Annotated in this window: 105 protein-coding genes and 1 tRNA gene (1 of these 106 cut by a window edge); 55 read left to right on the top strand and 51 right to left on the bottom strand. The window is 66.7% G+C overall.

All coding sequences use genetic code 11. The features are described from left to right. Nucleotides 1-299, top strand: partial view of a tRNA (uridine(34)/cytosine(34)/5-carboxymethylaminomethyluridine(34)-2'-O)-methyltransferase TrmL gene (trmL, locus tag AC1DSC_RS22880; protein WP_015867166.1) — the 3' portion only. The gene continues 163 nt to the left of window position 1, outside the view; 299 of the gene's 462 nt are visible here — the last part of the coding sequence; its start codon lies beyond the left edge, outside the window; the stop codon is at nt 297-299. 9 nt (nt 300-308) lie between these two features. On the opposite strand, the gene AC1DSC_RS22875 is transcribed toward trmL, so the two are convergent. Both AC1DSC_RS22875 and AC1DSC_RS22870 read right to left on the bottom strand, forming a co-directional pair. Then, nucleotides 309-779 carry a MaoC family dehydratase gene (locus AC1DSC_RS22875; protein WP_436287928.1) on the bottom strand — a complete coding sequence of 157 codons (471 nt, stop codon included), beginning with the start codon at nt 777-779 and terminating at the stop codon, nt 309-311. 52 nt (nt 780-831) lie between these two features. Continuing rightward, a complete protein-coding gene (locus AC1DSC_RS22870; RefSeq protein WP_062365515.1) occupies nt 832-1,452 on the bottom strand; it encodes a ParA family protein in 621 nt (206 codons plus the stop codon). 92 nt (nt 1,453-1,544) lie between these two features. On the opposite strand from AC1DSC_RS22870, the gene kefF reads away from it, so the two are divergent. Together kefF and kefC are read left to right on the top strand one after the other, a co-directional pair. Next, a complete protein-coding gene (gene kefF / locus AC1DSC_RS22865; RefSeq protein WP_015867169.1) occupies nt 1,545-2,240 on the top strand; it encodes a glutathione-regulated potassium-efflux system oxidoreductase KefF in 696 nt (231 codons plus the stop codon). A gap of 2 nt (nt 2,241-2,242) precedes the next feature. Further along, a complete protein-coding gene (gene kefC / locus AC1DSC_RS22860) occupies nt 2,243-4,093 on the top strand; it encodes a glutathione-regulated potassium-efflux system protein KefC (RefSeq protein ID WP_478131926.1) in 1,851 nt (616 codons plus the stop codon). A gap of 28 nt (nt 4,094-4,121) precedes the next feature. Here the strand turns inward: kefC and AC1DSC_RS22855 are convergent, their stop codons facing one another. Next, complete coding sequence (locus AC1DSC_RS22855; protein ID WP_319439442.1) at nt 4,122-4,988, bottom strand: amidohydrolase family protein; 867 nt, start codon at nt 4,986-4,988, stop codon at nt 4,122-4,124. Between the two features lie 104 nt (nt 4,989-5,092). Between AC1DSC_RS22855 and AC1DSC_RS22850 the strand changes: the two genes are divergently transcribed. The 6 genes from AC1DSC_RS22850 to AC1DSC_RS22825 are packed head-to-tail and all read left to right on the top strand — an operon-like array spanning nt 5,093 to nt 11,853. Further along, the gene (locus AC1DSC_RS22850; protein ID WP_436287930.1) at nt 5,093-5,866 is read left to right on the top strand and encodes a crotonase/enoyl-CoA hydratase family protein; all 774 of its coding nucleotides are present in this window, start codon (nt 5,093-5,095) and stop codon (nt 5,864-5,866) included. Continuing rightward, nucleotides 5,863-7,716, top strand: coding sequence for a feruloyl-CoA synthase (locus AC1DSC_RS22845; protein ID WP_436287931.1), 1,854 nt, complete (start codon nt 5,863-5,865; stop codon nt 7,714-7,716). The genes AC1DSC_RS22850 and AC1DSC_RS22845 overlap by 4 nt, the downstream gene beginning before the upstream one ends. Nucleotides 7,717-7,741: 25 nt before the next feature. Then, nucleotides 7,742-8,506, top strand: coding sequence for an SDR family NAD(P)-dependent oxidoreductase (locus tag AC1DSC_RS22840; RefSeq protein WP_436287932.1), 765 nt, complete (start codon nt 7,742-7,744; stop codon nt 8,504-8,506). 49 nt (nt 8,507-8,555) lie between these two features. After that, complete coding sequence (locus tag AC1DSC_RS22835) at nt 8,556-9,545, top strand: Bug family tripartite tricarboxylate transporter substrate binding protein (protein WP_436287933.1); 990 nt, start codon at nt 8,556-8,558, stop codon at nt 9,543-9,545. A gap of 7 nt (nt 9,546-9,552) precedes the next feature. Further along, nucleotides 9,553-11,322, top strand: coding sequence for an acyl-CoA dehydrogenase family protein (locus tag AC1DSC_RS22830; protein ID WP_436287934.1), 1,770 nt, complete (start codon nt 9,553-9,555; stop codon nt 11,320-11,322). Nucleotides 11,323-11,361: 39 nt separating this feature from the next. Continuing rightward, nucleotides 11,362-11,853: a MarR family winged helix-turn-helix transcriptional regulator gene (locus AC1DSC_RS22825; protein WP_015867177.1), complete on the top strand. Its 492-nt coding sequence runs from the start codon at nt 11,362-11,364 to the stop codon at nt 11,851-11,853. 15 nt (nt 11,854-11,868) lie between these two features. Here the strand turns inward: AC1DSC_RS22825 and AC1DSC_RS22820 are convergent, their stop codons facing one another. Then, nucleotides 11,869-12,531 (bottom strand): TetR/AcrR family transcriptional regulator, encoded by a 663-nt coding sequence (locus AC1DSC_RS22820; protein ID WP_412511810.1) that lies wholly within the window; start codon nt 12,529-12,531, stop codon nt 11,869-11,871. A gap of 128 nt (nt 12,532-12,659) precedes the next feature. On the opposite strand from AC1DSC_RS22820, the gene AC1DSC_RS22815 reads away from it, so the two are divergent. The 5 genes from AC1DSC_RS22815 (at nt 12,660) to AC1DSC_RS22795 (ending at nt 16,058) form a co-directional block, all read left to right on the top strand. Further along, on the top strand, nt 12,660-13,097 hold the full coding sequence (locus AC1DSC_RS22815) for a VOC family protein (protein ID WP_018906694.1): 438 nt from the start codon (nt 12,660-12,662) through the stop codon (nt 13,095-13,097). A gap of 41 nt (nt 13,098-13,138) precedes the next feature. Beyond that, the gene (locus tag AC1DSC_RS22810) at nt 13,139-13,666 is read left to right on the top strand and encodes an SRPBCC family protein (protein ID WP_436287935.1); all 528 of its coding nucleotides are present in this window, start codon (nt 13,139-13,141) and stop codon (nt 13,664-13,666) included. Nucleotides 13,667-13,684: 18 nt separating this feature from the next. Beyond that, nucleotides 13,685-14,104, top strand: coding sequence for a VOC family protein (locus tag AC1DSC_RS22805; RefSeq protein WP_015867182.1), 420 nt, complete (start codon nt 13,685-13,687; stop codon nt 14,102-14,104). A gap of 36 nt (nt 14,105-14,140) precedes the next feature. Then, nucleotides 14,141-15,634 (top strand): DHA2 family efflux MFS transporter permease subunit, encoded by a 1,494-nt coding sequence (locus AC1DSC_RS22800; protein ID WP_436287936.1) that lies wholly within the window; start codon nt 14,141-14,143, stop codon nt 15,632-15,634. 64 nt (nt 15,635-15,698) lie between these two features. Beyond that, nucleotides 15,699-16,058, top strand: a complete 360-nt coding sequence (locus AC1DSC_RS22795) for a DUF1428 domain-containing protein (RefSeq protein WP_307595865.1) — start codon at nt 15,699-15,701, stop codon at nt 16,056-16,058. 22 nt (nt 16,059-16,080) lie between these two features. On the opposite strand, the gene AC1DSC_RS22790 is transcribed toward AC1DSC_RS22795, so the two are convergent. Then, on the bottom strand, nt 16,081-16,839 hold the full coding sequence (locus tag AC1DSC_RS22790) for a sulfite exporter TauE/SafE family protein (RefSeq protein WP_018906691.1): 759 nt from the start codon (nt 16,837-16,839) through the stop codon (nt 16,081-16,083). Nucleotides 16,840-17,039: 200 nt separating this feature from the next. Between AC1DSC_RS22790 and AC1DSC_RS22785 the strand changes: the two genes are divergently transcribed. Next, entirely contained in the window at nt 17,040-17,513 is a 474-nt protein-coding gene (locus AC1DSC_RS22785; RefSeq protein WP_436287937.1) for a DoxX family protein, read from the top strand. A gap of 12 nt (nt 17,514-17,525) precedes the next feature. On the opposite strand, the gene AC1DSC_RS22780 is transcribed toward AC1DSC_RS22785, so the two are convergent. Continuing rightward, nucleotides 17,526-18,272 carry a Crp/Fnr family transcriptional regulator gene (locus AC1DSC_RS22780; RefSeq protein WP_436287938.1) on the bottom strand — a complete coding sequence of 249 codons (747 nt, stop codon included), beginning with the start codon at nt 18,270-18,272 and terminating at the stop codon, nt 17,526-17,528. Between the two features lie 28 nt (nt 18,273-18,300). Between AC1DSC_RS22780 and AC1DSC_RS22775 the strand changes: the two genes are divergently transcribed. Then, a complete protein-coding gene (locus tag AC1DSC_RS22775) occupies nt 18,301-19,944 on the top strand; it encodes an adenylate/guanylate cyclase domain-containing protein (protein ID WP_436287939.1) in 1,644 nt (547 codons plus the stop codon). Between the two features lie 25 nt (nt 19,945-19,969). On the opposite strand, the gene rtcA is transcribed toward AC1DSC_RS22775, so the two are convergent. Genes rtcA through AC1DSC_RS22755 form a run of 4 tightly spaced genes read right to left on the bottom strand, consistent with a single transcriptional unit; the run spans nt 19,970 to nt 23,796 of the window. Further along, on the bottom strand, nt 19,970-21,007 hold the full coding sequence (rtcA, locus tag AC1DSC_RS22770; RefSeq protein ID WP_436287940.1) for an RNA 3'-terminal phosphate cyclase: 1,038 nt from the start codon (nt 21,005-21,007) through the stop codon (nt 19,970-19,972). Beyond that, a complete protein-coding gene (locus AC1DSC_RS22765) occupies nt 21,004-21,387 on the bottom strand; it encodes a zinc-ribbon domain containing protein (RefSeq protein ID WP_436036889.1) in 384 nt (127 codons plus the stop codon). Before AC1DSC_RS22765 ends, rtcA begins: the two co-directional genes overlap by 4 nt. A gap of 3 nt (nt 21,388-21,390) precedes the next feature. Continuing rightward, entirely contained in the window at nt 21,391-22,614 is a 1,224-nt protein-coding gene (locus tag AC1DSC_RS22760; RefSeq protein WP_436287941.1) for an RtcB family protein, read from the bottom strand. Between the two features lie 33 nt (nt 22,615-22,647). Further along, nucleotides 22,648-23,796, bottom strand: coding sequence for a slipin family protein (locus AC1DSC_RS22755; protein ID WP_436287942.1), 1,149 nt, complete (start codon nt 23,794-23,796; stop codon nt 22,648-22,650). A gap of 695 nt (nt 23,797-24,491) precedes the next feature. On the opposite strand from AC1DSC_RS22755, the gene rtcR reads away from it, so the two are divergent. The 3 genes from rtcR (at nt 24,492) to AC1DSC_RS22740 (ending at nt 27,473) form a co-directional block, all read left to right on the top strand. Continuing rightward, entirely contained in the window at nt 24,492-26,105 is a 1,614-nt protein-coding gene (rtcR, locus tag AC1DSC_RS22750) for an RNA repair transcriptional activator RtcR (RefSeq protein ID WP_436287943.1), read from the top strand. A 36-nt stretch (nt 26,106-26,141) separates the two neighbouring features. Further along, nucleotides 26,142-27,089: a bifunctional Delta(1)-pyrroline-2-carboxylate/Delta(1)-piperideine-2-carboxylate reductase gene (gene lhpI, locus AC1DSC_RS22745; protein WP_436287944.1), complete on the top strand. Its 948-nt coding sequence runs from the start codon at nt 26,142-26,144 to the stop codon at nt 27,087-27,089. Between the two features lie 141 nt (nt 27,090-27,230). Continuing rightward, nucleotides 27,231-27,473 (top strand): hypothetical protein, encoded by a 243-nt coding sequence (locus AC1DSC_RS22740; protein WP_436287945.1) that lies wholly within the window; start codon nt 27,231-27,233, stop codon nt 27,471-27,473. A gap of 45 nt (nt 27,474-27,518) precedes the next feature. Here AC1DSC_RS22740 and AC1DSC_RS22735 read toward each other — a convergent pair whose 3' ends face one another. From AC1DSC_RS22735 to AC1DSC_RS22725, 3 genes are read right to left on the bottom strand one after another with little or no spacing between them, the layout of a single operon-like run. Further along, nucleotides 27,519-29,309: a cytochrome c biogenesis protein DipZ gene (locus AC1DSC_RS22735; protein ID WP_436287946.1), complete on the bottom strand. Its 1,791-nt coding sequence runs from the start codon at nt 29,307-29,309 to the stop codon at nt 27,519-27,521. Nucleotides 29,310-29,312: 3 nt separating this feature from the next. Then, nucleotides 29,313-30,686 carry an ATP-binding protein gene (locus AC1DSC_RS22730; protein ID WP_436287947.1) on the bottom strand — a complete coding sequence of 458 codons (1,374 nt, stop codon included), beginning with the start codon at nt 30,684-30,686 and terminating at the stop codon, nt 29,313-29,315. A gap of 51 nt (nt 30,687-30,737) precedes the next feature. Beyond that, nucleotides 30,738-31,157, bottom strand: coding sequence for an organic hydroperoxide resistance protein (locus tag AC1DSC_RS22725; RefSeq protein ID WP_436287948.1), 420 nt, complete (start codon nt 31,155-31,157; stop codon nt 30,738-30,740). A 202-nt stretch (nt 31,158-31,359) separates the two neighbouring features. Between AC1DSC_RS22725 and AC1DSC_RS22720 the strand changes: the two genes are divergently transcribed. Beyond that, nucleotides 31,360-32,100, top strand: coding sequence for a response regulator (locus AC1DSC_RS22720; protein WP_026284240.1), 741 nt, complete (start codon nt 31,360-31,362; stop codon nt 32,098-32,100). A 59-nt stretch (nt 32,101-32,159) separates the two neighbouring features. Continuing rightward, the gene (locus AC1DSC_RS22715; RefSeq protein WP_436287949.1) at nt 32,160-32,411 is read left to right on the top strand and encodes a hypothetical protein; all 252 of its coding nucleotides are present in this window, start codon (nt 32,160-32,162) and stop codon (nt 32,409-32,411) included. Here AC1DSC_RS22715 and soxR read toward each other — a convergent pair. Genes soxR through AC1DSC_RS22690 form a run of 5 tightly spaced genes read right to left on the bottom strand, consistent with a single transcriptional unit; the run spans nt 32,392 to nt 36,481 of the window. Continuing rightward, on the bottom strand, nt 32,392-32,874 hold the full coding sequence (gene soxR / locus AC1DSC_RS22710) for a redox-sensitive transcriptional activator SoxR (RefSeq protein WP_015867201.1): 483 nt from the start codon (nt 32,872-32,874) through the stop codon (nt 32,392-32,394). The genes AC1DSC_RS22715 and soxR overlap by 20 nt on opposite strands. A gap of 47 nt (nt 32,875-32,921) precedes the next feature. Then, nucleotides 32,922-33,896, bottom strand: a complete 975-nt coding sequence (locus AC1DSC_RS22705) for a Bug family tripartite tricarboxylate transporter substrate binding protein (RefSeq protein ID WP_436287950.1) — start codon at nt 33,894-33,896, stop codon at nt 32,922-32,924. Next, a complete protein-coding gene (pcaF, locus tag AC1DSC_RS22700; RefSeq protein WP_436287951.1) occupies nt 33,896-35,101 on the bottom strand; it encodes a 3-oxoadipyl-CoA thiolase in 1,206 nt (401 codons plus the stop codon). Before pcaF ends, AC1DSC_RS22705 begins: the two co-directional genes overlap by 1 nt. Nucleotides 35,102-35,132: 31 nt before the next feature. Continuing rightward, nucleotides 35,133-35,783 carry a 3-oxoacid CoA-transferase subunit B gene (locus tag AC1DSC_RS22695; RefSeq protein ID WP_278875276.1) on the bottom strand — a complete coding sequence of 217 codons (651 nt, stop codon included), beginning with the start codon at nt 35,781-35,783 and terminating at the stop codon, nt 35,133-35,135. Beyond that, nucleotides 35,780-36,481, bottom strand: a complete 702-nt coding sequence (locus AC1DSC_RS22690; protein ID WP_015867205.1) for a 3-oxoacid CoA-transferase subunit A — start codon at nt 36,479-36,481, stop codon at nt 35,780-35,782. Before AC1DSC_RS22690 ends, AC1DSC_RS22695 begins: the two co-directional genes overlap by 4 nt. A 166-nt stretch (nt 36,482-36,647) precedes the next feature. On the opposite strand from AC1DSC_RS22690, the gene AC1DSC_RS22685 reads away from it, so the two are divergent. Continuing rightward, nucleotides 36,648-37,433: an IclR family transcriptional regulator domain-containing protein gene (locus AC1DSC_RS22685; protein WP_436287952.1), complete on the top strand. Its 786-nt coding sequence runs from the start codon at nt 36,648-36,650 to the stop codon at nt 37,431-37,433. A 103-nt stretch (nt 37,434-37,536) separates the two neighbouring features. Here the strand turns inward: AC1DSC_RS22685 and AC1DSC_RS22680 are convergent, their stop codons facing one another. Both AC1DSC_RS22680 and AC1DSC_RS22675 read right to left on the bottom strand, forming a co-directional pair. Next, a complete protein-coding gene (locus AC1DSC_RS22680; protein ID WP_436287953.1) occupies nt 37,537-38,553 on the bottom strand; it encodes a Bug family tripartite tricarboxylate transporter substrate binding protein in 1,017 nt (338 codons plus the stop codon). 144 nt (nt 38,554-38,697) lie between these two features. Then, the gene (locus AC1DSC_RS22675) at nt 38,698-39,411 is read right to left on the bottom strand and encodes a helix-turn-helix transcriptional regulator (RefSeq protein WP_436287954.1); all 714 of its coding nucleotides are present in this window, start codon (nt 39,409-39,411) and stop codon (nt 38,698-38,700) included. Nucleotides 39,412-39,771: 360 nt separating this feature from the next. On the opposite strand from AC1DSC_RS22675, the gene AC1DSC_RS22670 reads away from it, so the two are divergent. From AC1DSC_RS22670 to AC1DSC_RS22595, 16 genes are all read left to right on the top strand, one after another. After that, the gene (locus tag AC1DSC_RS22670) at nt 39,772-40,947 is read left to right on the top strand and encodes a tetratricopeptide repeat protein (RefSeq protein ID WP_436287955.1); all 1,176 of its coding nucleotides are present in this window, start codon (nt 39,772-39,774) and stop codon (nt 40,945-40,947) included. Then, nucleotides 40,947-42,389 carry a L,D-transpeptidase family protein gene (locus tag AC1DSC_RS22665; protein ID WP_436287956.1) on the top strand — a complete coding sequence of 481 codons (1,443 nt, stop codon included), beginning with the start codon at nt 40,947-40,949 and terminating at the stop codon, nt 42,387-42,389. Before AC1DSC_RS22670 ends, AC1DSC_RS22665 begins: the two co-directional genes overlap by 1 nt. Nucleotides 42,390-42,802: 413 nt before the next feature. Continuing rightward, entirely contained in the window at nt 42,803-42,985 is a 183-nt protein-coding gene (locus AC1DSC_RS22660) for a Flp family type IVb pilin (protein ID WP_436287957.1), read from the top strand. A gap of 9 nt (nt 42,986-42,994) precedes the next feature. Further along, nucleotides 42,995-43,495, top strand: coding sequence for an A24 family peptidase (locus AC1DSC_RS22655; RefSeq protein WP_436287958.1), 501 nt, complete (start codon nt 42,995-42,997; stop codon nt 43,493-43,495). A gap of 63 nt (nt 43,496-43,558) precedes the next feature. Next, nucleotides 43,559-44,542, top strand: a complete 984-nt coding sequence (gene cpaB, locus AC1DSC_RS22650; RefSeq protein ID WP_436287959.1) for a Flp pilus assembly protein CpaB — start codon at nt 43,559-43,561, stop codon at nt 44,540-44,542. A gap of 49 nt (nt 44,543-44,591) precedes the next feature. Beyond that, on the top strand, nt 44,592-45,959 hold the full coding sequence (locus AC1DSC_RS22645) for a type II and III secretion system protein family protein (protein ID WP_436287960.1): 1,368 nt from the start codon (nt 44,592-44,594) through the stop codon (nt 45,957-45,959). A 23-nt stretch (nt 45,960-45,982) separates the two neighbouring features. Next, on the top strand, nt 45,983-47,278 hold the full coding sequence (locus AC1DSC_RS22640) for a CpaE/TadZ family protein (RefSeq protein WP_436287961.1): 1,296 nt from the start codon (nt 45,983-45,985) through the stop codon (nt 47,276-47,278). Nucleotides 47,279-47,287: 9 nt separating this feature from the next. Continuing rightward, the gene (locus AC1DSC_RS22635; RefSeq protein ID WP_018906831.1) at nt 47,288-48,604 is read left to right on the top strand and encodes a TadA family conjugal transfer-associated ATPase; all 1,317 of its coding nucleotides are present in this window, start codon (nt 47,288-47,290) and stop codon (nt 48,602-48,604) included. Then, on the top strand, nt 48,597-49,577 hold the full coding sequence (locus AC1DSC_RS22630; RefSeq protein WP_436287962.1) for a type II secretion system F family protein: 981 nt from the start codon (nt 48,597-48,599) through the stop codon (nt 49,575-49,577). Before AC1DSC_RS22635 ends, AC1DSC_RS22630 begins: the two co-directional genes overlap by 8 nt. Continuing rightward, nucleotides 49,574-50,545: a type II secretion system F family protein gene (locus AC1DSC_RS22625; RefSeq protein ID WP_436287963.1), complete on the top strand. Its 972-nt coding sequence runs from the start codon at nt 49,574-49,576 to the stop codon at nt 50,543-50,545. Before AC1DSC_RS22630 ends, AC1DSC_RS22625 begins: the two co-directional genes overlap by 4 nt. Beyond that, nucleotides 50,542-51,531 carry a tetratricopeptide repeat protein gene (locus AC1DSC_RS22620; RefSeq protein WP_436287964.1) on the top strand — a complete coding sequence of 330 codons (990 nt, stop codon included), beginning with the start codon at nt 50,542-50,544 and terminating at the stop codon, nt 51,529-51,531. Before AC1DSC_RS22625 ends, AC1DSC_RS22620 begins: the two co-directional genes overlap by 4 nt. After that, entirely contained in the window at nt 51,528-51,986 is a 459-nt protein-coding gene (locus tag AC1DSC_RS22615; protein ID WP_436287965.1) for a DUF3613 domain-containing protein, read from the top strand. Before AC1DSC_RS22620 ends, AC1DSC_RS22615 begins: the two co-directional genes overlap by 4 nt. 29 nt (nt 51,987-52,015) lie before the next feature. Beyond that, a complete protein-coding gene (locus AC1DSC_RS22610; protein WP_436287966.1) occupies nt 52,016-52,498 on the top strand; it encodes a TadE/TadG family type IV pilus assembly protein in 483 nt (160 codons plus the stop codon). Beyond that, on the top strand, nt 52,495-52,935 hold the full coding sequence (locus AC1DSC_RS22605) for a TadE/TadG family type IV pilus assembly protein (protein WP_436287967.1): 441 nt from the start codon (nt 52,495-52,497) through the stop codon (nt 52,933-52,935). The genes AC1DSC_RS22610 and AC1DSC_RS22605 overlap by 4 nt, the downstream gene beginning before the upstream one ends. Before the next feature lie 11 nt (nt 52,936-52,946). Continuing rightward, entirely contained in the window at nt 52,947-55,043 is a 2,097-nt protein-coding gene (locus AC1DSC_RS22600; protein ID WP_478131925.1) for a TadG family pilus assembly protein, read from the top strand. 72 nt (nt 55,044-55,115) lie between these two features. Then, nucleotides 55,116-56,555, top strand: coding sequence for a sigma 54-interacting transcriptional regulator (locus AC1DSC_RS22595; protein WP_436287969.1), 1,440 nt, complete (start codon nt 55,116-55,118; stop codon nt 56,553-56,555). Between the two features lie 16 nt (nt 56,556-56,571). Here the strand turns inward: AC1DSC_RS22595 and AC1DSC_RS22590 are convergent, their stop codons facing one another. From AC1DSC_RS22590 to AC1DSC_RS22560, 7 genes are all read right to left on the bottom strand, one after another. After that, nucleotides 56,572-58,128, bottom strand: coding sequence for a TolC family protein (locus AC1DSC_RS22590; protein ID WP_436287970.1), 1,557 nt, complete (start codon nt 58,126-58,128; stop codon nt 56,572-56,574). Continuing rightward, the gene (locus AC1DSC_RS22585) at nt 58,125-59,441 is read right to left on the bottom strand and encodes an HlyD family type I secretion periplasmic adaptor subunit (protein WP_015867226.1); all 1,317 of its coding nucleotides are present in this window, start codon (nt 59,439-59,441) and stop codon (nt 58,125-58,127) included. Before AC1DSC_RS22585 ends, AC1DSC_RS22590 begins: the two co-directional genes overlap by 4 nt. 37 nt (nt 59,442-59,478) lie before the next feature. Beyond that, a complete protein-coding gene (locus AC1DSC_RS22580) occupies nt 59,479-61,320 on the bottom strand; it encodes a peptidase domain-containing ABC transporter (protein ID WP_307595833.1) in 1,842 nt (613 codons plus the stop codon). A 79-nt stretch (nt 61,321-61,399) separates the two neighbouring features. Further along, complete coding sequence (locus tag AC1DSC_RS22575; RefSeq protein ID WP_015867228.1) at nt 61,400-61,696, bottom strand: hypothetical protein; 297 nt, start codon at nt 61,694-61,696, stop codon at nt 61,400-61,402. After that, nucleotides 61,693-64,767: a glutamate ligase domain-containing protein gene (locus tag AC1DSC_RS22570; protein ID WP_436287971.1), complete on the bottom strand. Its 3,075-nt coding sequence runs from the start codon at nt 64,765-64,767 to the stop codon at nt 61,693-61,695. Before AC1DSC_RS22570 ends, AC1DSC_RS22575 begins: the two co-directional genes overlap by 4 nt. Before the next feature lie 78 nt (nt 64,768-64,845). Continuing rightward, a complete protein-coding gene (locus AC1DSC_RS22565; RefSeq protein WP_015867230.1) occupies nt 64,846-65,352 on the bottom strand; it encodes an OmpA family protein in 507 nt (168 codons plus the stop codon). Nucleotides 65,353-65,435: 83 nt separating this feature from the next. Continuing rightward, nucleotides 65,436-68,666 (bottom strand): hypothetical protein, encoded by a 3,231-nt coding sequence (locus tag AC1DSC_RS22560; protein WP_478131924.1) that lies wholly within the window; start codon nt 68,664-68,666, stop codon nt 65,436-65,438. Between the two features lie 286 nt (nt 68,667-68,952). Here AC1DSC_RS22560 and AC1DSC_RS22555 point away from each other — a divergent pair, with 286 nt between their 5' ends. Beyond that, nucleotides 68,953-69,387 (top strand): DUF1841 family protein, encoded by a 435-nt coding sequence (locus AC1DSC_RS22555; protein WP_018906845.1) that lies wholly within the window; start codon nt 68,953-68,955, stop codon nt 69,385-69,387. Here the strand turns inward: AC1DSC_RS22555 and AC1DSC_RS22550 are convergent. Next, the gene (locus AC1DSC_RS22550) at nt 69,384-70,370 is read right to left on the bottom strand and encodes a LysR substrate-binding domain-containing protein (RefSeq protein ID WP_027730516.1); all 987 of its coding nucleotides are present in this window, start codon (nt 70,368-70,370) and stop codon (nt 69,384-69,386) included. The genes AC1DSC_RS22555 and AC1DSC_RS22550 overlap by 4 nt on opposite strands. A gap of 107 nt (nt 70,371-70,477) precedes the next feature. Between AC1DSC_RS22550 and pcaH the strand changes: the two genes are divergently transcribed. Further along, entirely contained in the window at nt 70,478-71,194 is a 717-nt protein-coding gene (gene pcaH, locus AC1DSC_RS22545; protein WP_018906847.1) for a protocatechuate 3,4-dioxygenase subunit beta, read from the top strand. 20 nt (nt 71,195-71,214) lie between these two features. Beyond that, nucleotides 71,215-71,823, top strand: a complete 609-nt coding sequence (gene pcaG / locus AC1DSC_RS22540) for a protocatechuate 3,4-dioxygenase subunit alpha (protein WP_018906848.1) — start codon at nt 71,215-71,217, stop codon at nt 71,821-71,823. Nucleotides 71,824-71,896: 73 nt separating this feature from the next. Here pcaG and AC1DSC_RS22535 read toward each other — a convergent pair whose 3' ends face one another. Further along, nucleotides 71,897-72,589 carry a c-type cytochrome gene (locus AC1DSC_RS22535; protein WP_015867236.1) on the bottom strand — a complete coding sequence of 231 codons (693 nt, stop codon included), beginning with the start codon at nt 72,587-72,589 and terminating at the stop codon, nt 71,897-71,899. Between the two features lie 162 nt (nt 72,590-72,751). Between AC1DSC_RS22535 and AC1DSC_RS22530 the strand changes: the two genes are divergently transcribed. From AC1DSC_RS22530 to AC1DSC_RS22505, 6 genes are all read left to right on the top strand, one after another. After that, nucleotides 72,752-73,606 carry an AAA family ATPase gene (locus AC1DSC_RS22530; RefSeq protein ID WP_015867237.1) on the top strand — a complete coding sequence of 285 codons (855 nt, stop codon included), beginning with the start codon at nt 72,752-72,754 and terminating at the stop codon, nt 73,604-73,606. A 19-nt stretch (nt 73,607-73,625) separates the two neighbouring features. After that, on the top strand, nt 73,626-74,222 hold the full coding sequence (locus tag AC1DSC_RS22525; protein WP_027730514.1) for a GNAT family N-acetyltransferase: 597 nt from the start codon (nt 73,626-73,628) through the stop codon (nt 74,220-74,222). Nucleotides 74,223-74,247: 25 nt separating this feature from the next. Further along, nucleotides 74,248-75,435 carry a vWA domain-containing protein gene (locus AC1DSC_RS22520; RefSeq protein ID WP_015867239.1) on the top strand — a complete coding sequence of 396 codons (1,188 nt, stop codon included), beginning with the start codon at nt 74,248-74,250 and terminating at the stop codon, nt 75,433-75,435. A 71-nt stretch (nt 75,436-75,506) separates the two neighbouring features. Beyond that, entirely contained in the window at nt 75,507-77,438 is a 1,932-nt protein-coding gene (locus AC1DSC_RS22515; RefSeq protein WP_436287973.1) for an autotransporter assembly complex protein TamA, read from the top strand. A gap of 14 nt (nt 77,439-77,452) precedes the next feature. Further along, the gene (locus AC1DSC_RS22510; RefSeq protein ID WP_436287974.1) at nt 77,453-81,538 is read left to right on the top strand and encodes a translocation/assembly module TamB domain-containing protein; all 4,086 of its coding nucleotides are present in this window, start codon (nt 77,453-77,455) and stop codon (nt 81,536-81,538) included. Between the two features lie 109 nt (nt 81,539-81,647). Beyond that, nucleotides 81,648-81,917: a hypothetical protein gene (locus AC1DSC_RS22505; RefSeq protein WP_244883698.1), complete on the top strand. Its 270-nt coding sequence runs from the start codon at nt 81,648-81,650 to the stop codon at nt 81,915-81,917. On the opposite strand, the gene AC1DSC_RS22500 is transcribed toward AC1DSC_RS22505, so the two are convergent. Next, nucleotides 81,914-82,780 carry a LysR family transcriptional regulator gene (locus tag AC1DSC_RS22500; protein ID WP_015867243.1) on the bottom strand — a complete coding sequence of 289 codons (867 nt, stop codon included), beginning with the start codon at nt 82,778-82,780 and terminating at the stop codon, nt 81,914-81,916. The two genes, AC1DSC_RS22505 and AC1DSC_RS22500, sit on opposite strands and share 4 nt — an antisense overlap. A 113-nt stretch (nt 82,781-82,893) precedes the next feature. On the opposite strand from AC1DSC_RS22500, the gene AC1DSC_RS22495 reads away from it, so the two are divergent. Continuing rightward, the gene (locus tag AC1DSC_RS22495; protein ID WP_027730511.1) at nt 82,894-83,130 is read left to right on the top strand and encodes a hypothetical protein; all 237 of its coding nucleotides are present in this window, start codon (nt 82,894-82,896) and stop codon (nt 83,128-83,130) included. A 48-nt stretch (nt 83,131-83,178) separates the two neighbouring features. On the opposite strand, the gene oxlT is transcribed toward AC1DSC_RS22495, so the two are convergent. Beyond that, entirely contained in the window at nt 83,179-84,462 is a 1,284-nt protein-coding gene (gene oxlT, locus AC1DSC_RS22490; RefSeq protein ID WP_370880718.1) for an oxalate/formate MFS antiporter, read from the bottom strand. A gap of 515 nt (nt 84,463-84,977) precedes the next feature. On the opposite strand from oxlT, the gene AC1DSC_RS22485 reads away from it, so the two are divergent. Further along, the gene (locus AC1DSC_RS22485; protein ID WP_018906856.1) at nt 84,978-85,142 is read left to right on the top strand and encodes a hypothetical protein; all 165 of its coding nucleotides are present in this window, start codon (nt 84,978-84,980) and stop codon (nt 85,140-85,142) included. Nucleotides 85,143-85,184: 42 nt separating this feature from the next. On the opposite strand, the gene AC1DSC_RS22480 is transcribed toward AC1DSC_RS22485, so the two are convergent. From AC1DSC_RS22480 to oxc, 11 genes are all read right to left on the bottom strand, one after another. Continuing rightward, nucleotides 85,185-86,132 carry a LysR family transcriptional regulator gene (locus AC1DSC_RS22480; RefSeq protein WP_015867247.1) on the bottom strand — a complete coding sequence of 316 codons (948 nt, stop codon included), beginning with the start codon at nt 86,130-86,132 and terminating at the stop codon, nt 85,185-85,187. 69 nt (nt 86,133-86,201) lie between these two features. Next, on the bottom strand, nt 86,202-87,617 hold the full coding sequence (pyk, locus tag AC1DSC_RS22475) for a pyruvate kinase (protein WP_062365997.1): 1,416 nt from the start codon (nt 87,615-87,617) through the stop codon (nt 86,202-86,204). Nucleotides 87,618-87,694: 77 nt separating this feature from the next. Beyond that, complete coding sequence (locus tag AC1DSC_RS22470) at nt 87,695-88,708, bottom strand: 2-dehydropantoate 2-reductase (protein ID WP_436287975.1); 1,014 nt, start codon at nt 88,706-88,708, stop codon at nt 87,695-87,697. Nucleotides 88,709-88,750: 42 nt separating this feature from the next. Beyond that, entirely contained in the window at nt 88,751-89,536 is a 786-nt protein-coding gene (locus AC1DSC_RS22465; protein ID WP_436287976.1) for a fumarylacetoacetate hydrolase family protein, read from the bottom strand. 45 nt (nt 89,537-89,581) lie between these two features. Continuing rightward, nucleotides 89,582-90,481: a succinate--CoA ligase subunit alpha gene (sucD, locus tag AC1DSC_RS22460; protein WP_027730507.1), complete on the bottom strand. Its 900-nt coding sequence runs from the start codon at nt 90,479-90,481 to the stop codon at nt 89,582-89,584. A 344-nt stretch (nt 90,482-90,825) separates the two neighbouring features. Further along, nucleotides 90,826-91,995 carry an ADP-forming succinate--CoA ligase subunit beta gene (gene sucC, locus AC1DSC_RS22455; RefSeq protein WP_025569423.1) on the bottom strand — a complete coding sequence of 390 codons (1,170 nt, stop codon included), beginning with the start codon at nt 91,993-91,995 and terminating at the stop codon, nt 90,826-90,828. An 8-nt stretch (nt 91,996-92,003) separates the two neighbouring features. Continuing rightward, nucleotides 92,004-92,387, bottom strand: coding sequence for an HAD family hydrolase (locus tag AC1DSC_RS22450; RefSeq protein ID WP_423838428.1), 384 nt, complete (start codon nt 92,385-92,387; stop codon nt 92,004-92,006). Between the two features lie 153 nt (nt 92,388-92,540). Next, nucleotides 92,541-93,791, bottom strand: a complete 1,251-nt coding sequence (gene frc / locus AC1DSC_RS22445) for a formyl-CoA transferase (protein WP_015867254.1) — start codon at nt 93,789-93,791, stop codon at nt 92,541-92,543. Next, nucleotides 93,791-94,228 (bottom strand): PAS domain-containing protein, encoded by a 438-nt coding sequence (locus AC1DSC_RS22440; protein WP_436287977.1) that lies wholly within the window; start codon nt 94,226-94,228, stop codon nt 93,791-93,793. Before AC1DSC_RS22440 ends, frc (AC1DSC_RS22445) begins: the two co-directional genes overlap by 1 nt. Before the next feature lie 73 nt (nt 94,229-94,301). Beyond that, nucleotides 94,302-95,573 carry a formyl-CoA transferase gene (gene frc, locus AC1DSC_RS22435; RefSeq protein WP_436287978.1) on the bottom strand — a complete coding sequence of 424 codons (1,272 nt, stop codon included), beginning with the start codon at nt 95,571-95,573 and terminating at the stop codon, nt 94,302-94,304. A 26-nt stretch (nt 95,574-95,599) separates the two neighbouring features. Then, on the bottom strand, nt 95,600-97,429 hold the full coding sequence (oxc, locus tag AC1DSC_RS22430) for an oxalyl-CoA decarboxylase (protein ID WP_015867257.1): 1,830 nt from the start codon (nt 97,427-97,429) through the stop codon (nt 95,600-95,602). A 156-nt stretch (nt 97,430-97,585) separates the two neighbouring features. On the opposite strand from oxc, the gene AC1DSC_RS22425 reads away from it, so the two are divergent. After that, entirely contained in the window at nt 97,586-98,194 is a 609-nt protein-coding gene (locus AC1DSC_RS22425) for a Crp/Fnr family transcriptional regulator (RefSeq protein WP_015867259.1), read from the top strand. Nucleotides 98,195-98,208: 14 nt separating this feature from the next. On the opposite strand, the gene AC1DSC_RS22420 is transcribed toward AC1DSC_RS22425, so the two are convergent. The 4 genes from AC1DSC_RS22420 to AC1DSC_RS22405 form a co-directional block, all read right to left on the bottom strand. Continuing rightward, nucleotides 98,209-99,045 carry a cytidylate kinase family protein gene (locus tag AC1DSC_RS22420; RefSeq protein WP_027729802.1) on the bottom strand — a complete coding sequence of 279 codons (837 nt, stop codon included), beginning with the start codon at nt 99,043-99,045 and terminating at the stop codon, nt 98,209-98,211. A gap of 15 nt (nt 99,046-99,060) precedes the next feature. Next, complete coding sequence (locus tag AC1DSC_RS22415; RefSeq protein WP_018906865.1) at nt 99,061-100,590, bottom strand: tripartite tricarboxylate transporter permease; 1,530 nt, start codon at nt 100,588-100,590, stop codon at nt 99,061-99,063. 21 nt (nt 100,591-100,611) lie between these two features. Beyond that, nucleotides 100,612-101,136, bottom strand: coding sequence for a tripartite tricarboxylate transporter TctB family protein (locus AC1DSC_RS22410; RefSeq protein WP_018906866.1), 525 nt, complete (start codon nt 101,134-101,136; stop codon nt 100,612-100,614). A 115-nt stretch (nt 101,137-101,251) separates the two neighbouring features. Then, entirely contained in the window at nt 101,252-102,274 is a 1,023-nt protein-coding gene (locus tag AC1DSC_RS22405) for a Bug family tripartite tricarboxylate transporter substrate binding protein (protein ID WP_413470286.1), read from the bottom strand. A 323-nt stretch (nt 102,275-102,597) separates the two neighbouring features. On the opposite strand from AC1DSC_RS22405, the gene AC1DSC_RS22400 reads away from it, so the two are divergent. From AC1DSC_RS22400 to AC1DSC_RS22380, 5 genes are all read left to right on the top strand, one after another. Beyond that, nucleotides 102,598-102,834 (top strand): hypothetical protein, encoded by a 237-nt coding sequence (locus AC1DSC_RS22400; RefSeq protein WP_062365471.1) that lies wholly within the window; start codon nt 102,598-102,600, stop codon nt 102,832-102,834. Nucleotides 102,835-102,889: 55 nt separating this feature from the next. Next, nucleotides 102,890-102,964 (top strand) — tRNA-Arg (locus tag AC1DSC_RS22395). A gap of 175 nt (nt 102,965-103,139) precedes the next feature. Continuing rightward, nucleotides 103,140-104,369 (top strand): tyrosine-type recombinase/integrase, encoded by a 1,230-nt coding sequence (locus tag AC1DSC_RS22390; protein WP_478131923.1) that lies wholly within the window; start codon nt 103,140-103,142, stop codon nt 104,367-104,369. 259 nt (nt 104,370-104,628) lie between these two features. Next, nucleotides 104,629-104,910 carry a YlcI/YnfO family protein gene (locus AC1DSC_RS22385; RefSeq protein ID WP_196305775.1) on the top strand — a complete coding sequence of 94 codons (282 nt, stop codon included), beginning with the start codon at nt 104,629-104,631 and terminating at the stop codon, nt 104,908-104,910. Next, nucleotides 104,907-105,233 (top strand): type II toxin-antitoxin system RelE/ParE family toxin, encoded by a 327-nt coding sequence (locus tag AC1DSC_RS22380; RefSeq protein ID WP_021009181.1) that lies wholly within the window; start codon nt 104,907-104,909, stop codon nt 105,231-105,233. The genes AC1DSC_RS22385 and AC1DSC_RS22380 overlap by 4 nt, the downstream gene beginning before the upstream one ends. Nucleotides 105,234-105,435: 202 nt before the next feature. Here the strand turns inward: AC1DSC_RS22380 and AC1DSC_RS22375 are convergent, their stop codons facing one another. The 5 genes from AC1DSC_RS22375 to AC1DSC_RS22355 all read right to left on the bottom strand — a co-directional run bounded on the left by AC1DSC_RS22375 (nt 105,436) and on the right by AC1DSC_RS22355 (nt 109,894). Then, on the bottom strand, nt 105,436-106,287 hold the full coding sequence (locus AC1DSC_RS22375) for a hypothetical protein (protein WP_436046236.1): 852 nt from the start codon (nt 106,285-106,287) through the stop codon (nt 105,436-105,438). A gap of 552 nt (nt 106,288-106,839) precedes the next feature. Then, nucleotides 106,840-107,547, bottom strand: a complete 708-nt coding sequence (locus AC1DSC_RS22370) for a uracil-DNA glycosylase (protein ID WP_436046235.1) — start codon at nt 107,545-107,547, stop codon at nt 106,840-106,842. A gap of 128 nt (nt 107,548-107,675) precedes the next feature. Continuing rightward, on the bottom strand, nt 107,676-108,296 hold the full coding sequence (locus AC1DSC_RS22365; protein ID WP_436046233.1) for a T6SS immunity protein Tdi1 domain-containing protein: 621 nt from the start codon (nt 108,294-108,296) through the stop codon (nt 107,676-107,678). A gap of 96 nt (nt 108,297-108,392) precedes the next feature. Further along, entirely contained in the window at nt 108,393-108,812 is a 420-nt protein-coding gene (locus AC1DSC_RS22360; protein ID WP_436046386.1) for a DUF6228 family protein, read from the bottom strand. Nucleotides 108,813-109,165: 353 nt separating this feature from the next. Further along, complete coding sequence (locus AC1DSC_RS22355; RefSeq protein ID WP_436046231.1) at nt 109,166-109,894, bottom strand: DUF6882 domain-containing protein; 729 nt, start codon at nt 109,892-109,894, stop codon at nt 109,166-109,168. Nucleotides 109,895-110,491: the final 597 nt, after the last annotated feature.

The following is a 110,491-nucleotide window of genomic DNA, read 5'->3' as shown; positions in this document are numbered from 1 at the left end:
CCGAAGTGAAGCGCCACGCCGGCTGGCAGGCGCTGCTCGAGGCCGAGCGGCCGGCCGCCGAGCGCATGTTCGCGCTCACCACGCGCGGCACGCGGGCCGTGCACGACGTGCGCTTCCAGCCGGGCGACTGGCTGGTGTTCGGCTCGGAGACCAGCGGCCTGCCGCCTGCGGTGCGCGAGGGCTTTGCCGAACCGCAGCGCCTGCGGCTGCCGATGCGCGAAGGACAGCGCAGCCTGAATCTCTCGAATGCCGTGGCGGTGACCGTCTTCGAGGCCTGGCGCCAGAACGGCTTCGGCTGAGCAAAGGCCTCAGCGGTAGCGGCGCACCACCGATTCGGCCACGCAGGCCGGCTTGGCCGCGCCTTCGAGCTCGATCGTGGCTTCCCAGGTCATCTGGATGCCGTCGTCGGCGATCGGCTCCGCCGTGAGCAGCTTCATGCGCGCGCGCAGCCGCTTGCCCACCGGCACCGGCGACATGAAGCGCACCCGGTTCAGCCCGTAGTTCACGCCCATGCGCGACTCGACCACATCGAGTGCCGTCTCGAAGAAGCGCGGCAGCAGCGACAGCGTGAGGAAGCCATGGGCGATCGGCCCGCCGAAGGGCCCGGCCTTGGCGCGCTCGACGTCGACATGGATCCACTGGTGGTCGCCCGTGGCCTCGGCGAACTGGTTCACCTGCGCTTGCGTGATGGTGATCCAGTCGCTCACGGCAACTTCCTGGCCGACGCAGGCCGCAAGATCCTGGAGCGTCTGGAATGTCTTTTTGGTCATGCGGGGCATTCTGGCGCGAAGGCCGGCGGCGCGGCTGTCGGCCTTGCGACAGCCGCGATCCTCAGCCTTCGAGCCAGTCGCAGATCGGCTGCCACTGCGCCAGGTCGCGCTGCACCCGGCCCGGCGCGATGTCGAACAGCGTGAGCCCGCGCGCCGCGAGCTGCACGTAGTTCTGGGTGTCGCGCAGTTCGCCCAGCACCGGCACGCCAAGGCTGGCGATGAACTCGTGCAGCCGGTCGGCCGCCAGGGTGCGGGCGTTCACGCGCATGCCCACGAGGCTGATCTTCGTCTTTTCGGCGCGGCGCTGCTCCTTCAGCCGGTCGAGGAAGTCGCGCGTGGCGTAGATGTCGAAGATGCTCGGCTGCAGCGGCACGATCACCCGGTCGGCCAACGCCAGCACCTCCTTGAAGCGCCAGCCGTGCAGGCCTGCGGGGGTGTCGAGCACCGCATGCGTGGTGCCGCGCGGCGGCCGCACCACGGCGCTGTCGCCGGTGGCTTCCCAGGTGGCGATGGCCCGCGCCTGCGGCGGGCGCAGGCCCAGCCAGAGGCGCGAGGACTGCTGGCGGTCCACGTCGCCCAGCATCACCGCATGGCCGCGGCTCGCAAAGTAGCCCGCAATGTTGGTTGCGAGCGTCGATTTGCCCACGCCACCCTTGGGATTGGCGACCAGAACCACCGGCATAGCATCTCCTCCAGAGCTGGAAACCTCCGCATCGTAGCGACACGGGATGCGTTCGGCCCCGGCAAGCGCCAAACCTGCGCTATGTTCGCGGCATGACGACAACAACCTCGGCCGCCGGCGACACCGGCGGCATCTACGTGCTCGCGGCCCATCCGCACTGGCGCGACTCGCGCGTGAACCGGCGCATGCTGGCCGCCGCGCGCGGCGTGCCGGGGGTCGATGTCAACGACATCTACGGCAGCTACCCGGACTTCTCGATCGACGTCGAGGCCGAACACGCCCGGCTCGCCAGGGCCAGCCTGGTGGTGCTGCTGCACCCGATCCAGTGGTATTCGATGCCGGCGCTGCAAAAACTCTGGCTCGACGACGTGCTCAGCTACGGATGGGCCTACGGCCCCGGCGGCACGGCCCTGCAGGGCAAGGACTGCTGGCTGGTCGCCACCACGGGAAGCCCCGAGGCGAGCTACCACCCCCAGAGCTACCACCGCTATTTCTTCGACGCCTTCCTGCCGCCCTACGAGCAGACCGCGGCGCTGTGCGGCATGCGCTTCCTGCCGCCGCTGGTCTTGCACGGCGCGCGCAGCGCCGCGGAGGACGAGGTGGCGGCACACGTCGAGGTGTTCGCCCAGCGGCTCGGCAGCTACCCGCAATGGCCCGAGCTCGAGGAGCTCGACGCCTGCGTGGCCTGCCCGGTGCCCGAAACCGACCGCCCGGCCGAAGCCGATGGCCTGGACGAGGCGGCGTCCGCCGCCAACGATGAACAGAACAACGAAAAAGGCATGGCCTGAGCATGGAACACGCACCCGCCTGGCTGACCAACAGCCTGATCTACCTGGGCGCCGCCGTGCTGGTGGTGCCGCTGTCCAAGGCGCTGGGCCTGGGCTCCATCATCGGCTACCTCGTGGCCGGCATCGCGATCGGCCCGTGGGGGCTCGGGCTCGTCTCCAGCGTGGAGGACGTACTGCATTTCGCCGAATTCGGCGTGGTGCTGATGCTGTTCCTCGTGGGCCTGGAGCTCGAACCCAAGCGCCTGTGGAACCTGCGCCGGCCGATCTTCGGCTGGGGCACCGCGCAGGTGCTGAGCTGCGCCGCGGTGCTGTTTGCCGTCGGCTTTGCCGCGGGCGTGGCGTGGCGGGTGGCGCTGGTGGCGGCGCTCGGCCTGGCGCTGTCTTCCACCGCCATCGCGCTGCAGGTGCTGGGCGAACGCAACCTGCTGAAGACCCCGAGCGGCCAGGCGGGCTTCTCGATCCTGCTGTTCCAGGACGTGGCGGCCATCCCGATCCTCGCGCTGCTGCCGCTCTTGGCCGGCGCCACGGCGGCCGAGCAGTCGCTCAGCGGGCTGGACCGCACGCTCGAGGGCCTGAAGATCGTCGGCGTGATCGCCGGCATCATCCTCGGCGGCCGGCTGGCCCTGCGTCCGCTGCTGCGCTGGATCGCGCGCAGCAACACGCCCGAGATCTTCACCGCCGCGGCGCTGCTCCTGGTGGTGGCCATCGCCGCGCTGATGCAGTTCGTGGGCCTGTCGATGGCGCTGGGCGCCTTCCTTGCCGGCGTGCTGCTGGCCGAGAGCGAATACCGGCGCGAGCTCGAGACCGACATCGAGCCCTTCAAGGGCCTGCTGCTGGGCCTGTTCTTCATTGCCGTGGGCATGTCGATCAACTTCGGCGTGCTGATCGCGAGCCCCGGGCTGATGGCGCTGCTGGTGGTCGGCTTCATGGCCATCAAGCTGGCCGTGATCTACGCGCTGGCCAAGGCCATGGGCCTGGCCTACCAGGAGCGGCCGGTGTTCACGCTGCTGCTGGCGCAGGGCGGCGAGTTCGCGTTCGTGGTGTTCCAGGCCGCGGGGCCCGACGTGCTGCCGCCCGAGACCACCTCGCTCCTGATCGGCGCGGTGGCGCTGTCGATGCTGCTGTCGCCGCTCCTGCTGGTGCTGCTCGACAAGTTCGTGCTGCCGCGCTACAGCCGCAGCAACGGCACGCAGCTGGAGGAAATCTCGGAGCAGCAGGACGCCAAGGTGCTGATCTGCGGCTTCGGGCGCTACGGCCAGATCGTGGGCCGCATGCTGATGTCGCAGGGCCTGCGCGTGACGGTGCTCGACCACGACGCCGACACCGTCGAAGGCCTGCGCCAGTTCGGCTTTCGCGTGTTCTACGGCGACGCGACGCGGCTGGACCTGCTGCGCACCGCGGGCGCCGGCACGGCCAAGGCCATCGTGGTGGCGGTGGACGACATCGAGCAGTCGCTGGAGATCGTCGACCTCGTGAAGGAGCACTTTCCGAAGGCCCGCATCATTGCGCGGGCGCGCAACGTGAACCACCTGTTCCAGCTGCGCGACCGCGGCGTGACGGACGTGGAGCGCGAAGTGTTCGAGTCGTCGCTGCGCAGCGCGCGCACCGCGCTCGAGGCGCTGGGCTGGCCGGCGCACGAGGCGCGCGAGTCGGCCATGCGCTTTCGCCGCCGGAACCTCAAGCTCAGCGACGAGATGTACCCGCACTACAAGGACCGCGCCCAGCTGATCGCGGCCAGCAAGGCCGGCCGCCAGCAGTTCGAGGAACAGATGGCGCGCGAACGCGAGGAACGGCAGCGCCGCTCGGGCCTCGACTGGGACCTGATCGAGGAAAAGGAAGAGGCGGACGCGTAGCCCGGCGCTGGGCCCCGCCTCCGGGCGCTCAGCCCTCCAGCTTCAGCAGCCTGACCGCATTGCCCTTCAGGATGCCCGGCATCACCTCGGGCTTGAAGCCGGCCGCCTCGAAGTCCTTCATCCAGCGGTCGGGCGTGATCAGCGGGTAGTCGCTGCCGAACAGGATGCGGTCCTTCAGCAGCGTGTTGGCGTACTGCACCAGCTGCTTCGGAAAGTACTTGGGGCTCCAGCCCGACAGGTCGATCCAGACGTTGGGCTTGTGCGTGGCCACGCTCAGCGCCTCGTCCTGCCACGGGAAACTGGGGTGCGCCATCACGATCTGCATGTCGGGAAAGTCGATGGCCACGTCGTCCAGGTGCATCGGGTTGCTGTACTCCAGCCTGAGGCCCCCGCCGCAGCGCATGCCCGAGCCGATGCCGCTGTGGCCGGTGTGGAAGATGGCCGGCAGCTTGTGCTCGGCAATCACCTCGTACAGCGGCCAGGCCATCTTGTCGTAGGGGTGGAAGGCCTGCACCGTCGGGTGGAACTTGAAGCCCTTCACGCCGTGCTCCTCGATGAGCCGGCGCGCCTCGCGCGCACCCATCTTGCCCTTGTGCGGATCGATGCTCGCGAAGGCGATCATCATGTCGCTGTTCTTCTGCGCGGCTTCGGCGATTTCCTCGTTCGGGATGCGGCGGCGGCCCATGTTCGATTCGGCGTCGACCATGAACATCACCAGCCCGATCTTGCGTTCGCGGTAGTAGGCCACGCTCTCGGCAATGGTGGGCCGGCCGCTGGAGCCGAAGTACTTGTCGGCGGCGCGGTCGTATTCCTCGCCGTAGTTGTCGAACGGGTTCCAGCAGCTCACTTCGGCGTGGGTGTGGATGTCGATGGCGATCAGGTTCTGGTGGTCCATGTCGTTGTCTCCAGTACGGGTAAGTCCCTAGGGATCGGGGGTCTCAAGTGCCTTGAATTGATTATTTATCATAACCATAATCCAACTCACACACGAATGCAATCATGACCAATCCCGACCTCCAACTCGACATCCGCGACGACGTGGCCATCGTCCGCCTGACGCGCGGCGCCAAGCGCAACGCGCTCTCGGACGGCCTGATCCTCGCGCTGCGCAACACCTTCGAGACGCTGCCTTCCACGGTGCGCGCCGCGGTGCTCGACGGCGAGGGCCCGCACTTCTGCGCCGGCCTCGACCTGAGCGAGCTGAAGGAGCGCGACGCCGGCCAGGGCATGCAGCACTCGCGGCTGTGGCACAGCGCGCTCGACCTGGTCCAGCACGGCCCGGTGCCGGTGATCGCAGCGCTGCACGGCGCGGTGGTGGGCGGCGGCCTCGAGCTGGCGAGCGCCTGCCACATCCGCGTGGCAGACCGCAGCACCTTCTACGCGCTGCCCGAAGGCTCGCGCGGCATCTTCGTGGGCGGCGGCGGCTCGGTGCGCATTCCCAAGCTGATCGGCGTGGCGCGCATGACCGACATGATGATGACCGGCCGCGTCTACAACGCCGAGGACGGCGAGCGCGCCAACTTCGCGCAGTACCTGGTCGACGAAGGCGCGGCCTTCGACAAGGCCTTCGAACTTGCCAAGCGCGTGGCCACCAATGCGCCGCTGACCAACTACGCGCTGATGCATGCGCTGCCGCGCATTGCCGAGCAGTCGGCCGACCACGGCTTCTTCACCGAGGCGCTGATGTCCGGCATCGTGCAGAACGCGCCCGAGGCCAAGGCGCGCGTGCGCGACTTCCTCGAAGGCCGCGGCGCCAAGGTGAGCAAGGAATGACCACCATCCGATACCGTCCGCTGGCCTTCGGCGTCACGCGCGCCGTGCTGCGCGAAGGCGCGCCGGGCACGCAGTACCTGAAGGCCGAGACGCCGCTCGCGCCCTACCGCGACCGCATGACCGACCGCCTCGCGCACTGGGCCGAGCAGGCGCCCGAGCGCACCTTCATCGCCCGCCGCGAACGGCTGGCCGACGGCAGCACCGGCGACTGGCAGCGCGTGAGCTACGCCGAGGCGCTGCAGAAGGCGCGCAGCATCGGCCAGGCCCTGCTCGACCGTGGGCTGGATGCGGAGCGCCCGGTCGCGATCCTCAGCGAGAACGGCATCGAACATGCGCTGATGGCACTCGGCTGCCTCTATGCGGGCGTGCCGTACTGCCCGGTGTCGCCGCCCTACTCGATCGTGAGCCAGGACTTCGAGAAGCTGCGCCATGTGCTGGACACGCTCACGCCCGGCCTGGTGTTCGCCGCCGATGCCGCGCGCTTCGGCCGCGCCATTGCCGCCGCCGTGCCCGCCGGCACCGAAGTCGTGATCGCCGAAGGCGCGATCGAAGGCCGCGACGCCACCGCGTTCGATGCGCTGGCCGCCACGCCGGCCACGCCCGCCATCGATGCCGCGATGCGCGCGACCGGCCCCGACACCATCACCAAGTTCCTCTTCACCTCGGGCTCCACCAAGATGCCCAAGGCGGTGATCAACACGCACCGCATGTGGTGCGCCAACCAGCAGCAGCTGCGCCAGTCGATTCCCGCCCTGGGCGAGGAGCCGCCGGTGCTGGTCGACTGGCTGCCCTGGAACCACACCTTCGGCGGCAACCACAACGTGGGCATCGTGCTGGACAACGGCGGCACGCTCTACATCGACGACGGCAAGCCCACGCCCGGCGGCATGGCCGAGACCCTGCGCAACCTGCGCGAGATCGCGCCCACCATCTACTTCAACGTGCCGACCGGCTTCGAGGCCATCGCGCACGCCATGGAAACCGATGCGGTGCTGCGCCGCAACTTGCTGTCGCGCGTGAAGATGTTCTTCTACTCGGGCGCCGCGCTCTCGCAGCCTGTGTGGGACAGCCTGCACAAGACGCAGGAGTCCGAAGTCGGCGAGCGCATCGTGATGGGCACGGGCCTCGGCATGACCGAATCGGGTCCGTTCGCGCTCTACGTCACGGGGCCCGAGGTCAAGTCGGGCGACGTGGGCCTGCCCGCGGCCGGCATCGAGCTCAAGCTGATCGAGGTCGACGGCAAGACCGAGGTGCGCTACCGCGGCCCCAACATCACGCCCGGCTACTGGCGCGCGCCCGAGGCCACGGCCGAAGCCTTCGACGACGAGGGCTTCTTCTGCACCGGCGACGCGGTGAAGTGGATCGACGAGTCGAACATCCACCGCGGCCTGCGCTTCGACGGCCGCATCGCCGAAGACTTCAAGCTCGCCACCGGCACCTTCGTGAGCGTCGGGCCGCTGCGCGCCAAGATCATCGCGGCCGGCGCGCCCTACGTGCAGGACGCGGTGCTGACCGGCATCAACCTGAAGGAAGTCGGCGCGCTGGTCTTTCCGACGCAGAAGGTGCGGGAGCTGGCCGGCCTGCCCGAAGGCGCCACCATGCAGCAGGTGCTCGAAAGCGCGCCGGTGCAGGCGCACTTCCAGCAGGTGGCCAACGCGCTGGCGGCCATGGGCACCGGCAGCGCCAACCGCATCGCGCGGCTGCACCTGATGGCCGAGCCGCCTTCCATCGACAAGGGCGAAGTGACCGACAAGGGCTCCATCAACCAGCGCGCCGTGCTCAAGCACCGCGCCGGGCTCGTCGAGGCGCTGCATGCCGACACCCTGCCCTTCACCCTGAAGCCCCGCTGAACCACCACCCGAGGAGACATACACCATGAAGATCGAAGGACAAGCCGCACTCGTGACCGGCGGCGCATCGGGCCTGGGCGAAGCCACCGCGCGCGAACTCGCGCGCCTGGGCGCCAAGGTGGCGGTGCTCGACCGCAATGCGGAGCTCGCCCAGAAGGTGGCCGCGGAGATCGGCGGCGTCGCGTGCGTCTGCGACATCACCGACACCGAGAGCGTCAATTCCGCGCTCGACAAGGCCGCCGCCGCCCACGGCACCGCGCGCATCCTGATGAACGTGGCGGGCATCGGCAGCGCCAAGCGCATCGTCGGCAAGGACGGCAATCCGGCGCCGCTCGAAGACTTCGTGCGCGTGGTCAACATCAACCTGGTCGGCGGCTACAACATGGCGCGCCTCTTTGCGGCACGCTGCGCGAAGCTCGAAGCGCTGGACAACGGCGAGAAGGGCGTGATGCTCTTCACCGCCTCCGTCGCGGCCTTCGACGGCCAGGTGGGCCAGCAGGCCTACAGCGCCTCCAAGGGCGGCCTCGTGGGCATGACGCTGCCGATGGCGCGCGACCTCGCGCAGCATGCGATCCGCGTCTGCACCGTGGCGCCAGGCCTCTTTGCCACGCCGCTCCTGATGGAGCTGCCCGAGGCCGTGCAGCAATCGCTGGCCGCATCGATCCCGTTTCCGCCGCGCCTGGGCAAGCCTTCGGAATTTGCCGAGCTGGCCTGCCACATCGTGACCAACGGGCACCTGAACGGCGAAGTGATCCGCCTCGACGGCGCGCTGCGCATGGCGCCGCGCTGATTTTCAGCCCCAGCAAACAGAGAGCCCCGCAAGGCAAGGAGACAACACCATGACCAACAGACGCCAATTCGTGCAGGCACTCGGCGGCGCAGCCGCGTTCGGCGCCCTGCATCCGCTTGCCGCACTCGCCCAGGCCGTGCAGCAGGCCAAGATCTACTACGGCTTTCCGGCCGGCAGCGCGGGCGACAGCGTGGCGCGCCGGGTGGCCGAGAAGCTGGGCGACACGCCCTATTCGAAGATCAACGCGGTGGTCGAGAACAAGCCCGGCGCGGGCGGGCGCATTGCGCTCGACACGCTCAAGGGCTCGCCGGCCGACGGCTCGGTGCTGTGCCTCGCGCAGGCTTCGGCGCTGTCGACCTACCCGCACATCTACACCAAGCTGAGCTACAGCCTTGCCGATTTCGCGCCGGTGTCCATCGGCGCCGTGATGACGCACGGCCTGGCCGTCGGCCCGATGGTGCCGGCCAGCGTGAAGACGCTGAAGGACTACATCGCCTGGGCCAAGGCCAACCCCGGCCAGGCCAGCTACGGCTCGCCGGGCGCGGGCTCCACGCCGCACTTCCTGGGCGCGCTGCTGGGCCTGAACACCGGCACCGACCTGCGCCACGTTCCCTACCGCGGCTCGCTGCCGGCCATCAATGACGTGGTGGGCGGGCAGATCGCCTCGAGCATGACGCCCGTGGGCGACTACCTGCCTTTTGCCAAGGCCGGCAAACTGCGCGTGCTCGCCACCTCCGGCGCGCAGCGCGCGGCCTACCTGCCCGACGTGCCCACCTTCACCGAACAGGGCTTTCCGGAAATCGTCGCCGACGAATGGTTCGGCTTCTTCGCGCCGGCCAAGACGCCCGCCGCCGTCATTGCCACCGCGAGCACGGCGATTCAGGCCGCGCTCAAGGACAAGGCCGTGGCCGAGGGCCTGCTGTCGGTCGGCCTGGTGGCCCACGGTTCCTCGCCCGAGGACATGAAGAAATCGCTCCAGTCCGAATACGAGCGCTGGGGTCCGCTGGTCAAGAAGATCGGCTTCACCGCCGAGTCCTGACGCACCCATGGATTACCGCCCCCGCCCCGAAGACAGCCGCTTCATCCTGAACGCGGTGCTCGACGCACCTTCGAAGCTGCGCGCCCTCGCGCCCTTCGCCGAGGTCGACGAAGCGCTGCAGCAGCAGGTGCTCGAGGAAGCGGGCCGCTTCGTGGCCGAGGCGGTGGCGCCCATCAACCGCGGCGGCGACGAGACCGGCTGCCGCTTCGCCAACGGCGAGGTCGCCACGCCGCCCGGGTTCCGCGAGGCTTACCAGGCCTTCGTCGATGGCGGCTGGCCCAGCTTGTCGGCTGCGCCTGAAGACGGCGGCCAGGGGCTGCCGGCCGTGCTCGAAGCCATCCTCTACGAATGGCTGAGTGCGGCGAACCACGGCCTCACGATGGCACCGGGCCTGCTGCACGGCGCCTATGCCTGCCTCAAGCACCATAGCAGCGGCGAACTGAAGGCGCGCTACCTGTCGAAGATCGCCACCGGCGAATGGCTCGCCACCATGTGCCTGACCGAAGCCCATGCAGGCAGCGACCTGGGCCAGGTGCGCACGCGCGCCACGGCGCAGGCCGACGGCAGCCTGCGCGTGAACGGCGGCAAGATCTTCATCTCGGGCGGCGAGCACGACCTCACGCCCAACATCGTGCACCTGGTGCTGTGCCGCATGCATGGATCGGAAGTACAGGCGCCCGCCGGCCCCAAGGGCCTGTCGCTGGTGCTCGTGCCCAAGCTGCTGCCGGACGGCACGCGCAATGCGGTGCACTGCGAGCGCATCGAGGAGAAGATGGGCCTGCACGGCAGCCCCACCTGCACGATGCGCTTCGACGACGCCACCGGCTGGCTGGTCGGCGAGCCGGGCCGCGGCCTGGCCGCGATGTTCGTGATGATGAATGCGGCGCGCCTGCATGTGGCGCTGCAGGGCATCGGCCTGCTCGACGCCGCCTGGCAGAAGGCCGACGCCTATGCGGCCGAGCGCCGCCAGATGCGCGCGCCCGGCGCCGTGCCCGCCAGCCGCGGCAGCGAGGCCGCGGACCTGATCGCCGAGCATCCCGCGATCCGCCGCATCCTCGACACCCAGCGCGCCTGGATCGACGGCGCGCGCACGCTCGCCTACCGCAGCGCGCTGATGCTCGACGTGGCCGCGCACGATGCCGATGCCAAGGCGCGCGAACGCGCGCAGCGCTGGTGCTCGCTGGTCACGCCCGTGCTCAAGGCCGCGTGCACGCAGCAGGCCTTCCATGGCGCGAGCGAATGCCTGCAGGTGTTCGGCGGCCACGGCTACGTGCGCGAATGGGGCATCGAGCAGATCGTGCGCGACGCGCGCGTGACCATGATCTACGAGGGCACCAACGAGATCCAGGCCATCGACCTGCTGGTGCGCAAGGTGCTGCCCGACGGCGGCGCCGCCATGTCGGCCGTGCTGCTCGAACTGCGCGACACGCTCGACGCCTCGCGCGACGCCGATGCCGACGTGCAGCGCCGGCTCGCGCAGCTGCGCTACCTGGGCACCACCATCGCGATGGCCGCGCAGGCCAACCCCGTGCTGCCCTACGAAGTGGCCGACGATTACCTGCGCGCGGTGATGCTCGCGATGCTGGCCTGGGCCTGGGCGCGCATCGATGCGGCCGAGGCGCCAGAGGCCGAGCGCGTGGCCCGGGCCGGCCCGGCGGCGGCGCTGCGGCGCTGGGTGCTGCCCGAATTCGACATGCGGCTGGCCATCGTCAAGCGCGCCTGCGAAGGTGTCGCCATGACGCACCACGCCGCAAAAACCCCGGCCGCCGCGCGCTGACGAAGCCCGGCCGGGCCGGCCACGAGTTACGCTCGGGCCATGCCCCGTCCATCCAAGAACAGTCCCGCCAAGGCAGAGCCGGCCGCAGCGCCAAACGGCAAATCGGAGCGGCTCGACGCCCGCATGCTGGAAGCCTTGGTCGGCTACAACGCACGCCGCGCCTGGCTCATCGTGAGCAGCGTGTTCGCCGACCGCATGGCGCCGTACGGCCTCAAGCAGATCGACTTCTCGGTGCTGTCGCTGCTGGCGCACAACCCGGGCGCCACCTCGCGCCAGCTGTGCAACACGCTCGACATCCTGCCGCCCAACCTGGTGAGCCTGGTCGCCACGCTCGACAGCCGCGGACTCATCGAGCGCCGCCCGCATCCGCACGATGGCCGCGCGGTGGGGCTGCACCTCACCGAGGCCGGCGAAAAGCTGATTCGCGAGGCCGAGCAGACCGTGACGCAGCTCGAGGCCGACGCCAGCGCCCGGCTCACGGTGCGCGAGCGCGAAACGCTGATCCGGCTGCTGCAGAAGATCTATCTGTAGCCGGGGCCACCCAGGCTAAAGCCCCCGCTCCACCATGTCGATCAGCCGCTGCCCCAGCGCATGGCTGGACTGCGCATCCATGCCCTTGAGCGGTCCTTCGATGATCAGCAGCGCCAGGCCGTGCACGGCCGACCAGGCCAGGTATTCGGCATTGGGGCGGTGCGAAGGGTCGAGCGCACCTGCTTCCACGAGCCGGTCGATCGCCGCGCCCAGCAGCTGGAACGGGTCCTTGCCGCTGGCGCCTGCCCTTGCCGGCCCCACCTCGCCTTCGGCGTCTTCCGACGACACCACGAAAGCGGTGCGGAACAGGCCCGGCTCGGCCTGGGCAAAGCGCAGGTAGCCGGTGCCGATGGCCCGCACCTGCGCCCGCGCGAAGTCGACGGGCGGCTGGTCGCAGGGCAGCACCGCCAGCTCCTTTTCCATCGCACTGGCCGCTGCCGACAGCGCGGCCGCGCGCACCGCCAGCAGCAGCTCCCGCCGGCTCGCGAAATGGCGGTAGGCCGCGTTGGGCACCACGCCCGCGCGGCGCGTCACCTCGCGCAGCGCCACCGCATCGGGGCCGCCGTCGCGCGCCAGTTCGATCCCGGCGTCGAGCAGCGCGCGGCGCAGGTCGCCATGGCGGTAGGTGCTGCGGGCCGCGGGCGGGCTCGGGGCTGGCGGGACGATGCGGGGGCTCATCAGGAATCTCCATGTGGACAGTGTCCATTATGTCTGCTATTCTTTGTGGACGGTGTACACAAACTGAGTTATTCCGTATGCGCGCAGGTCTCTGCGCATCCTTTCATCCTCAGTCCAAAGGAAACGCCATGAAAGTCCAGTCCTATCTGTCGTTCGAAGGCCGCTGCGACGAAGCGCTCGCGTTCTACAAGAAGGCGCTCGGCGCCGAAGTCGTGCAGCTCATGCGCTACAGCGAGGCGCCGCAGATGCCGCCCTCGTCCGATGCCGACGCCAGCTGCGGCGGCGGCGCGCCGGCGGCCGACAAGGTGATGCACGCGGTGGTGCGCATCGGCGAAACCGAGCTGATGGCCTCCGACGGCCGGTGCTCGGGCCAGCCGGAGTTCAAGGGCATCATGCTGGCCCTCACCGCCGCCACCGACGCCCAAGCGCGCCAGTGGTTCGATGCGCTGGCCGACGGCGGCCAGGTGATGCAGCCGCTGATCCCGACCTTCTTCAGCTCCAGCTTCGGCATGCTCACCGACCGTTTCGGCGTGGGCTGGCTGCTGGTGGTGCACGCCGGCCAGTAACCCGTCGCCGCGACGCCCGCTCCCGCTCCAGGAATACCTTCATGCTCAAGAAAATCGTCTTCGCCATCCTCGCGCTGATTGTGATCGTGCTCATCTACGCCGCCGTCCGCCCCGGCAGCTTTCGCGTCGAGCGCACGGCGCGCATCGCGGCGCCGGCCGAGAAGATCTTTCCGCTGATCAACGACTTCCACCGCTGGGGCGAGTGGTCGCCCTACGAGAAGCTGGACCCGGGCATGAAGCGCGCTTTCGGCGGGGCACCCGCCGGCCGGGGCGCGACCTACGCGTGGGAAGGCAACGACAAGGCGGGCACGGGCCGCATGGAAATCGCCGAGTCCACGCCGGCTTCGAGGATCGCGATCCGGCTCGATTTCATCAAGCCCTTCGAAGCCCGCAACATGGCCGAGTTCACGCTGCAGCCGCAGGACGGCGCGACACAGGTGACCTGGGCCATGCACGGCCCGAGCCCCTACGTCGCAAAGCTCATGGGCATCTTCTTCAACATGGACCAGATGATCGGCAAGGACTTCGAAACCGGCCTTGCCAACCTCAAGACGGCCTCCGAAAAATAACCCCCGAAAGGAAACACCATGTCTCCCATCCACGCCTACCTCACGTTCGACGGCAACGCGGCCGAGGCCATGCGCTTCTACGAGAAGACGCTCGGCGGCACCATGCAGATGATGATGACCGTCGGCGAAGCGCCCGGTACCGAACAGATGCCGGCCGACGCCAAGAAGCGCATCATGCATGCGTCCCTGGCCTACGGCGACGGCATGCTCATGGCCTCCGACGCCATGCCCGGCCAGGCCTACGAAGGCATGAAAGGCTTCGGCGTTGCGCTGACCCTCGAGACCGTCGCCGAAGCGCGCCGCGTGTTCGACGCCTTTGCCGAGGGTGGCACGGTCTCCATGCCCTTCGAGAAGACCTTCTGGGTCGAGGGCTTCGGCATGGTGACCGACCGCTTCGGCACGCCCTGGCTCATCAACGGCGGCAAGCCGCTGGTCTGAAATCACCTCACACGCCATTTGCAGGAATCGCTCTTCATGACCGACACACTCGACAACAACCGCAAGCGCTGGCTCGCACTGATGGTGCTGTGCCTGGGCGTGCTGATGATCGTGCTCGACACCACGATCGTGAACGTAGCGCTGCCCTCGATCCGCACCGACCTCGGCTTCACCGAGACCTCGCTGGTCTGGGTGGTGAATGCCTACATGCTGACCTTCGGCGGCTTCCTGCTGCTGGGCGGGCGGCTGGGCGACCTGTACGGCCACCGCAAGCTCTTCCTGATCGGCCTCGTGCTGTTCACGCTGGCCTCGCTGGCCTGCGGCCTCGCCAACTCGCAGGCGCTGCTGGTCGCGGCGCGCGCGGTGCAGGGGCTGGGCGGCGCGGTGGTCTCGGCGGTGGCGCTCTCGCTGATCATGAACATCTTCACCGAGCCGGCCGACCGCGCCAAGGCGATGGGCGTCTACGGCTTCGTCTGCGCGGGCGGCGGCAGCATCGGCGTGCTGCTGGGCGGACTGCTCACGAGCACGCTGAGCTGGCACTGGATCTTCCTGGTGAACCTGCCGATCGGCGTGGCCGTGTATGCGCTGTGCCTCGCGCTGCTGCCCTCGGCGCGCGGCCATGCCCATGGCGAGAAGCTCGACGTGGCCGGCGCCGTGGCGGTGACGCTGTCGCTGATGCTCGCGGTGTATGCCATCGTCAACGGCAACGAGGCCGGCTGGCAGTCGGCACAGACGCTCGGCCTGCTGGGCGCCGCGGTAGTGCTGATGGCGCTTTTCATCGCCATCGAGGCCCGCGTGCAGCATCCGCTGATGCCGCTCGGCCTGTTCCGGCTGCGCAGCGTTTCTGTCTCCAACGTGGTGGGCGTGCTGTGGGCGGCCGCCATGTTCGCGTGGTTCTTCATTTCCGCGCTCTACATGCAGCTGGTGCTGGGCTACACGCCGATGCAGATCGGCCTGGCGTTCCTGCCGGCCAACCTGATCATGGCGCTGTTCTCGCTGGGCATCTCGGCCCGGCTGGTGATGCGCTTCGGCATCCGCAGGCCGCTGTCCGTGGGGCTGTGGCTCGCGGCCATCGGGCTGGCGCTGTTTGCGCGGGCGCCGGTGAACGGCAGCTTCGTGGTCGACGTGCTGCCGGGCATGCTGCTGCTGGGCCTGGGGGCGGGCATGGCGCTGAACCCGCTGCTGCTCGCGGCCATGAGCGAGGTGAGCCCGACCGAGTCGGGCCTGGCCTCGGGCGTGGTCAACACGGCCTTCATGATGGGTGGCGCACTCGGGCTGGCGGTGCTGGCCAGCGCCGCCGTCGCGCGCACCGCGTCGATGGAGGCGGCCGGCGCGCAGCTTCCGCTCGCGCTCACCGGCGGCTACAACCTCGCGTTCCTGATCGGCGCCGTGTTCGCGGCCGTGGCGGGGCTGCTCGGGGCCGTGCTGCTTCGCACCGCATCGCCAGGGTCCACCCAGAACAACGAAGACAACAACAGCAAGGGGTCCGCGGCATCCGCAGGCACGGCCAACCGTGCGGCGGCGTCCTGAGGGTCCGCCCGCCGGGCGGCCCCTTTTCCTTTCCTTTCTTCCGTTTCTTTCAAGGAGACTTCCAATGGCTCGCTATGTCGATGGCTTCATCGTTCCCATTCCCTCGAACAACGTCGAGGCCTACCGCAAGCTGGCGCGCAAGGCCGGCAAGATCTGGATGGAATACGGTGCGCTCGAATACGTGGAATGCGTGGCGGACGACGTGAAGCCCGGCAAGTTCACGTCTTTTCCGCAGAGCGTGAAGCAGAAGGCCGACGAAACCGTCGCGTTCTCGTGGATCGTCTACAAGTCGCGCAAGCACCGCGACGCGGTCAACGCCAAGGTGATGGCCGACCCGCGCCTTGCCGCGATGGACCCGAAGACCCTGCCCTTCGATGGGAAGCGGATGATCTTCGGCGGGTTCAAGTCGATCGTCGAGTTCTGAGCCGAGACCCTGAGACCCGGCCTCAGGCGAAGAATCCGTCGTAGACCAGCTTGAGGCCGGTCAGCAGCATGCCCAGGTACACGAAGCGATAGAACCACGCCGCATCGATGCGCCGGGCAATGCGGATGCCCACCCACACGCCGAGCGGCGCGAGCGGCATCAGCGCCGCCGAAGTGGCCAGCGTGCGCAGGTCGATCAGGCCGAGCCATGCGTAGGGAATCCACTTGCTCAAATTCACCACGAAGAAGAAGTACGCCATGGTGGCGGTGAACACCACCGGCTTGAGCCGCAGCGGAATCACATAGGCATTGATCGGCGGCCCGCCGGCATGCGCAATGAAGCTGGTGAACCCCGAGACCGCGGTGAGCGCCGCACCCACGGCGCGCGAGGGCAGCGGATCGTCCGGCTTGGGCGGAAACACCAGCCGCTGCGCCAGGAACAAGAGCGTGAACACGCCGACGATGCCGGCCACGGTGTGGGCCGAGAGCGTGCGGAAAAGCAGCGTGCCGATCACCGTGCCGAGCAGCCCGAAGGGAATCAGGAACTTGAGCAGCGCGCGGTCGAAGTCGTTGCGGAAGGCGGCCAGGCCGAGCAGGTCCATCAAGAGCAGCAGCGGCATCAGGATGGCCGCGGCCTGCGGCACGGTGACCGCCAGCGCCATCAGCGGCACCGCCAGTGAACCGAAGCCGGCGCCGAAGCCGCTCTTGCTGATGCCCAGCAGCAGCACGGCGGGAATGGCCACCGCATAGAAATGCGGATCGGTGATGAGGGGAAAGACCATGGGGAAGGAAGCGGCGCAGAAAAAAGCCCGCTGAGTACCGGGTAGCGGGCCGCCCGAGCGTAGCAGGATGGCGCCGGCCATGGGTTGCCGTCGGAAATTGTGCGTAAACGCACATACGGGGATGCGGCAGCTGCGCACACTGGAAGCGCAACCGCCGCACTGCGCGGCGACTCCCTCCCATTTTTTCTCAAGGATTCGCCATGAACACCCGGGCTGCCTCCATCGCCTCCGCCGCTTCGGCGTCTTCTTCCTCGTCTTTCCTTGCCACGCCCGCCGCCCGCGACGACGCCGGCAAGCTGCTGCTGCGCCTGGCGATCGGCGTGCTCGTGCTGCTGCACGGCATCTTCAAGATCTCGGCCGGCGTGGGCTTCGTGAGCGCGATGCTGATGAAAGCCGGGCTGCCGGGCGGGCTGGCCTACCTGGTGTACGTGGGCGAGATCGTGGCGCCGCTCCTCATGATCGCCGGCTTCTGGACCCGCGCCGCCGCCGGCGTGGTGGTCATCAACATGCTTGCGGCCTTCGGCCTGGTGCACATGGCCGACCTGTTCGCGCTGACCAAGCAAGGCGGCTGGGCGCTCGAGCTGCAGGGCCTGTACCTGTTCGGCGCGCTTGCCGTGGTGCTGCTGGGCGCGGGCCGATTCAGCCTTGGCGGGCTGCGCGGCCGCTGGAACTGAGCCTCGGCCGGCTCAGCCGGCGTCGCCCCTGACCTGCGAGACCATCGCCTCGAGCCGGGCGACGTCGGCCACCCGCAAAGCCTTGCCGTCCTTGTGCAGTACGCCGCTGCGCGCCAGCACGTTGAGCTCGCGGGTCACCTGCTCGCGGTTGGTGCTGATCTGGCTCGCGAGCGCCGCGTGCCTGGGCGCCGGCTCCAGCCGGGCCTGGTTGTGCGCCACGCCCGCGGCCCGCGCAAGGCGCAGCAGCTCGGCATGCAGCCGGTTCTGGACCCCCAGCGTGCTCAGGTCGATCACGCGCTCCGACAGCTGGCGCACCAATGACGCCAGCCGCTGCATCACGCGCTCGGCCACCAGCGGCTCCTCGCGCAGCAGGCTCAGGAAGGCGGCGCGGTCGAGGCTGGCCAGCACGCTCGGCAGCAGCGTGACCACGTCGGCCGAACGCGGCCCGCCGTCGATGGCGGCAATGTCGCCGAAATGCTCGCCGGCCTCCGAATCCCTGAAGGTCACCTGCCGCCCGTTGGCCGCATAGGTGGTCACGCGGACCCGGCCCGAGACCAGCAGGAACACCTCGCCCTGCTGCTGTTCGGCGCGCAGCAGCAGCGGTTTGCCGGCCTCGACGCTGTGCCACAGGCATTGCTGCGCGAGCAGGTCGAGCCGCTGGTCTGGCAAGCCTTCGAACAGCGCGATGCGGCGCAGCGCGAGGCTGGAACGGGGAATGTCTGGAGTGAGGGCCATGCCGGTGAAGAGGGGCGCGCGCATTATGCTCGGGTGCCCTTCGAAGCCATTCATGGACAGACGCTCCCCACCCATCGCCCGGCTGCCGAAACCGCCAACCCGGCGCAACCTCCGATGGACGAGCGGACTGGTGCTGATGGCCTACGTCACGGCGCACCTGCTGAACCATTCGCTGGGCATCGCGTCCTTTGCGGCGGCCGAGGCGGTGCTGCGCAATGTGCAGCTCTTCTGGCACAGCCTGCCGGGCACGCTGCTGCTGTACGGCGCGGCCGGCGCGCACCTGGCGCTGGCGGTGGCCGCGCTGTGGGAGCGCCGCACGTTGCGCATGCCGCCGCTCGAGGGCCTGCGCGTGCTGCTGGGCTTTGCGCTGCCGCTGCTGCTGGCCACCCACCTGACCGCCATGCGCGGCGCCTACCTCGCCTACGGCATCGAGGGTTCCTATGTGCGCGTGGTCGCCGGCCTGTGGAGCCTGCCGGGCGCCGGCGCGCAGTTCACGATGCTGCTTGCGGCCTGGACCCATGGCTGCCTCGGCATCCACTTCGCGCTGCGGGCGCGGCCGGCCTACCGCCGCTTTTCCTATCTGCTGCTGGCCATTGCCGTGGTGCTGCCGCTCACGGCAATGATGGGTTTCGTCTCGATGGGGCGCGAGTTCCAGTGGACCGGCGTGCCGCCCGCGGTGCTGCCAACCCCGGCCGAGGGCCGTGCGCTCGACACGGCGGAAGGCCGCATCAAGCTCTTCTACGCGCTCGGCCTGGCCGCCCTGCTGGCTGCCTATGCGGCGCGCAACTGGTTCGCGCGCCGCGCGCGCGGGGCGTCGATCGCGCTGCGCTACCCCGGCCGAACGGTGCACGTGCCGCGCGGCTGGAGCGTGCTGGAAGCGAGCCGCTCGCATGGCATCGCCCATCTCTCGGTGTGCGGCGGGCGGGCGCGCTGCTCGACCTGCCGCGTGCGCGTGCTCGGCCCCGCACAGCACACGGACCCGCCCGACCGCGACGAGCAGCGAACGCTCGACCGCGTGCGCGCCCCGGGCGGCGTGCGGCTGGCCTGCCAGCTGCGCCCGCGAGGCGACATCGAGGTCATTCCGCTGTTCGCACCGGCAAGCCACGGAAGGCAGCCGGCGCCGGCCAGCAGCTTCGGCCGCGAGCGCGACGTGGCCATCCTGTTCGTGGACCTGCGGCGCTGGTCGGGCTTGTCGGAAGGGCAATGGCCCTTCGACCTGGCCTATGTGCTCGACCGCTACTTCGCCACCGTGGGCGCCGCGGTGCGCGAATGCGGCGGCGTGCCGAACCAGTTCATCGGCGACAGCGTGATGGCGATCTTCGGGCTCGACACCGACCTGCCCACCGCATGCCGGCAGGCGCTGCGCGCGACCGAACTGATCGGCCAGCGCATGGATGCGTGGAGCGAGGGCTTCGAAGCCCAGTTCGGCCACCAGCTGGACTTTGGCATGGGCCTGCACGCCGGACGCGCGGCCGTGGGCGAGGTGGGCTATCTCGACACCACCACCTTCACGGCAATCGGTGAAGTGGTCAACACCGCGAGCCGGCTGCAGGACCACGCCAAGACGGCGGCATCGCGCCTGGTGGTCTCGGTGTTTGCCGCGCAGCAGGCCGGCTTCGCGCATGCGGGAGGACAGATCGAGATGCTGGCCGTGCGCGGCCGTTCCGAGCCGATTGCGGTGATCTGCTGCGACTAGCAGCCGCTGATTAACGCGCTGCGCTTCAGGCCGGCGCCACCGTCACGGTGGCCGCGCCCGGCGCTTGCGCGATGGCATAGCGCACCGGCAGGAAGCGCTCGATCACCGCGCAGTTGGTGCGTGTGTGCTCGGTCACTTCGCTGCAGGTGAAGGCGCCGCCGCGGCCGCTCTGCCATGCCGCCAGGCCCAGCAGCAGGGCCAGCTGATCGGCCAGGTGCGGGCCCACGGCCGCCTGGCTTTTCTGGAATTCGCGCAGCTCCTTCACCAGGCCGTGCGCCACCTGCTCGGCGCTCAGCGACTTTTCGCCGAAAGCCGTGAAGACCTCGGTGACATGCTCGTACGCCAGCGTGGCAAGCAGCGCGTTGCCGGGGCCCTCGTTCTGGCGCGCCGCTGCGGTGCGCAGCTGCTCGCCGGACCAGCCCATGGCCTTGCCCAGCGTCTCCAGTTCGCGCACGGCAATGTGGCGCGCAAGCCCCGGCGCCAGGCACTCCGCACGGCTCGACAGCAGCGCGCCGCGGCCCATCAGATCGAAGGGCCGCAGCCCATCGGCCGCCGGCACGATGGCCGCTTCGACCTCCCCGCCGCCGGCCGGATAGAAGCCGCAGCGGCGCAGCACCAGCTGCAGGTCCGCGCCCAGGCGGCGCACCAGCGGTGCGAAGGCGCGCTCCAGGAAGTGGAAAGGCGGTGCCATCGGGTTGTGGGTGCCGCCGCTCAGATGCAGATGGCTCGGCGCACCGGCCAGCAGCAGCGGCGGCAGCACCGTCTGCAACACCAGCATGCAGCTGCCCGCGCTGGCAATTGCGAAGCGGTACTCGCCCGCACGCACCGGCCCCGGCACGAAGCGCAGCGACTGCGATCCGAGCTCGGCCCCTTCGACCTGCGCGCCGCCGATCTGTGCCGCTGCATTCACGCAGGCCAGGTGCTGGCGCATCAGGCCCGGCTTGGCGCGGCCTGCGCGAATCTTCTCGATGGCCACGGGCTGGCTCGTGGCCACCGAAAGCGCCAGGCTGGTGCGCAGGATCTGCCCGCCGCCCTCGCCTTGCGAACCGTCGAGTTCGATCATGGGCGGCCTCCTTGCTGCGCGGCGACCACGGCCGCGCCGGAGCGCGAAAGCGCGCGCCTTGCGAGCCGGCAGGCACGGCAGCGCACCGCCGTGCTGTTGATGTTGCCCAGCGCCACCTCGTACCACCACTTCTGCTGCTTGGCCGTCCACACTTCGTCGGCGCCGCAGTCGCGGCAGGTGAAGGCCTTGTCCACGTAGAACGTGGGCAAGGGTCCGTAGGTATTGTTGTGCGCGGCCAGCAGCGCCGTATCGGCGACCACCAGGCCGGCACCGCTCACGGGCCGCGCGCCGGCGGGCAGCCGCTGCTCGGCCAACCTGCGCGCGGCGCGTTCGAGCCGATGTGCCTTGATTTCGGAGCGGCGTTGCTTGTTGCTTTTCATGGGCTATCCCTTCACGCACACCACCTGCTTGAGCGTGTAGACCACCTCCACCAGGTCCTTCTGCGCCTCCATCACCGCGTCGATGTCCTTGTAGGCCATCGGGATCTCGTCGATCACGTCGGCGTCCTTGCGGCATTCCACGCCTTCGGTCGCGGCGATCTGGTCGGCGATGGTGAAGAGCTTCTTCGCCTTGGTGCGGCTCATCTTTCGACCGGCGCCGTGGCTGCAGCTCATGAAGCTCTCGGGGTTGCCCTTGCCGCGCACGATGTAGCTCTTGGCGCCCATGCTGCCGGGAATGATCCCGAGCTCGCCGGCCTTGGCGCTCACCGCGCCCTTGCGCGTGACGAGCACGTCCTCGCCGAAGTGCGTCTCGCGGCTCACGTAGTTGTGGTGGCAGTTCACCGCTTCCACGTGCGCCTCGAAAGGCTTGGCAATCACCTTGCGCGCGGCCGCGACCACGCGCTGCATCATCACCTCGCGGTTGGCGCGCGCGAACTTCTGGGCCCAGCCCACCGCGCGCACATAGTCGCCGAAGTACTGGGCGCCTTCCTCGAAGTACGCCAAGTCCTGGTCGGGCAGGTTGCGCTGGTGCAGTTCGGCGTCCTTCATCGCAAGCTCGATGAAGTGCGTACCGATGGCATTGCCCACGCCACGCGAACCCGAGTGCAGCATGAACCACACCGCGCCCGCCTCGTCGAGGCACACCTCGATGAAGTGGTTGCCGGTACCCAGCGTTCCCAGGTGCTTGTGGTTGTTGGTGTTCCTGATGCGCGGGTAGTCCTCGCAGATCGCATCGAACTCATCCACCAGCTGGGCCCAGGCCGCATCGGTTTCGTCGGGCGGCGTGTCCCACGCGCCCTTGTCGCGGCCCATGCGCTTGGGGTTGCTTCCGTGCGGCACGGCCTTCTCGATGGCCGAGCGCAGCGGGCCCAGGTTGTCGGGCAGGTCGCGCGCGTTGAGCGTGGTCTTGCAGGCCATCATTCCGCAGCCGATATCCACGCCCACCGCGGCCGGGATGATGGCCTTGAAGGTCGGGATCACCGAACCCACGGTGGCGCCGATGCCGTAGTGCACGTCGGGCATGGCCGCGATGTGCTTGAACACGATGGGCAGGCGCGCCGCGTTCTCGAGCTGCTTCTGCGCCTCGTCTTCCACGGGCACGCCGTTCGTCCACATCTTTACGGGGACGCCGTTGGCGACTTCGTGCAGTTTGTAGTTCTGTTCCATGTCTTTTCTCTCTGTCTGTCTATTCTTTACGACTCAACCGTTCGGCCGCAGCGTCACGAGTCCGTTGAGCACCTGGTCCAGGCCGCCGACCACCGAGATCTTGTCGATGCGTTCGGCCACGCGTTCCAGCGTTTCGAGTTCCTTCATGCGCAAGGCGACGGGGTTGCCCTCCATCACCTTGGCAGTGTTCAGCAGCGAGCGCGTGGCCGCGGTTTCCTCGCGGCGGCGGATCACGTTGGCCTGGGCCGACTTCTCGGCCTCCACCACCTGCGCGAGGATGGTCTTCATCTCGCCCGGCAGGATGATGTCCTTCACGCCCACGCTCTCCAGCACCACGCCCGAACCCTCGAGCCGCTCGCGCACCTGCGCCAGCACCGTCTGGTCGATGGCGGACTTGTTCTCCAGCAGGGCGTCGAGCGTCTGCTCGCCCACCGCCGCACGCAGGCCGAACTGCAGTTCGCGGTACACATGGTCGGCCGGCTTGGGCATCTGTGCCAGGGCCTGCCGCACATCGGCAAAGCGCCAGACCGCCGACAGGTTCAGCCGCAGTCCCACCTTGTCGCGGGTCAGTATTTCCTGCCCGCTCACTTCGGCGATCTGCGAACGCAGGTCCACGCTGGTCACGGCCACCTGGCGGTTGAAGCGCCAGAAGCCGTGGTTGCCCGGCGGCAGCAGCGCCTGCATCTGCCCTTCGAGCGTCAGCACACCGGCGTGGAACTCGGGCACCTGCACCAGCAGCACGCCTTCGAGCCCCTGCACCGCACGCGGACGCAGCGCCACGCTCTGCAGCTTGGCCAGCAGTTCGGCCGGCAGGCGCGCATCGGCGGCCACGTCGATCACGTCGACGCGCTGCTCGCGCAGGCCGCGCCAGTAGAGCTTGCGGGTGGCGGGCGGCAGGATCTGCACCAGCACGCCGTCTTCATGGCGCAGGCCGACCTCGGTCTCGCTCAGCGACACCAGCACGAACTCGCGCTGCACCAGTTCCGGCTCGCGCGCCAGGAAGTAGTCGGCCAGCTCGTGGTCGAAGGCGGGTTCGGCCAGCGAGAAGCGCTCGATCTGGACGGCGTCGAAGCCCGTGAACACGCGGTGCTTGCCCGCGGCGTACAGCCCGTCGAAATCGCCATTGCGCAGCAGCAGCGCGCGTTCGTTCTTCTTGACGGTGAATTGGTTGAATCCCAGCATTTTTTCTTCCTCTCTCTTCTTCTTCGTTTCGTTGTCGTTCGTCTTCATTGCGTATCGGGGCCCACGAAGGACAGGCGGCGGGCACCGGGGCTTGCGAGGTCGGCAGTGCAGCGGTCGACGGGTCGGTGCGATGGCGCCGCCGCGGGGCTGCGCCATCGCCTCCTTCTGCGTCGATGGCTGCATGCGGTTCCTTGCAGAACGCGCGATGCGCAAGCCGCCTGCACTGGCACGGTGTCGCTCGGCCGGGCCCTGCCCTGCGCCTTGCTCCGGTGTGCCGGGGCGGTGGGGCTTTCGCCCCCATCAAAGCGGCGGTGCGAACACCGCCGAAGGTTGTTTGCGGGAATCGAACCCGCCACGCCGCGTGGTTAGCACGGTGCTCCACCATGAGCAGACTGGAACAAGTCCAGTGACCAGCACAGTTCAACAGCGGCATACCGCGAGCCCAAGAACGGGTCTGGCCTGCGGCACCGGGCCGCTGTCATGCGGCACCTGGGAGCGGATGAACTGCATCCGGACGGACTCTCTCTTGCAGCGAGCGTGCCAACCTGGGGTCAGGCCGGCAGGAAACAAGCAGGCTACGACGCAAGCCATTGATGGAAAAGGGAAATTTCTTCTTCTGCGGGTGTGACGCGGCATCGTTTCGTTGCTAGCATTCCGACAATACTTAGAAAATCAGCTAGCTATTTATCCAAGCAATGAAGAAACCCATCGTCGTCATCGGCTTCCTCGGCACCCAGCTCGACGCCGGCCAAGGCGCGGGCCGCTGGAACAAGTGGCGCCCGACGGTCTCGCTCGCGCAGCACGACGACATGGTCGTCTCGCGCATGGAGCTGCTCTACACGCTCAAGCACAAGGCGCTGGCCGAGGTAGTGAAGGCCGACATCGCCGCCGTGTCGCCCGAGACCACAGTCAACCTCGTGCCCTTCGACCTCGCGGACCCGTGGGACTTCGGCGAGGTCTACACGCGCCTGTACGACTGGGCGCGCGCCTACGCCTTCGACACCGAGCGCGAGCAGTACTGGACGCACATCACCACCGGCACGCACGTGGCGCAGATCTGCATGTTCCTGCTGTCGGAATCGCGCGTGGTGCCGGGCGTGCTGGCGCAGACCTCGCCGCCCTGGAAGCAGCGTGAAGGCGAGGCCGGCAAGTGCACGCTGATCGACCTCGACCTGTCGCGCTATGACGTGATCGCGCGGCGCTTCGATGCGGAACAGCGCGACGCGGTCGCGTTCCTGAAAAGCGGCATCGCCACGCGCAACGCGCGCTTCAACGCGCTGATCGACGAGATCGAGCGCGTGGCCGTGCGTTCGCGCGCGCCGATCCTGCTGGTGGGGCCGACGGGTGCGGGCAAGTCCTTCCTCGCGCGGCGCATGTTCGAGCTGAAGCACGCGCGCCACCAGATAAGCGGGCCCTTCGTCGAAGTGAACTGCGCCACGCTTCGCGGCGACGGCGCGGCCTCCACCCTGTTCGGCCACAGGAAGGGCTCCTTCACCGGCGCGGCAAGCGACCGGGCCGGGCTGCTGCGCACGGCGAACCAGGGCGCGCTGTTCCTCGACGAGATCGGCGAACTCGGGCTCGATGAGCAGGCGATGCTGCTCAAGGCCATCGAGGAGAAGCGCTTCTTCCCGGTGGGCGCCGACAAGGAAGTGGAGAGCGACTTCCAGCTGATCGCCGGCACCAACCGCGACCTGCGCAGCGACGTGGCCGAGGGGCGTTTCCGCGAGGACCTGTTCGCGCGCATCAACCTCTGGACCTACAACCTGCCCGGCCTCGCGCAGCGGCCCGAGGACATCGAGCCCAACATCGACCACCTGCTGGCCATCCATGCGGCCGAGAACCACCGCGTGGTGCGCTTCAACGCCGAGGCGCGCGCAGCCTACCTGCGCTTCGCGCAGAGCGGCGAGGCGCTGTGGTGCGGCAACTTCCGCGACCTCTCGGCCAGCGTGACGCGGCTGGCCACGCTGGCGGACGGCGGGCGCATTCCGGTGGCGCTGGTCGAAGCGGAGATCGAGCGGCTGCGCTGGCTCTGGAACCGCGAGGGCCCGGCCAGGCGAAATGCAGGCGCTGCCGACATCGACCTCGGCAGCCTGCTCGGCGACGGCCGCGCGGCCGCGCTCGACCTGTTCGACCGGCTGCAGCTCGAAGCGGTGGTGCGTGTGTGCCGCGACTCGCGCAGCCTGTCGGATGCGGGGCGGCAGCTCTTCCAGGCCTCGCGCGCGCAGCGCAGCGTGGTGAACGATGCCGACCGGCTGCGCAAGTACCTGGCCAAGCACGGGCTCGAATGGAGCCGCATCGCGGCGGGCTGAGCTATCCTCCCGGCGCCCCGCAGCCTCCACGCCGACATGAAACATTTCGACCAACCCGCTACCCGCGAGCCGCTGGACTTTGCGCGGCTCGTGCCTGCGCTGCGCGCAGCCTTCGCGGCCGAGGCGCAGGTGCCGCCGCGCCATGTGCACGCCATCGAGACCGCCGGCGCCGACAAGGGCACCGTGCTCATCATGCCGGCGTGGAGCGACGCGGGCTTTCTGGGCATCAAGACCATCAACATCTTTCCGGGCAACAGCGCGCGCGGCCTGCCCGGGCTGCATGCGACCTATGTGCTGTACGACGCGCGCACCGGCGTGCCGCTGGCCATGATGGACGGCAACGAACTCACCGCGCGCCGCACGGCCGCGGCATCGGCGCTGGGTGCCTCGTTCCTGGCGCGCGCCGATGCGCGCCGCCTGCTGGTGCTGGGCACCGGCCGCGTCGCGCGGCTGCTGCCCGCTGCGCATGCGAGCGTGCGGCCCATCGACGAGGTGCTCGTGTGGAACCACCGGCCCGAAGGCGCCCAGGCGCTGGCCGCGCAATGGCGTGCCGAAGGGTTCAACGCCCAGGCCGCCACGGACCTCGAAGCGGCCGTGCGCCAGGCCGACATCGTGAGCTGCGCCACCCTGGCCACCGCGCCGCTGGTGCGCGGCGAATGGCTGGCGCCGGGCTCGCACCTGGACCTGATCGGCAGCTTCACGCCCGCCATGCGCGAGGCCGACGTGCGCTGCTTCGAGGGTGCGCGCACCTTCGTCGACACCACCGAGGCGCTGCAGAAGGCCGGCGAGCTGCTCGACGCCATCGCGGCCGGCACGCTGCGCGCCGATGAGGTGCAAGGCACGCTGGCCGCACTCTGCCGGGGCGAATGCGCGGGCCGCACGGGCCGCGAAGAGCGCACCGTCTTCAAGGCCGTGGGCAGCGCGCTCGAAGACCTGGCGGCCGCCACGCTGGTCTGGCAGCACGCCGAATCGAAGCCGGCCTAAGGCTTAAGGCCTAGAAAACCGCGGCCGCGGCGCAGAGGGAAGCTCGCTTACCGACAGTCACATACGTCATGCAGCGGATGGCACGCCTCTTGCGCCAACGCTAACCTGATGCCCATACCCAAAGGCCAGGAGGCCCGCCCCATGCTCACCATCTTCCAGAAAGCCACCATCCTCAGCAAAGCCGGTTTCGAGGTGCCCGCCTGTCCGGCCGAGGATGCCTCGGCCGGTGCGGTGCCCCAGAAGATGCACGACTGGGCCAAGGCCATCGAGACGCTGTACGTCAGCTACGTGGCGGCCCGCGCGGCCAAGAGCCTGCGGGATGCCGAGGAATCGCGCCAGACCGACATGCTGCGGCGGCTCTCGCTGAGCGCCTGGGCCGCCTGACAGGCAGGCTCGGCCGCCCGCTCCACGCCCGAGCCGCGTCAGCGCTCAACCGAAAGTGAACGCGTAGGCCTGCGCGCCGGCGTCGAGAAACTCGATCTCGAACAGCCGCTCCCGGCTGCCCTCCGCCTGCCGCACCAGTTGGTACAGCTTCTGTGCATCGATCACGCCGTAGCCCTGTGCGTCGGTGTCGGAACCGTGGTCCGCGAGCGGCGGCTTTCCATCCACCAGCACCCTGAAGCGCACCGGCTTGCGGTTGGCCGCCGGGCCCAGCACCAGGTGCAGGTCGCGCGCCTGGAAGCGATAGGCGATGCGGCCGTTGGCGCCGTTCAGCACGGCGCGTTCGGCCTCCACCGTCCAGTCGCCGGCCAGCGACCACTGGTTGGTGCGCAGCGCCGAGGCCGCGGGCTGGTAGGCCTTCGCACGGTCCCGCGCGATGCCCCCGGGCGAGGCAAAGCCGTGCGCACGCTCGTGGCCCAGGTAGGTTTCGCCGGAGAGCGCCGGCTCGGCGCCGGGCGCGGCCTGGGTACCCTGACCGAGCGGCGCCACCAGCCCGGCGGCGATGCGGGTCTGGCCCGCCTCGGCCAGCAGCTGCTGGATCACCTGCTCGGCCTTGTCGTAGCGGTTCTCGCCGAACTGGTGGTGGCGGATGCGGCCCTCGGCATCGATGAAATAGAACGCGGGCCAGGCCTGGTTGTCGAAGCCGCGCCAGATCGCGAAGTCGTTGTCCAGCGCCACCGGAAAGCCGATGCCCAGGTCCTTGACGGCCTTGCGCACGTTGGCCGGCTGCTTCTCGAACGCGAACTCCGGCGAATGCACGCCGATGACCACCAGCCCCGCGTCCTTGTACTTCTCGGCCCATGCACGAAGGTAGGGCAGCGTGCGCAGGCAATTGATGCACGAGTAGGTCCAGAAGTCGACCAGCACCACCTTGCCGCGCAGGGCCTCGGGCGCGAGCGGCGCGGAGTTGATCCATTCGGTGGCGCCGGCCAAGGAGGGAAAGCGGCCTTCGACCCTGAGCTCGCGCGCGGGCGGCGGGGCCGTGCGATCGTCCGACACGCGCACGAGGCCCGCGTCTTCGCGCAGCGCGACCGGTTCCGGCTGCGGCTTGCCTGGCTTGATCCTGTCCACCAGCGCCTGCTCCAGCGCCGACGTGGTGCCCACCGACAGGCGGGCGAGCAAGCCGGTGTCCAGCCCGAGCGCAATGGCGCCCACGCCCACCAGCACGGCCGCGCCGGCGGCGCGCCGCACCCATTCGCCGGTATGCAGCGAACGCTTCATGACAGAGAGAAGCCGCCCGCCGAACAGCAGCGCGGCCGCGAGCGAGGTGCAGGCGCCGGCCGCATAGGCCAGCAGCAGCAGCGAGGTGCCGACGCTCGCGCCATTGAGCGCCGCGCCCGTCAGGATCAGGCCGAGGATCGGCCCCGCGCACGGCGCCCAGAGCAGGCCCGTGCCCACGCCCAGCAGCAGCGGCGAGAACCCGGATGCAGGCGCCGCGCCATCGCTGCCGCGCGGCTCGGACATGCGGACGCCCAGCGCCACCAGCGGCCGGCCGAGGCGCTCGGCCACGCTGGGGAACAGCAGGCCGAGGCCGAACAGCGCGAGCAGCGCGATGGCGCCAAGGCGCCCGTATTCGTTGAGCGTGACGATCCAGCCGCCGCCCACCGCCGCCAGCGTGGCCACGGCGGCAAAGGCCAGCGCCATGCCGAGCAGCATCGGCAGGCCGTGCGAGCCGAACGGCCGGTCGGCGCGCGCAAACACGAAGGGCAGCACCGGCAGGATGCAGGGGCTCAGGATGGTGAGCACCCCGCCCAGGTAGGCAATGAAGAGGATGAGCATGATTCAGTCCTGGAGGTTGGTGCGCGCCGGAGCGGCCAGCGCGAGCCGGGCCTCGAGCCCGCCTTCGGTGCGGTTCTTCAGCGTGAGCTCGGCGCCCATGGCCATGGCCAGCTGGTGCGCAATGGCCAGGCCCAGCCCGGTGCCGCCGGTGCTGCGGTTGCGCGAACTCTCGACGCGGTAGAAAGGCTTGAGCACGGCGTCGAGCTCGTCCGGCGGAATGCCGGGGCCGTTGTCGAGCACGCTCAGCACCAGCCGGCCGTCTTCTTCGGCATGCACGCGCAGGCGCACCTCGCTGCCGAACTTGAGCGCGTTGTCGATCAGGTTCATCAGGATGCGGCGCAGCGCATGCGGGCGGCTCACGATCGGCGCGCCGGCCTTGCCTTCGAGCCGCACCTGCTGGCCCACGTCTTCGTAGTCGGCCACCATGCTTTCGAGCAGTGCATCGGCATCGATGCGCAGCGGCGGCTCCGCTGCGCCGTGGAGCGTGCGCGCGTAGGTCACGCCTTCGCGCACCAGCGAGTGCATGGCGTCGAGGTCCTGGCGGAATTTCTCGCGGTCGTGCGCGTCGTCCATCAGGTCGGTGCGCAGCCGCATCCGCGTGATGGGCGTCTGCAGGTCGTGCGAGATGGCCGCGAGGATCTCGACGCGCTCGGACATGTAGCCCGCAATGCGCTGCTGCATGGCGTTGAAGGCGCGCGCCGCATGCGCCACTTCGGTGGGGCCCTCTTCCGCGAGCGTGCGGCCCTTGAGGTCGGGCCCGAGCCGGTCGGCCGCCTCGGAAAGCTGCGCGAGCGGCCGCGTCACCAGCCGCACCGCATACCAGGCGCACACGGCCAGCACCACCAGCTGGGCCGCAAGCAGCCACATCACCCAGCCCGACACCGGCATGCCCACGCGCATTGCATGGACGACCACGGAAGACCCGTCGCCCAGGCGCACCTGGATCTGCAGGCCCTCCGGCGGCCAGGCCACCTCGCCGACCTTGACGACCTGGAACGGGCGCATCGCGTCGACGATGGCCGCGGCAAACTGCCGCGACTGCGGCGAGCCGGGCTCGGTGCCCTCTGCACTGCCGCCCAGCACGAAGCGGTAGTTGCGCCGCTCCAGCCGGTCGAGCCAGCCGGCGCGCTCGGCCGCGGGCAGGCGGTCGAGGATGGCGACCGAGCTCGCGATGTCGCGCTCGATGCCGATCATCATCAGCTCGCGCAGCGCCATGTTCCGCTCGTAGCGGATCGCCGCGAAGGTGAGCAGCTGCGCAATCGCCAGGCCCACCACGATGATCAGCGTCACGCGGGAGAACAGCGAGCCGGGCAGCAGCCGGCGCCAGCCGCGCACAGCGCCGGCCAGGTTCGCGGGAGGATTCGCGGGAGTGGACATGGACACCTTCTTCTTCGTTCATGCGGCGCGGCCGTGCACGCCGCCGCTGGCTCACACCAGGTGGATGGAAACGTCGATATTGCCGCGGGTGGCCTTCGAATAGGGGCAGGTCTGGTGCGCCGCGTCCGTCAGGGCCTGCGCCACTTCGCGGTCCAGGCCCGGCAGGCTCACATTCAGCCGCGCCTGCAGGAAGTATTCGCTGCCCGCCGTGCCCAGGTCGACTTCGGCATCGACGGCCAGGTCGGGCGGCAATGCGACCTTCATCCTGCCCGCCGCCTTGCCCATGGCGCCGATGAAGCAGGCCGACCAGCCGGCCGCGAACAGCTGCTCCGGGTTGGTGCCGCTGCCGGCGCTGCCGGGCGACGAGAGCTTGATGTCCAGGCGGCCGTCGGAGCTGCGCGCCTCGCCGTCGCGGCCACCCGAAGAGGTGCTGGTCTTGCCGGTGTAGAGAACTTTTTCGATGCGGGTCATGGTGGTTTCCTTGGGTGGGTTGGTTCGGGAACGCACGGATTGTTGAGCCGCCTTCCCCCTGCCCGCGCAGATTGCGTATGCCTGTGTACGGCGCCCGCCGCGCCAGATACTTGCGAATACAAAACCGCCGGCCGGCGGCGGGCGGGCGGCTACATTGCGGCTGCGGCGCGCTTTCCGCACCCACCCTTTTTTGCTCACTGCCATGACGCCAAAGACCTCCGACCACATCCTCATCGTCGACGACGACCGGGAAATCCGCGAACTGCTCACCACCTACCTGGTGAAGAACGGCTTGCGCGTGGTCGCGGTGCCCACCGGCCGCCACATGCGCGCCGCGCTCGAGGAGTCGGGCCCGTTCGACCTGATCATCCTCGACCTGATGCTGCCCGGCGAAGACGGGCTCACGCTGTGCCGCGACCTGCGCACCGGCAAGTACAAGGCCACGCCCATCCTGATGCTGACCGCGCGCAGCGAGGAGGCCGACCGCATCCTGGGCCTGGAGATGGGCGCCGACGACTATCTGGCCAAGCCTTTTTCCGCACGCGAGCTGCTCGCGCGCCTGCGCGCCGTGATGCGCCGCACGCGCATGCTGCCGCCGAACATGGGCGCGGTCGAACCCTCGCAGAAACTGAGCTTCGGCGAATGGCAGGTCGACACGGTGGCGCGCCACCTGATCGACGACAGCGGCGTCATGGTGGCGCTGAGCGGCGCCGAATACCGGCTGCTGCGCGTGTTCCTCGACCATCCGCAGAAGGTGCTGAGCCGCGACCAGCTGCTCAGCCTCACCCAGGGCCGCGAGGCCGAGCTCTTCGAGCGCTCCATCGACCTGCTCGTGAGCCGGCTGCGCCAGCGGCTGCGCGACGATGCGCGCGAGCCCCGCTACATCAAGACCGTGCGCAGCGAAGGCTATGTGCTCGCTTCGGCCGTCGAAGCCATGAACTGACCGGCTCGGTATTCATTCCGCTTGACCTCAAGTTAGGTTGAGGCTGCACATTGCGCAGCATGAACCATGACCCGAAAACCTCCGCCCGCGTCGCAGAGGCGCTCCAGATCCATCGAAGCATTGCCGCATGCCATGCGTACCTTGCGCGCAGTGACGATGCCCACGCGCTGACGGCCACGCTGATGCTGCCTTGCTACCGCGCCGAGTTCGAGCGGCTGGTGCTCGCGATGTCTGCCGCCGAGACGAACGAACTGATGTCGCGGCTTCCCATCGGCGAGGAGCGGCAGTCCCTCAGTCTTCCGCGCGCCTGATCACGAGGCGGCGGGCGCCGGGCCCTTCCGACGACAGCTTGTCGGCCGGGTTGCGCAGGCGGCAGCGGTCGATCGACAGGCAGCCGCAGCCGATGCAGTCGTCCAGCGTGTCGCGCAGCTTCTTGAGCTGGGCCATGCGTTCGTCCAGCTCGGCGCGCCAGCCGGCCGAAAGCCGCGCCCAGTCTGCGCGGCTGGGCGCGGCCGAGGTGGGCAGCGTGGCCAGCGCATCGGCGATGTCGGCCAGCGCAATGCCCACGCGCTGCGCGACGCGGATGAACGCCACGCGCCGGAGCACGTCTCGCCCATAGCGGCGATGGTTGCTGGGCGCCCGGTGGCTCGCGATGAGCCCCTTGGATTCGTAGAAATGAAGGGTGGACACCGGCACCCCGCTGCGGTGCGCGACCTCGCCCACAGACAGCGTGGCCGGAAAATCGTGCGGTGGCTCTGCTGGCTTGGATTTCATCGAGACCTCTCAACCTCGACTTTAGTTGAGGTCCGAAGGTCTCGTTCTCACTCGACCGTGGCGCCGGAAGCCTTGACGATGCCGGCCCAGAGCGCGCTTTCCTTCGCGATGAGGGCGGCGTATTCGGCCGGGCCGCCGAGCAGCGGCACCGCGCCTTCCACGCCCAGGCGCGACTGGAATTCGGCGCTGCCCGCCACCTGCAGCATCTGCGCCGAAAGCTCCTTCACGAAGGCATCGGGCGTGCCGCGCGGCGCGAGGATGCCGTAGGTCAGCGTGCTCTCGAAGCCTGCGAGCTCGCGCAGGCCCGACTCGGCCACGGTGGGCACCTCGGGCAGCGAAGGCAGGCGCTTGGCGCCCGTGACCGCAACGGCGCGCAGCCGGCCGCCCTTGACCAGCGCGAGCGCAGGCGGAACGACGCTGAACATCATCTGCACCTGCCCGCCCGCCAGGTCGGTGAGGCCGGGGTTGGTGCCCTTGTAGGGAATGTGATTGATGCGCGTGCCGGTGCGCTCTGCAAAGAGCTCGCCGGTCAGGTGGCCGCCGGTGCCGCTGCCGCTCGAGGCGTAGTCGAGCAGGCCCGGCCGCGCCTTGGCCTCGGCCACCAGATCGGCCACGGTGCGCACCTTCGATGCGGCGGGCACCACCAGCACCAGTGCGGACGAAGCGAACATGGCCACCGGCAGCAGGTCCTTGCGCGCGTCGAACTTCAGGCCCTTGTAGAGCGCCGGGTTGATCGACACGGTGCCGGTGTGGCCCAGCAGCAGCGTGCTGCCGTCGGGCGCGCTGCGCACCACCTGCTCGGTGCCGAGGTTGCCGCCCGCGCCGGGCTTGTTGTCGACGATGACGCCCTGCTTGCGCAGCTCGCCCAGGCCCTTGGCCATCTGGCGCGCGAACACGTCGTTGCCGCCGCCGGCCGCAAAGGGCACGACGATGCGGATCGGCCGGGTGTCGGGCTGCGCGTGCGCAGGCAGCCCTGCCGCCGCCAGCAGCCCCAGCAGCAGGCCGCGACGGGCGCGATCCATCAGACGCGTTCCAGGATCACGGCAATGCCCTGGCCCACGCCGATGCACATGGTGCACAGCGCATAGCGGCCGCCGCCCTTGTGCAGCTGGTTGACCGCGGTGGTGGCCAGGCGCGCACCGCTGGCACCCAGCGGGTGGCCGAGCGCAATGGCGCCGCCGTTGATGTTGACGCGCGGGTCGTTGTCCTGCAGGCCCAGCAGGCGCAGCACGGCAAGGCCTTGCGCCGCGAAGGCTTCGTTGAGCTCGATCACGTCGAGCTGGTCGAGCGTGAGGCCGGTGAGCGCCAGCACCTTCTGCGTGGCGGGCGCCGGGCCGATGCCCATCACGCGCGGCGCCACGCCGGCGGTGGCCATGCCGACCACGCGGGCGCGCGGCGTCAAGCCATGCTTGGCGGCGCCGGCTTCGTCGGCCAGCAGCAGCGCGCAAGCGCCGTCGTTCACGCCGCTGGCGTTGCCGGCCGTCACGGTGCCGTCGGGGCGCACCACGCCCTTGAGCCTGGCGAGCGATTCGAGGCTGGTTTCGCGCGGATGCTCGTCCTTGTTGACGATGATGGCGTCGCCCTTTTTCTGCGGCACGGTCACGGGCACGATTTCGGCGTCGAAGAAGCCGGACTTCTGCGAGGCCACGGCGCGCAGCTGCGAGTTGAGCGCCATCAGGTCCTGCGCCTCGCGCTCGATCTTGTAGTCGGTGGCCACGTTCTCGGCCGTCTCGGGCATGGAGTCGACGCCGTACTGCGCCTTCATGAGCTTGTTGACGAAGCGCCAGCCGATGGTGGTGTCGTACACCGCGTTGTTGCGGCTGAAGGCGCTCTCGGCCTTGGGCATGACGAAGGGCGCGCGGCTCATGCTTTCGACGCCGCCGGCAATCATGAGGCCGGCTTCACCGGCGCGGATGGCGCGCGCCGCGGTGCCCAGCGCATCGAGGCCCGAGCCGCACAGGCGGTTGATGGTGCCGCCGCCGATTTCGAGCGGCAGGCCCGCGAGCAGCGCCGACATGCGCGCGACGTTGCGGTTGTCTTCGCCGGCCTGGTTGGCGCAGCCGTAGAGCACGTCGCTCACGGCCTGCCAGTCGACGTTCTTGTTGCGTTCCATCAGCGCCTTGAGCGGCACGGCGCCCAGGTCGTCGGTGCGCACGCTGCTGAGCGAACCGCCGTAGCGGCCGAAGGGGGTGCGAACGGCGTCGCAGATGAAGGCTTGGTTGGTCATGTGAGTTGTCTCCAGAATGGAAGTGAACGGGTCAGGCGGCGATCGGCAGGCCGACCAGCTTTTCGAGCTCTTCGCGGCTGAGGCCCTCGACCAGGTCGACGAGCTTCAGGCCCTCGGGCGTGCATTCGAGCGTGGCCAGGTCGGAGTACACGCGCTTGACGCAGGCGATGCCGGTCAGCGGATAGCTGCATTCCTGCACCAGCTTGCTCGCGCCCTGCTTGGTCAGCAGGTCCATCATGACCCAGGTCTGCTTGGCGCCGATGGCCAGGTCCATGGCGCCGCCGACTGCCGGAATGGCGTCTTTCTCGCCCGTGTGCCAGTTGGCCAGGTCGCCCGTGGCCGACACCTGGAACGCGCCGAGCACGCAGATGTCGAGGTGGCCGCCGCGCATCATCGCGAAGCTGTCGGCATGGTGGAAGAACGAGCCGCCCGGCAGCAGCGTGACGGGCTGCTTGCCGGCGTTGATGAGGTCGTAGTCCTCTTCGCCGGCCTCGGGCGCGGGGCCCATGCCGAGGATGCCGTTCTCGCTCTGCAGGATGACCTCGCGGCCCTTGGGCAGGTGGTTGGCCACCAGCGTGGGCTGGCCGATGCCCAGGTTGACGACGGCGCCGTCGAAGATGTCCTGCGCCACGCGGGCGGCGAGCTGGTCCTTGGTGCGACGTTGGTAGGTTGTCATGGTCATGCTGCCTTCTTGAAACCGCCGGCCTGGGTGGCCACGCGTTCGATGCGCACCACCTGGTGCACGAAGATGCCCGGGGTCACGACGGTCTCGGGGTCGAGGGTGCCGAGCTCGGCGATGTCGTGCACGGTGGCAATGGTCTTCTTCGCGGCCATGGCCATCACCGGGCCGAAGTTGCGCGCGGCCTTGCGGTAGACCAGGTTGCCCCAGCGGTCGCCGCGCTCGGCCTTGATGAGTGCCACGTCGCCGTGGATCGGGTATTCGAGCACGTACTGCTTGCCGTCGATCTCGCGCGTTTCGCGGTTGCCCGCGAGCTGCGTGCCGTAGCCCGTGGGGCAGAAGAAGGCGCCAATGCCGGCGCCCGCGGCGCGGATGCGCTCGGCCAGGTTGCCCTGGGGCACCAGTTCGAGTTCGATCTTGCCGCTGCGGTAGAGCCCGTCGAACACCTGGCTGTCGGCCTGGCGCGGAAAGCTGCAGATGATCTTGCGCACGCGGCCGGCCTTGAGCAGCGCGGCCAGGCCGGTTTCGCCGTTGCCGGCATTGTTGTTGACGACGGTGAGGTCCTTGGCGCCCTGCTCGACGAGGCCGTCGATGAGTTCGCCGGGAATGCCGGCGGTGCCGAAACCGCCGATGAGAACCGTGGCGCCGTCTGGGATGCCTGCCAGGGCATCGGCGACCGAGCGCGCGATCTTGTTGATCATGAAGCCTGTCTCCGGGAATGAGGAAAGAAAGAGAAATCGAACCGTGCGAACGACCTGCCCCAACCATCCGACCAGACCGGGCCGATTCCGTGTTTTTGCGAATCGCCGATTTGTTCGTATAAAGAACATTTGTTCGTATAATGAATTCTAAAGAGGATCGTTCCACATGGCAACCCATACCCCGCAAACAGAGACGCCCGCCCCCGGCGACAGCTACGTGCAGTCGTTCGCGCGCGGGCTCCAGGTGATCCGCTCGTTCAGCGAAAGCGCGCCGCGCCAGACGCTCAGCGAGGTGGCGGCCGCCAGCGGCCTCACGCGGGCGGGCGCGCGGCGCATCCTGCTCACGCTGCAGACGCTGGGCTACGTGGTGAGCGACGGCAAGCTCTTCACGCTCACGCCGCGCATCCTCGACCTGGGCTTTGCATATCTCTCTTCAATGCCGATCTGGAACCGCGCCGAGCCCGTGATGGAAGCGCTGGTGCAGCAGGTGCAGGAGTCGTGCTCGGCCGCGGTGCTGGACGCCACCGACATCGTCTACGTGATGCGCGTGCCCACCAAGAAGATCATGCACATCAGCCTGGGCGTGGGCTCGCGGCTGCCGGCCTACTGCACCTCGCTCGGCCGGCTGCTGCTGGCCGACCTGGACGACGAAGAGGTGCGCGCGCGGCTCGAGGCCTCCGATCGCCAGGCGCTCACCAAGCACACCGTGACCGACGTGGACGCGCTCATGGCCAAGGTGGCGCAGGCGCGCAAGCAGCAGTGGTGCCTGGTGAACCAGGAGCTGGAAGAAGGCCTGATCTCCGTGGCCGCGCCCATCGTCAACCGCCAGGGCCGCATGGTGGCCGCGCTGAACATCAGCGGACAGGCCAATCGCACCAGCGCGAAGGTGATGCAGGAGACGATATTGCCGGCGCTGATGGATGCCGCGAAGAAGGTTTCAATACTGCTGTAAATAGAAGGCGGCCTCATCCAGCGCACCCGCGGAACGGGCTTTGCCCGGCCGCCGGGTGCGCCCCCCAGTGGGGGGAGGCGCCGAAGGCGCTTCGGGGGGCGTCCTAAGCTTCGGAGTGGATGCCCTTCATGATGATCACGCCGCCCAGCCGCGCCGTGTCGGCGCGCATGCGCTTGGCCAGCGCGTCGGGCGAACCGGGCTGCGCCTGCCAGCCGGTCTTCAGCAGCGCCTGGCTCACCTCGGGCGAGCCGAGCACCTCGGCCAGCGCGGCATTCAGCCTGGCGATGGCCGCCGGCTTCATGCCCGCGGGCGCGGCCAGCGCGGTCCAGATCTCGAGGTCGGCGCCGCGCACGTCGGCGTCGCGGATCGTGGGCAGCTCGCTGGCCAGCGGGCTGCGCTCGGGCGAGGTCACGCCAATGGCCTTGAGCTTGCCCGACTTCACATGCGGCATGGCCAGGCCCGGCGGCAGCAGCGCCAGCTGGATCTCGCCCGCCAGCAGGCCCGCAATGACCTGCGGATTGCCGGTATAGGGCTTGTGCTGCGCGGTGATGGCGGCCCGGCTCTTGAGCAGTTCCATGCCCAGGTGGCCCACGGTGCCCACGCCCGGCGTGCCGTACTTGCCAGCGCTGCCCAGGTTGCGCACCCACAGCAGTTGCTCCGCCGCCGTCTTGCCGGTGGCGTTGCCCGACACCGCCAGCACCAGCGGCGCGGTGCCGATCATGCCGACCGGCGCAAAGTCTTTCTCGGGGTCGAAGCTGAGTTTGGGATTGAGCAGCCTGGCAATGGTGAGATTGCCGTTGATCAGCGCGCCGATGGTGTGGTCGTCGGTCGCCTTGGCCACCTGGTCGGCCACCAGGTTGCCGCTGGCGCCGGGCTTGTTCTCGACCGTGACCGGCTGGCGCAGGATCTTCGACAGCGGCTCGGCAATGGCGCGCGCCGCCAGGTCGGGCGATGCGCCGGCGGGAAACCCCACGAGGATGCGAACGGGCTTGGTCGGCCAGGCGGCGTCGCCGCCGGCAGCGGCGGTACCGGCGCGCTGGGCCCACGATCCGGGTGCAAAAAGCGATGCGGCAACTGCTGCTGCGCCGCTTTCGAGCAAGCGGCGTTTGGTGATCTTCAAGATGGCTCCAGAAAGAGTGGGAGAGAGTCCGGCAACGTTGCTGACGTCGCACTTACAGAACGTTACAGGATCGTGCTGCATTGCGCAACCGTTGACCCTGTTGCGGGCACGCCCCGCGCCCCCGCCTCTGCCCCTCAGTCTGCGTCAGTTGAAGAGGCCCTGCTGCGTGGCCTGGTGCACCGCCTGGGTCCGCGACTTGACGGACAGCTTGCGGTAGATGTTCTTCGCGTGAAACTCGATGGTGTTGACCGAAAGCGACACGGCCTCGGCGATCTGCTGGTTGCTCCAGCCCTGGGCGATGAGGCGCAGCACCTTCAGCTCGCGCGGAGACAGCAGCGGCTTGCCTTCCGCCAGGCTCGCGGGCACGGGGTGGATGGCAATCGGCTTGGGCTGGGCGGAAGCAGCGAACAGGCCGAGGATGCGGCGCGCAATGCGTGAATCCACCGGCGCGCCGCCGCGTTCGATGGAGCGCAGCAGGAACGCGAGTTCGGCGTCGTCGGCCTCGGTCAGCACGTAGCCCACCGCACCCGCGGCAATGGCGGCGCCCACCAGGCCGTCATCGTCGGTTTCCGACATGGCGATGGCGTCGATGTGCGGATAGGCCATGCGCACGTGGCGGATCAATGCCGCGCCATCGCCATCCGGCCCGTCCATGCCCACGAGCACGAGGCTGAAGGCCTGCGTGGCCAGCATGAAGCGGGCCTCGGCCTGCGTCGACGCGGCCGCCAGCTCCAGGCCGGGCGCCACCGTGGCAAGGATGCGCCGCATGCGCTCCGACACGCCCCGGCTGCCCTCGACAACGAGGGCGCCACCACGCATGCCGGCAACAGGGCTGCCGGCGGATATCTCATTGGCCACGCGCACTTCCTTTCGGCCGCACAAGGCGTGCCGAGATTGATCTTTGGCTTGAACATTGCATGAACGATGCCCGGCCAAGGAGGCCGGCGTGGCGCCCGGCGCTTCGACGCATGCAGGCACTCCGATCTTCATTGGCGAAGCGGCTGCGGGCCCGCTTTTCAGAGGCTCGGAAAGGGCGGCTGGAACGGCTGTTTTGGGGCCCTGCGTTACGTATTTGCCACAGTGCCTGTTACGTAACACGCCCCTCGGCCACACAGGTTGGAAGCGGTCAATTCGAGTGTCCGCACTGTGTCCGAAGGTTACTCCCCCACTTACAATCCCTGCCGCATCATTCCTTCCCCCTACCAGGTCTCGTCCGCAATGCCCAAGAGCCCCCTGCCGCGCACGCGCTTTCGCTTTTCTCCCACCGTGCGTGCCCTGCTCCTGGCCACCGCCTGTGGCATGGCATTGCCGGTGCTCGCCGCCATTGAGCACGACGAGGTCGACCGGCTCATGCAGGCCGGCAAGCTCGACGAGGCCATGACGCGCGCCGATGCCTTCCTGAAGGACAAGCCCAAGGACCCGCAGATGCGCTTCCTCAAGGGCGTGATCCAGCTCGACACCGGCAAGCGCGCCGAAGCCATTGCCGCCTTCACCCAGCTCACGCAGGACGCACCCGAACTGCCCGAGCCCTACAACAACCTCGCCGTCATCTACGCGAGCCAGAACCAGTTCGACAAGGCGCGCAGCGCGCTCGAAAGCGCGATTCGCACCAACCCGAGCTATGCCACCGCGCAAGAGAACCTCGGCGACGTGTATGCGCGGCTGGCCAGCCAGGCCTACAGCAAGGCGCTGCAGCTCGACCAGAACAACACCGCCGTGCAGCCCAAGCTCGCGGTGATCCGCACCCTGTTCACGCCTGCGCCGGCCGGCGGCAAGCCATCCGCCGTTGTCGCGGCGGCAGCGCCAGAGGCCACGCTCCGCGCGGCACCGGCTGCGAAGGCTGCGGCACCTGCTGCGGCACCCGCGCCCGTCGCCAAGGCGCCCGCCGCTCCGGCGCCCGCGCCCACACCTGCGCCGGCTCCCGTCAAGGCAGCAGCGGCCCCCGCACCAGCGCCCGCAGCACCGCCGCCGCCCACCGTGGTGGCCAAGGCACCCGAGGCTGCGCCGGTGCCGGCGGCGCCCGCGCCAGCACCGGCTGCGGCGCCCTCTTCCACCTCCACCGCCGAAGTCGAATCGGCCGTGCGCGGATGGGCTGCCGCATGGGCCGGCCAGGACATGGACCGCTACCTTGCCGCCTACGGCGCCGACTTCAACCCCGGCGGCGGACAAAGCCGCAAGAGCTGGGAAGAAGAACGCCGCGCGCGCATCGTCGGCAAGTCGAGCATCAGCGTGAACATCGAGAACCTCGTGATCAGCGTCAACGGGCAGGCCGCAACCGCCAAGTTCCGCCAGATCTACCGCGCCGACAACCTCAACATCTCGAGCCGCAAGACGCTCGAGCTGCAACGCGCCGGCAACCAGTGGCACATCCGCAAGGAAAGCGTCGGCGGCTAGTGGCAGACATCGTCCGGCGCGGCCGGCTTCGGAAGCCTGCGCTGCGGCGCGGCGCGAACATGCTTGCCGCGCTCATGGCGGCATCGGCCCTGCTGCTGGCAACGCACGGCACGGCAGCGGCCGCATCGACCAAGTCCGCGAGCGCCAAGACCAGCGGCACCAAGGCCAACAAGGCTTCCGCCAGCCGTCCGGCCGCCAGGGAAGCCAAGGCCAGGACGGCAAGAAAGGCTTCCGCGGCAGAGGCAAGAACCGCCGCCGCAGCCAAGGGCGCCCCGCGCAGCAAGGCGGCAGCCGCTTCTGCTTCTTCTTCTGCAGCCTTGCAGCAGGCCAGCAGCGCCGAAGCCCGCCTGATCGCGGTCTACGAACTGTTCGGACGCGGCCAGCCGCGTCCCGCGCTGGCCAAGGCCCGCGACCTGGTGCGGGACTATCCCAACTTCCAGCTCGCGCAGCTCGTCTACGCCGACCTGCTCGCCACGCAGGTGCCCCCCGCGCACGCCTTTTCCGACGCCACCGGCATCGGACGGCTGCGCAGCGACCCGGCCATGGCCGATTTGCGCGAAGAGTCCCGCCGGCGCCTGCAGGCCCTGCGCGAAAGGCCGCCGGCCGGCACCGTGCCTTCGCAGTTCCTGGCGCTGTCCACGCGCAGCCGCTACGCCATTGCGGTCGACGCCTCGCGCTCTCGGCTCTACCTGCTCGAGAACTCCGACAAGGGCCTGCAGCTGGTGGCCGACTACTACGTGTCGGTCGGCAAGTCGGGCATCGGCAAGGCCACCGAGGGCGACGCGCGCACGCCGCTGGGCGTTTACTACGTCACCAGCAGCCTCGACCCCAAGTCGCTGCGCGACTTCTACGGCGCCGGCGCGCTGCCCATCAACTACCCCAACCCCTACGACGTGCGGCGCGGCAAGACCGGCAGCGGCATCTGGCTGCACGGCACCCCGCCCCAGCAGTTCTCGCGCGCGCCGCTCGCGAGCGACGGCTGCGTCGTCATGGCCAACCCCGACCTCAAGCAGCTGCTGCGCAAGGTGCAGATCGGCGCCACCCCCGTGGTCACCGCGTCCAGCCTGCAGTGGATTGCGCGCCCCCAAGCCGAAAAAGAGGCCCAGACCTTCACCAGCGCAATTTCTGCCTGGAAAGATGCCCGAGCCAATGGCAATGAAGCGCAATTGAAGAAATTCTATTTGCCCGATTTCCAGCGCAGCAGCGGCAACAAGAAAAACACCGACGGCTTTTCGGTGCTCCACGACGAAGTGGAATATGCCCAAGGCAAACGCGTGCAGTTCAAGGACGTGTCCTTCCTGCATTGGCGCGACGGCGACGACACCATGGTCGCCACCTTCGGCGAAGTCTTCGAAGGCGAGAAAAGCGGGCGCACCCGGCGCCAATACTGGCTGCGCCAAGGCAGCGAGTGGAAGCTTTTCCACGAAGAAATCCTCGGCTGAGACCCTCCCGGCTGAGGGGTAGGTACCCCAAAGGTGTGACTTTTTGCACAAGAGATGCACCTATCTTGGGCGTTACAACTACCGTTACACACCCCTGCTACGTAACACGTAACGACTTTGTTCCCGTAACAAACGCCGTTTGAATGTTCCCAAGGAACGTAACGTTGTTCACCCATTCATGGGATGCGTACACACCGTGTCAGAGGGAAAAATGTGTCTCAGGACTGTTACTCCTGCTCCCAAGCGGAGGCTTCCTGAGGACGGCAAGGGGTTGGCCGCCTTCCTGCTTAGACCATATGGCCTAGCACAGGAAAGCCTCGAACCCACGGGTTACTGTTGTTGATACACGGAGTTACGCTGTATAACATCCACCTGGCCAGCCTCACTTGTTAACACTTTTTTAAGGGGAAATCATGCTTCGCTCTATTACTCGTTTTCTGCGCGATGAAGAAGGTGCTACTGCAGTTGAATATGGAATTATTGCCGGGCTAATGGCCATGATTCTTATTGCTGTTTTTGGCACGGATGAGACCAAGGGCTTAGGCGCAATTCTCAAAGGAATTTTTGACGGCATCGGGGCGAAGGTCACACCCTGAGAATTTGCAGTGGCTCATTTGTGGCTGATTTGGTTGTTGCTCGTTATGGTGTACGACGCTCGACACCGCCGCGTGCCCAATTGGTTGGTTTTGGGCGGCGCGGCGGCTGCTTTAAGCGGTCTATTTATGAATGCACAACCTTTCGGCATCAAATGGGACGAAGCGCTGATCGGCGCGACAGTAGGAATTAGCTGTCTGCTGCCCTTCTACGCAACGGGACTCATGGGAGCAGGCGACGTTAAGTTCGCCGGTGCACTCGGACTGTGGGCAGGTCTATCTGCATTACTCCCGATTTGGATCATCAGTAGTGCCCTTGCCAGCCTGCATGCCGCGCTCTGGCTGATTCTTCAGCGCTGGCCCATTTCCCCTCGGCTTGCGCTCGTGCTTTTCGGACGGTCCCTGTCGTCGGAGGGGAGCTCGTCGCCGACCCGGGTTCGCTTTATTCCTTATGCGGCCTATCTCGCGCTGGCTGCCGCGGTGTGGATGGTTTGGGGTCGACAGGGTAGCTAGTCGCTCCGCCGCCACGAGCTGTTCATCGATAGCTCTCGAATCGCTCCTCTCTCGACACGCCCCATGATCAATCTGACCAAAGTTATCGCCGCCATCCTCGTGCTCTTGGCCCTCGCGCTCGGCGGCTATGCATGGATGCTCAGCCGCCAGCCCCCACCGCCGGTCGTGGTCGCCCCCTCCGCAGCCGCTCCCGGCAAGACGGTCCAAGCCCAGACCTTCGCCGTGGTTGTCGCGGCCAAGCCGCTGCCTGCGGGCCAGGCGATTCCTGCCGACGCACTTCGTATCGAGCGCCTGACGATCAATCCCGTGGGCGCGTTCCAGGAGACTGCGCCGCTCGCAGGACGTGTGCCCGTCATCGACCTGGGCGAAGGTTCGCCACTTCTCCAAAGCCAACTCGTTTCGGGTCTGGCCCTGCGCGTTGCCGAAGGCGAGCGTGCGATTGCCATCAAGGCCGACGAGACCATGGGCGTGGGCAACAAGGTCCAGCCCGGCGACTTTGTCGACGTATTTCTGATGCTCAAGTCCGACGGCAAGGACGTCGACCGCAGCCAGGCGCGCCTGCTCCTGTCGCGCAAGCGCGTGCTGGCCTATGGCAGTGCTTCCGTCGATGGCCTGCCTTCCAAGATGGACAAGAACGGTGCCGCGCAGCAACAGCGCGTCGAGGCTGCTCGTACCGCGGTGCTTGCGGTGCCGGTGGACGACATCAACCGGCTCACGCTCGCCGAGAACAGCGGCCGTTTGCTGCTGGCGCTGCGCAACCCGACCGACATGTCGGAACCCGACCCAAAGCTTTTTGCCGAACTGCCCACCGCCCTGCAGCCGCCTCCGCTGAAAGCCGGCGAACCGCGCCGCCCACCGCTTGAAGGCCTGGACCGCGCGCAGGCTGGCGTCACCACGGCCGACTTCGTGACCGGCGGCAAGCCGGGCGTCTTGCGTGCGCCGGCCGTCGCTTCTGCGCGGGCTCCGACGACTGGCACCGGCGAGCCCCGTGGCGGACTCAAGGTCGAAGTCATTCGCGGCGACCGCAGCGAAACCATCAATTACTGATCAGCAAACAAGTGGCACGCCCGTGCACGCCACGCAGGAATCGAACACCATGACGATCGCCCTTCGCGCGAAAACAGCCGGTCCGGCACATCCTCTGCGTCCAACGCTCGCGGTGCTGTGCCTGCTGGCCCAGGGGGCGTGGCCTGTGGCGGCCACAGCGGCCGATGCAACAGAGGCTGCATCTGCCCGTCCTGCGCTGCAACTGCGGATCGACGCCGGCACGCAAAAGGAATTGCTGATCAGCAAGGGCATCGAGCGCATGGCCATTGCTGACGAAACGGTCGCCGGTGTCTCGCTCACCCGCCAATCGCCCAACTCGCCAGCTGCACGCCTCATCGTCACCGGCAAGGCCGCGGGCCGGACCACGCTCATGATCTGGGAAAAAGGCCAGCCGGCCGCCACGGTCTACGCGCTCGAAGTCCGTCGCCGCGCCTCCACGCTCTCCGGATCGCTCAACAGCATGGACGCGCACCAGGAAGCCCGTGACGCAGCCATGGCCGCCGGCGGAGAAAAGTCGGCCTTGCTCGACCGATCCGTTGTCAATGTGCGAAGCAGCACCGTGCAGGTGGAAGTGAAGATCGTCGAGTTCAACCGCAGCGTGCTCAAGCAGGCCGGCCTCAACATCTTCAGTACGCGCGCCAACTCCAACGGCTTCAGTTTCGGCGTTTTCACGCCGTCGTCGCTGCGTTCTGCAACGTTCGGAAGTGACGGATCGATTGGCGGCGAACACAACAACCCGCTCGCACAGGCATTCAGCTTGCTGTTCAACTTCAGCAAAGCCGGTATTGGCCTGAATGTCGGTTTCCTCGAAGGCAACGGCATGGCCCGCGTGCTTGCCGAGCCCACGCTGGTGGCGCTCTCGGGCCAGAGCGCGAGCTTCCTGGCCGGCGGCGAACTGCCCGTGCCCGCGCCCCAGGGCCTCGGCACCACGAGCATCGAATACAAGCCCTTCGGCATCGGCCTCACGCTCACGCCCACGGTGCTGTCGAACGAGCGCATCGTGCTCAAGGTGGCGCCCGAGGCCAGCGACCTGGACTACACCAACTCGCTCAGCATCGGCGGTGTCGCGGTGCCCGCGATCAGCACGCGCCGCGCCGACACCACGGTGGAACTGGGCGACGGCGAGAGCTTCATCATTGGCGGGCTCGTGAGCCGCACCACGACATCGAACGCCGACAAGGTTCCGCTGCTCGGCGACATCCCGGTGCTCGGAACCTTCTTCAAGCAGAACAAGTACCAGATGAGCGAGAAGGAGCTGGTGATCCTTGTCACGCCGCATCTGGTGAAGCCCATTGCGCGTGGCACGGATCTGAGTCCGTACCTGCCGGGTGGCGCCGAACAACGCGATGGCCCCGTGTGGCGCGCACATCTGCTGGGGCCGGCCTCGGGCACGACGGTGCCGGGCTTCTCGCGTTGACCGAACCGAACCACGCAAAGCCCTTGGCCGACGCCATGAATGCCCCACGCGACAGCCTTCCTGAAATTGGTGTGGAGACCTATCTCTTCGCATCGCCGAACAGCGGCCACATCACATGGCTGAGCGACGCGCTCAACCAATTGGGCGCAGTGGTGATCCTTCCCTCCGAAGCCAAGTCGATCGACGAGCGAATTGCCATGCTCAGTCCGGCGGCCGTCTTTCTCGATTTCTCGGGCGACCACGCCGCTGCAGCAGGCGAACTCCATCAGCGCCTCAAGCGTGAATGGCCGACGCTGCCGGTGCTGGCAACGGGCGTTTCGGCCGAGCCAGCTTCCATGCTTGCCGCACTGCGTGCCGGCGTGGACGATTTCGTCGACATGAGCGCACCGCCGACCGATGCAATCAACACACTGCGCAAGCTGGTCGATCGTCAAGGCAGCCTGCAAAGCCATGCCCGCGGATGCACGCTTGCGCTGCTTGGTGCGAGGCCCGGCATTGGCGTGACCACGCTCGCGGCCAGCCTGGCGCTGATGCTCAACGACCAGCCGTCCCAAACGGCCGCACCTTCTCAGAGCCGCAACACGCGCCGCGGCGTGGCGTTGCTCGACCTTGGACTGCCGGCCCGCGACGGTCTTCTGTATCTGGACACCCAGAGCGGCTTCAGTTTTGTCGATGGCGTGCGCAGCCTGCGCCGTCTCGACCAGACGCTGCTGCACACCGCATTGGCCCATCACACGAGCGGCGTGGCCGTGCTGCCGCTGCCCGCGAGCCTTGCGCAAGTGCGCGAGATCTCGCATGCCGATTCGATGGCACTGATCAAGCGGCTTGGCGATTTCTTCGATTTCCAGATTGCTGACCTTGGGGGTTTTTCGACGCTTGATTTCGTCGCACAGACCGTGAAGGTTGCCCAGCACAGCTGGGTGGTGTGCGACCAGAGCATTGGCGCGATCGTCTCCACCGCGAACATGCTCAAGGAACTGCGCACCCGCGGCATCGACACCGATCGCCTGTCGCTCGTGGTCAACAAATTCGACAGCCATGTGGGACTGCCGGCGAAGGACATTGCCGACCGGCTCGAACTGCGGCTGCACCATGTGTTGCCCGCACGCAGCACGCAACTGTTGGCGGCCGCAAGCCGCGGCGAGATGCTGGTGCGCACCGCGCGCAGCGACGCGTATTCACAAGCCGTGGCCGCCCTCGCACGCGGGCTGAACCAGCAATACACGTCCGACGCAGGCGAGCCGCCGACCAGGGAGTCCAGCTGGGCCGCTCGAATGTCGCAAATTGCCGGCTTCTGGAAAAGCTCTAGTCAAGGTTGAAACGCCTCTATGTCCAACGATCTCGAATTCGCCGACGATGACCAGGCGTTCGTCAATTCCCAGCAGTTTCAAGACATCAAGAGCTGGACGCATGACCATCTCTTGAGCCGCATCGAAGAGCTGGGGGCGGAGTTTGGCCGCTGGTCGCGCGCCTCGATCCAACAGTTTGTCGAACTGGAAGTCGACAGCTTCGTCCGGCTGCGCCGCGTACCGATCAACAACCGTGAGATGCAGCTCATCTCCGACGCGTTGACCAAGGAGCTTGCAGGCTTCGGGCCGCTGGAAGACTTGCTCAACGACCCGGCCGTCGAAGATATTTTGATCAACGGCTACCAGAACGTGTACGTGTCGCGCCACGGCATGCTGGAGCGCGAGACCGTGCGATTTGCCGACGCAGAGCACGTGATGCGCATCGTGCGCCGCATCCTCGCGCCGCTCGGCCGCCGGCTCGACGAATCCAACCCGATGGTCGATGCACGCCTGCCCGATGGCGGCCGAATCAACGTGATCATCGAGCCGCTGGCCATCGACGGACTTTCGGTCTCGATCCGCAAGTTCCGCAAGGAGCCGCTCACGCCGGCCGATCTGGTGAAGCTCGGCACCTTCGACGCTGGCATGGCGCAGTTGCTGGAGATTGCCGTGCGTGCGCGCTGCAACATCCTTGTGAGCGGCGGCACCAGCTCGGGCAAGACATCGCTGCTCAACGCGCTTGCCACCTTCATCCCCGCGCGCGAGCGCGTCATCACCATCGAAGACACGGCGGAGCTTTCGCTGGGCACCAGCCATGTCGTGAGGCTGGAAAGCCGCCCTGGCGGCTTCGATGGCACGGGCGTGGTGTCCATCCGCGACCTGCTGCGCAACAGCCTGCGCATGCGGCCCGATCGGATCATCGTGGGAGAAGTGCGCGGCGCCGAAGTGATCGAGATGATGCAGGCGATGAACACGGGCCATGAAGGCTCGATGGGCACCATCCACGCGAGTTCGCCGCGCGAATGCCTTTACCGCCTTGAAATGCTCGCGGGTTTTGCGGGCTACCAGGGCAGCGAAGTGAGCCTGCGCCGGCAGATTGCCAATGCCATCGATTTCATCGTGCAGATCGGGCGCCTTTCGAATGGGCAGCGCCGCATCCTTTCATTGAGCGAAGTCACCGGCGTCAACGACAACGTGGTCGCAATGCAGGAACTCTACCGCTTCGAGCCGATCACGTCGCCCGACGGCGAGGAGCGAGATCGCTGGGTGTCGCTGGGCATTGCGCCGCATTCACCCAAGATCACACGCTTCCGCCAGTCGCTGGCACGAGGCCAGCAGGGAGACAACCGTGGCTAAGGTCCTGCTGACGGTGGCTTGCATCGCGCTGCTGCTTGCAGCCGCGGGGCTGCTGCTGTGGCAATGGGCAAAGGGGCGCCAGGCACGGCAGGCGGCGGCACGCCACTTGGACCAGCAGATCCTGGCCAGCACGGCGGCTGCAGTGCAAACGCCGATGCCCTTGCGGGATTTGCCGAGCGACGCGCTCATGACCGACCCGTGGCTCGAGACCGAGGCAAGTGCCGCGGCTTCTGAACCTGCGGGGCTTCTTGAGAAAGCCATGCCCGATTGGCTGATTGGCGTGATCGAGCCGCGCACAGTCGTACTGGGCTTCGTCGCCATCGTGGTGCTGGTGGCTCTTGCTGGTCTGTTTGGCGGCTGGATCGCAGCGCTGAGTGCGCTCACCTTGTTGACACTGCTCGCGGTCTTCGCGATCTGGCTGCGGCTTCAGAAGTCCCGACGCAAGCTCGTGAGCCAGTTGCCCGGCTACATTGACGCGATGGTGCGGCTGATCACCATCGGCAACTCCACGCAAGCAGCCTTCCAGCTGGCGATTGCCACCACGGAAGCTCCGGTGCGTGGTCACCTGGAACGCTCGGCCTCGCTGGTGCGCGCGGGCATGGATCTGGATCGCGCACTGCATCAAACAGCCAGCAGTGTCCGCGTCGAAGAGATGTTCCTATTGGCCTCCATCCTCGGTCTGGGTGTGCGTTATGGCGGACGCTCCGACCTATTGTTGGAACGCGTGGCCAATTTCATGCGCGACCGCGATCAGGCGGAGCACGAATTGATCGCCATGTCGTCCGAGACTCGACTCTCCGCTTGGATCCTCGGGTTGCTGCCCCTAGGCGTGGGAGCCTTCCTGATCATGACCAATCCCAGTTACTTCTTGGGAATGTGGAAGGACGGCACAGGCCACACACTGATCTTCGCTGCTGCAGGTCTTCAACTATTCGGTGCGGTGCTCCTTTACCGCTTGGCGAGACTGACATGACGTTCACGCCCAACCAACTTGCGATCTTCAGCCTGACGTTGCTGGCATTGGGACTGATGACCGGCGCTTGCGCACTGGTTGTGATCGAGTTGAGGCGCGCGCGCAGCGGGAAGGTCATTGGCCGAGCAATTCAACAAGTTGTAGTGGCCTCGAATGAATCGATGACTTCCGTTATTGATTCATCATTAGAAGAGCCGAGTACCTCAGCAAAATCCGATATCGAACTACCGTTTCACTGGCTCGATTCGCGATTTGGCCGGGCACTAGTGGCGGACGAAGATCGCAACCTCATAGACCAGTGTGGCCTATCCTCAAAGCGAGCGCAGCTGACTTTCCTTATAACCCGCGTCATGCTCGCATTGCTCCTTCCGTTTCTGATCTACGTGATATGGAGTCCAGGATATGCACAGCGCACCATCGTCATCGTGCTGGCAATTGGTTTCGCCCTGGGTTTCATGGGGCCCAAATGGGCGCTCGGCCGTTTTGCCGCCGCGCGGCGCGAGCGCGCAGTGCAGGAACTCCCGCTCTTCATTGATCTTTTGCGGTTGCTGCAAGGGGTAGGACTGAGCCTGGACCAAAGTCTGCAGATCATGGCCAGTGACTTCTCGCATGTACTGCGCGTGCTCGGCTACGAACTGACGCTGGCCAACAACCAATACAGCCGGGGCCGGAGTCGCGAGCATTCGCTACAACGCCTTGCAACGCTGCACAAGAATGAAAATCTCCGCGGACTCGTGTCACTGCTTGTACAGGTCGACAAACATGGCGGTGCCTTGCAGGAGCCACTACGTATCTTCAGCGACCGGCTGCGCGAACACCGGCGTTCTGAAATGAAGGAACGCATCGGGAAGATCACGGTGAAGATGACCGTCGTCATGGTAACAACGCTGCTGCCGGCGCTGGTCATCGTCACGGCAGGACCGGGCTTCATTGCGATTTTTCGTTCATTGGGGGCCATCGCCAAATGAAAACGCTCGAACTCTTCATACGCTCTAGCAGTGCTCGCTGCGTACTGGCAATCACAGCCATTGGTGCTGCATCGCTCGCTATCACCGGTTGTGCCGGCCTCAAAGACCAGTATGCTGCCAGCACCGATGCGCAACAACGCTTGGCTGCCGAGATGGCTGCGGACACCAAGGCCGGAGCCTCCGTCGACACCCAAGCCACCTATCTGAAGCTCGTCGAGCAGATGCAGAAGGAAGACCTCTGGTTTGCATCACTCGCGCACATCGGCGCTCTTGAACAGCGTTGGGGTGTGTCGCCCGAATCCACGCGGTTGCGCGCTGAAGCGCTGCGCCAGACCGGGCAAGCTGCACTCGCCGAAGCCGCCTACAAGCACCTATTGGGCACATCCATGGAGAGCGCAGGCTACCGAGGACTGGGCCTGTTGGCAGGTACACGCGGTAACTTCACCGAGGCGGTGCAGTTGCTTGCGCAGGCGCAACGCCGTACGCCGACCGACGCACTACTGCTGAGCGACCTAGGCTACGCGCACCTGCGCGCCGGCCAGATCGAAGAGGCGCGACTGCCATTGATGCAGGCCCTCCAGCTACGCCCCGACAGTACGCAAGCACAAGCCAACCTCGCGCTCTATCTGGAAGTGATCAATCAACGAGATCGGGCAACCGCCCTGATGGACGCGAACCGCATGTCCGAGACAACACGCTTGGCTGTGCGCGAAGCAGCGCTGCAGATGCTTGCACCAGGCGCATCAAGCAGCTTGGCTGCGCCCATCACCCCCTCGGTGCGGATCTCCACCACCGCACTGGGCTCCGCATCTAGCGGTGCATCTGCATTCATCAACAACGAGCCCATTGCTGAACCACTTGCGCTCAAGCGGTCACGATGGTCCGGTTCGGGCGGCGCACGCACCGCCGGTCTGCCGAATCCAGCCTCGGCGAATCCAGCTGGGTCCCTGTCACCGAATTCTTCGATCTCACGAGGTATCCAATGAAAAACGAGCGCCCCTCTCTTGCGAAGCCGTCCATGTTCTGCTTCGCCACCATGCTGATGCTCGTCACGACCGGCGTGCTGGCACAAGAGATCAAAACCACCACATCTGAAGAAACACCGATCTCCGGCCTCCAGGCCAGAACATCACCATCGTCTCCCAAAATCGCGGCCGGTGTGCAGGCAGCGGGGCCTACACAAGCTCAAGGCCAAGACGAAATGAGCCCCGCGGATGCAGAACTTGCATATGCACCAGTCCAAGTCGGAGACGCGACACAGAGTCTCTTCGCATGGCAACGCGGCGGTGAAATCTCATCCGCCACATCGCGTCCCATCGCCGGCGCCGTCGCAAATCGTAGCTACGACCGCTATTTGAAGAGCTTCGAGTTTCCGATACCGGAGCGAATGTCTTCTTCGGTGAAGTCGACGAGTGGCGGAGGTGGAAGTTCTGGCAGGTAGTTCTCAATTCTGTATAGAACGATCCGTTCATGAGAGCCGCAACCCTCTGCATGGTCGCCGCCCGTCGCCAACGCGGCGTGTATGCAATCGAATACGCCTTCGTTTTCTTGTTTTTCTTCGCTCTGATATATACCGTCATCTGCTATGCGATGGTATTTGCCTTCCGATTTGGTCTACAAAATGCGGCTGAAGACGGAGCAAGAGCGGCACTCCGGTATCAGAAGGATTTGCCTGCTAGGCAGGCCAAAGCAAAAGAGGTCGCGTGCACCCGTACGCTAGGCTGGCTTCCTGCTGCAACGTGCCCAATTTCAGCCGATTCGTCGCTTCAAATTATCCCCGTCGTTGAAAAAGCAGGAACCGATTGTGGGCCCACCTGGGATATGCGCTGTCAAATTGTAGTCACCGTCACCTTCAGTAATTTGAATTCGGTGCTTCCTCCATTTCCTGGATTTGCAATACCCACAAAATTGACAGCCGAGGCCCGCCTATTGCTGGACGGAAGATCCCTATGAGCCGAAAAATCTTCCAAAAAAGAAGGCGTAGCAAACAACAGACTCAGCAACTGGGGGTTGCGGCTATTGAATTTGCATTTATTTTTGTGGCAATTTTTCTATTTCTCTATTGCATTGCCACTTTTGGAGTCGTATTTTATACACAGCACATCCTAACTCGTGCCGCAGAAAATGGGGCACGAGTGGTATCAATGTACTCACAGTCAACGCCGACTGAGTTGCAATCCAGAATTGAAAGCGCCGTGCGTGAATCGCTTGGCCCTTTATTGCAGGAGGTCTCGGACACGCCACAAGTCGTCCTAGGCACCCCTGTGATTGTGACCGTCCGCTACGCATATCGAAGTAAACCAATCTTACCTGTGCTCCCACTTATCAGTGCGTGGGTCCCCGAGTTTCTTCAAGGTCGAGCTGTCGCAGCTTCATCTGCACCACTGTAGGAGCACTGCTAGTGCCTTATTTCCTGCACCATCCAATACCATCGCTCAACACCCAGAAAGGCTCCATTGCGATAAATGCGGTAATTGCTATTAGCGTCATTATCATTGCTTTAATCGGAACTGAGCTTGGTTACCTTTTTTTGACCAAACGCGAATTGCAAAAAGCGGCAGATCTTGCCGCACTTGCAGGCGCTCAACGTCTTGAACTCAATATCTGCGATGCCGCCATCAATGCAGCAAAAGATAACGCCAACGGCGTTCCTCCTGGTGCTGCGCCGCGAAATCTCCCGCAAAACTTAGTACTCGAAGATGGTGAAATTTCTTGTGGGCATTGGGATGCTACTGAAAGCGCGGATGCTACAGGACGGAATTTTGTAGCTAATGTTCAACCATTCAACGCCGTACGCGTTCTGATACGAAAAACACCGGATGTCATTTTCCCCCACATACCAGGAAATTTGACTCGGGAAATCGTCGTGGAGGCAATCGCCGCCGAGCAACACCCGCGGGCAATTCTTAATATAAGGAGCACCCTTCTCTCAATAGAGGATAAAGATTCACCGCTACTCAATGCAATCATCGGCGGCTTATTGGGAGGATCCCTTGATCTCGACGCGGTCAGTTGGAAAGGCTTAGTTAACACCGACATTCAGTTGCTTCAGTATTTAGATGTACTTGCGATTGACTTACGTGTTAGCGCAGGTGACTACGATCAATTACTTCAAACCGACGCAAGCGCGCAACAGTTGATCCAGGCGGCTATTACGGTACTCAGCCGGCAAACTAGCGCGCCCGGGGACGCTTTAAGTTTATCCCTGAGTGCACTTGAGGAAATTAAAAAGCAGATTCATTTAGGACCTATTGCCCCCCTAAAACTTGGGGAGTTGCTCGGAATTCAAAGCGGAACCTCTGCCGCAGGGCTAGATACGACCCTGCAAGTGTTCAAATTGATGGAAGGAATTGTCCAACTTGCCAATAGTCATAGCGCGGTGGCGGCGACGATTCCAATCACAATTCCCGGGGCCGGCTCAATACTTGTAAAAACAAAAGTTATAGAGCCTCCTCAGATTTCGGCAGCAGGAAATCCTGCTCTTGCGCAAATCGACCCAATGGGTCCAGATAAAATCTTCGTCCGCACAGCTCAAGTCCGCGCACTAATCTCGATAGAGTTTGGAGATCTAATTTCCACCTTGAACGACCTTTTGAACACAGTATTTGCGAAGTTAGCCCCCATCACCAGCTTTATTAATAATGTTTTGAGTTTAAATCTGGTTCAAGCCGTGGGCAATTTTCTGGGCGGACTAGCCTGTCCTATTCCCTTTGTCAGTTCGTGTCCTTCGTCAGAAGCTATTTTTGCAAAGGTAACTCCCGCAGCTCGCCTAGACATTGGTCTCGAAGCGGCGAGTGGAGAGGCTTACGTCCGAGAATACACTTGCAATTCCGGAGAGAAGAAATCTTTAACCGTACCAGCTACAACAGCGGCCGTCACCATCCGTGTTGGGCAGTGGGGGAAGGATGCAGCTCAAGCCGAAAGCGCATTCTTCTCGCCTGAAAAGCTTCCTGAAGTCGAAACGGTTTCTTTGATTGAAATTGGAAAGCAAACTGTGCGCCCCGACAGTTGCGTCTTAACCATATGCAAAGACTTGAAATGGAAGCAAGGCTCATCTTGGATTGTTGACAGGAAACAAGCCGATTTCACATTGGAAGCTGCGCTCGGAATTCGTGCGGACACCAAGGTCGCCGGCGCCTCGAAAGATCTGTTTTATGAGGCTCCTGCGCCTGAAAGTCTTCCGGAAATTACACAACAGCCGTTTTATCAGAAAATTTCTTCAGAAAATATTGTGCAAAGCCTAAAGTCAATTTTGACCAATGTTGACATAGAGTTCTATAAAAGCATTTCCAGCGGACTCCTTGGAAATCTTTTATTTGACGCAACAAACCTATTAGGCCTGGTCACCACTCAGCTCACGGCCATTATTGATGGTCTTTTATCCCCGCTTCTTGACCCCCTACTCAATTTTCTTCTTCAGGCACTTGGTATCAACGTAGCAGCCACTGAAGTAGGGGCACGGCTAAGCTGTAAAAATGATGTAGTGCTAGTTTATTAAAGATAAACAAAAATATCTTTTCCCCAAAGCAACACACCTCAATCGGCGCCTAAAAGGCAACACCATATTCGCATGAGCTCCCCCGCCAACTTCGACGAACTCGACCTCTTTGTCTGGGAAGGCAAGGCCGACATCCTCGACCGCATCGCGCGGTGCATGGCGAGCTTCGACGTGGAGGTGATCCGGGCCGATGGCTTGCCGCCGCCGCAGCAGGATCGCGGCACTGCGCTTCGGCCTTCGGTGGCCATCCTCAGCGTCACGGTCATCGACAGTGGCGGCCTGGCGCATGCCACGGAGCTGCTGCAGGGCATGCCGGTGATCTGGGTCGCGGCCGCCTCGCGGGAGCGGGACTCGCGCACCTATCCGCCCGAGTACCTGCACGTGCTGCCCTACGACTTCACCTGCGCCGAGTTGCGCACGATGGTGGCCAAGCTGGTGCGGCAGCTGCGTGCGCGCGATGTGGCGCCGCAGGCGCCCGATGTGCTGGTGGCGCATTCGGATGCGATGAAGTCGCTGCTGGCCGAAGTGGGCGCCTTTGCCGATTGCAACCACAGCGTGCTGGTGCGCGGCGAAACGGGCGTGGGCAAGGAGCGCATCGCGCAGCAGCTGCACCTGGGGCACCAGCACTACAGCAAGGGTGCGTTCGTGGCAGTGAACTGCGGCGCGATTCCTGACGGGCTCTTCGAATCGCTCTTCTTCGGCCACACCAAGGGCTCGTTCACGGGCGCCGTGCATGCGCACCGCGGCTATTTCGAGCAGGCCACGGGCGGCACGCTGTTCCTCGACGAGATCGGCGATCTGCCGCGCTACCAGCAGGTAAAACTGCTGCGCGTGCTGGAAGACAACGCGGTCACGCGGCTGGGTGCCACGGCGCCGATCCGGGTCGACTTCCGGCTGGTGGCGGCCACCAACCGCAACCTGCGCGAGATGGTGGCAAGCGGAGAATTCCGCGCCGACCTGTTCTACCGGCTCGCGGTGATCGAGCTGCACGTGCCCAGCCTGGAGGAGCGCGGGGAGATCGACAAGATTGCGATCTTCAAGGCGCTCTTGGCCAATGTGCTGGGCGACGAGCTCGAGACGCTCGGGGAAACGCCGCACTGGCTCAGCGATGCGGTGGCCGAGACCTACTTTCCCGGCAACGTGCGGCAGCTGCGCAACCTGGCCGAGCGGGTGGGCGTGATCGCACGGCAGCTGCACAGCTGGGACCAGAACCTGATCCAGCGCGCCATTGCGCTCACGCGCGGCACGCCGACGCTGGCAGCAGGCGCTGCTGCGGAGCGCAACGGCCATGGCGGCGGCGGCGCCATGAACGGCGTGGCGCTCGACGGCAATGGCGAGCGCAAGGGATGGAACAGCAGCGAGCGCAACCGCATCATCGCGGCGCTGGAGATCAACGACTGGAAGCGCCAGGACACCGCGCAGCACCTGGGCATCAGCCGCAAGGTGCTGTGGGAAAAGATGCGCAAATACCAGATCCTCGACGGCGAGCCCGGCATCCCCGAAGACGCCTGAGCCCGCTGCGGCTCGCTTAGCGGTTCGCCAGCCGCGCGGCCCGGCGCAGCGGCGGGTTCGCCGCGGTTGCGGTGGCACCGCGCTCGGCCACAACAGGCTCGCTGGCGCAGCCTGCGTTGCTCGAGATGCACAGCGCGGTGAGCAGGCCGTCTTCGCTCAGCGCGGGCCGGTTCGGCGGGCCGAAGATGCGGTCGATCCAGGAATTGCTCGCGTCGGCGTCGATGCGCAGTTCGCCGGTGGTGCGCGCCAGGCGCAGCTCGGTGATGCGCAGGTCGAACACGGCGTCGACGTAGTCGAACAGCAGGTTGTAGTAGTCGAGCTGCGCGTCGAGCACGGCGGGCAGTGTTTCGCGGCCGAACTCCATCAGCCGGCGGCGCCCGCGAAAGGCCTGGCCCGATGTGCTGACGGCCTCCGCCAGCTGCCGCTCGCGCTCGCGTCCGGACACGGCGCGCGACCATGAGGCCGAGGTGAGCTCCATCAGGTTGAGCTTCACGCCTTCGAGCTTGGCTTCCTGGTTGGCGACTTCGGCCAGGGCCGACTTCAGGCGCAGCTGGCGGTCGAAGCCGTTGCCGAAGTTCCAGTTGAGCTCGAAGGCCGCGCGCGTCGGGTCTTGCGGCGACACGCCGCGCGGGTCCTTGCTCTTGACGACCACCGCATCCACGGTCGGCCAGATGCTGGCCTCCTGCTGGTCGACCAAAGCCTGGGCGCGTGCCACGCGGCCCTTGGCTTCGGAGATTTCGGTGCTGCGCTCCTCGGCGCGGCGCAGGGCCTCTTCGTGCGAAGCGATGCGCCAGTACGCGGGCGCGGCCAGCACGGGCAGCGAATCGGTGTTGGGCGTGAACTTGAAGTAGGTATTGAACTTGGCCAGCGCCTCGTCGCGCTGCGCCTGGAAGTCGGACTCGCGCGCGGCCACGCTGGCGCGGCGCGCTGCCGCCATGTTCAGGTCGTTCTCGCCGGCGGCGCCCAGCGCGACGCGGCGGGCCTCGGCCTTGGAGAGCTCGGCCACCACCTCGGTGGACTTGCGCGCGATCTGCTTCTTGAGATCGAAGCGCTGCACCTGCAGGTAGGCGGTCAGCGCATCGAGCACCACCTTCTGCGAAGTGGTGACGACGGCCTCGTCATCGGCCTGGTTGCCGGCCTCGGCGGCGCGAATCGCGGCGTTCATGGCGCCGCCGTCGATCAGGCTCAGGCGCGCCTCGGCAGTGAGCACGGTGTAGTTCTCGGTCTTCGCGTTGTCCGCGCCGCTGTTGTAGGTGCCGGAGGCGGTGCCCATCTTGAAGCGCGGGTAGCGGGCCTTCTTGGCGGCGTCCACGCCAAAGCTGCTGGTGTTGGCGGCGGCTTGCGCGGTCTGCACTTCAGGGTAGTCCTGCGACAGCGCAATGAGCGCCTGCTTCACGCGCTGCGCATAGCTGGCGGCGCCGATCGATGGCGCGGAAAGGCGGCGCGCCGGCATCAGCTGCGCGGGCGCCTCCTGCGCCAGGGCGCCCGGAGGAAGCGCGAAGCTCGCGCACAGCACTGCACAAAGAACACCGGTGCCCGCTGGGCGCCGGCCGGCCACGTTGCTGCCCATCATGGTTCGCGGAAGGCTTCGCGCCGCAGCTTGAGCACGGGCCGAAGGATGTACCAGATGAACGGATCGGTGCCCACCTTCAGGTCGACCTCGGACTCCATGCCGGCGGTGATGCGGTTCTCTTCGCGGCCCACGTGGGCCTGCTCGGTGCTCACGAGGATGCGGTAGTACGGCGCCGCGTTGGCAATGGCCGGGTCGCGGTCGGCATCGGCGGCCACCAGGGTGACCTTGCCTTCGACCGCGCCATAGCGCAGGTAATCGTAGGCGGTGATCTTGACGCGCGCCGCCTGGCCGACCTCGACGAAGCCGCGGTCGTTGGGATTGAGGCGCGCCTCGATCATGATCTCGTCCTTGTCGGGCACCACTTCCATGATGGCTTCGCCGGGCTTGATGACCCAGCCCGGGCTGGCGCTGCGCAGCCCCTTGACGATGCCGTCGGCGGGCGCCTTCACCATGGTGCGGGAGCGCTGGGTGCGCGCGCGCGCCAGGTCTTCGTTGAGGCTGGCGAACTGGCGCTCCACGGTGGCCAGCTCGTCGGACGCGCGGCGCCGGAAGCGCCCTTCGGCCTCGGCCATCTTGGCCTGCGCCTCGGTGATGGCAGCGCTCGCGGAGATGGCGCCCTGGCGTGCCACGGCCAGCTCGCTTCGCACGCTTTCGACCTGCCGCCGCTTCTCGAGCACTTCGACCTGGCCGACCAGCTTTTCATTGAGCAGCTGCTCGGAGATCTCGAGTTCCTTCTGCATCAGTGCGAGGCGGTCGTTCAGGCCCTTGACCTTGGCCTGCTGCTCGAGCAGCCGGCTGCGCGCGCCCTCCAGGCCCGACACCGCGCCGGCCATCACGCCGCGCTGCTCGAGCGCGCGCGCCTCGTAGGCGCCGGTCTCGCCGTCGAGCACGCTCTCGTCGATGTCGGCGGCAAAGCTCTCGCGCCTGAGCGGCTGGCCGCGGCTCTCGGCCATGAGCCGGATGCGGGTGGCCTGCGTGGCGGCATAGCGCGCGGTGAGTTCCTCGAAATTGAGCCCGCTGCCGCCCAGGTCGATCTCCACCAGCGGCTGGCCCTGCGTGACCTTGTCGCCTTCCTTGACCAGCACGCTGCTGACGATGCCGCCTTCCAGATGCTGGATCGACTTGACGCGGTCCGACGGGATCACGCGGCCCGGTGCCACCACCACGGTTTCCATGGGAAAGCCCAGCCCGACAGCGGCCAGCAGCGCAACCGCGCCGCCAATGACCCACTTGCGGCGCCGGCCCTTGGGCGATGTCTGCGCCGCGCGCTTGTGATCCTCGTCCTGCAGTATCTGCGGCAAATCTGATTTCAAGTCGCGGTCCCCAATTACTCTTCGATCGATCGGCCGCTCAGGCCATGGAACGGTTGGCGGCGGCTTGCTGCGAGTGCACGTCGGCATCGTCCTCGCCCGCGGTGGAATCGGGGAGCGCCACCAGCGCCTTCTTCACGCCGAAGAGCTTGGGCACCATGACGGCGGCCGTGCCCTGTTCGACGTTGCCCTGCCCCGTCACGTGGTAGACCACGCTGGCTGCGGACACGATGCGAAGCGAATGCGTGACGACCACCACCGTGCGCACCTTGGCCACCGCGAGCAGCGTGGCCAGCAGGGTGCGCTCGCTCTGGAAGTCCAGGTCGTTGCTGGGCTCGTCGAGCACCAGCACCGATGGCTTGCGCAGGAAGCTCATGGCCAGCGCGAGCTTGCGCCGCTCGCCCACCGACAGGCCCGTGCCGCCCTCGCCCACCACGGTGCGGTAGCCGTCGGGCATGCGCGAAATGAACTCGTGCGCGCCCGAGAGCTTGCAGGCCGCCACCACCTGCTCGTCGCTCTGGCCCGGGGCCGTGCGGCGCATGGTGTCGATCAGCGGTCCGCCGAACCAGTACACCTCCTGCGAGAGGTAGCTGATCCAGCGCGAAAGCTCTTCGCGGCCGAATTGCGAAAGGTCGTACTCGCCGATGCTGATGACGCCGCGCGTGGGCGTGTACAGGCCCGAGAGCAGCTTGACCAGCGTCGACTTGCCGGCGCCGTTGCGCCCGACGATCACGTGCAGCCCGCCCGGCCCGATGTCCAGGTCGACATTCTCCAGCACCGGCCGGTGCGCGTCTTCCGTGAAGCTGAAGCTCACGTCCTTCAAGGTGACGCGGCCCAGCGGCTGCGGTAGCGCCATGCCGGTGGGCGCTTTTTCCACCGGCTCGCCAAGCACCGTCTCGAGCCGCTTGGCCGCTTCCTTGGCCGCGGCCAGCGAACGCCAGCTCGACACCAGGCCCGCCACCGGCTGCAGCGCCTTGAGGGCCAGCATGTTGGAGGCGACCAGGCCGCCCACCGTCATCCACTGCTCCATCACCGAGATGGCGCCCACCGTGACCACGATGACCGAGAACACCGTCATCAGCACGGTGGTGCCGTCGCGCGCGGTTTCGATCTGCCCGTTCTTGCTGAAGCTTTCGCTCAGCCAGGAGTTGTACGACTGGCGCCACATCTCGATGGTGGGACCGTCGTTGGCCTGCGTCTTGAGCGTTTCGCGCGCGTTGCAGATCTCCGAGGTCATGCGCTCGAGGCCGCGGCCGCGCTGCACTTCCTCGACCCGCCCGCTGCGCACCTCGTCGGCCCACCACCAGGCCAGGAAGACCATGATGGCAAGGAACAGCACCACCACCGGCAATACCGGCAAGGCCACGATGCCGATCACGGCCAGTGCGAAGACCGCCATCGGCAGATCGAAGATCGATTGCGCCAGGCCGCCGGTGACGGTGCCGCGCACCGAGGCCACGTCGCGGAAAAACTGGTGCCAGATCGAGGCCGGCCGCGCTTCGAGCGCACGCAACGGACGGTTCAGCATCGAATGCAGCAGCGCGCCCGACACGCCGTGGTCGATGATCGCGCCCGCATTGCGCAACAGGCGCGAACGCCCCGAGCGCAGCCAGAACTCGATGCACAGGAAGAACAGGATGCCGCACACCAGCGCGGCCAGCGTGGAGACGCCGCTGCGCGACAGCACGCGGTCATACACCTGGAGCAGGAAGATCGATGGCAGCAGGCCGAAGAGGCTGATGGGCAGCGAGCGCCAGGCCGCGCTCTTGACCAGTGGGTAGGCGGCGCGGAACGCCGTATGCAGGGCACCCGCGTACGGGCTCGCACCTGCTTTTTCGGGCACCTCGGCCACCAGTTGGCTGGGCAAGAGAAACTTGATCATGGGAAGGGCCGATCCGTCAGGCAATGACGCCTGCGCCATTATCGACTGTTACCCAGTTGTTACAAGACAAAATCAATACTTACGAAGCGCTGCAGCGTGACATACGTCTCAGCGTGTGCGACACCGTTTCTGCATTGGCCGCAACAGCGTCCTTGGCGGCCTCGACAGACAGGCTGCAGTCCGCCGCTTTTCTAGCCACGACCGGTGCCGCTTCGTCCTTAGGCAGGCCCTGCGCCAGCACCAGCGCAACGTTGGCGCACAGCAACATGCAAAGCAGCCAGGCGCACAACAGCTGCAGCCAGCCCAGCCACCACCGGCGCTGCGGCGCGGCCTGGCGTTGATAGGGCAAGGACGCCTGAGCGTTCAGTTTGATCATGGCAATGCTTTCAGAACCCGGGCCAGCCGGGACAGGCCGACACCGGCAGAACTCTTGGCCAGCACCCAGTCGCCCGGCTGCAGCAGGCCGCCCAGCGCGGTCGACAGGTCGGACACATCGACGAACCAGTGCGAGCGGACCTTGGTGCGGATGCGCGCATGCAGCGCCCGCATCAGCGGGCCGCACAGCAGCACGCGGTCGGGCTGCGATGCGAGCAGCTCGGGCTCCAGGTCCAGGTGGTGCCGCTGCGCGGCGGGGCCGAGCTCCTGCATGTCGCCGAGGATCGCCACGCGGCGGGCCGGCTCGCAGGGCGCCTGCGACAGCAGCTCGAGCGCGGCGCGCATCGAGCTCGGGTTGGCGTCGTAGGTCTCGTCGATCAGCTTGAAGCTCCCGCCGCCGATGTGGATGGTGTGCAGCGCGCCGCGTCCGCCCGGCGGCTCGAACTGCGCGAACGGCTCGACCGCGGCGGCCAGCTTCAGGCGCATCGCCTGCAGGGCCGCCAGCGCGGCCACGGCGCTCGCGCCCATGTGGCGCCCCGGCGCATTGAGGCGAAGCTGGAACGGCTCGCCGAGCACCTGGGCCTGCACCTCGCCATGGTCGAACGAGAGCAGCCGCACGTCGGCGTCCTTGTGCTCGCCATAGGTCACGATCTGCAGCTGGTGCGCCATGGCGGCTTCGGCAAAGGTCGCAAACTCGGGGAGGTCGCGGTTCAGCACCGCGCTGTCGCCGGGCGCCATGCCTTCGAAGATGCGGCTGTCCATGCGCGCGGCGGCTTCCGAAGGCCCACGGTGCTTTTGCGACGCGGCCGACAGCCCCGTCACCACCGCCAGCATCGGCCGCACCAGCTGGGCCGTGGCCAGCATGTGCGGCGAGCCCATCTCCAGCACCCAGTAGGCCGCATGCCGCGGCATGCAGGTCAGGTTCCAGGCCATGCCCGAGGGCAGGCTGACGTTGCCTTCGGGCCGGCCGACCTCGCCCCACACGGCCAGGGCGTCGGCCAGCATCGCGGCCACGGTGCTGCCGGCGGTGCCGCTGCCCAGCACGCCGCAGACGCGCCCCGTGAACTCGGTGCGCGCATGCGCGCCCAGTGCAAGCACGGCCTGCGGCACGTCGTCCACCTGGAGCACCGGCACCCGCTTGTCGAGGTGCGGTGCGGGATCGGTGCACAGCACGGCGGCGGCCGGCTGCAGCACGCCCTTGAGCGCCACCGCGGCCAGCGGCGTCTTCGAGGGCCGCGCCTGGTGCTCGAACACCACGCGGCCCTTGCGCAGGAAGGAGCGCTGCGTCACGCCGCTGGCGCGCCAGCCGTCTTCCGGGCGCACCACCCATTCGCCGCCGGTCACGCGCGCCATTTCGCCCGCGGTCCAGGCGGCGGCACCGTCGTCCCTCGCGCTGCCGGCGCCGGGCACGGCGGGGCGCTCCAGCAGGTAGCGGCGATAGGCCACGAAGCCCGACACGTATTGCGCCACGTCGTCGATGCGCACCCGGAACGCGTGGTGCCGGATGAAGAAGGAGCCGACGATGGTGGAGGGCCGGCGAAAGTACATCGCCATCTCGGGCCAGAAGAAGCCGTTCTGCAGGTAGTGGGCGCGGTACTCCAGCGCGCGGTAGAACTTTTCGGTGTCGAGCTCGTCGAGCAGGTGCCGCATGGCGGGCGTGGCCTCCAGGCGCTGCAGCATCTGCTGGGCCGCAAGCATGAGTTCGAGCAGCGTCGGAAAGGTGGTCTTTCGGTCGAGCACGAAGTCCAGGTAGCCGGCCACGTTCTGCAGGCCGAAGCGAAAGTACTTTTCCTGCGGGCTCCAGCGCGTGAGCTCGTTGACGCAGCAGCTCAGCCAGTGGTCGTGCGCCTGCCAGTGCTGGCTTGCAATGAAGTGGTCGAAGGCCTTCTCGACCACGGCGAGCCACCTTGCATCGCGCGTGAGGCCGTACAGGCGCATGAGGCCGTAGGCCGCCTCGCCGTCGTAGTAGATGACGCGCGAGGCCTGCTTCACGCGCAGGTCGCCGGCATGCAGCACGTGGCTGAAGCTGCCGGTGGCGCCATCCTGCAGCGACGCGATGCCCAGCGCCAGCTTTTCCAAAAGCGGCAGCCAGTCGCGCGTGTCCATCGCCTCGCAGTACTTCACCAGGGCCAGCACGCAGGCGGCATTGCCGCCCAGCCTGATTTCTTCGCCGGTGTCGACGAGGAAGGCGACCTCGGTGCCGTCGGCCAGCGTGTAGCTGCGGATGAGCGTGTTCGCCAGATGGTCGAGCGCGCGGTCGATGGCCAGGCGCAGCTTGTCGTCGCGCACGAGCTCCCACGCCTCGATCATGGCGCTGAGCACGCTCGCATGGCGCATCGCGTCGTAGGTCGGAATGCGGCGGTCGAAGCACGGAAAGTAGCCGTACACGAAGAGCCCGTCGTCCTGCACCTGGCGCGCAAGGTACGAGGCGCCGCTGCGCACCAGGTCGAGCGCCGACTGCGGCGCGAGCGCCGGTGCCTGGCGCCGTCCGGCATCGAGCCCCGTGCCCACGAGCTTGTGCACCACGCAGTCGGCCTGGCAGAACACGCCCACGGTCGCGAGCAGGTAGACGCGCTGGTCGGCCGGCAGCTCGAGCGGCAGCGCGCGTGCGAAGCGCGCCTGGGCATAGGCCTCGAAGTTGCGTGCATTCACCACCGCATGCGCAATGGTCGAATCGCCGCTCAGCATGGCGTTGGCGTTGAGCTCCTGCTCGGTGAACGCGGTCTCGAAGTCCTGGTCGAAGGCCAGGCCGAGGCGGAAGTAGTTGCGCTTGACGCCGGCAAGCTGCGCCTTGAACTGCGCCCAGTCGATCGGGCTTGCGCCCTCGACCCAGTCGATGCGCAGCCATGGCGAGACGATGCCGCAGTCGCGCACCCAGCGCTCCACGGCCTCGGCGCCTTCGTGCCACGCGGTTTCGAAATCGGCCGCGCGCGCGTGCACCACGTGCGCGCGCTGCGACCCGTCGCTCACCGAGAAGAAAAGCGTGAAGGCCGGATAAGGCGCCGGCAGCGCCGCGCACACCGAGGCCAGGCGCTCGTGGCAGGCATGGAGCTGGTCGGAGAAAGACATCATTCGGCCCCAGTCGAATGCGGGAGGCCGGTCGCACCCGGACCGGGAACTCCCATCGAAGGCATCGCGTTTCTCCGTGTTTCAGCGGTAGCTGAATTCGGCTCGGCGATTGAGCTGATGGCCCTCCTCGGTGGTTTCGAGCGACGCGGGTTTTTCAATACCCCAGCTGACGGCCTCGATCCGTTCGCCCGGCACGCCAAGCTGCGTGAGCGCGCGCTGCACGGATTCGGCCCGGCGCTGGCCCAGCGCAAGGTTGTATTCGCGGCCGCCGCGCAAGTCGGTGTGGCCCTCGATCACCACCTTGCTGGCGGGACGGTTGCGCAGGTAGCTCGCATGCGCTTCCACCACGTTGCGGTATTGCGGCTTGACGTCGTATTTGTCGAAGTCGAAGTACACGATCTTCAGTGCGGGGCCGTTCTGCACCGGCGCGGGCGGGGGTGGTTCCACCTTCGCCACCGGGGCTGCCTTGTTCGAGTAGTAGTAGGTGGCGTCCTCGCGTCCGCTCGTGGCGGCGGTTCCGCAAGCGGCAAGGCTTGCTGCGAGGGCGACGATGGCCAGTATCCGGTAGCTGCTGCTGCTGTTCTTCATATCGATTCCTTTCGCGGGCCAGGCCGCGGCGGCCTGGCCCTGGTGCGTTGTTTTTCTTCCTTCTCCTCTACTGCTCTTGTTCCTTAACCCAGCAGGCCGTGCAGGATGTTCGCCACCGGGGTGAGAACGCTGCCGGTGCCGGCGGCCTGGTCCACCAGGCTGGTGATCGGGGTGACCACGTCGGTCACGATCGGCGCGGCATGCTCCACCGTGTCGACCACGCTGGCGACGGTATCGACCACCGGAGCGACCGTCGGAGCTGCGCCGGCCAGGATGTCGGTCACGGGCGCTGCCACCGTGGATGCCGTGGCAACCACCGGTTCGAGCGCCGCACCGGCCGTGCTTGCCGTCTCGAGCACCGGCTCCAGGATGTTGGCCACCGGGCTGTTGCCGCCGCCCAGCACGCCGCCCAGCAGGCCATCGCTGCCGAGCACGCTGCCGACCAGGCCGTCGTTGCCAAGCAGATCGCCGCCGAGCAGGCCGCCGACGATGCCGTCTTCGCCGAGCACGCCGCCGAGCAGGTCACCGCCGAGCAAGTCGCCACCCAGGAGGTCGCCGCCGAGCACGCTGCCGACAACGCCGTCCTGGCCGAGCACGCCACCCAGCAGGTCACCGCCAAGCAAGTCGCCACCCAGGAGATCGCCGCCGAGCACGCTGCCGACAACACCGTCTTCACCCAGCACGCCGCTGAGCAAGTCGCCGCCGAGCAAGTCGCCACCCAGGAGGTCACCGCCGAGCAGGTTGCCGACCAGGCCGTCTTCACCCAGCACGCCACCGAGCAGGTCGCCGCCAAGCAGATCGCCGCCCAGGAGGTCACCGCCGAGCAGGTTGCCGACCAGGCCGTCTTCACCCAGCACGCCACCGAGCAGGTCGCCGCCAAGCAGATCACCGCCCAGGAGGTCACCACCGAGCAGATTGCCGACCAGGCCGTCCTCGCCCAGCACGCCGCCCAGCAGGTCACCACCGAGCAAGTCACCGCCCAGGAGATCACCACCGAGGAGGTTGCCGACCAGGCCGTCTCCGCCGAGGACGCCGCCGAGCAGGTCACCACCGAGCAAGTCACCGCCCAGGAGATCGCCGCCGAGCAGGTTGCCGACAAGGCCGTCCTCGCCCAGCACGCCGCCCAGCAGGTCACCACCGAGCAGATCACCGCCCAGGAGATCGCCGCCGAGCAGGTTGCCGACCAGGCCGTCCTCGCCCAGCACGCCGCCGAGCAGGTCGCCGCCGAGCAAGTCACCACCCAGGAGGTCACCACCGAGGAGGTTGCCGACCAGGCCGTCCTCGCCGAGCACACCGCCCAGCAGGCCGCCGTCGCCCAGCAGGTTGTCGACCAGGCCGTCCTCGCCGAGCACGCCGCCGAGCAGGCCGTCTTCCGCGAGGAGGCTGCCGATGGCGCCGCCGCTGCCGAGCAAGCCGTCTTCGCCGAGCAGGCCGCCGACCACGCCGTCATCGCCAAGCACGCCGCCCAGCAGGCCGCCTTCACCCAGCACGCCGTCGGTCACGCCGCCGAGCAGGCCGTCTTCGCCGCCGAGCAAGCCACCCAGCGGGCTGTCTTCGAGCAGGCCGCTCACGGCGCCGCCGTCGCCCAGGAGGTTGTCGACCACGCCGTCCTGGCCCAGCAGGCCGCCGGTGAGGCCGTCGCTGCCCAGCAGGCTGGACAGCGCGCCGTCACCGCCAAGCAGGCCGCCCACCACGCCATCGCCGCCGAGCAGGCTGCCCACGGGGCTGCCCGCGCCGATCAGGCCGCCCAGCAGGCCCTCTTCGCCCAGTACGCCGCCGACCACGCCGCCAAGGGCGCCGTCCTCGCCCAGCAGGCCGCCGACGATGCCGTCGTCGCCGATCACGTTGTCCAGCAGGCTGCCGACGGCACTGCCTTCTCCGATCAGGCCGCCAAGCGTGCCGTTCTCGCCGAGCAGGCCGCCCACCAGGCCGTCTTCGCTGACGAGCTCGCCGAGGAGGCTGTCCTGGCCGAGCAGGCCGTCCACCACGTTGCCGACCACGCCCTCCTCGCCCACGAGGCCGTCGAGCGCGCCGTCCAGGCCGAGGCTGCCGGTGAGGCCGCTCAGGATGCCTTCATCGCCCACCAGGTTGTCCAGGCCGTTCTGCAGCGCGTCGGTGACGTAGTCGACCTGCTTGACCAGCTGGTCGACCAGCGCACCCGTGGCGCCTTCGCCGAGCAGACCGTCGACGATCGGGCTGGCCACGCCGCCCACGCCATCGGCCACGGTCTCGACGAAATCGTCCGCCGGATCGAGCTGGTTGGGATCGTTCTGGGAGAACTCGGAACCGAGCACCGGGGCCAGCACGTCGTCGACCACGTCGGTCACGCCGTCGACCACGCCCAGCACCGGGTCGAGCGAGTCGCCGAGACCCGCGGTGTCGCCGATCGAACCGACCAGGCCGCCGGCTGCGCCGTCGCCCGGATCGAGCAGGCTGTCGCCGTCTGCGTCTGCGTCTGCGTCTGCGTCGGCGTCGGCGTCGGCATCGGCATCGGCATCGGCATCGGCATCAGCATCAGCATCAGCATCAGCATCAGCATCGGCATCGGCATCGGCATCGGCATCGGCATCGGCATCGGCATCGGCATCGGCATCAGCATCCGCGTCAGCGTCGGCATCCGCGTCGGCGTCCGCATCGCCGTCGGCATCCGCGTCAGCATCCGCATCGGAATCAGCATCCGCATCGCTCTCACCGCCACCACCACCGCCGCTGCCGGCGAAGAACGGGATCGTTCCACCGTCGTCACCGCCACCGCCGCCCAGCGCGGCACCGAGCGCAACGGCGCCCAGCGCGCCGAGCGCGAATTCGCCGAGGCCCAGGCCGCTGCCGGCCGCGACCTTCTTGGTGACGGCCAGTGCGGCCGCGTCGGCGTCGCTGTCGGGCGGGGTCACCTGCAGGTCGCCCGAGGCGACATCCACATTCACTTGTTCGAGGCCGCCGGGCAGCTTGGTCGAGCCGATGGTGGCGTCGGTGCCGCCGGTGAAGACGCCGGCCAGCGGCGCCTTGTTGGTGGCCGAGCCGGGGAACAGGACGTTGGCCTGCCCGCCTTCGGGAACGATCACGCGGTCACCCGCGATCAGGGTCTGGTTGCCATCCACTGGAATGCGGACACCCTCGCGCATCACCGCGACGCCCGGCGTAGCATTGGACAATGTGCCAATGCTCGAGGGCGCCGCGGCAGCGGCAGGTGCCGACGAGCTCATCGCGGCGGGAGCGCCGAGCGGTGTGCTGGTGGCTTGGGCGATGACCACAGGAGCAACGCCACTGGCGGCAAGTCCTTCGGTCGAATGGGTCGGTGCTTGTGGTGCGTTCATGACAGCCTCTGTGACAAAAGATGCATCTACAGGGGCAACTAGCGTGCCGCGCTGCCAACTCTTTTGAGCCACCGGTTCACCAAGAACGCAAGCTATTGATTCTTATGGATATTTTTCTGAAAACGGGTGCCCGCGCTGTCGGCCGGAACAGCGCTTTGGACGCTGTTTTGACCATTCGTTACGTTACGGCGTAACGTCCCGCTACCGGAACATCGGGCGCATTCCGGGCTGCCGGCGCGCGGTTTTCCCCTTCCCTCTTTTTCCTTTCCAGCTTCTCCATACAGATATGTTCAATCCCTCCCAGGAAGACGTGCGCCGCTTCTTTTGCGACGTGTACGCCAAGCACCGCCAAGGCTTGCCGATGGAAGCGCTCGAGACGATTGCCGCGGGATGGATCGACGCCCACCCCGAATACCACGAGGACCTTGCCGACGCCGATGCGGCCGTGGCGCGCGTGTACGACGGCTCGAACGGCCGCGAAAACCCGTTCCTGCACCTGTCGATGCATCTTTCGATCAGCGAGCAATGCTCCATCGACCAGCCGCGCGGCATCCGCCAGGCCGTCGAACTGCTGGCCGCCCGCCGCGGCTCGCTGCTCGATGCGCATCACGAGGCCATGGAATGCCTCGGCCAGATGATGTGGGAGAGCCAGCGCGCCGGCCGGCCGCCCGACGGCGACGGCTACGTCGCCTGCGTGCAGCGCCGCGCAACCAAGGACTAGCCGGCCTTCCGGGAAGGCAGCGCGCCCTGCTGCTTCGCTCCCTCGCGCAGCAGCGCGGCCATGGCGCTGCGCAGCGCCGAGGGCTCGGCGTCGCTGCGCAGCAGCAGGCCCACGGGCTCGTCGGTGCCGGCGGTTTCGATGCGCAGGCGCACCAGCCGCTGGTCGGCCAGCTCCCCGCGCGCGGCGCCCAGCGGGGTGATCCAGACCGCGTCGGACACCGCCACCAGGCCGCGCGCCACCGCAACGTCGAGCGTCTGCAGCGCGTGGGGCGGAAGCGCCAGGCCGCGCGCCGACAGGAAGCTTTCGGTGTTGTGGCGCGGGATGGTGCCCTCGCCATACACCACGAGCGGAAAGCCGAGCACCGCCTGCACCGACACCGCCCGGGTCGACCGGCCCGCCAGCGGATGGCCGGGGCGCACGGCAAACACCAGCGGCTCGGTATAGAGCAGCTCGAAGCTGAGCCCGCCCATCAGCCGCGGATCGCTCATGCGGCCGGCCACCAGGTCGAGCTCGCCGGCGCGCAGCTCGTCGAGCAGCACCGGGTTGGCCGCGCTCTTCACCACCACCTGCACCGACGGCCAGCGCTCGCGAAAGCGCGCGAGTGCCGCCGGCAGCAGCGCCGGCGCCACGCTCGGCAGCGCGCCGATGCGCAGCCGCTCCACGCGCTCGCCCGAAGCGGGCGCCACCGCCTGGGCGCTGGCGTCGATGGCCTCGAGCACGCGCAGCGCATGGGCCAGCAGCTGCTCGCCGGCCGGCGCGAGCCCCTGCACCCCGCGCCGCCCGGCATTGCCGCGCTCCACCAGGCGCGCCCCGACGATGGCCTCCAGCTCGGACAGCGTCTTGGACACCGCCGGCTGGCTCAGCGACAGCCGCTCGGCGGCGCGCGCGAGATGGCGCTCCTGCGCCACCGCGACAAGGCAGCGCAGGTGGCGCAGCTGCACGTTGCGCACAAAGTCCTGGCGAAGGTCGGCGGGAGTTTTCAATTACTGGTGGTTATGTAAAACAGACCAATCTTCAATTTACATCATCGAACGCGGCTTCTAAAGTTCAGCTTCCAAATTCGATTCGTCCCACGACAGGAGACAACGGCATGTTGACGAAAACCCCGGCCACCCTCACCCCCCGCGATTGGGAAGCCCATCCCTCGTACATCTATCCCGGCTACAAGTCGACCGCGAAGCGCGGCCCGCAGAAGCCCCTGGTGCCGCTGAAGGCCTCGCTGGGCGAGCTGCAGCAGCCGGTGTACGGCCACGACAGCATCGGCGAGCTCGACCACGACCTCACGCGCAATGCGCGCAAGAACGGCGAGCCGCTGGGCGAACGCATGATCCTCACCGGCCAGGTGCTCGACGAGCGCCGCCGCCCCGTGGCCAACACGCTGGTCGAGCTCTGGCAGGCCAACGCCTCCGGCCGCTACGTGCACAAGGTCGACCAGCACGACGCGCCGCTCGACCCCAACTTCCTGGGCGCGGGCCGCTGCCTGACCGACAGCGAGGGCCGCTACCGCTTCCTCACCATCAAGCCCGGCGCCTATCCCTGGGGCAACCACCCCAACGCCTGGCGCCCGCAGCACATCCATATGTCGCTGTTCGGCCAGAGCTTTGCGAGCCGGCTGGTCACGCAGATGTACTTCCCCGGCGATCCGCTGCTGCAGTACGACCCCATGGTCACCGGCACGCCCGAGCGCTACCGCAACCGGCTGATCGCCGACTTCAGCCTCGACATCACCGAGGAAGGCTACGCGCTGGGCTACCAGTTCGACATTGTGCTGCGCGGCGCCGACGAAACGCCGTTCGAAAACCGCTGAGCAAGAAGGAGACACACACCATGTTGATGACCGCACAGGAAGCCGACTTCGGCCAGACCCCCTCCCAGACCGTGGGCCCCTACTTCGCCTACGGCCTCACCGCCGCGCAGTACGGCTACGACTTCGACCAGCCCTTCGACGGCGTGGTGGCCCTGGACAACGCCAGCGGCGAGCGCATCCGCCTCGAAGGCCGCGTGATCGACGGCGACGGCAACCCCATCGGCGATGCGCTGGTCGAGATCAGCCAGCCCGACGGCGAGGGCCGCTATCCGCAGACGCCCGAAGAGGCGCGCGAGATCGGCTTTCGCGCCTTCGGCCGCGCCGGCACGGGCACCGATGCGCAGAACCGCTTCGTGTTCCACACCGTGAAGCCGGGCGCCGAATCGCCAGGCGAAGCCCCGCATATCAACGTGATCGTGCTGATGCGCGGCCTGCTGCTGCATGCGTTCACGCGCGTGTATTTCAGCGACGAGGCCGAAGCCAACGCCAAGGACGCCGTGCTGGCCAGCGTGCCGGCCGAGCGCCGCCACACGTTGATTGCCGAGCGCGTGGAGCAAGGCGGCGCGGTGAGCTACCGCTTCGACATCCGCATGCAGGGGCCCCAGGAGACGGTGTTCTTCGACGTCTGACACCAGCAGCCGGACCCGCAAACAAGAAAGCCCGCGCGATGCGGGCTTTCTTCTTGATGGGGCGGGAGGGCGCTTACTCGGCGGCGCGGTGGATGCGCGATTCCGGCACCGTCTTGAGGTCGCCGGGCAGCGAGCTGATGTAGCTCGCGAGCGTCTTGAGTTCGGCGTTGCTGAACTTCTTGGGTTCGACCTGTTGCGCCATCACCGCATTCGAGCGGCCCAGGTGCAGGTTGTTCTTCACGCGGTACGACTTGAGCGCCACGAAGAGGTAGTCGGCATGCTGGCCGGCCAGCTTGGGCACCGTGCCGTCATTGGGCGTGCTGAAGTTGGCGCCGTGGCACTTGGTGCAGCTGTTGTCCTTGTCGCGCGACACCAGGGCCTGCACGTTCTCGGGCATGGGCTTGGCCAGCGCGGCCGGGGGCGCGTCGCCTTCCTTCAGGCCCAGCTGGCTGTAGTAGGCGGCCAGGTCGGCGATGTCCTGCTCCTTCAGGGTGTCGGCAATCGCGCGCATGGTGGGGTGCTTGCGGTCGCCGCCCTTGTAGGCGGTGAGGGCCGAGGTGATGTAGCTGGCGCTCTGGCCGGCGATCATCGGGACCTTGTGGATCTCCGGAAAGCTGGCCTGGTAGCCGATGATGCCGTGGCAGCCCACGCACATGGCAACCTTCTTGGCGCCCTCCTGGGCATTGCCCGTGACTTGCTGGGCTTGCGCCGAGACCGTCACGCAAGCGACAGCGAAGGCAAACATCGTGGTCAACAACTTGTTCATTTTGCGCGCACAATCTCGTGGAGATACAGTTTTTCGAATCAACATTCGATTATATGCAAGGGTCCTCCGGGAACCCCTTCAAGCCGTCCAAGTGGCTGCACGAAGCGAATCGAGTGTGTTCTTTTCTCCACCCCGCCTCCTCCACCCTGCTCGCGTTCACTCATGAAATTCAAGGGCTCAGACAACTACGTCGCCACTCAGGACCTGATGCTGGCCGTCAATGCCGCCATCACGCTCACGCGCCCGCTGCTCGTCAAGGGCGAGCCCGGCACCGGCAAGACCATGCTGGCCGAGGAAGTGGCGCAATCGCTCGGGCTGCCGCTTTTGCAGTGGCACATCAAGTCGACCACCAAGGCGCAGCAGGGCCTCTATGAATACGACGCCGTGAGCCGCCTGCGCGACTCGCAGCTGGCGGACGTGGACGGCGGCGAGCGCGTCAAGGACATCCAGAACTACATCGTCAAGGGCGTGCTCTGGCAGGCCTTCACGGCCGACCAGCCGGTGGCGCTGCTCATCGACGAGATCGACAAGGCCGACATCGAATTCCCGAACGACCTGCTGCGCGAGATCGACCGCATGGAGTTCTACTGCTACGAGACGCGCGAGCTCATCCGCGCCAAGCACCGGCCGGTGGTGTTCATCACCTCCAACAACGAGAAGGAGCTGCCCGACGCCTTCCTGCGCCGCTGCTTCTTCCACTACATCAAGTTCCCCGACGCGGAAACGATGAAGAGCATCGTGGCGGTGCACTTCCCCGGCCTCAAGCAGGAGCTGCTCACCTCCGCGATGAAGACCTTCTACGACGTGCGCAACCTGCCCGGCCTCAAGAAGAAGCCCTCCACCTCCGAGCTGCTCGACTGGCTCAAGCTGCTGGTGGCCGAGGACATTCCGCTCGAGGCCCTGCAGAGCAAGGACGACAAGGTCGCCGTGCCGCCGCTGGTGGGCGCGCTGCTTAAGAACGAGCAGGACGTGACCCTGTTCGAGAAGCTCGTCTTCATGCAGCGCAATAACCGATAACTGCTCCGGGGCCCGCGAAATGGCGTTCGTCGAACCTGTCACGCTGAAGGCCCGCGACCTCGCGCTGGTGCCGCTCTCGCTCGATCATGAAGAGGGCCTGCGCGCCGCCGCGGCCGACGGCGAGCTCTGGAAGCTGCGCGTCACCTCCGTGCCCGAGCCGCACGAAACCCGCGCCTACATCGAAACCGCGCTGCAGGGGCGCGAGGCCGGCCACCGCTTTGCGTTTGCCGTGACCGAGGCCGAAACCGGCACCGTGCTCGGCAGCACCAGCTTCCACGACATCCTGCCGGCCGTGAAGCGCGTGGAGATCGGCTACACCTGGTACGCCAGGCGCTGCCAGCGCACCCACGTCAACACCACCTGCAAGCTGCTCATGCTCACGCATGCCTTCGATACCCTCGGCTGCAACGTGGTGGGCTGGCGCACCGACAATTTCAACTTTGCTTCGCAGCGCGCCATCGAGCGGCTCGGCGCCAAGAAGGACGGCGTGATCCGCGGCCATGCGATGCGCCGCGACGGCACCATCCGCGACACCGTGATGTACAGCCTTGCCGCGGGCGAGTGGCCCGAGGTGAAGGCCCAGCTGCTCTACCTGCTCGACAAGCCGCGAAGCTGAAGAGAAGCCCAAGGAAAGCCCGACCATGCTGATCGATTTCTTCTACACGCTGCGCTCGGCCAAGCTGCCGGTCTCGGTCAAGGAATACCTCACGCTGCTCGAGGCGCTGCAGGCCGACGTGGTGGGGCCCAACTCCGACGGCGCCTTCGGCCTGGACGACTTCTACTATCTCTCGCGCACCGCGCTGGTCAAGGACGAGAAGCACTACGACAAGTTCGACCGCGCCTTTGCCGCCTACTTCAAGGGCGTGGAGATGCTGGCCGACTTCACCAAGGAAGTGCCGCTCGACTGGCTGCGCAAGACGCTGGAGCGCGAGTTCACGGCCGAGGAAAAGGCCAAGATCGAGAAGATGGGCTGGGACGAGCTCATGGAAACGCTCAAGAAGCGCTTCGAGGAGCAGAAGGAGCGCCACGAGGGCGGCAACAAGTGGATCGGCACCGGCGGCACCTCGCCCTTCGGCCACGGCGGCTACAACCCGCAGGGCGTGCGCATCGGCGGCGCGGGCAAGAACAAGAGCGCCGTGAAGGTGTGGGACCAGCGCGCCTATAAAGACTACGACGACAGCCAGGAACTCGGCACGCGCAACATCAAGGTGGCACTGCGGCGGCTGCGCAAGTTCGCGCGCGAGGGCCACGAGGAAGAGCTGGACCTGGACGACACCATCCACTCGACCGCGGCCAATGCCGGCTACCTCGACATCAAGATGCGGCCCGAGCGCCACAACAACGTCAAGGTGCTGCTGCTGATGGACGTGGGCGGCACCATGGACGAGCACATCCAGCGCGTGGAGGAGCTGTTCTCGGCCGTCAAGACCGAGTTCAAGCACCTGGAGTTCTTCTACTTCCACAACTGCGTCTACGACTTCATGTGGAAGAACAACAAGCGCCGCTTCTCCGAGAAGTTCGCGACCTGGGACATCCTGCGCAAGTACAACAAGGACTACAAGCTCATCTTCGTCGGCGACGCGACCATGAGCCCCTACGAGATCCTGCAGCCCGGCGGCAGCGTCGAATACAACAACGAGGAAGCCGGCGCCGAATGGATCCAGCGCCTCACGCACACCTTCCCCAAGTTCGCCTGGATCAACCCCGAGCCGCAGGGCGTGTGGCAGTACCGCCAGAGCATCGCGGTGATGCAGCAGCTCATGTCCAACCGCATGTACCCGCTCACGCTGCGCGGCCTCGAAGAAGCAATGCGAATGCTTTCTAAGTAAGGCCGGTGCGAAGCCCGGAACTGTTTCCGGATGCTTACGGAACCGGCCCGCCTTGCTGTCAAAATCCGCCCATGCTCAGGGTGGTTTCAGTCATTGCGCCGGCGTGGTTGCCGGCCTTGCTTTTTTGCGGCGTCCTGCTCTTGCAGGGATGCAGCCTGCTGCCGAAGAAGGACAGCGCGCAGGACACGGCCACCCCCGCGCTGGTGCGCAGCGATGGCGCGGCCGCCGATGCGGACCGCAAGGACGGCGAGCGGAGCGGGCCGCGGCGCGACGCCTTCACCGTCGAGGTGCGCGGGCCCGACACGGTGCGCGAGTACCTCACGCTGCACCTGGACATCCAGCGCTACCGCACGCTCGACGACCTGGGCGCCACCGAGATCTCGCGGCTCATGGTGGCGGCCGAAGGCAATGCGCGCGAACTGCTCGGCACGCTCGGCTATTTCACGCCCACGCTGACGCTGGAGCTCAACGAGACGCCGGCCAGCGACAAGGCGCCGCGCGAGATCGTCATCACGGTGGAGCCGGGCGAGCTCACGCGCGTGAGCAACGTGCAGATCAGCTACGGCGGCGCGATTGCCGACGACCCCACGGCCGAGGCCCAGCGCGATTCGATCCGCACCGGCTGGACGCTGCGCCCTGGCCAGCCCTTCACGCAGCAGGGCTGGGACAACGCCAAGACCATTGCCCTGCGCAGCCTCACGGCCAGGCGCTTTCCCACCGGCAGCGTCGAAGTGAGCCGCGCCGAGGTCGATGCCGACCGGCACGAGGCGCGGCTCAGCGTCACCTACCAGTCGGGCCCGGCCTACCGCTTCGGCCCGCTCGTGCTGCGCGGCACCGAGCGCTACGACGCCGACGGCGCGCGCCGCATCGCACAGCTCCCCACCGGCACCGACTACGACCAGCAGAAGCTGCTCGATGCCCAGCAGCGCCTGGCCAGCAGCGGCTACTACGACTCGGTGTTCCTCACGCTCGACACCGAGAGCGGCACGCCGCTGGCCGCCCCCGTGATCGCGCAGCTGCGCGAAGCGCCGATGCAGAAGGTGGTGCTGGGCGCCGGCTTCACCACCGACAACGGCCCGCGGCTGTCGGTGGACCACATCCACAACCGGCTGCCACTGCTCGGCTGGCGCGCCGTGTCACGGCTGTCGGTCGACCGCGACATCAAGTCGCTGGGCACCGAGTGGAACGCCATTCCCGATGACCGCGGATGGCGCTGGTTCGCAGGCGCCGGGCTCAAGAGCGAAACCTCGGGCAGCTACGTGGTCGACAGCGGCCGGCTGCGCAGCGGGCGCAGCAAGTCCAGCGGCCACATCGACCGCAGCTACTTCCTGCAGTACGACTATGCGCAGAACCGCGGCATCAACGCCCCGCCCTCGGCCTCCGCCGTGACCGCCAACTGGGGCTGGACCGGCCGCTATTTCGACGACAACGCCGCGCCCACGCGCGGCTTCGGCCTGGCGCTCGAACTGGGCGCCGGCTACACGCTGACCGGCGAGCGCCTGCCCTTCACGCGCACCTATGCGCGCTGGCTCGGCGTGCTGCCGCTGGGCTTCGCCGAAGACCGCGACGCCGACACGCTGGCGCGCCGCAGCCGGCTGCAGCTGCGCGCCGAAGCCGGCGCGGTATCCGCCAAGGACAGCGCGCAGATTCCCTCCACGCTGATGTTCCTGACCGGCGGCGACACCACCGTGCGCGGCTACAGCTACCGCCAGATCGGCACCGTGCGCAGCGACGGCCAGATCGTGGCGGGCCGCTACCTGGGCGTCGTGAGCGCCGAATGGCAGCGGCCCTTCGTCCACAAGGACAAGCTCACCGAATGGGAGAGCGTGGTGTTCGTGGACGCCGGTGCCGTGGCCGACAAGCCCGGCGAACTCAAGCCGAAGGTCGGCGTGGGCGTGGGCGCGCGCTGGCGCAGCCCGGTCGGGCCGGTGCAGGCCGACCTTGCCTACGGCGTGGACACGCGCAAGTTCCGCCTGCACTTTCGCCTGGGCTTCACTTTCTGAACGCTCACCCATTGATGCAGACCGACGCCGAACCCCAGTCCACGCCGCCCGCACGCGCACGGCGCTCGCGCACGCGGCGCGCGCTGCGTGCGCTGGGATGGATGTTCGCGGGCCTGCTTGCGCTGGTGCTCGTGGTCGGCGCGGCCGCGTGGTGGTGGATCGGCTCCAACCAGTCGCTGGCCTTCGCGCTCGCCAAGGCCGCGCGCTATTTGCCCGCCGGCCAGACGCTCGAAAGCCGCGAGGTCACGGGCTCGCTGCGCACCGGCGGGCGCATCGGCTGGCTGCGCTGGCAAAGCGACAAGCTGGCGGTCGAGGTGCAGGAGGCAAGCGTCGGCTGGCAGCTCGCGCCGCTGTTCCAGCGCAAGCTGCAGCTCGGCGAAGTGCATGCGGCGCGCCTGCTCATCGAACGCCGCGGCCCGCCGAGCGACACGCCCACCGAGCCGCTCGAACAGCTCGCGCTGCCGATCGAGGTCGAGTTGCCGTTCCGCATCGACGAACTGCGCTGGACCGGCCCGCCTGCGCTGCAGGCCAGCCAGCTCGCGGGCAGCTACCGCTACACCGGCGCGGAGCATCGGCTGGAGGTCAAGGGCGTCGACATTGCCGACGGCCACTACAGCGCGCGCGTCAAGCTGCAAGGGCCCGCGCCGATGGCGCTCGACGCCACGCTCGACGGCCGCGTGAAGGCACCGCTGGCCGAAGGCCGCAGCATCGAGGTGCTGGCCCAGGCCGCCATCAAGGGCACGCTTGCCGGCACCGGCGCGCGGCTGCAGGTGGCCGCCGAACTGAAGCCGGCCGAGCCCGATGCCGAGGCCCCCATGGGAGCAAAGCTGCAGGCGAACGTCGCGCCCTGGCTGCCGCAGCCCGTCATCGATGCCAAGGCCGATCTGCGCAACGTCGATGCGGCCAGCCTCTGGCCCGGCGCACCGCGCACCCGGCTGACCGGCACGGTGGCGCTGCAGCCCGACGCGGCCACCGGACCCGCCGCCTGGCAGGCCTCGGCCAGCATCCGCAACGCGCTGCCCGGGCCCTGGGATAAGGGCGCGCTGCCGCTCGAACAGCTCGAGGCACGCGTGGGCTTCGACGGCACCAGCTGGACGATTCCCGAAGCCACGCTGCGCGCCGGCGGCGGCCGCATCGACGCCGAAGGCCGCTGGAGCCCCGCGCCCGCGCCGTGGCAGGCGCGCGCCACCGTGCGCGGCGTGCGGCCCGGCCTGCTGCACAGCGAGCTGTCGGGCGCGCCGATCAACGGCACGGCCACGGCGCAGCAGCGCGAGGACACCATCGGCTTCGACCTTGCGCTGCGGGCCCAGGGCGGTGCCGGCAGCGCGGCCATGCCGGGCTTCGGCCTCGACCGCGTGCTCGCCCAGGGCCAGTGGAAGAACCAGGTGCTGGACCTGCGCACGCTGCGCGTCGAAGCCGAGCACGCCAGCATCGGGGGCCGGTTGCAGGTGCGCGTGGCCGAGCAGGCCGCGAGCGGCAAGCTCGACCTCGTGCTGCCGGGCGGCGGCGCGCAGCTCGAAGGCCGCATCGCACCGGCGCAGGGGGCCGGCGAGATCAAGGCGCGCATCGACGACGCCGAAGCCGTGCAGCGCTGGATCGAAGGCCTGCCCCAGATGTCGAAGCTGTTCGCGGGCAAGTCCGCCAAGGGCTCCGCGCAGCTCGACGCCAGCTGGCAGGGCGGCTGGCAGACGATCCAGCGCCGGCTCGAGAACCCCAATGCGCCGGCCCAGCGCGGCATTGCGGAGCCCAGCCTCAAGGCCACACTGGGCGTGCCGCGCCTCACGCTGCACATGCCGGCGGCCGATGGCAACGGCAATGCGGCGGGCACCACGGTCGAGCTGAAAGACCTGCACGCGGACCTTGCCGGCAGCCTGGCGCAGGCCACGCTGGCGCTGCAGGGCGAAGCCAGCACCGGCACGCAGAAGCTCACGCTCGATGCGCGCGCGAGCGGCGGCCTTGCGGGGCCCAACCAGTGGCGCGCAGCGCTCGCCAGCCTGCGCCTGCAGGCCCAGGACAGCGCGCGGCCCGCCACCGCCAGCGCACCCTGGACGCTGGAGCTCGGCCGCGAGCTCACCGCCACCCTCAAGACCAGCGGAAGCGGCAGCAGCAGCCGGCTCGATCTCGAAGCCTCCGCAGCCGCCGCCACCTTGCGCGGCCCCGCACCTGGCACCGTGCGCATCGAATGGCAGCCGCTGCGCTTCACCCGGAGCGGCGCGGCGCCCGACCAGGCCTTCCGCCTGCAGTCCAAGGGCAAGCTGCAGGGCCTTCCGATGGCCTGGGCCGAGGCCTTCGGCGCCAGCGCCACCTTCAACGAGCTCGGCGTGAGCGGCGACCTCGTGTTCGACGGCGACTGGGACATCGACGCCGGCGACACCCTGCGCGCCCATGCGCGGATCGCACGCCAGAGCGGCGACATCCGCGTGCAGGCGGGCGAGGCCGCGCTGGTCACGCGCATCACGAGCCGCGGCACCGGCACGGCCAGCGAGCGCACGATGAATTCCGCCACCGCGCAGGGCACCGCGCCCAGCACGCCGGCCGGCCTGCGCCAGGCCGAACTGCGGCTCGATGCGCAGGGCGAGGCCGTGCGCGCCACGCTGGCCTGGGACAGCGAACGCGCGGGCAAGATCGGTGCAGAGCTCAACACGCGCATGCAGCAGCGCGCAGGCGGCTGGCAATGGGCGCCCGATGCGCCGCTGGCCGGCAACATCAAGGCCACGCTGCCCAACCTTGGCGTGTGGTCGATGCTCGCGCCGCCCGGCTGGCGCGTGGCGGGCACGCTGGACGCCGATGCCGCGCTCTCGGGCAACCGCGCAGCGCCGCGCTGGAACGGCACGCTGGGCGCCGACAAGCTCGCGCTGCGCGCGCCGGTCGAAGGGCTCGACCTGCGCGACGGCCGGCTGCGCGCCACGCTCACCGGAGAGCGCATCGAGATCACCGAATTCACGCTCAAGGGCGGCGCCGGCAGCACGGTGCGCATCGGCGGCCAGAGCGGCAACCGCAGCACCGCGGCCAGCCAGGCCGCGAGCGATGGCGGCTCGCTCTCGGCACGCGGCGACATGGCCTGGGGCGCGGCCGGCGCCTCGGGCACGGGCATCCGCATGGCGCTGCAGGCCGACCTGCGCGCGCTGCGCGTGCTGGTGCGCACCGACCGGCAGCTCACGCTCTCGGGCAACCTGCAGGCGCGCCTCGACGGCGGCCAGTTCAGCGTGCGCGGCAAGCTCAAGACCGACCGCGCGGTGATCATCCTTCCCGACGAGACCGCGCCGAGCCTGGGCACCGACGTGGTGGTGCGCTCCGCCGCCAAGGACCGCGAAATGGCCGAGCAGGCCCAGCGCGATGCCGCGCGCAACGAGGCGCAGGCCGCCAGGCCGCAGACCGCGAAGCCGCCCGACATCGTGGTGAACTTCGACCTGGGCGACGACTTCGCGGTGCAGGGGCGCGGCATCACCACCCGGCTCGAGGGCGACCTGGAGATCCGCAGCACGCGCCTCGATGCGCCGCCGCGCATCACCGGCGAAGTGAAGACCGTGAAGGGCCAGTACCGCGCCTACGGCCAGCAGCTCGACGTGGAAACCGGCGTGGCCCGCTTCAACGGGCCCTTCGACAATCCCGCGCTCGACATCCTGGCGATCCGGCCCAACATCTCGCAGCGCGCCGGCGTGCAGATCACGGGCACCGCGCAGTCGCCGCGCGTCAAGCTCTATTCGGAGCCCGCGCTGTCCGACGCGGAGACGCTCTCGTGGGTGGTGCTCGGCCGCGCCTCGGCCACCAGCGGCGGCGAATCGGCGCTGCTGCAGCAGGCGGCGCTCGCTTTGATCGGCCACGTCAGCAAGGGCACGAGCGGCGGCAGCCTGGCCAGCCGCTTCGGCCTGGACGAACTCGGCTTCAAGGGCCCCGGCAGCGGCGGCGACCTGCGCGAATCGGCGGTCACGCTCGGCAAGCGGCTGTCGAAGGACTTCTATCTCACCTACGAACGCAGCCTGGGCGGCACCTTCGGCACCATCTTCATCTTCTACGACCTGACGCAGCGCCTCACGCTGCGCGGACAGGCCGGCCAGACCAGCGGGCTCGACCTGATCTACACGCTCAAGTACGACTGAGCTGCGGGTCTGCCGCCTTGACCGCGGTAATTCACAGGGTTAAAAATCGTTAACGCCCTTCTAACAAGGAACGACGATGCACGGTGAAGGAGACAAGGGCGAGTGTTCCATGCTGGACCGTCAGAAGTACGACCCGCCGGGCTACTCGCGAACCACGTTCTTGCGCCACGCGCTGCAGTGCGTGATTGCAGTCATTGCAGCTGGCGCCGCGGTGGCGTCCCTTCCCTACTGGGGAGGCGACGACTTTCCGCTGATGGGCCTGATCGTCTACGTGGCGGGCATGGTGTTCGTTGCCATGCCGCTGTGCCTGTACTACGAGTCGCTGCTTCAGTCGCATGAAGAGCGCGTGGAGCGCGCGCGGCACATGCTGGCCGGCTAGGCCTCCGCCTGGACCTCCGGCTTCGCCTTGACCACCTGCCTGAGGCCCGCAAGCGCGGGATCGACGATGGCCGCGTCCGCTCCCACCGCATACACCGCATAGGCCGGATAAAGAAACTCCGGCGTGCCGGGCACGCGGCGCAGCCGGCCCGACTCGAGGTGGCTGCGCACCACGTCGTGCCGGAAGTAGCCGGTGCCGCCCGCGGCCAACAGATACTCGCGCCCGAGCGGCCCGAGCCCGGCGCTCACCGCGGCGTTGGAGAGCTCGGGAAACGCGAGGCCGTGCTGCGCCGCGAACTCCGGGCCCCAGTCCACATACACATAGTCCGCGGGCCGCGGCACGCGCGGGTGCTGCGCGGTCGTGACCATGACCAGCTTCTCCTCGATGAGCAGTTCCACGCGCAGGCCGGGCCGCTGCTGCGGCGCGTAGGCAATGGCCATGTCGAGCACGCCCGCGGCCACCTTGTCGAGCAGGTCGTGCGGAAAGCCGACCTCGGTGCGGATGGCCAGCTGCGGCGCGGCCGTGCGCATCCACAGCAGCCATTGCAGCAGCAGCGGATCCCACAGGCTGATCTCGCATCCGATCGCGAGCACGGCGCGGCTGCCGACGGGCACCGCCACCTGGTGGCGCGCGCGCTCCCACACCTGCACCAGCATGGTGGCGTGCGGCAGGAACTGCTCGCCGGCCGCGGTGAGCACCGCGCCCGCCTTGTTGCGCACGAAAAGCGGCCGGCCCAGCAGCTCCTCGAGCGTTCGCACGCGCGCGCTCACCGAAGTCTGCGTGACGTGCAGCCGCTCGGCGGCGCGCTGGAAGCTGCGCGTGTCCACGATCTCGAGGAAAGTCCGGGCCAGGTTGATGTCCATGCCGCATCCTTTTGAGTGCATAAATTTTGCACTCAACTGGCAATTAATATCGTTTTACTTGATGCGAACGCGGGCCCAAGATGAAGGCATCCCAAGCAACGAGGAGTTCATCGATGTCCACCGTTCGCGAACCATTCCATGCCGGTGCCGCCGAAAGCCTTGCCGACGCCTTCAAGGGGCTGCTCGACGAAACCCTGATGCTGGTCGAGGCCCTGCTGAGCCCGAACAAGATCATCGGCGAGGTGGAGCAGATGCGCGCGCTGCAGGTTGCGGCGGACGACATCGAGCCGACCGATCCCGCGCAGGCCGAGCTGCTGCGCTCGCGCGCCTCGCGCATCGGCCTGCGCTGAGGCGGCGTGCGGCGCGGCTGTTGGCCTGCCGCGCGAACCATGAACAGACTACGAAGAAAGCCGGCTCTGTTCGATGTGCTTGCGCCGCATCGGCCGCAACACGAACCAGGCCAGCAGCGCCGCAGCCGCATTGACCGCGCTCGCGGCAATGAAGACGGCCTGCCAGCTGCCGGTGGCTGCCGCAAGCACGCTGGACAGCGGCACCAGCAGCGAGGCCGTGCCCTTGGCGGTGTAGAGCATGCCGGCGTTGGACGCCGCGTACCTGGAGCCGAAGGTGTCGGCGCAGGTCGAAGGAAAGAGGCTGTAGATCTCGCCCCAGGCAAAGAACACGATGCCGGTGAGCACCACGAAGAGGATCGGGTTGTGGCCGTAGTGATAGAGCATCAGGATGCCCACCGACTCGAGCGCGAACGCAATGAACATCGTCTGCTCGCGCCCGATCTTGTCGGACACCCAGCCGAAGAAGGGCCGCGTGAGTCCGTTGAGCACGCGGTCGATCGCCAGCGCGAAGGTCAGCGCGGGCAGCACCAGGCCCATGATGTTGACGGGCACGTCCATGATCTTGAAGTCCTGCGCGATCGGCGCGAGCTGGGCGGTGGCCATGAGGCCGCCCGCGGCCACCATCACGAACATCGCGTACATCACCCAGAAGACGGGCGAGCGCAGCACCTCGGAGGGCGCGTAGTCGCGGCCCGCCTGCTGCACGTTGCGGCTGTTCGATGCCTTCGCGTGGTGGGGCGCGCGGGTCAGCATCCATGCGAGCAGGAACACGATGAGTCCCTGCCCGATCCCAAAATACAGGAACGCCGCCTCGTAGCCGCTGGTGCGGATCATCGCGGAGATAGGGATGATGGTGAGCGCCGAGCCCGCGCCGAAGCCCGCGGCCGTCATGCCGGCCGCAAGGCCGCGCCGGTCCGGAAACCACTTGAGCGCATTGCCCACGCAGGTGCCGTACACCGCGCCCGCGCCGATGCCGCCGATGGCCGCCGCAATGTAGAGCAGCGGCAGCGTGGAAGCCACCGAGTTGATCACCCAGCCGAGGCCGCACAGGATGCCGCCCACCAGCACCACCGGCCGCGGGCCGAAGCGGTCGACGAGGTAGCCTTCGATCGGCACGAGCCATGTTTCCGTGAGCACGAAGATGGTGAAGGCCACCTGGATGGCGGCGCGGCTCCAGCCGTGCTTCTCCGCGATCGGATTGACGAACAGCGTCCAGCCGTATTGCAGGTTGGCGATCATCGCCATGCAGACGATGCCGATCAGCAGCTGGCCCCATCGGTAGGCCTCGGAACGGGTCGCGCCGGTGCCGTAGGTTTCGGATGGGGAATACATCGCAGGATTGGAACCTGCGATCGTGGAGGTGGGCCGGGTCATGGAGTTGTCCTAAGTGTTTTCGTTGAATTCCGACAGGCTGCGAATACGGAGCAATCAGTCGAGCGATCGATGCGCATCGACAGGCGACGAGGCTTTTTTTGACATCGCTACACGGCAGTGGGATCGCCAGTTTCTGCGCGTGAATGACTGTCGGACCGAGCGACCCAAAAACTCTTGACCGCAGTCAAGTTCATACGAATCGCGCTCTCGCGAGACCCCCGTGGTATCCCTAGCGGGTTCGAAGTTTCGATGGTTCGCGAAGGGGTGTTGGGTGCGTGCCGACGCGCGTTGCGCGCCTGCCGGAAGGCCCCGCGAGGCGCTGCAGGAGCCCGCGCATGTAGGACCCGTTTGCGTCCGAAAAAATTGACCTAGGTCAAGAAACGCAAAAATCGCGTTTGCGCTCGTCTAGGGTAAACCCTAAAATCGAGGGTAATCCCTTCAGCCTTTTCGATTCAATCTTCCTGGAGCCTCTCATGAGCCACACCACCCTGAATTCCAGCGCCTTCCGCACACCCGCCTCGTCGTCGACCGCCAACGATGCGATGCGCGAGCTGTTCGCCGCCATGCCCATCGTGATCTTCTACAAGGCCGCACGCGCCGCGCTGATGCAGCGCCGTTCGGCGGCCGTGCAGCGTTGAGCCGCAGCAGCCCACTCACTCTCATCGAAGAGCGCGCGCGAGTTACTCGCCGCGCTCTTTTTCGTTGGGACTCTCGAACGGCACGATCTGCGAGATGAGCGCGGGTCCATCGGCCAGCAGGAAGTCCTTGAAGGCCTGCGCCACCGGCGGCAGCCGCTTGCTGCGCCGGTGCACCACGTACCAGTTGAGCATCAGCGGAAAGCCCTCGACGTCGAGCACGCGCAGGCTGCCGGCGCGCAGCTCCTGGCTGATGGTGTGGGCCGACACGAAGCTCACGCCCATGCCCGCGATCACGGCCTGCTTGATGGTCTCGGTGCTGCGGATCTCCATCGCGATGTTGATGCCGCGCAGGTCGCCGCCGAAGCCCTCCTCCATCGAATGCCAGGTGTCGGAGGCCTTCTCGCGCACCACGAAGGGCTCGCGCATGAGCCGCGCGAGCGGGATGCGCGGCACGCCCACCAGCGGGTGGCTGGGCGCCGCGACGATCACGTAGGGATGCGGCGCGAACGGCTGGTTGACGGTGTCCAGGTCGGTCGGCGGGCGCACCATGATCGCCAGGTCGGTGAGGTTCTCGGCGATGTGGGTCATGAGCCCTTCGCGGTTGTGCACCGTGAAGTTCAGCGTGACGCCGCGGTGCCGGCTCGCAAACTCCACCAGCAGGCGCGGAAAGAAGTAGTCGCCCGCGCTGATCACGCCCACGTTGAGCTTGCCGCCCGAGACGCCGTTGAACTGCAGCATCGCGTTCTCGGCCGCCTCGAACTGCTGGATGATCGCGCGGCTGATCTGCAGCAGCTCGGTGCCGGCCGGCGTCAGGTAGATCTTCTTGCCGAACTGCTCGAACAGCGCATTGCCCGCGTGTTCCTCGAGCTTGCGCACCTGCGTGGAAACGGCCGGCTGCGTCAGGTGAAGCTCTTCCGCCGCGCGCGAGAAGCTCAGCAGCCGCGCCACCGCTTCGAAGACTTTCAACTGGCGCAGGGTCGCGTGCTTCATTCGGAAAAAAGTGGCTGCTGCAATCGAGCGGGCATCGTACCTGCGCCCGAGTCCGCTCGCGTGAACCGCCTAGGGTATGCGCGCGACGTGCAGCAGGTTCGTCGTTCCCGAAAGCCCGAACGGCAGGCCCGCAACCACCACCACGTCGCGGCCGCTGCTCGCGAAGCCTTCGGTGCAGGCGTTGCGGCAGGCGCACTCGATCATCTCGGCCACGTCGTGCACGTCGTCGACCAGCACCGCGTGCACGCCCCACACCATCGCCATGCGGCGCGCCGTGGCCACGTCGGGCGTGAGGCTGATGATGGGCACGGCGGGCCGCTCGCGCGCGGCGCGCAGGCTGGTGAAGCCCGACGAGGTGTAGGTGACGGTGGCGGCGGGCGCCAGCAGCGCGGCCACCTGGCGCATCGACGCGCACACCGCATCAGCCGTGGTCGACAGCGAGGCCTCGTGCGTGGCGTCGATGCCGATGCGGTAGGACGCATCGGCCTCCACGCGCGAGATGATGCGGTCCATCATGGCCACGGCCTCGAGCGGATATTTTCCGGAGGCCGATTCGGCCGACAGCATCACCGCATCCACGCCGTCGTACACGGCGGTGGCCACGTCGGACACCTCGGCGCGCGTGGGCACCGGCGCGGCAATCATCGATTCGAGCATCTGCGTGGCCACCACCACCGGCTTGCCGCGCTTGCGGCAGGCGCGCACGATGAGGCGCTGCAGCTCGGGCACGCGCTCGGGCGGCAGCTCCACGCCGAGGTCGCCGCGCGCCACCATGACGCCGTCGCACAGGTCGACGATCGCGTCCAGGTGGTCGATGGCCGCGGGCTTCTCGAGCTTGGCCATGATCCAGGCGCGCTTGCCGATGATGGCGCGCGCCTCCTCGATGTCCTCGGGACGCTGCACGAAGGACAGCGCCACCCAGTCCACGCCCATGGCAAGGCCGCAGGCCAGGTCGTCCAGGTCCTTGGGCGTGAGCGGCGAGATCGGCAGCACCACGCTCGGCACATTGACGCCCTTGCGGTCGGAGATCGGGCCGCCGACCAGCACCGTGGTCTCGGCAAAGTCGGGGCCGAAGCTGTCCACGCGCAGCCGCAGCTTGCCGTCGTCGAGCAGCAGGTCGGTGCCCACCTGCAGCGCCGCGAAAATTTCCGGATGCAGCAGCGGCGCGCGGCGCGCATTGCCGCTCGCGGCGTCCATGTCGAGCCGAAAGCGCGAACCCGCGTCCAGCTGCGCGCGGCCGCCTTCGAAGGTGCCCAGCCGCAGCTTCGGCCCCTGCAGGTCGAGCAGCACGCCGATCGGCCGGCCGAACTCTTTCTCGAGCCGCCGGATGGTGTCGAGGCGGCGCGCATGGTCATGCTGCGTGCCATGGCTGAAGTTGAGCCGGAACACATCCACGCCGCGCTCGAACAGGGCACGGATGGCCGGTTCGTCGGTGGTGGCAGGGCCCAGCGTGGCCACGATCTTCGCGCTGCGTGTACGTCGCATCATCCGTTCCATTTCATCGATCGATCACAGCGCACGACCGGCGCCCCCTCGGCGCCGGATTGCGCAGCCTGAGGGAGCTAGCCCGCCATCTCGTGAAGGCAGACGCGGCCGCGCTGTTCTTCCATCGTACGCGCCAGCAGCTTGACCAGGGAATACACGGTGTCGATGTGCGGCGTTGGCGTGTCGGTGAGCCGGGCCAGCTCGACCACGGCGCCCACCAGCGCATCGATCTCGGGTGCGCGGCCGGCCTCCACGTCCTGCAGCATCGAGGTCTTGTGCTTGCCGACCTTCTCGGCGCCCGCAATGCGCTTGTCGAGCGTCACGCGGAACTCGATGCCCAGCTTGTGCGCCACCGCCTGCGCCTCGCGCATCATCGCGGCGGCCAGCTCGCGCGAGGGCGGGTACTGGCAGATGTCGACCAGCGTGGAGTGCGACAGGCTGCTGATCGGGTTGAAGGTCAGGTTGCCCCAGAGCTTGAGCCAGATCTCGGCGCGGATGTTGTCGAGCACCGGCGCCTTGAAGCCGGCCGCGCCCAGGCAGGCCGAGACGCGGTTCACGCGTTCGCTCGAAGAGCCGTCGAGCTCGCCGACCGGAAAGCGGTCGCCCTCGATGTGCTTCACCACGCCAGGCGCCGTGAGCTCGGAGGCGGGATACACCACGCAGCCGATGACGCGCTCGGCCGGGATCTTCGCGGCCACCAGGCCGCTCGGGTCGACGCTGCGCACCGGCGTGCCCGCGAGCGCGCCGCCGTGGTTGTGGAAGTACCAGAACGGGATGCCGTTCTGCATCGTCACCACCACGGTCTCGGGCCCGAAGAGCCTGGGCACGTCGTTGGCCACCGCCTCGACCTGGTGCGCCTTCATCGCGAGGATGACGATGTCCTGCGGCCCCGCCTGGTCGTAGCGGTCGGTGGCCTTGACGTTGCGCGCCACCTGTTCCGTGCCATCGGCCCCGATGAGCTTGAAGCCGTTGGTGGCAATGGCGTCGAGATTCTTCCCGCGCACGATGAACGTCACGTCCTCGCCGGCCAGGGCGAGCTTTGCGCCCACCAGGCCGCCGATCGCGCCCGCTCCAATGACTGCTATCTTCATGTCGATCCCCAAGGTTGTTGATTCTTCCGGCGCAGGTCGGTCTCAGCCGAAGCGGTTGCCGAGCCTGCCGATGGCGCCGATCTCCACTTCGACCAGGCTGCCGGGCTTCATCGAGCCGACGCCGATGGAGGTGCCGCACAGGATCACGTCACCGGGTTGCAGGGTCATGTCCTGGGAGATCAGGCTCACGAGTTGCTGGACCGAAAAGCGCATGTCGCTGATCGGATAGTTCTGCCGCACTTCGCCGTCGAGCAGCGTGGTGACGGTGAGCGTGGCGGGATCGAGGCCGGTGGCCACCACCGGGCCCATCGGGCAGAAAGTGTCGAAGCCCTTGGCCCGCACCCACTGCGGGAATGACGCGTCGCGGTTCAGGATGTCGGCCACCGTCACGTCGTTGGCGCAGGTGTAGCCGAACACATGGCCGAGCGCATCCGCCTCGGACACGGCCGTGCAGGCCTTGCCGATGACGATGCCGAGCTCGCCCTCGAACACCACCTTGCCCTCGCACAGCGGCTTGCGGATGGGCGCGCCGGGCGCAAGGTAGGAGTTGGGCGCCTTCAGCAGGTACAGCGGCTCGGCTGGCACCGCGAGCTTGAGCTTCTCGCCGAGCGCGTGGAAGTTGTTCCACAGCGCGATGACCTTGGTCGGCTCGGTGGGCGTGAGCAGCCGCACGCCCGAGAGCAGGAACACGCGGCCGGTCGGCTCCGGGCGGTCGAACATGTTGCCGCGGTGCTCGTGCACTGCGTCGTCTTCGAGCGTGCCGAAGCCCGCTTCGCCGCCGTGTTCGAAACGGACCCATCGTTGCTGTTTCTGTTGTTGCTGCTGCATGTGGCGCCTTCCTTTGCTTTCTGTTGGAGTGGTTCTGTGTTCAGTTCAGTCGAAGGGCAGGTAGTCGGGAATCACCAGCGAGGCGAGCAGCTTTCCCATCTCGGCCGGGTTGTCGGTCACGTGGATGCCGCACTCCTTCATCACTGCCAGTTTTTCCCGCGCCGTTCCCTTGCCGCCCGAGACGATGGCGCCCGCGTGGCCCATGCGCTTGCCCGGCGGCGCACTGGCGCCGGCGATGAAGCCGACGACCGGCTTTCGCATGTGCTCGCTGATCCAGCGCGCGCAGGTTTCTTCGTCGCTGCCGCCGATCTCGCCGACCATGATCACGGCGTCGGTGCGCGGGTCGTCGTTGAACATCTTCAGCACGTCGATGTGCCGCAGCCCGCCCACCGGATCGCCGCCGATGCCCACCACGGTCGACTGCCCGATGCCGAAGCTCGCGAGCTGGCTCGCGGCCTCGTAGGTCAAGGTGCCCGAGCGCGAGACCACGCCGATGCGGCCCTTCTGGTGGATGTGGCCGGGCATGATCCCGATCTTGATTTCCTCGGGCGTGATGAGGCCCGGGCAGTTGGGTCCGAGCAGCAGGGTCTTGCTGCCCTCCATGCGGTGGCGGGTGCGGATCATGTCGCGCACCGGAATGCCTTCGGTGATGCACACGACAAGCTCGAGCCCCGCGTCCACTGCTTCATCAATGGCGGCGGCGGCAAACGGCGGCGGCACGTAGATCACCGACACCGTGGCGCCGGTCTCGGCCTTGGCTTCCTTCACGGTGCCGAACACCGGAATACCGTCGAAGGACTTGCCCGCCTTGTTGGGGTTCACGCCGGCGACGAAGCACTTCTGGCCGTTGGCGTAGTCGCGGCACATCGCGGTGTGGAACTGGCCGGTCTTGCCGGTGATGCCCTGGGTGATGACGCGGGTGTGCTTGTTGATGAGGATCGACATTTCAGGTCTCCTGCGCACGTCGTGTTGCGTGTTGCTTTTGTTCTTGTTCGAGGCGCGTGCACAGGCCACCGGGTACTCCCCTCCGCGAATGTCCCCCGCCTTCGGCTCCTCCTTTATTTCGCTGCGGGGAGCACCCGATGCCCTGTGCACCAGGGCACGCTCCGGGTGTACCGCTGATCAACGACCGCTCTTTGCAACGCTCACGCTGATGGGGTGCCTTGCGCAGCGAAATCAAGGAGGAGGCCGCAGGCCGGGGGACATTCGCGGAGCAAGGTACCCCGTCGGCGGGAGCGCGCCCTGAATGACGAACAACACGACGCAAAGAAAAGCAGGGTTCCATAGCCTCAGGCCCCCCGCCGCGCAGCAGCCACCACCAGCCCCGCCGCCTCCGCCATGTCGTCCGCACTGATGATCCGAAGGCCCGACTGCCCGAGGATGGTCTTGCCCAGGCTCTCGTTGGTGCCCTTCATGCGCACCACCAGTGGCACCGCCAGCTGGACCTCGCGCGCGGCAGCAACAACTCCGCGCGCGATCACGTCGCACTTCATGATGCCGCCGAAGATGTTGACCAGGATCGCGCGCAGGTTCGGGTTGCGCAGCATCAGCTTGAAGGCTTCGGTCACCTTCTCCGCCGTCGCGCCACCGCCCACGTCCAGGAAATTGGCCGGCGATCCGCCGTAGAGCTTGATCGCGTCCATCGTGGCCATGGCCAGCCCCGCGCCGTTCACCAGGCAGCCGATGTCGCCATCGAGCGCAATGTAGGAAAGATCGAACTTCGAGGCCTCGACCTCGGCCGGGTCTTCCTCGTCGAGATCGCGCATCGCGGCGATCTCGGGCTGGCGGAACAGCGCGTTCGGATCGAAGTTGAACTTGGCATCCAACGCCAGCACGCGGCCGTCGCGCGTGAGCGCCAGCGGATTGATCTCGGCCAGCGATGCGTCGCAGGCGTCGAAGGCCTGGTAGAGGTTCTGCACCAGCGTGCGCACCTGCGGCAGCAGCTTTCCGGAAAAGCCGATGTCGCGCGCCAGCCCGTCGGCCTCGGCCGCCTTCACGCCGGTGGACGGATCGACGAAGAGCTTGCGGATTTTTTCCGGCGTGCGCGCCGCCACGTCCTCGATGTCCATGCCGCCTTCGCTCGACGCCATCAGGGCCACGCGGCGCGATTCGCGGTCGACCGCCATGCCGAGGTAGAACTCTTTTTCGATCTCGACGCTCTCCTCCACCAGCAGCCGCTTCACCAGCCGGCCTTGCGGGCCCGTCTGGTGCGTTCGCAGGGTCATGCCAAGCAGCTCGTCGGCATGGCGCCGCACTTCGGCCGCCGACCAGGCCAGCCGCACGCCGCCGCCCTTGCCGCGGCCGCCCGCATGGATCTGCGCCTTGACCACCCAGGCCCTGCCGCCAAGCCGCGCGGCCGCATCGGCCGCCTCGTCGGGCGAAAAGCAGGCATATCCACGCGGCGTGGGAACGCCGTATTTGCGCAATACGTCCTTGCCCTGGTATTCGTGGATATTCATGGCGGCTTTCAGGCGCCGAGTTCGGCGCCGCGGGTTTCGGCCCAGTTGAAATAGCGCCTTTTCATGGCGCCGGCATCGAGCTCGCGCTTTTGATGCTCTTCCTTCTTCTGCTCGATCACCTCGGCCAGGAATTTGGCGTCGTAGGCACGCAGAAGATGCGGCTGGTGGGTGCGCAGGTAATGGCAGATCCGCTCGACGCCGTCCTGGCTCTCGCGCAGCAGCTGGCAATAGACTTCGCGGTCCCAGTGCCAGCGCAATCCCAATTCGTAGAACGCCGCGTTGTAGGCGTTGCGCTCGGTTTCGCTGCTCCAGTATTGAATTGGCAAATCATCGATCATGAAATTTCTCCTAGAAATTGAATGCCGGGCATCAAATGTTTTGCGGATCGGCATGATCAAAATGTAGATTCGATGATCGATAAATAATAGTTAAACTATTTTATTGAATGCATTCACGATAAGTTATATATAATTGGCCGTGAATTCCCACCGCGGATGGCATTGCCACCCGCGTTTTCCTCAGCCTTCTAAAAACCGGCGCTCAGTTCAGATGACGCCGTCGGCGCGCAGCGCGGCCACGTCGCTGGCCGTGTAGCCCAATTGCATCAGCACCTCGTCGGTGTGCTCGCCGAGCAGCGGCGAGCGCGTGACCTCGGTCGGGCTGTCGGACATCTTGATGGGGTTGCCCACCGTCAGGTACTTGCCGCGCGTCGGGTGGTCGACCTCGACGATGGTGCCGGTCTCTCGCAGCGACGGATCGGCGGCGATTTCCTTCATCGAAAGAATCGGCCCGCACGGAATGTCGTACTGGTTGAGGATGTCCATGGCCTCGAACTTGTCCTTGGTCATGGTCCATTGCTCGATGCGCGCGAAGATCGGCTTCAGGTGCAGCAGGCGTGCGGCCGGCGTGGCGTAGGCCTCGTCGGTGATCCAGCCTTCCTCGCCGATGACCTTGCACACCGCGGGCCACACCGCCCCTTGCGTGATGAAGTAGATGTAGGCGTTGGGATCGGTCTCCCAGCCCTTGCACTTGAGGATCGAGCCCGGCTGTCCGCCGCCCGAGGCATTGCCCGCGCGCGGCACCGCGTCGCCGAACTTGCCGTCGGGGTACTGCGGGTATTCGTGCATGGTGCCGGTGCGCTCCAGCCGCTGCTGGTCGCGCATCTTCACGCGGCACAGGTTGAGCACCGCATCCTGCATGGGCGCGAGCACCTGCTGCCCGCGGCCCGTGCTGTTGCGCTGGTAGAGCGCCGCCACGATGCCCAGCGCCAGGTGCAGGCCGGTGCCGCTGTCGCCGATCTGCGCACCGGTGACGACCGGCGGGCCGTCCTCGAAGCCCGTGGTCGAGGCCGCGCCGCCGGCGCACTGGGCCACGTTCTCGTACACCTTGCAGTGCTCGTACTTGCCGGGGCCAAAGCCCTTGACCGACGCCACGATCATGCGCGGGTTGAGCTCCTGGATGTGGGCCCAGGTGATGCCCATGCGGTCGAGCGCGCCGGGCGCGAAGTTCTCCACCAGCACGTCGCAGGTCTTGATCAGCGAATCGAGCACCTTCTTGCCCTTGGGCTTCTTGGTGTCGAGCGTGATGGAGCGCTTGTTGTGGTTGAGCATCGTGAAGTAGAGGCTGTCCACGCCGGGAATGTCGCGCAGCTGGCCGCGCGTGGCGTCGCCTTCGCCGGCGCGCTCCACCTTGATCACGTCGGCGCCGAACCACGCCAGCAGCTGGGTGCAGGTGGGACCGGATTGCACATGGGTGAAATCGAGGATGCGAACGCCCTCAAGTGCCTTGCTGCTCATCAGCTGTCTCCTTTGATCGTGGCCTCTGCTTCTTGCAGACGAGCGCGCAATTTACGCTCTTCGGCGAAGCGGGTGGTTTCGTCGCGCACGATGGCGACGATGCCCGTGACTTCACGACTCTGCGAGAACAGCATCGACACCGTGAAGGCAATCGACAGCGTGTGCCCGTCCTTGTGCAGCGCCGGCACGCGCAGCAGGTCGGCACCGTACTTGGTGATGCCGGTTTCCATGGTCTTGTGGTAGCCGTCCCAGTGCCGCTGGCGCTGCCGCTGGGGAATGATCATGTCGAGCGACTGGCTCAGCGCCTCGGCTTCGGTGAAGCCGAAGATGCGCTCGGCGGCGCGGTTCCAGAGCGTGATCGCCCCTTGCGCATCGCACACCATGATCGCGTCGCCGGCGCCTTCGACGAGCTGCTTGAAATCAACGTTCGCTTGCATGTTTTCCTCTGGCGCTTCATGTCGATTTCCCGGCGCCGCCCGCGTCTTCGAACGGGCGGCGCCGGGGGAGCCGCTACACGGCTTTTGCTTCCTTGAGATTGTCGATCTGCTGCTTGGTGTAGCCCAGTTCCGCCAGCACCTCGTCGGTGTGCTCGCCCAGCAGCGGCGAGGCGGTGACCTCGGGCTTGAGGTCCGAGAACTTGATCGGGCTGCCGATGGTCCAGTAGCTGCCGCGCTCCTTGTGCGGCACTTCGACGATGGAGCCGCTCTTGCGCAGCGACTCGTCGTGCAGCAGTTCCTTCATCGACAGCACCGGGGCGCAGGGAATGTCGTGCTTGCGGAAGATGTCCACCGCCTCGAACTTGGTCTTGTCCTTGATGAAGTCCTCGATGGTGGCGAAGATCTGGTCGATGTGCGGCTGGCGGGCCTTGGGGGTCATGTAGTCGGGATCGGTCTTCCACTCGGGCTTGCCGAGCGCGTCGCAGATCGGGTCCCAGGCGTGGCCCTGCACCGTGAAGTAGATGTAGGCGTTGGGGTCGGTCTGCCAGCCCTTGCACTTCAGGATCCAGCCCGGCTGGCCGCCGCCGCCGGCGTTGCCGCCGCGCGGCACCACCTTGTCCTTGAAGGCGTCCATCTCGTGCGGGTACTGCGGGTATTCCTCCAGGTAGCCCACGTTGTCCAGGCGCTGCTGGTCGCGCATCTTCACGCGGCACAGGTTGAGCACGGCGTCCTGCATCGAGCAGGCCACCTTCTGGCCCTTGCCGGTCTGCTGGCGGCCGATGATGGCCGTCAGGATGCCGATGGCCAGGTGCATGCCGGTGTTGGAGTCGCCCAGCGCGGCGGCCGAGATCGTCGGCACCGAGTTCTCGCCCTTCCACCAGCCGGTGGTGGAGGCGGCGCCGCCGGCGCACTGCGCCACGTTCTCGTAGACCTTCAGGTCCTCGTAGTGGTGGCCGTCGCTGAAGCCCTTGACCGAGGCGACGATCATCTTGGGGTTCAGCTCCTGGATGCGCGCCCAGGTGAAGCCCATGCGGTCGAGCGCGCCGGGGCCGAAGTTCTCCACCAGCACGTCGGATTCGCGGATCAGCTTTTCCAGCACGGCCTTGCCCTCGGGCTTCTTCGTGTCCAGCGTGATCGAGCGCTTGTTGCTGTTGAGCATGGTGAAGTACAGCGCGTCGACGTTCGGGATGTCGCGCAGCTGGCTGCGGGTGACGTCGCCGGCGCCCGGGCGCTCGACCTTGATCACGTCGGCGCCGAACCAGGCCAGCATCTGGGTACAGGCCGGGCCAGCCTGCACGTGCGTGAAGTCGATGATCTTGATGCCGTTGAGGGGTTTGTTGCTCATTTGAGGTTCTCCTTGAGGATGCTGGGTTACTTCTTCTTCGCCGTGCTGGGGTTCAGACTGGTGATGCGGCCGCTTTCGGTGCCGGCGGTCTCGTCGATCACGGCATTGATGAGGGTCGGACGGCGCGAAGCCACGGCTTCGGCCAGCGCCTTCTGCAATTCGTCCGCGGTGGTGGCATTGACGCCCACGCCGCCGAAGGCTTCCATCAGCTTGTCGTAGCGCGCGTTCTTCACGAACACGGTGGGCGCCACGTCGGGCGTGCCGCTCGCGTTCACGTCGGTGCCGCGGTAGACGCCGTTGTTGTTGAACACGACGATGCAAATGGGCAGGTTGTAGCGGCAGATGGTCTCCACCTCCATGCCGCTGAAGCCGAAGGCGCTGTCGCCCTCGATGGCGATCACCGGCTTGTCGGTGACCACCGCGGCCGCCACGGCAAAGCCCATGCCGATGCCCATGATTCCCCAGGTGCCCACGTCCAGGCGCTTGCGCGGCTCGTACATGTCGACGATGCTGCGCGCGAAGTCCAGCGTGTTGGCGCCTTCGTTCACCACGATGGCGTCGGGCCGCGCCTTCACCTGGTCGCGGATCACGCTGAGCGCGCTGTGGAAGTTCATCGGCGAAGGCCGTGCAGCCAGCGTGACGGCCATCTTCGAGAGGTTCTTGTCCTTGCGCTCGGCGATGGCGCCAGTCCATTCGGCCGGCGGCTTGGCCCACTTGGCATCCACGCCCGCGAGCAGCGCCGCCACGCAGGAGCCGATGTCGCCGATCACCGGCGCGGCAATGGCCACGTTGCTGTCGATCTCGGTCGGCGCGATGTCGATCTGGATGAACTGCTTGGCGCCCTTGTCCTGGCCCCAGGTCTTGCCCTTGCCGTGCGACAGCAGCCAGTTCAGGCGCGCGCCCACCAGCATCACCACGTCGGCTTCCTGCAGCACGTAGGAGCGCGCGGCCGCGGCCGACTGCGCATGCGTGTCGGGCAAGAGGCCCTTGGCCATCGACATCGGCAGGTAGGGAATGCCGGTCTTCTCGACCAGCGCGCGGATGTCGGCATCGGCCTGCGCGTAGGCCGCGCCCTTGCCCAGCAGGATGAGCGGCTTCTTGGCGCCCTTGAGCAGGTCGAGCGCACGCTTGACCGCGTCGGGCGCGGGAATCTGGCGCGGCGCGGGATCGACCACCTTGATGAGCGAGCGGCGGCCGGCTTCGGCCTCCATGGTCTGCGCGAACAGCTTGGCCGGCAGGTCCAGGTACACGCCGCCCGGGCGGCCCGACAGCGCCGCGCGGATGGCGCGTGCGATGCCCACGCCGATGTCCTGCGCATGCAGCACGCGGAAGGCCGCCTTGCACAGCGGCTTGGCGATCGCGAGCTGGTCCATCTCTTCATAGTCGCCCTGCTGCAGGTCGACGATCTCGCGCTCGCTCGAGCCGCTGATGAGAATCATCGGGAAGCAGTTGGTGGTGGCATTGGCCAGCGCCGTGAGGCCGTTCAGGAAGCCGGGCGCCGACACCGTCAGGCAGATGCCGGGCTTCTGCGTGAGGAAGCCGGCCGCGGCGGCGGCGTTGCCCGCATGCTGCTCATGGCGGAACGAGATGACCCGCAGGCCCTCGGCCTGCGCCATGCGCGTGAGGTCGGTGATGGGAATGCCCGGCAGGCCGAAGATGGTGTCGATGTCGTTCAGCTTGAGCGCATCGATGACCAGGTGGAAGCCGTCGATGGTCGTTTCGTGCGCCGCCGATGCCTCGTCGGCAGGGTGCTTGAGGGCCACCACGACCGCATCGCCGTCGTTTGCCCTGTTCTTGGGCTTGAGGGCGTCGTCCAGGGTGGTGGATGCCTCTTTGTCCGTTCTTACTGAAGACATGTCTCTCCTTCTTGCTTGGTTGAATGGCCGAGGCCCGAGCCGGGACTATGATTCGGGGGCATGCTTTCGGGCGTTGACCTCGGTCAACTTTCCGGAAAACGGCACCGGCCAGATGAACCAGAAGTTGTTGTTGCGCATTCGAGCAAGACGGGACCCATGACGCTGTTGGAAAACCACCCGGAGAAGAACATCATTCGTGCGCAGCTCCGGCAGAACATCCTTCTCAAGGACCTGAGCGAGAGCGAGCGCGCCGAGCTGGAAACCCATCTCGTCATCGTGGACGGCAACAAGGGCGATTTCCTGCTGCACCAGGGCGTGCGCGAGATGGAGCAGTACTTCATCCTCGACGGCATCCTCAAGCGGGTGGTGAGCAACCCCGAGGGCAAGGAAATGATCCTGCGCTTTGCCGATGCGCACGACATGGAAACCAGCTATGCGGCGCTGCGGCTGGGCACGCCCACGCCCTACGGCATCGTCTGCGTCACCAAGGCCCGCGTGGCCAGCCTGCCGCTGAAGGAGTGGATCGCGTTCCTGGACCGCCACCCCGAGACCAAGGAACTGTTCGAATACTGCGTGATGCGCGGCATGAGCGAAATCATGGCGCACACCATCACGCTGCATCTGCTCGACGCCCCCGGCCGCGTGCACCGCTTCATGCGCAAGCACCCCGAGCTGGAAGACCGCATTCCCAGCAAGGAGCTGGCGTCGTACCTCAATCTCTCCGCAGAAACCCTGAGCCGCCTGCGCAAGCGCGGGAAGATCTAGCTCGCCCAACCTTTTCAGGTCTGCTTGGCCGACGCGAAGCGGCGCGGAACGGTCATCAGGCGCAGCGCGTTGTCGACGCCGCTCACGCCGTCGACCTTGGAGGCCACCTCCTGCGTGAGCGCGCGCTCCTGTGCATCGAGCACGATGCCGCTCAGCTTGACCTTGCCCTGGTCGGCCTCGACGGTCACGCGGATGTCGCCGGTCGCCTCGTTGTCCTTGAGCGCCGACTTCACCCGCGCCGCGAGCGCCATGTTGGCCAGGAGCGCGCGCGAGGCCGGCGTCTCGGCAAACTCGGGGCGCTCCACCAGCGCGCGGATCTGCGCCACGCAGCTGTCCACCGAGAGGCGGTCCGTGTTGAGCACCAGGTCGTAGAGCACCGGGTCGCCCCAGGTCACGCCGAACTGCGCATGCATGCGCGCGGCGTGCGCGTCGTCGCTGCGCCGGATCTCGGCTTCGGCAAACTCGGCATCGTCGGTTTCGAGGTGCGCCATCAGCCATTCGACCCGCTTCTTCATCGAGCGCGTGATGCGCACGCACACCACGTGCGGCACCGGCCGCAGCAGGCAGGTCGCGCCCCAACCGCGCAGCACCACGTTGCCGCGGTCGGCCAGCGCAAAGAGTTCCTCGGCCGTGTAGAGCGCCAGGCTGCGCCGGTCGGCGGTGAACCGCTCGACAAAACCGGCCTTGCCGTCGCGCAGGCGGCCGATGAAGCTGGTCGGCACCTGCATGCGGTCGGCCACGCGCTCGATCGTCTCGTGGCGCATGACCGCGAGGCCGAGCGTTTCGGCAAGCCGAAGCGACACGTCCTTGGCAAGGGAACCCATCTCCTGGGTGAGTGCGATCACTGGCATGTGGTTGTTCTCCGTTCAGTCCACCGGGCGCTCGACGGCGAACTCGTCGGGCTTCTTGGGCTTGACGAAAGCCAGCACCTTGGAAATGAGCGGCCAGAACAGCAGCACGAGCGCCAGGGTGGTGATGCCGCCGACCAGCGGGTTCGAAAACATGATCGTCACGTCGCCCTGCGAGACCAGCATGGCCTGGCGGAACGAGTCTTCCGCCTTGTCGCCGAGCACCAGCGCCAGCACCAGCGGCGCCAGCGGGAAGTCGAGCTTCTTGAACAGGTAGCCCACCACGCCGAAGCCGAGCATGAACCAGATGTCGAGCATCGCGTTGTGCACCGTGTAGGCGCCGATGGCGCAGATCACGATGATCACCGGCGCGATGATCGAGAACGGAATGCGCAGGATCGAGGCGAACAGCGGCACCGTGCTCAGCACCACGATCAGGCCCACGATGTTGCCCAGGTACATGCTGGCGATCAGGCCCCAGACGAAGTCCTTCTGCTCGACAAATAGCAGCGGGCCGGGCTGCAGGCCCCAGATCAGCAGGCCGCCCAGCAGCACCGCGGCGGTGGGCGAACCCGGAATGCCCAGCGCCAGCATCGGCAGCAGCGCGCTGGTGCCCGCGGCGTGCGCCGCGGTCTCGGGGGCCACCACGCCTTCCATCTGGCCGGTGCCGAACTTGGAGCCGCGCTTGGACATCTTCTTGGCCAGGCCATAGGCCATGAACGAAGCCGGTGTCGCACCGCCGGGCGTGATGCCCATCCAGATGCCGATCAGCGAACTGCGCAGCGAGGTCACCCAGTACTGCGGCAGCTGCTTCCAGGTCTGCAGCACCACCTTGGGATCGATCTTCGCGCTCTTGCCCGAGAACTTCAGGCCCTCCTCCATCGACAGCAGGATCTCGCCGATGCCGAACAGGCCGATCACCGCAATCAGGAAGTCGAAGCCGCGCATCAGCTCGGGCTGGCCGAAGGTGAGCCGCAGCTGGCCCGTGACCGTGTCCATGCCCACGCTGGCCAGCGCGAAGCCGAGCGCCATCGACGCCAGGATCTTGAACGGCGAGCCCTTGCCCATGCCCACGAAGCTGCAGAAGGTCAGCAGGTACACCGCAAAGAATTCGGGCGAGCCGAACTTGAGCGCGAACTTGGCCACCAGCGGCGCCAGGAAGGTGATCATGATCACCGCCAGCAGCGCACCCACGAACGACGAGGTGAAGGCCGTGGTCAGCGCGGCGCCCGCATTGCCCTGCTGCGCCATCGGATAGCCGTCGAAGGTGGTGGCCACCGACCACGGCTCTCCCGGGATGTTGAACAGGATGGAGGTGATGGCCCCGCCGAACAGCGCACCCCAGTAGATGCACGACAGCATGATGATTGCCGAGGTCGGCGACATCGTGAACGTGAGGGGCAGCAGGATCGCCACCCCGTTGGCGCCGCCCAAGCCCGGGAGCACGCCGATCAGCACGCCCAGGATGATGCCGACGAACATCAGGCCGATGTTCATCGGCGTGAGGATTACCGAGAAGCCCTGCATCAGGGCACTGATTTCATCCATTTCGCATTTGCTCCGTGAGATTCAGTAGCCGAGAAACCGGAGAGGATCGAATGCGCCCTTGAACAGCGGCACCTTGAACCACACCTCGAACATGCAGAAGAACACCGTGTTGACGACCAGCGCCGCAATGGCACTCTTCACCCACGAGTACTTGCCCAGGAACACCATGAACAGCGCGATGTAGATCGCCGACGCCACGTAGATGCCGAGCAGCGAGATCGCCCCCACGTACACCGTGGCCGGCAGCAGCACCGACAGCACGCGCTTGAGCTGCACCGAGTCGACGAAGACCTCGGTCTTCCTGTTCTTGCCCAGCAATGCCTGGTACAGGATGCCGGCGCCGGAAATCGTGATGATCACGCCGATGTAGAAGGGGAAGTACCCCGCGCCCGGACCGTCGCTGGTCCAGCCCGAGCCCAGCCTCTGGCTCTCGTAGATCACCACCAGGCCGATGGCCACCAGGACCAGTGCGACCACGGCCTCGACCACGTGGGTCGCTACGCCGGTGCGCACCGGCCCGTCTGCTGAATTCTCGTCGTGCTCCATGGAGTCCCCATCATTCGTGTGCATGCCGTGAAACCCGAAGTGCAGCGCTCCGCCCGCCGCCCTGCCGGCGGCCGTCTCATCAGGGCAAGGAGCGCCGCGCGACGCTCGGTGATTGCTACTTGCTGCTGGCCAGGAAGCCGGCTTCCGTCATCAGCGTGCGGTGCGTTGCTTCCGCTTCCGTGAGCCATTTGGTGAACGCGTCGCCGGTCATGAAGGTCGGGTTGAAGGCACCCTTCTCCATGTACTCCTTCCAGTCCGGCGTGGCGGCGATCTTGGTCAGCAGGTCCACATAGAAGGCGAGCTGCTCGGGCGTCACGCCGGCGGGCATGAAGATGCCGCGCAGCATCGTGTACTTGGTGGGAACGCCCGCTTCCTTGCAGGTGGGGACATCGTTCCACGACTGCGTCTCCGTCACCTTGGCCTTGAACGGCATGCGCTGGTCGTCGAACACGCACAGTGCGCGCAGCTTGCCCGCACGCCACTGGGCCACCGCCTCGATCGGGTTGTTGACCGTCGATTGCACGTGCCCGCCCACCAGCTGCACCGCCACCTCGCCGCCGCCCTTGAACGGCACGTAGATGAACTTGGTGCCAGTGGCCTTCTCCAGCGCCACCGTGATGATCTGGTCTTCCTGCTTGGAGCCGGTGCCAGCCATCTTGAACTTGCTCGGGCCCGCCGCCTTGGCCGCCGCAATGAACTCGGAGGCGTTCTTGTACGGCTGCTCGGCATTGGTCCACAGCACGAACTGGTCGAGCGCCATCATCGCGACGGGCGTCATGTCCTTCCAGTTGAAGGGCACGCCGGTGGCCATGGGCGTGGTGAACAGGTTGGACAGCGAGATGATGATCTTGTGCGGATCGCCCTTGGCTTCCTTCACCGCAAGAAAGCCCTCGGCCCCCGCGCCGCCCGACTTGTTGACGACGATCAGCGGCTCCTTCATCAGCTTGTACTTGATGACGATGCCCTGCAGCAGCCGGCCCATCTGGTCGGCGCCGCCGCCGGTGCCCGCCGGGATCACGAACTCCACCGGCTTGGTGGGCTCCCATGCGGAAGCTGGCGTGGCAGCCGCCAGCGCCAGCATGGCCGCAGTGAAGACTGAGGCCCGGCAAGCGCGGGTGCGCGAAAAGAAGTTCTTCATCATGTTGTCTCCTGTTCTCCGGTGTAAGTGCGCTCTTTTTTTTATGGGATCTGAGCCGATGCGAACAGGCGCGATGGTGCGCGCAGGAAGAACTTAGCCTGCTTGACCCTGGTCAACTTTTCAAAGATTTTGTCTTGGGGTTAGCCCGTGCCGAGCGAGGGCGGGCGAGCCCCGCCGAGCAGGCTGCGCGGGAGGAATTGCACACGAGCGAAAGGCCTGTGGCAGCACCGGCCGGATTCAGTTTTTCCTCGCATTCGGGCGGGATTCGGGTAAACCCTAAAATGGCGGTCATTTCCCGACCAACGAATCCCAGGAGTTTCCGTATGTCTACCCTTGACCGATCGTCCAGCACGAGCGCATCTGGTGGCTTGGCTGGCGCGCTCAAGGCGCTCGCCGAAGAGGCCAGCGTGCTCGTTCAGGCCTTGCTCAGCCCCGGCAAGGTGATCGAGGAAGTCGAGCAGATGCGCGCGCTGCAGGTGCGCGCCGACCGCATCGAGGCCTCCGACCCGCTGCGCGCCGACGTGCTGCGCTGGCACGCCTCGCGCATCGGCCTGCGCTGAACCGGCCTCTGCGCGGCGGCACGGCGCCAAACTGGTAAAGTCCGGGCCGCCCTCCGTCTTCGTAGTTCAATGGATAGAACGGGGTCCTCCTAAGACTCAGATACAGGTTCGATTCCTGTCGAAGGCACCAAGGACCCGATTCACGGCGTCTCAGCCCACATCAGAAACCCGCACGCTCTCTAGGCGTAGCGGGTTTTTCTTTGCCTCGCGACGACACGCGGCGTAGCATCCCATCGCCCGGAAATACCGTCATTTTTGTCGGTATCCCGGAAATCCCCGTGACGAGATACCGTTGAGGAGAAGAGATGGCGCTGACAGACACGTTTGTTCGGCAGGTGAAGCCCACCGGGAAGGCCAACGGCGACAAATATGCCGACGGCGCCGGCATGTACCTGCTGGTGAAGACTGCCGGGAAATACTGGCGAATGGATTACACCTTCGTCGGCAAGCGGAAAACGCTGGCGCTGGGAACCTACCCGGAGGTCTCGCTGGCCAAAGCTCGGGATCGCCGCGCCGCCGCCCGCGAACTGCTGGCCGACGGGACGGACCCGAGCGCGGCCAAGCGCGAAGAAAAGAGAGCCCGAGCCGACGCGGCGGCGAATACGTTCGAGGCGGTTGCGCGCGAGTGGCTGGGAAAGACTGCCGCCAAACGAGCGAGCGGAACGCAGCTCAAGGTCAAGACGTGGCTCGAGAAGGACGCGTTCCCCTTCATCGGCAAGATGCCCATGTCCACCATCGGTCCGCGGGACATTCTGGAGCGGGTTGTCCGCAAGCTGGAAGCACGCGGCGCCATCGATACCGCCCATCGCGTCAAGCAGCTTTGCGGGCAGGTGTTTCGCTTCGCGGTGGTGTCAGGACTGGCAGAGCGGGACGTCACCGCCGATCTGAGCGAAGCTCTGGCCTCGAAAGCGACCAGGCACTTCGCCGCCATTACCGAGCCCAAGCGAGTCGGAGACCTCATGCGCTCGATCCATGCCTACAGCGGCCACCCCACGACCGTTGCCGCGCTGAGGCTCTCCCCTCTGCTGTTTGTCCGCCCTGGCGAGTTGCGCACCGCGGAATGGGCTGAGATCGACCTGGACGCGGCCGAGTGGCGCATCGCCGGCTCGAAGATGAAAATGAAGGTCGATCACGTCGTGCCGCTCGCAACCCAGGCGGTGGAGATCCTGCGCGACCTCCACCCGATCACAGGGCATGGACGGTTTGTGTTTCCGAGCATACGGACGGGTGAACGCCCCATGAGCGAGAACACCATCAATGCCGCCCTGCGTGGAATGGGCTACAGCGCCGAAGTCCACACGGCCCACGGCTTCAGGGCAACCGCGCGGACGATCATGGACGAGGTGCTTGGCGAGCGTGTGGACTTCATCGAGCACCAGCTCTCCCACATGGTCCGGGATACCAACGGTCGTGCGTACAACCGCACCGCGCATCTCCCCGCGCGCCGGGAAATGATGCAGCGCTGGGCGGACTACCTGGACAAGCTGCGCATCGGTGCCGACGTGATTCCGTTGAAGCCGCGCCAGATGACATAGCGCCAAGTCCGCGCGCTCCTTCCAAGCCGGCTAGATGAGTGCCTCGACATCGCGCGCGCAGGTGCGCCGCAATCTGGGGCAAACCGCTTCGGACGCCTGCCGCGAACTGCTGTGCTGCTCGCAGTGCGCCGCGCGCCCGTTCCGACGCCGCGCGTTGACCACAGCCGGCTCAGCCAGGACCAGACACTCGAAGTCACCTTCCAATGTCGGCACCGGGACAAAGTGGCAAACGCATTACAAATGTGCTACGCTTACGGCCATGAAATCGTGCACCTTACCTGCCGTTCGCGTTGAGCCGGAACTGCGTGCCGAGCTCGAAGCGGTCCTGGGTGAAGAGGAAACCATCAGCACCTTTGTGGCCGATGCCGTGCGCCGAGCAGTTGACTTCCGTCGCGTCCAAACCGACTTCCATGCGCGTGGCGAGGCCGCTTGGCAGGACTACCTGCGAACCGGTGTTTCACGCCCCGTGGACGAAGTGTTTGACCGCCTCCAGGCCCGCATTGATGCACGACGTCGCAAATTGCAAGGCCCTGGCACGTGACTGAGTTGTTCGGGGTTGAGATGACCCCGCAAGCCGAGGATGACCTTGAGCGGTTGTTTGAGTTCCTCGTCGCACGGTCAGAGACCTTGGAGGAACTGGACCATGCTCAGCATGTACTGCACCAGCTTCGCACCAGTATCAAGAAGCGGCTGGCCGAGAATCCTTGGGCGTATCGGAAAGCGAGCGACGGCAGGCGTACAACGCGCCGAGAGTTAATCGTAGGGCTTGGTTCCACAGGCTATGTGGCCCTCTACGAAATCCTTCCAGGGCGGGAAGTCAGGGTGTTGGCAATTCGTCATCAGCGCGAAGAGGACTACCACTGAGCCCAATGCGGCCGTAAGTCACTGTGGGGTGGCACGACGATCTGGCTGAGAGGCGCGCGACAGTCTCCGCAATTTGAATGACTTCTCCAGAGATGCTGCTATGTCTCTTGTGGGCCCAATGCAGTCAGTCGCGACAACAACGTTGAGCGCGTGCCTCCTGGCCCTTAACCGCACCACTCCCAATGCGGCGGCATTTTTGTTCTCAGCGATTCAAATTGGCTTGAACTTCCGCCCTAACTTCCGCGTGAGCCTTTTCAAAGCGCCGGGCATTGGCCGGCACTTCATCAATCATGAAATACGCTTCAAAGCGAGCGTCCACGACGTCTGGCAGACGCCGAATGAACTTTCGCTTGAGTGCGCCAACTGATTCCACCTTGCCTTCTTCCGCCAAAATCTTTCGCTGACGCCGAGCGGTGGCCGCGACGCCCGCTCGGCTCGCATGGGTGGCGAGGTAGCGCGACATTAGGCCGCGCCACCAGACTTCAGCCGTGACGGTCGCCATCTGCCCGTTGGACAAGCTCCGACTCTTCCAACTTCGCAATGCGGGACCGATGTCAGTCGTCGCGATCAACTCCCGATAGAAGTCGCGGAAATGGCCTAAAAGCTCGCCGGGATCGACTTCGTCCGATGGGCCTGTCAAGCCCAAGCAGGGAGCGCCGTTTCCGGTGTCGATGCCGCTCACGATTCCGCCGCCGTAGCAGCACGCCAATGCGACGAATAATTGAAAGCCGCACGCTTGGTTAATCGGCCGTAAGAGGTCGCATAGTTCCGGCCAGCCGATCTCACTCCCGTTCGCAAAAATCAAGCCATCTTCCGAACCGTGGCATTCGATGTGAATCCACGGCAGATGTCCGTCCAGCGAATTCGCGAGCACTTCGGCGGCGATGTTGCGGAAGCCTTGTGCGTCTTGACACGCGTATAGGCCCATAGGCAGCTCGAAGTCCGCTGCCTCGACTACCGGCTGTAGGTAGTTGAACAGGATCGTGCCAGTCGGGACTTCGTGCGCTTCAAGCGATTCGATCACGTAGAGGCGATTGAAGCGAAGGAAGGTCATGCGCCCAAGTGTCGCAGGACCATGGATCGGGCAGCCGCCCCGTGCATTGGCCTAGCGACGGCCAGCCCGCTGGACGCACACTTGGTACAAATCGAAGCTCAGTCCCTCGCATTGAGAGAGCGGAGTCGGCCCGGCTGCTCGGACACACTGCTGGTACAACGATGGGCTGATGCCCTCGCAGTCGGCGAGCGTTGATGAAGCCGATTGCGGAACTTCTACATCGACCACTCGCGGGCAAGTGGTGCCCCTGAATACCCGACTGAATGGCTGCCCGTTGTACTAGTAGCCGCACCTCACTCCCTGCTGCCCCGTGATCGTCGTCACATACTCCATTGCGCCAGTTGAAGACGCTTGCTGTGCGGATGCGTAAACGCCTGACAGCATCAGTGCTGCGGCTACGAGACTGTGCTTCACAGCCTTGGGGCTAGGTTGGTCTTCATGTTGCTTTCCTCCTGCGCGCGAGCGCGACGGCGATCGTACAAGCACCGCATGAGCGGAAATCGGCCGCCGAGGACGAATGACCGCTCTGGCCGAATTCAGCCGATGATTTTGTCATCTCGCACGCGCTGCTCGCGAAGCCGGGCCGTCGTTGCCGCCGGCTGCGACGCTTGCGCGAAACGCCCCGCCGGCGTCTGAGGCCTTCGGGACCTCATCTGTTGCGGTCGCCGTTGCGGACGGATTCAATGGCGCCGCTGTAGATGCGACAACTTCGTTGTCCAGAGCGCGGCGCACCTTCTTCAGTTCGTCGAGGATCTTCGTACGGTTGTGGGGCCTGCCGTTGAGCACCAGGGGCGATGGGTGATAGCACTCGAACACTTCGATCCTGCCGCCGGCTTTGCGTTCGATCAGCGTCCTCACGCTCTTGTGTCGAGCCTTGCGGCCCACGAGAACGACAGCGCGCAACGCTTGAAGCAGTCCGAGAAGCTCAGCCAGATGAGGCTCAGCTTGCTTGAGATCGGCTACGCGCGCAGGCCGGATCTTCGTAAGTTCGGGGTTGCCGATATACCAGGGCACAACGTTCCAGAGGAGAGTTTCAGCAGGGAAGATACTCGCTTCCGCAAGCAGCTCGTTGAAGGCTCTGGCTGTCTGATCAGGGTTGTTGCGAGAGATCAAGCCCGATTTAACGGCGCGCGGCCCGGGTGCTTCGAGCAGGAAGAGAACCTTGGCCGCCGCACCGCCGTCCTTAGGATCAAAGGCCGGAACTTTCCGGTCGGGCCACTGAGCACGCACGCGGTCGACAAACAGATCCAGCGCATTCAAGCTTGATCTCCTGCCTGTCGACGGCGATCGAGAGGTGTGTATAACGATGTCATAAGACGTGAATCTAACCGGCCTGTGAAGGTCCGGTTGTGGCCGATAGCGCCATCTCTGAACGGGCGGCGGCATTCTCAACGAATGTTGATGTCGTTCACGCGGGTGCCGATGGGCAAATTTCGAGTCTGGTCGAGCAACTGCGTCGAAATCTCCCAGTACACCTCAAGGTTCACGAGTTCAAGGTTGTCCGTTGTGTCAGAGCCTCCCAGGAAGAGAGGCCGCTTGTACCCGACACATTGACTGATGCGAGGCGCAGCACCGCCCGCTAATCGCCATTGCTTGAAGAAGCTTTCGGCCAGCGCCTCTTCCCTGTACTCGACGAGTTCGGCGTCATGGAACGCAACGAGACGACAGGGCACCTCAAGCGCTTGCCCCGTTCCCGGCTCCAGCATCACGACTGCCGGTCTGCCGTCGACGCGACGACCTGAGTCCAGCGCAAACAGTCGGCCCAGCCAATCGGCTCCGAACGGTGTGACTCGGCCTGCGAAACCAGGAAACGCGTTGGTCGCCCGCTCGGCCCAACGCGCTACGGCGCCAGCTGAAATGACGCGATACATGCCCTGGTCGAAAGAGCTTCCGCCGTACTGCTCCAACAGCTGGTCCACCTCCAAGTTCCCCGACCTCGGAGCGGTTCCCACGGAAGTGAGGTCTTCGCGCTTGTCTCGCTGGAACGCATCCCTAAAGATTTCGAACACTGGAAGTCCTTGAACTCGGTGTGTGACGCGGCCACCGTCCGCTTCCGGGTAGATTCTGGTTCATCGCTGAGTGACCGGTTCTGGCCGGGTGCGGCTCTATGGCCGGACTTCGTGTTGGCCGAAGAATGCTCCTGCCTCCGCGGCGAGTTGCTCCAGGCTTCCCACCTCAAGGACCATCGTTAGACGAACGTACCACTCGGGAGGTCCGTCTCTCGGGTCCAGATTGACTTCAAGATTGACGTGCCCAAGCGAGTCGGTAGTTGCCACCATGCTCATCTCCCCGTCCAGGGCAGTCCAAGATTTCTCACCCTCCCAGCCAGACGGTTCGGTGACCATCTCATTGAACAGCACCACGGGCGACGTTCCGAGCTCCGAATTGCCAACTCGCGCAGTCGCACTGAACCGATGACCCTCAAGGGTCACATCGTAGCTAACGAGGCTTCCTCGTCGTTGATACCGACGAGAGTGGAACCGAAGCTTCGCCTCGCGCTCCGAGGTCACTATAAATTCGCCCATGCTTTCCTTCGTGAACGTCAGCTTAGAGGCGAATTCTGCCTGCGTCGCGAAGGTCTGGTGATGGCCGAATGTAGCCGAAGCATTGCCAGCGGCGTCAGCCCCTGACCGGTCGTCGGGAACTCTCCAAAGCGGCCGCTCGGCGCGGAGTAGTTCACGAGTGTGCGCCTCCGATGCCAAGCTGGTCAGCGTTCACAGGCATCATCGAACGTCACTTCTATGGAAACTTCAATGGACGCAAAACGGAACGTGTCACCCGAAGAAGTCTGCCTAAGTCTCGAAGGACCTCTGCCTGCGAACCACAGCGGACGGACACCTCCGGAGTGCTTCCAATGGTCGTCGCGCGACGCGAGCACTTATTTCCAGAACTGCCACCGCGACTTCTTCGGTGCAGCCTGCGTGCTCGGTGCCGACGCGGCCGGTCCTAGCGTTGCAGCGACATTCGAGATGCGGCCGAGTTCGTCGAAGCTGATCTCGATGTGTCCTTCGCCCGCTCTCTCGGCGCGGATGCCCCCCGCCCCGTTGGATGCCGCATGTAACCCTTGCTGCCGCAGAAAACTTGTCACCATTCGGCGATGGTCCACGTCGAACTGCGAGATTACTTCCATCAGCACCGTGTTCACGCGGGGCAGCGACACCGGCGCCAGCACCTCGGCCGGCACGTCGTCGAGCAGCACGAACAGTGCGCCGCCGTCGTAAGGCGCGCGGTAATAGCAGCGGCCTCCCTCTAGGCCGCTGCAGGTCATGGCGATCATGTGATCGGTGATGTCGTCCAGTTGCAGCGAAGGTTGGGTGAACGCCTCTACGGTCTGCGCCTCACCGAGCTGCCGGATGCGCAAGGCGGCCTCAGTGAGTTGCGGCGGAAGATTGCTCTGCGTGTTGGCCCAGACCCACAGCCATGTGCGGGGTTCGAAGGCATGCGTGCCGAGCAGTTGCACGGGGTATTCCAGGTCATCGCCGAAGCGCAACAGGCCTTTCTGCATGTCAATGCCCCAGGGCCTTTCACCAATTACATCGCCCAATGCAATTTGTCTGGCGAACGAGGAAGCCGCGTGGTCTGCAAAATGGTCTTGAAATGTGCTCATGCTGATTTATGGTCGATGTCGGTTGTTCTGTTGAAGGTCAGGACTTTCCGCGCATCCTCGACACGCGAGAGAAAGTCGTGTTCGCGCATCGCCACGATTGCGCGAATGACTGCCTCGGAGCGATTCAGAACATCTCGGCAAGCGTCTGCTTGTGGCCGACTACGGCCCGCGCAACCGCTCGGCGCGCTACTGCGACTCCAAGCGACCAACTTCTCTGGCTGCTCGTTCAAGAAGAGTTTCGGCGTCTCGAAGCTCCCGGATGGCGCGCGCAATATTGGCCTCGCCCGGCGCTGCTTCTGCTGCCCTTTGCAAGGCACGCAAAGCGTCTTCTACTGCACTGAGGGCATCCTTAACTTTTCGCTTGGCTGACATTGAGGTCGCTATGGCTGCTATCTAGCGAATTCTGCCTTGAAGCCAGACGACCGGTTCTGGCCGACTGTAGCCCGCTGCGCGTCACTTCCGCGAACGGCTACCAAACCTTGTACCAAGGCTTCTTATCCCTCGGTGGCTCAGGAATCGCCTGAAGCTGGCGGTGCAACTGCCCCATTAGAGATTGATAGACCCGCATGCTGAACAGCTGCATGTTCGAGACCTCAA

Source organism: Variovorax sp. 01N425 (genome assembly GCF_056399465.1).
This window is presented reverse-complemented; position numbering and strand designations above follow the sequence as displayed.

What these genes read in the sequence shown, in the direction of transcription:
- AC1DSC_RS22765 (WP_436036889.1), bottom strand. Translation starts at nt 21,387, where the DNA reads ATGAAAAGCAACAAGCAACGCCGCTCCGAAATCAAGGCACATCGGCTC.
- AC1DSC_RS22525 (WP_027730514.1), top strand. Translation starts at nt 73,626, where the DNA reads ATGGCGTTCGTCGAACCTGTCACGCTGAAGGCCCGCGACCTCGCGCTG.
- pyk (WP_062365997.1), bottom strand. Translation starts at nt 87,617, where the DNA reads ATGCGACGTACACGCAGCGCGAAGATCGTGGCCACGCTGGGCCCTGCC.
- AC1DSC_RS22625 (WP_436287963.1), top strand. Translation starts at nt 49,574, where the DNA reads ATGACGTTCACGCCCAACCAACTTGCGATCTTCAGCCTGACGTTGCTG.
- AC1DSC_RS22580 (WP_307595833.1), bottom strand. Translation starts at nt 61,320, where the DNA reads ATGATCAAGTTTCTCTTGCCCAGCCAACTGGTGGCCGAGGTGCCCGAA.
- AC1DSC_RS22825 (WP_015867177.1), top strand. Translation starts at nt 11,362, where the DNA reads ATGCCCCGTCCATCCAAGAACAGTCCCGCCAAGGCAGAGCCGGCCGCA.
- oxlT (WP_370880718.1), bottom strand. Translation starts at nt 84,462, where the DNA reads ATGTATTCCCCATCCGAAACCTACGGCACCGGCGCGACCCGTTCCGAG.
- AC1DSC_RS22375 (WP_436046236.1), bottom strand. Translation starts at nt 106,287, where the DNA reads ATGACCTTCCTTCGCTTCAATCGCCTCTACGTGATCGAATCGCTTGAA.
- AC1DSC_RS22425 (WP_015867259.1), top strand. Translation starts at nt 97,586, where the DNA reads ATGACGCTGTTGGAAAACCACCCGGAGAAGAACATCATTCGTGCGCAG.
- AC1DSC_RS22775 (WP_436287939.1), top strand. Translation starts at nt 18,301, where the DNA reads ATGGACAGACGCTCCCCACCCATCGCCCGGCTGCCGAAACCGCCAACC.
- AC1DSC_RS22730 (WP_436287947.1), bottom strand. Translation starts at nt 30,686, where the DNA reads ATGTCCACTCCCGCGAATCCTCCCGCGAACCTGGCCGGCGCTGTGCGC.
- rtcA (WP_436287940.1), bottom strand. Translation starts at nt 21,007, where the DNA reads ATGATCGAACTCGACGGTTCGCAAGGCGAGGGCGGCGGGCAGATCCTG.
- AC1DSC_RS22635 (WP_018906831.1), top strand. Translation starts at nt 47,288, where the DNA reads ATGTCCAACGATCTCGAATTCGCCGACGATGACCAGGCGTTCGTCAAT.
- AC1DSC_RS22795 (WP_307595865.1), top strand. Translation starts at nt 15,699, where the DNA reads ATGGCTCGCTATGTCGATGGCTTCATCGTTCCCATTCCCTCGAACAAC.
- AC1DSC_RS22810 (WP_436287935.1), top strand. Translation starts at nt 13,139, where the DNA reads ATGCTCAAGAAAATCGTCTTCGCCATCCTCGCGCTGATTGTGATCGTG.
- AC1DSC_RS22575 (WP_015867228.1), bottom strand. Translation starts at nt 61,696, where the DNA reads ATGATCAAACTGAACGCTCAGGCGTCCTTGCCCTATCAACGCCAGGCC.
- AC1DSC_RS22720 (WP_026284240.1), top strand. Translation starts at nt 31,360, where the DNA reads ATGACGCCAAAGACCTCCGACCACATCCTCATCGTCGACGACGACCGG.
- AC1DSC_RS22480 (WP_015867247.1), bottom strand. Translation starts at nt 86,132, where the DNA reads ATGAAGCACGCGACCCTGCGCCAGTTGAAAGTCTTCGAAGCGGTGGCG.
- AC1DSC_RS22510 (WP_436287974.1), top strand. Translation starts at nt 77,453, where the DNA reads ATGCAGACCGACGCCGAACCCCAGTCCACGCCGCCCGCACGCGCACGG.
- AC1DSC_RS22360 (WP_436046386.1), bottom strand. Translation starts at nt 108,812, where the DNA reads ATGGGCGAATTTATAGTGACCTCGGAGCGCGAGGCGAAGCTTCGGTTC.
- AC1DSC_RS22715 (WP_436287949.1), top strand. Translation starts at nt 32,160, where the DNA reads ATGAACCATGACCCGAAAACCTCCGCCCGCGTCGCAGAGGCGCTCCAG.
- AC1DSC_RS22735 (WP_436287946.1), bottom strand. Translation starts at nt 29,309, where the DNA reads ATGCTCATCCTCTTCATTGCCTACCTGGGCGGGGTGCTCACCATCCTG.
- pcaG (WP_018906848.1), top strand. Translation starts at nt 71,215, where the DNA reads ATGTTGATGACCGCACAGGAAGCCGACTTCGGCCAGACCCCCTCCCAG.
- AC1DSC_RS22705 (WP_436287950.1), bottom strand. Translation starts at nt 33,896, where the DNA reads ATGGATCGCGCCCGTCGCGGCCTGCTGCTGGGGCTGCTGGCGGCGGCA.
- AC1DSC_RS22415 (WP_018906865.1), bottom strand. Translation starts at nt 100,590, where the DNA reads ATGGATGAAATCAGTGCCCTGATGCAGGGCTTCTCGGTAATCCTCACG.
- AC1DSC_RS22870 (WP_062365515.1), bottom strand. Translation starts at nt 1,452, where the DNA reads ATGCCGGTGGTTCTGGTCGCCAATCCCAAGGGTGGCGTGGGCAAATCG.
- AC1DSC_RS22500 (WP_015867243.1), bottom strand. Translation starts at nt 82,780, where the DNA reads ATGGACATCAACCTGGCCCGGACTTTCCTCGAGATCGTGGACACGCGC.
- AC1DSC_RS22355 (WP_436046231.1), bottom strand. Translation starts at nt 109,894, where the DNA reads ATGAGCACATTTCAAGACCATTTTGCAGACCACGCGGCTTCCTCGTTC.
- AC1DSC_RS22570 (WP_436287971.1), bottom strand. Translation starts at nt 64,767, where the DNA reads ATGATGTCTTTCTCCGACCAGCTCCATGCCTGCCACGAGCGCCTGGCC.
- AC1DSC_RS22660 (WP_436287957.1), top strand. Translation starts at nt 42,803, where the DNA reads ATGCTTCGCTCTATTACTCGTTTTCTGCGCGATGAAGAAGGTGCTACT.
- AC1DSC_RS22450 (WP_423838428.1), bottom strand. Translation starts at nt 92,387, where the DNA reads ATGCCGATCCGCAAAACATTTGATGCCCGGCATTCAATTTCTAGGAGA.
- AC1DSC_RS22830 (WP_436287934.1), top strand. Translation starts at nt 9,553, where the DNA reads ATGGATTACCGCCCCCGCCCCGAAGACAGCCGCTTCATCCTGAACGCG.
- frc (WP_436287978.1), bottom strand. Translation starts at nt 95,573, where the DNA reads ATGAGCAACAAACCCCTCAACGGCATCAAGATCATCGACTTCACGCAC.
- AC1DSC_RS22565 (WP_015867230.1), bottom strand. Translation starts at nt 65,352, where the DNA reads ATGAAGAACAGCAGCAGCAGCTACCGGATACTGGCCATCGTCGCCCTC.
- AC1DSC_RS22390 (WP_478131923.1), top strand. Translation starts at nt 103,140, where the DNA reads ATGGCGCTGACAGACACGTTTGTTCGGCAGGTGAAGCCCACCGGGAAG.
- AC1DSC_RS22535 (WP_015867236.1), bottom strand. Translation starts at nt 72,589, where the DNA reads ATGAACAAGTTGTTGACCACGATGTTTGCCTTCGCTGTCGCTTGCGTG.
- AC1DSC_RS22740 (WP_436287945.1), top strand. Translation starts at nt 27,231, where the DNA reads ATGCTCACCATCTTCCAGAAAGCCACCATCCTCAGCAAAGCCGGTTTC.
- AC1DSC_RS22470 (WP_436287975.1), bottom strand. Translation starts at nt 88,708, where the DNA reads ATGAAGATAGCAGTCATTGGAGCGGGCGCGATCGGCGGCCTGGTGGGC.
- AC1DSC_RS22800 (WP_436287936.1), top strand. Translation starts at nt 14,141, where the DNA reads ATGACCGACACACTCGACAACAACCGCAAGCGCTGGCTCGCACTGATG.
- AC1DSC_RS22670 (WP_436287955.1), top strand. Translation starts at nt 39,772, where the DNA reads ATGCCCAAGAGCCCCCTGCCGCGCACGCGCTTTCGCTTTTCTCCCACC.
- AC1DSC_RS22760 (WP_436287941.1), bottom strand. Translation starts at nt 22,614, where the DNA reads ATGGAACAGAACTACAAACTGCACGAAGTCGCCAACGGCGTCCCCGTA.
- AC1DSC_RS22405 (WP_413470286.1), bottom strand. Translation starts at nt 102,274, where the DNA reads ATGAAGAACTTCTTTTCGCGCACCCGCGCTTGCCGGGCCTCAGTCTTC.
- AC1DSC_RS22420 (WP_027729802.1), bottom strand. Translation starts at nt 99,045, where the DNA reads ATGCCAGTGATCGCACTCACCCAGGAGATGGGTTCCCTTGCCAAGGAC.
- AC1DSC_RS22645 (WP_436287960.1), top strand. Translation starts at nt 44,592, where the DNA reads ATGACGATCGCCCTTCGCGCGAAAACAGCCGGTCCGGCACATCCTCTG.
- sucD (WP_027730507.1), bottom strand. Translation starts at nt 90,481, where the DNA reads ATGTCGATCCTCATCAACAAGCACACCCGCGTCATCACCCAGGGCATC.
- AC1DSC_RS22620 (WP_436287964.1), top strand. Translation starts at nt 50,542, where the DNA reads ATGAAAACGCTCGAACTCTTCATACGCTCTAGCAGTGCTCGCTGCGTA.
- AC1DSC_RS22485 (WP_018906856.1), top strand. Translation starts at nt 84,978, where the DNA reads ATGAGCCACACCACCCTGAATTCCAGCGCCTTCCGCACACCCGCCTCG.
- AC1DSC_RS22555 (WP_018906845.1), top strand. Translation starts at nt 68,953, where the DNA reads ATGTTCAATCCCTCCCAGGAAGACGTGCGCCGCTTCTTTTGCGACGTG.
- AC1DSC_RS22695 (WP_278875276.1), bottom strand. Translation starts at nt 35,783, where the DNA reads ATGACCATGACAACCTACCAACGTCGCACCAAGGACCAGCTCGCCGCC.
- AC1DSC_RS22755 (WP_436287942.1), bottom strand. Translation starts at nt 23,796, where the DNA reads ATGCTGGGATTCAACCAATTCACCGTCAAGAAGAACGAACGCGCGCTG.
- AC1DSC_RS22520 (WP_015867239.1), top strand. Translation starts at nt 74,248, where the DNA reads ATGCTGATCGATTTCTTCTACACGCTGCGCTCGGCCAAGCTGCCGGTC.
- AC1DSC_RS22835 (WP_436287933.1), top strand. Translation starts at nt 8,556, where the DNA reads ATGACCAACAGACGCCAATTCGTGCAGGCACTCGGCGGCGCAGCCGCG.
- AC1DSC_RS22410 (WP_018906866.1), bottom strand. Translation starts at nt 101,136, where the DNA reads ATGGAGCACGACGAGAATTCAGCAGACGGGCCGGTGCGCACCGGCGTA.
- sucC (WP_025569423.1), bottom strand. Translation starts at nt 91,995, where the DNA reads ATGAATATCCACGAATACCAGGGCAAGGACGTATTGCGCAAATACGGC.
- AC1DSC_RS22595 (WP_436287969.1), top strand. Translation starts at nt 55,116, where the DNA reads ATGAGCTCCCCCGCCAACTTCGACGAACTCGACCTCTTTGTCTGGGAA.
- AC1DSC_RS22845 (WP_436287931.1), top strand. Translation starts at nt 5,863, where the DNA reads ATGACCACCATCCGATACCGTCCGCTGGCCTTCGGCGTCACGCGCGCC.
- lhpI (WP_436287944.1), top strand. Translation starts at nt 26,142, where the DNA reads ATGAAACATTTCGACCAACCCGCTACCCGCGAGCCGCTGGACTTTGCG.
- AC1DSC_RS22610 (WP_436287966.1), top strand. Translation starts at nt 52,016, where the DNA reads ATGAGAGCCGCAACCCTCTGCATGGTCGCCGCCCGTCGCCAACGCGGC.
- AC1DSC_RS22505 (WP_244883698.1), top strand. Translation starts at nt 81,648, where the DNA reads ATGCTGGACCGTCAGAAGTACGACCCGCCGGGCTACTCGCGAACCACG.
- AC1DSC_RS22515 (WP_436287973.1), top strand. Translation starts at nt 75,507, where the DNA reads ATGCTCAGGGTGGTTTCAGTCATTGCGCCGGCGTGGTTGCCGGCCTTG.
- AC1DSC_RS22615 (WP_436287965.1), top strand. Translation starts at nt 51,528, where the DNA reads ATGAAAAACGAGCGCCCCTCTCTTGCGAAGCCGTCCATGTTCTGCTTC.
- kefC (WP_478131926.1), top strand. Translation starts at nt 2,243, where the DNA reads ATGGAACACGCACCCGCCTGGCTGACCAACAGCCTGATCTACCTGGGC.
- AC1DSC_RS22855 (WP_319439442.1), bottom strand. Translation starts at nt 4,988, where the DNA reads ATGGACCACCAGAACCTGATCGCCATCGACATCCACACCCACGCCGAA.
- AC1DSC_RS22725 (WP_436287948.1), bottom strand. Translation starts at nt 31,157, where the DNA reads ATGACCCGCATCGAAAAAGTTCTCTACACCGGCAAGACCAGCACCTCT.
- AC1DSC_RS22785 (WP_436287937.1), top strand. Translation starts at nt 17,040, where the DNA reads ATGAACACCCGGGCTGCCTCCATCGCCTCCGCCGCTTCGGCGTCTTCT.
- frc (WP_015867254.1), bottom strand. Translation starts at nt 93,791, where the DNA reads ATGAGCAGCAAGGCACTTGAGGGCGTTCGCATCCTCGATTTCACCCAT.
- AC1DSC_RS22815 (WP_018906694.1), top strand. Translation starts at nt 12,660, where the DNA reads ATGAAAGTCCAGTCCTATCTGTCGTTCGAAGGCCGCTGCGACGAAGCG.
- AC1DSC_RS22875 (WP_436287928.1), bottom strand. Translation starts at nt 779, where the DNA reads ATGCCCCGCATGACCAAAAAGACATTCCAGACGCTCCAGGATCTTGCG.
- AC1DSC_RS22400 (WP_062365471.1), top strand. Translation starts at nt 102,598, where the DNA reads ATGTCTACCCTTGACCGATCGTCCAGCACGAGCGCATCTGGTGGCTTG.
- AC1DSC_RS22790 (WP_018906691.1), bottom strand. Translation starts at nt 16,839, where the DNA reads ATGGTCTTTCCCCTCATCACCGATCCGCATTTCTATGCGGTGGCCATT.
- soxR (WP_015867201.1), bottom strand. Translation starts at nt 32,874, where the DNA reads ATGAAATCCAAGCCAGCAGAGCCACCGCACGATTTTCCGGCCACGCTG.
- AC1DSC_RS22805 (WP_015867182.1), top strand. Translation starts at nt 13,685, where the DNA reads ATGTCTCCCATCCACGCCTACCTCACGTTCGACGGCAACGCGGCCGAG.
- rtcR (WP_436287943.1), top strand. Translation starts at nt 24,492, where the DNA reads ATGAAGAAACCCATCGTCGTCATCGGCTTCCTCGGCACCCAGCTCGAC.
- pcaH (WP_018906847.1), top strand. Translation starts at nt 70,478, where the DNA reads ATGTTGACGAAAACCCCGGCCACCCTCACCCCCCGCGATTGGGAAGCC.
- kefF (WP_015867169.1), top strand. Translation starts at nt 1,545, where the DNA reads ATGACGACAACAACCTCGGCCGCCGGCGACACCGGCGGCATCTACGTG.
- AC1DSC_RS22820 (WP_412511810.1), bottom strand. Translation starts at nt 12,531, where the DNA reads ATGAGCCCCCGCATCGTCCCGCCAGCCCCGAGCCCGCCCGCGGCCCGC.
- AC1DSC_RS22440 (WP_436287977.1), bottom strand. Translation starts at nt 94,228, where the DNA reads ATGCAAGCGAACGTTGATTTCAAGCAGCTCGTCGAAGGCGCCGGCGAC.
- pcaF (WP_436287951.1), bottom strand. Translation starts at nt 35,101, where the DNA reads ATGACCAACCAAGCCTTCATCTGCGACGCCGTTCGCACCCCCTTCGGC.
- cpaB (WP_436287959.1), top strand. Translation starts at nt 43,559, where the DNA reads ATGATCAATCTGACCAAAGTTATCGCCGCCATCCTCGTGCTCTTGGCC.
- AC1DSC_RS22690 (WP_015867205.1), bottom strand. Translation starts at nt 36,481, where the DNA reads ATGATCAACAAGATCGCGCGCTCGGTCGCCGATGCCCTGGCAGGCATC.
- AC1DSC_RS22385 (WP_196305775.1), top strand. Translation starts at nt 104,629, where the DNA reads ATGAAATCGTGCACCTTACCTGCCGTTCGCGTTGAGCCGGAACTGCGT.
- oxc (WP_015867257.1), bottom strand. Translation starts at nt 97,429, where the DNA reads ATGTCTTCAGTAAGAACGGACAAAGAGGCATCCACCACCCTGGACGAC.
- AC1DSC_RS22530 (WP_015867237.1), top strand. Translation starts at nt 72,752, where the DNA reads ATGAAATTCAAGGGCTCAGACAACTACGTCGCCACTCAGGACCTGATG.
- AC1DSC_RS22685 (WP_436287952.1), top strand. Translation starts at nt 36,648, where the DNA reads ATGGCAACCCATACCCCGCAAACAGAGACGCCCGCCCCCGGCGACAGC.
- AC1DSC_RS22495 (WP_027730511.1), top strand. Translation starts at nt 82,894, where the DNA reads ATGTCCACCGTTCGCGAACCATTCCATGCCGGTGCCGCCGAAAGCCTT.
- AC1DSC_RS22850 (WP_436287930.1), top strand. Translation starts at nt 5,093, where the DNA reads ATGACCAATCCCGACCTCCAACTCGACATCCGCGACGACGTGGCCATC.
- AC1DSC_RS22465 (WP_436287976.1), bottom strand. Translation starts at nt 89,536, where the DNA reads ATGCAGCAGCAACAACAGAAACAGCAACGATGGGTCCGTTTCGAACAC.
- AC1DSC_RS22605 (WP_436287967.1), top strand. Translation starts at nt 52,495, where the DNA reads ATGAGCCGAAAAATCTTCCAAAAAAGAAGGCGTAGCAAACAACAGACT.
- AC1DSC_RS22560 (WP_478131924.1), bottom strand. Translation starts at nt 68,666, where the DNA reads ATGAACGCACCACAAGCACCGACCCATTCGACCGAAGGACTTGCCGCC.
- AC1DSC_RS22780 (WP_436287938.1), bottom strand. Translation starts at nt 18,272, where the DNA reads ATGCGCGCGCCCCTCTTCACCGGCATGGCCCTCACTCCAGACATTCCC.
- AC1DSC_RS22840 (WP_436287932.1), top strand. Translation starts at nt 7,742, where the DNA reads ATGAAGATCGAAGGACAAGCCGCACTCGTGACCGGCGGCGCATCGGGC.
- AC1DSC_RS22590 (WP_436287970.1), bottom strand. Translation starts at nt 58,128, where the DNA reads ATGATGGGCAGCAACGTGGCCGGCCGGCGCCCAGCGGGCACCGGTGTT.